Below are 115343 nucleotides of genomic sequence, written 5' to 3'. Positions count from 1 at the left end.
TCGCCGTCACCTACCTCTTCGCCATAGCGCAGATCAACGGCACGATCGACTGGCTCGTCGAATGTGCGGTCCGCCTGGTGCGTGGGCGGATCGGCTTGATTCCCTGGGTGATGTTCCTTGTCGCCGCCATCATTACTGGCTTCGGTGCACTTGGGCCTGCTGCGGTCGCCATTCTCGCACCCGTCGCGTTGAGCTTTGCCGTGCAGTACCGCATTCATCCGGTGATGATGGGTCTGATGGTGATCCACGGCGCGCAGGCAGGCGGCTTCTCGCCGATCAGCATCTATGGCGGAATCACCAACCAGATCGTTGCGAAGGCCGGCTTGCCTTTCGCTCCGACCTCGCTGTTTCTTTCCAGCTTCTTCTTTAACCTGGCAATCGCGGTGCTGGTCTTCTTCGTTTTCGGCGGCGCGAGGGTGATGAAGCACGATCCCGCATCACTTGGCCCCTTGCCCGAACTCCATCCCGAGGGCGTATCGGCGTCGATCAGAGGCCACGGCGGCACGCCTGCAAAACCGATCAGAGAGCATGCCTATGGTACGGCGGCCGATACCGCGACGACGTTGCGTCTGAACAATGAGAGAATTACCACCTTGATCGGCCTGACGGCGCTCGGCATCGGCGCCCTGGTTTTCAAGTTCAATGTTGGCCTCGTCGCCATGACCGTCGCCGTCGTCCTCGCGCTGCTGTCACCGAAGACCCAGAAGGCCGCAATCGACAAGGTCAGTTGGTCGACCGTGCTGCTGATTGCCGGCATCATCACCTATGTCGGCGTCATGGAAAAGGCCGGTACGGTCGACTACGTGGCGAATGGCATATCCAGTCTCGGCATGCCGCTGCTGGTAGCGCTCCTGCTTTGCTTTACGGGCGCCATCGTCTCGGCCTTTGCTTCCTCGACCGCGCTGCTCGGCGCGATCATCCCGCTTGCCGTTCCGTTCCTCCTGCAAGGGCACATCAGCGCCATCGGTGTGGTCGCGGCGATCGCCATCTCGACGACGATCGTCGACACCAGCCCATTCTCCACCAACGGCGCCCTTGTCGTCGCCAATGCGCCGGACGACAGCCGTGAGCAGGTGTTGCGACAGCTACTGATCTACAGCGCCTTGATCGCTATCATCGGTCCGATCGTTGCCTGGTTGGTGTTCGTCGTGCCCGGGCTGGTTTGACGACGGGCTGCTCCCAGCGAAAAGTGTGCCGAGCCCTGTTCGGCACACTTGGAGACCGTGGATGTCCCCGATCACGGAAACGGGGAAAAACGTTTTCAAGGGAGAGCGATCCCTTCTGCCGGCGTGAAGCGGGCGGCCAGCTCATGCCAACTAGAGGGACGTCTTATCATTCGGCGCCTTAGCGCAGTTTCTCAACGGCGACGGCAAGACACGCCTTGAACGCCGTGAGATCCGTATAGAGCGCATCCCGCGCCGCGTCTCCGATGATGAGGACGCCACCGCGCCGCTCAATCCCGGCGTGCAGCATCAGATTGTCGGCCAGGCCGAAATCCTCGATCGCAATTCCATTCGGGTCCCGCAGTCGACCTTCAGCATCATAGGCGACGGCCCCGCCATAAAGATCGCTCACCCGCCCGCTGTGATCGCGGGCCACATTCGTATAGGCGAACACAGGCTTACCGCTTGCGCACATAAAGCCGAGTTCGAAGGCCGTCCCTGTATCCGCGGCAATGCCACGAAAGGGCGTCAGATTGGCGATGATCGCGTCAGCCTCAATCATCATCTTCTCGTCCACCGCGTTTATCGCAGCCGCCCGCTCTCGCTTCGAGTTCGTGTGCGGGATTTCCAGATCGCCGGGCGAGAGGGGGATAAGTCCCGCCTCACGGGCAAGTGCCGCCTTGCGGTCGAGCATTTCACGGGCGTTGGGAAGGAAGACCTCCGGACCGGCGAGATAAACTTTTTTTGTCATAGAATCGCACCTAAAAGGGATGGGCTTGGCATCAAAATACCTCCCTCGCTCTACAGCGAAGTAGGATCACAATCCAGTGGGCGAAACCGCCCATGCCGCAGCGCGTATCTGCACGCGTAGAGATCACGCCGCCGTGCTGCAGATTGTAAGTGCAGCATAGGCAACGCGGTGCCATCGCCACGTCAGGCCTGCTCGTGCTCGATGTCGATGTTGGCGGCGCGGCCCCGCTCGACGTCAACACGGTGCGCAATGAACTGCCCGCGGCGACTGAGCGGGGAATCAAACACCTCATTCCTGTCTGCGTAGGCTCCCCAACATAGCCTTGAACCCCGCGACCGCCCGCTTCGAAACCGCCTCCGGATTCTCCGCATTGGCGATCCACAGCGCCATATGGCTGCTGGCGCCGTTGATGAGGCGAGCGGCGGTTTCGGTGTCGATGTCGATGATCTCGCCATCGGCCTTGAGACGGTCGAGGCTGCGAGAGAGGGCGGCGATACAGCCGGGGGTGTTCTGCCATTGCGAGATATCGCCGAGTACGGCAGGGCCATCGCGAAACATGATGCGCTGGATTTCGGGCTCAAGTGCCATTTCGATATAGGCGGAGCACTCATCGACAAAGCCCTGCCAGCGCGTGGGAGCGGCGGCCGAGACCTCATTCAGCCGTTCAGTCATTTCCGCGTCGATTTCCATGATGACGGCCTGGAGCAGGCCCCTCTTGTCACCGAAATGGTGATACAGGGCCCCGCGCGTCAGTCCCGCTTCGCCGGTGAAATCGTCCATCGAAGCTTCCGCGTAGCCGATCGTGCCAAAGGCGCGCCGCCCCGCTGCGATAAGTTTGCCGCGGGTCTCTGCGATCATCTCCTGGCGCGGTTTGCGCATGGCTACTCCTTTGACATACGCCGCGTATCTTTTTCATTGACATACGGGACGTATGCATTATCTAGACACATACGCTTCGTATATAAGTGTTCTATCCGATAGCTGGAAGGATCGTCCCATGTCAAATCCGTATAAACAGATATTCGCGGCACCTGGGGCCAAGGGCTTCTCCGCAGCCGGCTTTTTCGCACGCCTTCCCATCGCCATGGCGCCGATCGGCATCGTCGCCATGCTCTCCCAGGCACATGGCGAATATTGGCTGGCAGGCGCCGTGTCGGCGACCTATGCGCTCACCAATGCGGTGATCTCGCCGCAGATTTCGCGAGCGGTCGACCGGCTGGGCCAGACGGCAGTGGTCGTTCCCACAACCATCGTGTCAGTACTGGCGTTCATCGCGCTGATAGCCGCTGCCAACCAGAATTGGCCGGTGTGGACGCTGTTCGCCTCGGCCTTCCTCGCGGCGGCCATGCCAAGCATCCCGGCGCTGATGCGGGCGCGCTGGACGGAACTCTTTCGCAACAAGCCCGAGCTCAACACGGCCTTCGCGTTCGAAAGTGCCGCGGACGAACTAGTCTATATCGCCGGCGCCTCGCTGTCCGTCGGGCTTGCCGTCGCCCTATTCCCGGAAGCCGGCATGATGGTGAGCACAGCTTTTCTAGCGCTAGGAACGGCCGCCTTCATCGTGCAGCGCGGCACCGAGCCGAAGGTGCGGCATGTCGCCGGCGCAGCTCCGGTCGGCTCCGCGATCCGGCAGCGTCCGGTGCAGATGATCACACTCGCGCTGATCTTCGTCGGCGCGATCTTCGCAACCGCTGAGGTGAGTGTTGTCGCCATCACCAAGGAGCTTGGTCAGCCGAATGCGGCAAGCCTGGTCATCGGTGTCTATGCCCTCGGTTCCTTCCTAGTGGGTTTGACCCTCGGCGCGCTTAATCTGCGCATCCCCTTGCATCGTCAGTTGCTGATCGCTGTTGCGATCCTCGCACTGACCTCGTTGCCGCTTCTCGTCGCCGGCAGCTCGGTAATGCTGCTTGCTGTCGCTGTCTTCGTCAGCGGCATCGCGATCTCGCCGACCTTTATAACTGCCTTCGGACTGATTGAGCGTCGCGTACCGGAATCGGTGCTGACGGAGGGCGTCACCTGGGTCATGACCGGCATCGGCATCGGTATGGCGCTTGGTGCCTTCGTCTCGGGCTGGGTCGTCGACAGCTACGGTCCCCAGAGCGGATTCTGGGTGTCTGCGGCGGCCGGGATGGCGACCGTCCTTATCATTGCGCTTGGTCAGCGTACCCTCTCGGGAGAGTGCACCGACGGGGAAGATTGCGCGATGCTGGAACCGGCGCAGTAGCAGGGCGGGCGGTAGACAGGAACGAAGCAGGAGGGTTCACCGGCCAACGGTTCGAGACCGTTCAAGGCGGAAGGCAGTGGGTTAAGCCGCTTTTCGGGAGAACTCACGAGCTAAGTCGAGAAATGCTCTGACGCCAGCCGATAGATTTCGGCGTCCAGGATAGTAGAGGCATAGGCCTGGATAGGGCGGCGTCCAATCTTCTAGAACACGAACAACGCGCCCCGCCTTTATCTCCGAGAGTATGTCTTGTTCAAAGAGGTAGCCCACGCCGGCGCTTTCGAGCACGGCAGTCCGCGTAAGGCTGGCCTCATCGAGTGCGATTGGCCCCCGTACATCTATCTGCACCGGCTCGCCGTCTTTTTCGAACCGCCATCGAAATAAGGAGCCGTCAGGCAGCCGCACGCGGATGCATCTGTGATTGAGAAGATCCGGAGGCACTATGGGCCTACCGTGCTTCTTGAAATACTCAGGAGACCCGACGACAGCGTGTCGCTGAGGCAGCCCGAGCGAAACGGCAATCATGTCGGTGGGAACGAGGCCTTCAACCCTGACGCCCAGATCGAACCCGTCCTTGACGATATCGACCATTTTCCCCTCGGTAACGATATCGACATTCATGTCCGGATAGCGGCGCAGGAACTCCAGCACGAGCGGTGAGATGATGGCGCGCGCCGCAAATGGCGCTGCGTTGATCCGTATTGTTCCGGAAGGAGTCTCGCGATGGGAGCGCACCAGATCCAGAGCAGCATGGAGCTCCTGAAGCGAGGGCGCGACCTGCTGCACAAACAACCGGCCGGCGTCCGTCAGCGAGACACTGCGGGTGGTGCGGTTGAACAACCGCACGCCAAGTCCCGCCTCGAGCCTGCTTATCGTGTGGCTCAACGCGGTCGTGGACATGCCGAGATCAATGGCCGCTGCTCGAAAAGTCCCGCGCCTAGCAATTGCAATGGCCGCTTCAAGTTCCTTCAGGCTGGCTAGCTCCATTGTCCCGACCTGTTCATCATCGCATGCCGGTTTATCCCACTTATTTATGCAATGGTCGAGGGATAAGTATCGGTTAGGTTATGAGGAGAACACAATGGATATGCCCGGTATCATTAACACGTACTTTGAAGCAGACCGTCGCAATGACGCGAATGCGCTGCTGGACACCTTTGCGGTCGAAGCCTTCGTCGAAGACGAACGAGCGCGCCATCAAGGCGTCGCCGCAATCCGAGAATGGTGGGTGGCTGCGAACAAGGCGGCTCAGTACGTTGCTGAACCTTTGGAATGCACGGTCGACTGTGACAAAGCGCTCATCCGAGCCAAGGTGAGCGGCCAGTTTCCCGGTAGCCCGGTGACCCTCACCTACGACTTTGCCATCAAAGACGGCAAGATCGTCAGCCTGGAGATCCAATAATGACTGACTTTCTCAATTTGGAAGGCAAACGCGTCCTCATCACGGCTGGGACCAAAGGTGCCGGCGCTGCGACCGTCAGCCTGTTTCGGGAGCTCGGCGCAGAGGTGCTGACGACAGCGCGGGCCCGTCCGGAAAACCTACCGGAAGAACTGTTCGTCGAAGCAGATCTGACCACCGAGGAAGGCTGCGCAATCGTCGCAGGCGCCGTGCGTCAACGTCTCCGCGGCGTCGACGTCATCGTCCATATGCTAGGCGGCTCTTCAGCAGCCGGAGGTGGATTTTCTGCACTGTCGGACGACGACTGGCATAAGGAGCTGTCGCTCAATCTGTTTCCGGCTGTCCGACTGGATCGGCTGCTCGTTCCGGACATGGTCACCCGAGGAAACGGTGTGGTCGTGCACGTTACATCCATCCAGAGGGTCCTGCCGCTTCCGGAATCGACGACTGCCTATGCTGCAGCCAAGGCAGCACTTTCCACATACAGCAAGGCGATGTCGAAGGAAGTGTCGCCAAAAGGTGTCCGGGTCGTTCGGGTGTCGCCTGGCTGGATCGAAACGGAAGCCTCGGTCCGTCTTGCCGAGCGTCTGGCGAAGCAGGCGGGAACTGACCTTGAGGGCGGCAAAAAGATCATTATTGATGGGCTGGGCGGCATTCCGCTCGGTCGTCCGGCAAAACCGGACGAGGTCGCAAACCTAATTGCCTTCCTCGCCTCCGACCGCGCTGCGTCGATCACTGGTACTGAATATACGATCGATGGAGGGACAGTGCCAACAGCCTAGGCGCCGACATGCACGGCAACTCAGGTCGGCGCATCCCACCCGCCGATCTGGGAATAGATCGCGTTGCGGAGATGACGGACGTCGCGGTTCAGAGCGCCCAATTCCTGTGGCGTCTGGGTCGAGGCAGCAAGCAAGGTGTCGCTGAGACAACCAGCCTTGTGCTGCAATGCCCGGCCTTCGTCGGTCAACGCAATCAACACCTGGCGCTCGTTGCTCAGGTTTCTGGTCCTGCGCAGCAACCCGGATGTCTCAAGGCGCTTCAATAGCGGCGTCAGCGTGCTGGATTCCAGGGCAAGGGCGTTGGCAATGGCACCGACCGTCTGCCCATCTTCGCTCCACAACACATTGAGCACGAGGTACTGCGGGTACGTCAGGCCCAACTCGTCGAGAAGAGGTTTGTAGGCGCGCTGGATTGCAATTCCGGCAGTGTAAATCGCGTAGCACAGTTGGTCGTGCAGGGGGGGTGGGTCGTTATGGCGTTTGGTCATTCTGAACTCCTGTAGATCTCCATATACCCTATGCAATAGCAAAATTAAATATCGCGATAAGAATTATCTTGACGCGCAATCTGAAGTCTGCCAGCTTATATATACCGCGATAACAGTTATCGCAATTACCGAGGAGACAGCCATGCCACGCAAGACCACGACCACCATAGCCGCAATTGCTACTGCAGCCTCACTGTCCGCCGCCGCATTGCCGGCGAACGCCGCGGACACCATCTCTCAAGGCCAATCCGTCAGAAATGTTGTGCTCGTCCACGGCGCCTTTGCGGACGGTTCTGGCTGGAAGGGTGTTTATGACAACCTCACCAAGCGGGGCTATCGCGTTACCATTGTCCAGAACCCCCTGACATCTCTCGAAGACGATGTCGCAGCCACCAAACGTGCGCTGGAACGGCAGGATGGTCCGGTCATTCTCGTTGGACATTCCTGGGGCGGCACGGTCATCACGGAAGCTGGCATTGATGCAAAGGTTGCAGGCCTCGTTTACGTCTCGGCTCTCTCTCCTGATGCAGGCGAGACGACGGCTCAACAATACGAAGGATTTGCTCCCGCATCGGAATTCGTCATCGAGACGACGAAGGATGGTTTTGGATATGTCAGCCCGGAAAAGTTCAAGGCTGGCTTTGCTCATGACGTCAGCGATGCTGATGTTGCGTTCATGAGAGACGCGCAAGTCCCGATCAACATGTCGGCGTTCGGCACGAAGCTCGAACATGCTGCCTGGCACACCAAGCCCAGCTGGGCTGTGATTGCTACCGAGGATAGGGCATTCGATCAGGCCATGCTGATCCACATGGCCGAACGCATCAAGGCGAAGATCACCAAGGTTTCGGCAAGCCACGCCCTGTTCATGACGCAGCCGAAGGTGGTCGCGGATACCATTGATCAGGCCGCCAAGGCCTTCTCGGCGAAGAAGTAGTGACAGACGCAGTTTCATCGGGACAGCCGGCACTGTCCCGATGGCGAAGAGCAGCGCCCGTCGAACCGAGCGAGGTCGGGCCGAGCAGATGAAGGCCGCACGATCTCGGCCTAGGATCCATTGCCCGCATTCGCCCCGGGATCCTCAGCACTTTCGCTATTATTTTGAATCCATTCACGGAGGTAGTCACGTGAAGCTGAAAAGTCATGACCAGAATGCACCCAAAAATCCGCCCATTCCTCAGAGCGAGGTCGGTGATGTTTTCGACTTCATCGTCTGCGGCGCCGGGTCCAGCGGCTCCGTTGTTGCCGCGCGACTGGCAGAGGATGGAAACGCAAGCGTCCTACTGCTCGAGGCAGGCGGGGACGATGCGGCCGAGAGCGTTACAAACCCTACGCAGTGGCCGCTCAATCTCGGCTCGATCCGGGACTGGGGTTTTGTCGGACAACCGGCACCTGGCCTGGACGGTCGACGTCTTCCTCTCAGCATGGGCAAAGGGCTCGGTGGCGGTTCGAGCATCAATGTCATGGTGTGGGCCAGAGGACACAGGGGAGATTGGGACCACTTTGCCGCTGAAGCCGGCGATGACGCGTGGGGCTATCAGTCAATCCTCGGCTACTATCGCCGGATCGAAGATTGGCAGGGCGCTCCGGACCCAACGCGTCGCGGCGTGGGAGGACCCGCCTACGTAGCGCAGCCGCAGGCGCCCCAACCGATCGCAGAGGCCTTGTTGAGTGCGGCATCCACTATCGGCATTCCCGTCTACGATAGCCCGAACGGTGAAATGATGGAGGGGCCAGGAGGGGCATCGATCGCTGAACTGCGGATCCGGGATGGCAAGCGGGAATCTGTGTTCGGATCCTATGTCCGTCCGCTCATGTCGCGCCCAAACCTGACTGTGCTGACCTACGCACTGGTCACGCGCCTCATCTTCGATGGCAAGCGCGTGACGGGGGTCGAGGTTCTCGTCGATGATCAGCGACGTCAATTCACGGCGCGTTGCGAAACGGTACTGTCGCTAGGCGCGATCAACACTCCGAAAGTGTTGATGCAGTCGGGCATAGGTCCGGAAGACGAGCTGCAAGCCCATGGCATTCCCGTGGTTCAACACTTACCTGGCGTTGGGCGCAATCATCAGGATCACCTCGCATTCGGCTGCACCTGGGCATATCGAAAATCAGAAGCCGTCGGTGGTAGCGGCTGCGAAGCAAAACTCTACTGGAAAAGCGACTCGCGTCTTGCGCAGCCGGACATTCTTCAGTGCCAGTTGGAGTTCGCTGTGCCGTCGCCGATCGAGACGGGCCTCGAAACGCCGGAACATGGCTGGACGATGTTTAACGGTCTCGCCCAGCCAAAAAGCCGTGGTCGATTGCGGCTCTCCGGCCCCAATACGAATGACCCTATCCTGATCGAACCGAATTCACTCAGCGCGCCGGAAGACATGGCGGCCGCCTTGGCTGCGGTGGACTTGTGTCGCGAACTCGGAAACAGCGATGCTTTCACGCCACTGGTGACAGGCGAGGCGGCTCCGGGCGCGCGCGACAGATCAGGGATGATCGACTTTATCCGGCGTTCGGCGGTCACCTACTGGCATCAGTCCTGCACAGCCAAAATGGGACGTGACAGCAGGTCTGTGGTCGACAGTGAGCTCAAGGTGTACGGTATCGATGGCCTTCGCATCGCAGACTCCTCGATCATGCCGCGTATCACCACCGGCAACACCATGGCGCCTTGCGTTGTCATCGGAGAGCGGGCGGCCGATCTGATCCGGGACATGCATGGCCTTACGGACTCGAGCGGAGGGTTCAATCAGCCCATCTGACGAAGAGATTTATGTGGAGATCGGCGGCCAGCATACGTGGGCCGCCGAGCTTTTTGTTCGCCTCGCGCCATATTGGTGCAAGGCGACCAACCTCACGGCACCTGCGCCCCACTCACCGCAACGTACACCGCATAAACCGACCGCGTCGCCGCAATAAACAGCCGGTTGCGTTGGGGGCCGCCGAAGGTGAGGTTGGCGACGGTCTGCGGTACGCGGATCTTGCCGATCAGTTTGCCGGTCGGGTCGAAACAATGGACGCCATCGGCAGCACTCGACCAGAGGTTTCCGTTGACGTCTGTGCGAATGCCGTCCGGAATGCCGTTGTCGATCAGGCAGAAGACGCGGCCGTTCGCGAGCCTTTTGCCGTCGATCACATCGAAAGCGCGGATGTGACGCGGCAGGCTTTCGTCATGGCTGGCGGCCGAGTCCGCCACGTAGAGGATTGTCTCATCGGGCGAGAAGGCGAGGCCGTTTGGCTGAATGAAATCCGTGACGACAGCCGCAATTTCGCCGGTCGTCGAATCGAGCCGGTAGACGTTGCGGGTCGGCTGCTCCGGCTCGGCGCGATAGCCTTCATAGTCCGACATGATGCCGTAGGTCGGATCGGTGAACCAGATCGTGCCGTCGGATTTTACCACCACGTCGTTCGGCGAATTGAGCCTGGCGCCTTCGAAACGGTCGGCGAGCACGGTGATTGCGCCGTCGACCTCGGTGCGGGTGACGCGGCGCGTTCCATGTTCGCAGGAGATCAGCCGACCCTGCCGGTCGCGCGTATGGCCGTTGGTGAAGTTGGAGGGTTGGCGATAGATTGAGACGCCGCTCTCAGGCGTCCATCGCAGCATGCGCTGGTTGGGAATGTCGCTCCACAGCAGCTGGTTCGCGTCGTTGAACCAGACGGGACCCTCCGCCCAGCGGCAGCTTGAATATAGCTCGTCGAGACCGGCGCTGGTCACGATCATCTGCCGGAAGCGCGGGTCGTGGATTTCGTAGATGCTGGCCTCGGCCATGGCGGTCTTTCCGTTTATCGCATGCCGGCCCGGCGGCCGCCGGCGAGCATGATGACGCTGATGATGATGAGGCCGGTCATGATCAGGCGGATGCCCGCGCCGAGCCCGTAAGTGTTGAGCATGGAGACGACCAGGAACATGAAGAGCGATGCGCCCCAGATGCCCGGTACGTTGGAATCACCGCCGGCGACCGCCGTGCCGCCGATGACGACGACGGCGATCGACATCAAGAGATATTCCGAGCCCATGTTGAGCGCGGCGCCGCCGGAAAAGCAGGCGAGCAGATAGCCCGCGACCGAGGCAAGAACGGCGCAGAAGAGGTACGTGACGAAACGCGTGCCGTCGACCGGAATGCCGGCCATGCGGGCTGCCGGCATGCTCTGGCCAATCGCCGAGATCCAGCGCCCGTAGATCGTCTTTTCGAGCAAGAACCAGGCCAGCAGCGAGATCAGGAGTGCTGCGATCGCCACATTCGGCACGCCGAGCGTGTGCGACGTGGTGAATTCCGCCAGCACGCTCGGAGGCTTGATGCGCAGTCCCCGGTTCGTCCAGATCGCGGCGGACTGCGCGATGAAGCTCATGGACAGTGTGGCGATGATCGGCGGAATGCGCAGCGCCTTGATAAGTGCATAATTGCCGAGGCCGACGACAAGGCCGATGACGATGGCGACGAGAAGGCCGGGCAGGATCATGCCGTTTTCGACATTCATCAGCTTCAACGCCACCGTGCCGGCAAGCGTCATGGTGGCGGGAACCGAGAGATCGATGTTGCCGGGGCCGAGCGTGATGACGAACATCTGGCCGATGCCGACGATGACCGAGAAGGCCGCGAAGGTGAGGGCTGCCTGCGACAGGCCAGGCGTGCTGGCGCCGAGCGTCACCATGATCGTCAGAAACCAGACGACAAAGGCGGCAAGCCACGACCAGATCCAGGGTTTGCGAAAGAGGCGAAGGAGAGGGGTCATCGGCGCTTTTCCCGCTTCTCCAGGCGGTTCAGCATCAGACGAAGTGCGAGCACGATGATCAGGATCGCGCCCTGGGCCCCGATCTGCCAGTCCGGCGAGATCCGCAGGAAGGACAGGAACGAGCCGGCGAGCGTCAGCGTCAGCGCGCCGATGACGGCGCCGATCGGGGAGACGCGGCCGCCGATGAACTCGCCGCCGCCAAGGATCACGCCGGCGATCGACAGCAGCGTGTAGCGCAGTGCGATATTGGCATCGGCCGAGGTGGTCAGGCCGACAAGGGCAATGCCGGCGAGCACAGCAAAGAGGCCGGCAAGCCCATAGGCGGCAGCGCGCGCCGCGACAATCGACCAGCCGGCGCGCTCGACCGAGCGCTGGTTGCCGCCAATGCCGCGCATCAGCACGCCGAGCGAGGAGCGCATGATGAGGAGATGGGCAACCACGGCGATGACGATGCTGGCGACGATCGCCATCGGCGCCAGCGGCGGCTTGACGGTCATCAGCCAGCGGACCCAATCGGGCGCCTGCCCGCCCGGTGCCGGCAGCAGCAATACGGCAAGGCCACCCCAGACGAAGCTCATGCCGAGGGTCACGACGATGGAGGGCAGGTCGCGCAGATAGATGACGACGCCAAGCGCCGCATAGGTTGCGATCGCGCCGGCAAGGATCAGCACGCCGGTCACCGGGGCATCCCGCAGAAAGGTTGCGGTGACGCAGGCGACGAAGCTGACGAATGTGCCCATCGAGAGATCGAGATCGTTGACCGCCATCACGATCATCTGGGCGATCGTCGCAAGCGCGATCGGCACAGCCAGGTTGAACAGCAAATTGAGCCCGACATAGCTCATGGCGCGCGGCTGCAGCCAGAAGACGGCGGCGAGCAGCAGCGTCAGCGACAAGGCGGGAATGGCAAGACGCATGGCGTCGGACGACAGCCGGACCGTCATGCGGCGACCCCTTCGAAGGAGGCGGCGATGATATTCTTCTCGTTGACGGCGTCGCCGGCGAGTTCGGCCGTGATGCGGCCTTCGCGGAAGACATAGACGCGGTCGCAGAGGCGGACCTCGTCCATTTCGGTCGAGTACCAGATGAAGGTGCGGCCATGCGCCGCTTCCTCGCGGATGATCGCGTAGACCTCCTGCTTGGTGCCGACATCGACGCCGCGCATCGGATCGTCCATCAAGACGACAGGCGCGCGTGTCGCCAGCGCCCGGGCAAAGAGCACCTTCTGCTGGTTGCCGCCGGAAAGCGAGAGGATACGATTGTCCATGTCGGGCGTGCGGATCTCGATCCGCCGCTTCCAGTCAGCGCCCTTCGTCTCCTCTTCGCCCGCGAGGATGAGGCCGCGCCGGGACAGGTCACCGAGCGAGGCGATGGAGAAATTGCGCAGGATGCTCCACAGCTCGAAGACGCCGTTGAGGCGTCGGTCGCCGGCGACGAAGGTGACGAGCGGATCGCGCTCCGGCAGCCAGTTGCCGGATTTGGCGGCATGCAGGGCGAGCAGCAGCTCGGTCTGCCCGTGGCCGGCCAAACCCGCCAGTCCGATGATCTCACCCTTGCGCGCCGCAAAGGGCAGGCCTTTCGCCTGATGGGAGAGAATGAGCTGGGCAGTGGATTGTTCGCGCGCCGAGCGCTGCTTGGTCTCCTCTTTCGCAACGGTGCCCATCGCTTCCACCAGGCCGTGATGGTCGAAGCCCTGCGCCGGGCGCTCGGCGACGACACGGCCATCCTTCATGACGACGATGCGATCGGAGGTTTCGAGGATCTCGTGCAGGATATGCGAGATGAAGATGACGGACCCGCCGGTCGCGATGAAGCGGCGAACATAGTCGAGCATCTGCCGGGCAAGGCTTGCATCGAGCGACGAAGTGGGTTCGTCGAGGATCACCAGACGGGGTGCAATGCCGGCGTCGGAAAAGGCCATTGATATCTCGACCATCTGCCGCTCGGCGATCGAAAGATCGCCGACGGTCCGGCTGCTGTCGATGCCGTGGCCGGGAAAGACGGCATCGAGGCTTTTCTCGATGATCTCTGCGGCGCGCCTGCGCCAGCCGAAGCCGCCGAGATGGCGATGCATGATGCGCGTGTTCTCGACGATCGAAAGGTTGGGGCAGAGCGAAAGCTCCTGGAAGACGCAGCGCACGCCGCGGGCACGCGCCGCGTTGATACCGTAGCGCTCCAGCCGCTCGCCGTCGCTTGCCACACTTCCTTCGTGCGGCGTGAGGCCGCCGTTGATGACGCTGACGATGGTGGACTTGCCGGCTCCATTGTGCCCGACGAGCCCGACGCATTCGCCCGGCATGACGCGGAGGGTCACGCCATCGAGTGCCCTGACCGCGCCGAAGCTCACCTTGGCGCCATCGACGGCGATCACCGCCTTCAAAACCTCATCCATGCTGCCCGCCATGCCTGCTTGCAAAAAATGCCGCGCGGCCATCTGCGGCCGCGCGGCAGTCGCCGGGAGATTTACTTTGCCGACTCGATGACCTTGATTGCGTCTGCCTGCGTGTATTCCACGTTGGCGACGCCGCCGGCCTGGGTATTGGCGAGATTGGTTTCTAGATTATCCTGGTCGATGCGCAGGAAGGGCACGACGAGGTCCTTTTTGACTTCCTTGCCGTCGAGGATCTGCTGCGCCACCCAGAAGGCAAGCGTCGAGACGCCGGGCGCGATGGACACCGACATGGTCTCGTAGCCCTTCGCGTCCTTCTGCTCCTTCCACCATTTCAGCTCGTCTTCGCGGTTGCCCATGATGATGATCGGCATCTTCCGATCGGTCGCGGCAATCGCCTGAGCGGCGCCATAGCCGTCGCCACCCTGCGTCACCACGCCGGCGATGTCGGGCAGGCTCGGCAGGATGCCGGCAACAGCCTTCTGCGCCACGTCCTGCGCCCAGTCGCCGTGAACGGAGCCGACAATCTTGAACTGCGGGAACTGCTTGACGCCGTCGTGGATGCCGGCCGAGATCTCGTCGTCGACGAAGACACCGGCAAGGCCGCGGATCTCGAGCAGGTTGCCACCGTCCGGGATCTTCTTCGACAGGTACTCGACTTCGCTGCGGCCCATTTCCTTGAAGTTGACGGCGATGCGCCAGGCGCAGGGTTCGGTCACGATGCCGTCGAAGGAAACGACGGTGATGCCGGCGTCGCAGGCTTCCTTGACCGCACCATTCAGCGCCGTCGGCGAGGCGGCGTTGAGCACGATGGCGTCATAGCCCTGCAGGATCATGTTCTGGATCTGAGCGGCCTGTTCCGTCGCCTGGTTCTCAGCAGTGGTGAAAGGGTCGGCTGCGGCAACGGTGCCAGCCTTCACGGCTTCACCCGTCACCTTGCCCCAGCTCGTCAGCATGGCCTGGCGCCACGAGTTGCCGGCATAGTTGTTGGAAAGAGCGATCTTCTTGGCCGACGTATCGGCAAAGGCGGAAACGGGCATCGCGGCGCAAGCAATAGCGGCCGATGCCAGAAGCATCTTACGGATTGTCATGTCTTCCTCCCTGATGATCGCGCTGGTCGGCGGATCGCTTCACTCCTGCCGGCCCAATTGGGTCCGAGTGAAAATTGTTCTTGCACTGAGCTTCCTCCTCTCAGTAAGGGCAGGATGCGGGAGATCGATCGGCCTGTACAGGGGCAAGGCGGCAAGTCGTTTGCGGGATTTGCGCAACAAGCTGCGGGTTTACGCAAGACGGCGACGCGTCCGCGGGCGCTTACTGGGAAGGAGACGCTGCGGGTTGAGGAGCCTGCTGCGGCCTCGGGGAGGAACTGACGATGCTGCATCTCGTACCCGCAGCCATGTTCGACCACTATCTCGGCATTTCCCGGCTGCTCGCGGGCCAGCTCGACTTCCGCTCGGCTATCCGTTCCGTTGCGGCCGAGGTCGCCCATATCATCCCGCACGACCATCTCGATGTTTGCGTGCTGCTTGAGGGCGGCAACTACCACACGGCCTATGAGACGGGCATCGAGACCGCCTGGGGCGGCCTTGCCGGTGCTCCTGTTGTCAACAGCCCCATCCGCTCGCTGCTCTGGGGCGAGGTGGATTTTCTGCTGGCGGACGACGCCATGACCGACCCGCGTTTCCACTTCGAGGGCGCGTTCAAGCGGCCGATCGTCGAACAGTCGCTGAGGAGCCGCTTGCATGTGCCCATGAAGGTGCAGGGCACGATCATCGCGGCGCTCTCCTGTTCGTCGCACAGGGCGGGCGTCTATACGATGGAGGATATCGAACGCGCCCGTATTATCGCCGACCTGCTGACGCCCTATTTCTTCGCGCTGCAAGCGGCTGAGCAGGCGCAACGCTCGGCCATTGTCGAGGCAGAAGCCCGCGCCCGCGAGGAGGGCTTGCGGCAAGGTGCGCTGAAGCTTACCGAAGCCCTGGAGCAGGAACGCCAGCGCATCGGCATGGACTTGCACGACCAGACGCTCGCCGACCTGACGCGGCTCGCCCGCCGGATCGATCGGCTGTCGCGCAACGGAGAGGTGGCGCCCGAGGCGCTGGAGCCGATCTCCCGTTCCCTGCAGCATTGCATGCAGGATCTGCGGCAGATCATCGAACAGGCAAAACCCTCGGTGCTCCAGCTCTTCGGCCTCGCCCAGGCGATCGAGCATCATCTGGACCGATCGACCCGCGACAGCGGATCGGGGATCGAATGGGGCCTTGTCGACGAAACGCACGGCGCACTGGAGCGACTGGAACCGACCGTCAGCGTCGCGCTGTTCCGAATCGCGCAGGAGGCGATCAACAATGCGGTGCGCCATGCCGCCCCGCTCGCCGTCACCGTGCGGCTCGAGGCCGATGACGACCGGCTATCGATCGAAATCTCCGACGACGGAACCGGCCTCACCAAAGCGCGGGGACGGATCGGCGGTGGCATCGACAATATGAAGACCCGTGCGCGGCTGATTTCGGCGCGGTTCACGACCGGGCCGGGCCACAACAATCGCGGGACTGCGGTGCGCGTCGTGCTGCCACTCGTACCGCACGACCCGGCAATCGGGCCAAACTGAGGAGGAGGGCACCATGAAGGTTCTGATCGTCGAGGACGACCCGCTGCACCGGTCCTATCTGCACGAGGCGGTCAACGCAGCTCTGCCGGAATGCGACACGGTGATCGAGGCGGAGAACGGAACCGTCGGCGAGAAGCTCGCCCGCGACCACAAGTCGGCGCATATCGTCATGGACCTGCAGATGGCGAACCGCAACGGTATCGAGGCGGCGCGCACCATCTGGAAGGAGCGGCCGGAAACGCGCATCCTGTTCTGGTCGAATTACTCGGATGAGGCCTATGTGCGTGGCGTCTCCCGCATCGTGCCGGATGGCGCCGCTTATGGCTATGTGCTGAAATCCGCCTCCGATGAGCGGCTGAAGCTTGCGCTGCGCTCGATCTTCATCGAGAGCCAGTGCGTCATCGACCGCGAGGTGCGGGGCCTGCAGCAGAAGAGCCTCGGCCAGACGAACGGCTTCACCGATTCTGAATACGAGATCCTCGTCGATATCGCGCTCGGCCTCACCGACCGGGCCATCGCCAAACGTCGGGGCCTGTCGCTGCGCAGCGTGCAGAACCGTCTGCAGCAGCTTTACGATAAGCTCGACGTCTACCAGAGCGCCGGTGACGACCACGAGGACGGCCGCTTCAATCTGCGCGCCCGCGCCGTCACCGTCGCTTTCCTGCGCAAACTCCTGAATTACAGCGCTCTGGAGCGGGCGGAGGCAGAGCTGCAGGAATGGCTTGAGGGAAAGTAGTTTCCGGACTTGCGCGAAATGACAGGGGATCAGAGACGTGGGCTGCGGCCACTGCCTTTCACGGCGCGTGAGCCAGCGCGATTGCATCGGCAGCTTCCTCGCAGCGATCGCTGAGTGTGCTCGTCGCCACTCGAATATGACTGCTTGGCAAGACGGAGAATTTGTTGCCCGGGTTGACGGCGATGTTGCGTGCGGCGAGCGTCACCATCGCGAATGGTTCGGAGACGACGGGCACCCAGAGGCACAGGCCCTGGCCTGGCGGTATCGGTATTCCCCGTTCGCTGAGCGCTTCGGCAAGAGCGTCGCGCCTCTGCTGATAGATCTCGCGCGCCTCGCCGATAAGCTGCCAGGTTGCCGGATCGCGCAATAACCAGGCGGCGGCACTTTGCAGGATACGGCTGGTCCAGCCGGCACTGAAGGAGCGGTAAGACTGGATCTGGTCGACGATAGCCGCGGAACTCGACAGGACCGCGAGACGCAGATCCGGGCCGAGGCTTTTCGAGAGTGACAGGATATGGATCGTCCGCTCCGCAAATCGGCCACCGAGCGACTGCGGAGGTGCCGCCGACACGTCGCCGACGCCATCGTCCTCGATGACAAGCGTATCGCTGTCTTCCAGCACATCTCCGAGCTGATCGAGGCGGGATGAACTGACCGTAACGCCGGTCACGGAATGCAACCGCGGCTGGAACAGGAAGGCCGCGGGACGTTGCCGCAAAGCTTCGCGCAGCGAATCCGGCAGGGGGCCTTCGCCGTCGCAGGCGACAGGAATGATTTTCACGCCGAGATCTTCCAGAATATCGAGCAGTCGCATGGCGGTCGGATGTTCGATCGCGACCGCCGAGCCCGAGGAGACCAGCGCATGCAATATCGTATAGACGGCGTTGTAACCGCCATTGGTGGCCAGAAAGGCTTCCGCCTCATAGGGCCATCGCTCTGAAACGGCGTCCTTCAACTCAGGTACGATCCGGCTCCGCTCATAGCTGTTGAGATCGTCGACGGACGCGCCATAGGCCATTGCTTCGGCCAGGCGGGGAAGAAGTGCTGCATCCGGCCCGGCTAAGGTAAGGTCGAGCACACCTTCCCTATAGTTTCCCGAGCTGGCGAGGCGTTCCGGCTTGGCGACAAAGCGGTCGCCGCTGACCCAGGTGCCGTTGCGCCCCCGGCCGCTGATGATCTTCTGCCGCCGCAATTCGCTCCAAGCTTCGGAGATCGTCGCCGGACTGACATGCAATTCGTAGGCGATATCGCGGATCGCCGGCAGGCGCGTGCCGATGGGCAGGACACCGGCACGGATCAGCGCGCTTGTTTCGAGAGCGATCCCCCTGATGCTGCGATCGGCTATTTTTTCGGCAAACCAGGAGGCTTCGACCGCGTCGCCCATTTTTTTCTCACTTTAAATGTTCAATAACGTAATAACATTTGTGCTCGTTATTTTGAACATTTAATTTGCCCCTCGTCGAGCCATTTCAGTGAGTTTTTTGCATGCCTGTAACGCTTCGCATCGCCCTTAGAGACTGGGATTACATGACACCGCTGGTGCTCGGTGACGTCAGTTCTTCCCGTCTCCATATCAAAGTGGATCGTGTAGGCACGCTGGTCTCCAGCCTCGCCGATGACGCGGCGCATGACGCCGCGGAAATGTCCTTCAGCCGCTATTCGCAGATGCGTCATGATGGCGATGATCGGATCGTCGGCATGCCGAACTTCATCATGCGCGGCTTCCGCCATCGCTGCATTATCACCACCAAGGATAGTCCGATCCGCACGCTGTCCGATCTCGGCGGCAAGAAGATCGGCGTAACCGGCTGGCGCGATTCCGGAAATACCTGGACCCGTGCTGCGTTGCGCCGGGAGGGCGTCGGCGTTGAGGATGCCATGTGGTATGCCGGGCGCCTGACGGAAGCTCACCCGATCGTCGACCGGCTCGATGGCTTTGGACGGCCTGGCCGCATCGAGGCTGTCCCCGGCGAGCGTCCGATGGTCGATCTTTTGCTGGATCGCGGGCTCGACGCCGTGTTCACGCCTTTCATGCCGAAGGGTTTCTTCGATCAGGAATCGCCCCTGCGACAGGTGCTGGATGATTTCCGCGCCGCTGAAGTCGCTTACCTCAATGAGGTCGGCTATATCCCGGGCATGCATCTGATCGGCTTCAAGGCTGATATCGTCCGGGAGCATCCCTGGATCATGGATGAACTCAGCGAGTTGATCGACGAGTCCCAGCGTCTGTGGCTGGAAAAGCGTGAGAAATACGCCGACACAACACCGTGGATGATCGACGAACTGCGCCGCTGCGCGGCCGATCTGCCGCCGACCTGGAGGGCCAGCGGGCTTGCCGAGAACGAGGCAATGATCGCCGACTTTGCCGAGGAACTTTACGAACAGAAGATCATGCCGCGCCTTTTGACACCCGCCGAGCTGTTTCCGTGGCACGCCAAGGCCCGGTGAAACTCTTCGCGTCATGTTGAACTACCATTTTCGCAAAACCAAAAAGGGGAATGACATGCATTCGAAATTGATCGCTTCCGCCGCCCTGCTGGGCCTGATGATGACGACGTCGGTGTTCGCTGAGGAGGCGGCCGTACCAAAACAGACCGTCAACGACGCGCTTCACGCCCGCCTGCCGGAGAAGATCCGCACGGACGGCAAGATGATCTCCGTCAACAATGGTTCCTTTCCTCCCTATGAGATCGTCACCGGCACGAAATTGACGGGCGCCAGCGCCGATCTGACCGATGCAATCGGCCAGATGCTCGGCGTTACGATCGAGCACGAAACCGTCAGCGGACTGACCGCATTGCTCGCCGGCATCAATTCCGGCCGATACCAGTTCGCCTTCGGCCCGATCGGTGACTTCAAAACCCGTGAAGAGGCCAATGATTTCATCGACTGGGTTCAGGAATACGTGGTCTTCTCCGTTCAGAAGGGCAATCCGAAGGCCATCGATTCGCTAGATAGCGCCTGCGGCAATCGCATTGCAGTCATGGCCGGCGGCTCCGCCGAAAAGGTGATCCAGGCCCAGGTCGAAAAGTGCAAGGCGGGCGGCAAGCCCGCGCCCGAAGTGCAGTCCTACACCGACCAGCCGAGCTCGATCCTGGCAGTCCGCTCCAAACGCGCCGATGCCTTCTTCTCCTCGCAGGCACCGTTGACATATTTCGTGTCTCAGGCAAACGGCCAGCTGGAACTGAGCGGCGTTGGCCAGAAGAATGGCTTTGACGATCTCTACCAGGGCGCCGTCGTGCCGAAAGGTTCCCCGCTCGGCCCCGTTCTGCTCGACTCGATCAAGGCGTTGATGGATAACGGGACCTATGCCGCCATCATGAAGAAGTGGGGTCTTGAGAACAACATGATCAAGCAGCCCGGCCTCAATCTTGGCGGAAACCTGCCGAAATGAGCGATCACCATTCGATTGGCGCACCGCCTTTGGGCGGTGCGGACTTCCGCGATGTTGCCCACGCCCACAAGCCCTTTCAAACGGGCAGGCTCATCCTATGGGTGGTCGTGCTCCTGATTGCCGCGAACTTCTTGTGGATCGTCGCTCATAACGAGAATTTTGGCTGGCCTGTCGTCGCGGCCTATTTCTTCGATCCGACTGTGATCAGTGGCCTTTACGTCAGCTTGGGCCTGACGGTGGTCGCTATGGTCATCGGTATCGTTCTCGGCCTCGGACTGGCGATCGCCCGGCTGTCTAATGACCGGCTCGCCCGTTCACTGGCATCGCTGTTCATCTGGTTCTTTCGCGGCACGCCGCTCTTGGTGCAGCTGATCTTCTGGTACAATCTCTCGACCCTTTTTCCCGAACTTTCGCTCGCCATTCCGTTTGGTCCGGCGCTCGCAAGCTGGGAGACCAATTCGGTGATCACGCCGATGACGGCGGCGATCGTCGGCCTTGCCTTGAACGAAGCGGCCTACATGGCCGAAATCATTCGCGGCGGGCTGCTCTCGGTCGATCGCGGCCAGTTCGAGACGGCGGAAGCCTTCGGCATGACCAAGGCGAGGGCGCTGTGGCGGATCATCATTCCGCAGGCGATGCGCTCGATCGTGCCGCCGACGGGCAACCAGCTGATCAGCATGATCAAGGCAACGTCGCTCGTCAGCGTCATCGCCATGGCCGATTTGCTCTATTCCGTCCAGTCGATCTACAATCGCACCTTCGAGATCGTGCCGATGCTGCTGGTTGCCGTCCTCTGGTACCTCTTCATCACCTCGATCCTCAATCTCGGCCAGAGCTATATCGAAGCCTATTACGGGCGCAGCGAACGTCGCAACAACGCCGCTGCCGCCAAATCCGAGACCCTTGCCGAGGAGGCAAGCCATTGACCGGTGCCGAAATTGCAAAACCTCTCGTCAGAGCCCGCAACGTCCACAAATCTTTCGACCGGCTCGAAGTGCTAAAGGGGATCGACCTCGACGTCATGCCGGGTGAAGTCGTCGTGGTGCTTGGCCCGTCCGGCTCGGGAAAATCGACCTTCCTGCGCTGCATCAACCATCTCGAAGCGATCAATAAGGGGTTCATCGAAGTCGATGGCGAACAGATCGGCTATCGCCTTCGTAAAAACCGGCTGGAAAAGCTGTCCAGCAACGGGATCGCCAGCCAGCGGCGCAAGATCGGCATGGTGTTCCAGCAGTTCAATCTCTATCCGCATATGACGGTGCTGCAGAACATCATCGAAGCTCCGATCGGTGTGCACGGAGAAAGCCGCAAGGCCGCAACCGAGAACGCCATGCGGCTTTTGGAGCGGGTCGGCCTGTCGGAAAAGGCGGGTAGCTATCCCCGGCAACTCTCCGGCGGTCAGCAGCAGCGCGTTGCCATCGCCCGCGCCCTTGCGATCAAGCCGAAGCTGATGCTGTTCGATGAGCCCACCTCTGCGCTCGACCCGGAACTGGTCGGCGAAGTTCTCTCCACCATGCGCGATCTCGCCAAACAGGGCCTGACGATGATCGTCGTGACCCACGAGATCGGTTTCGCCCGTGAGGCGGCCGATCGGGTGGTGTTCATGGATGGCGGCAATGTCGTTGAAATGGGCAAGCCCGAGGATGTCATCGGCAATCCGCAACATCCCCGAACCCAGGCTTTCCTCGCCCGTTTTCTCTGACTGGTGTCACCTCGCTGCTTCGGCCCTCGGGTCGGAACAATCGTCCTTTTCGACCAATACTGGATGTTTTCATGCCCACGCTCGACAATGCCTATGCCCGCCTTTCCGACTTCGAAGCCATGGAGGGGGACCTGAAGGCGACCCGCCAGTATCTGCATGCCCATCCGGAACTCTCCTTTGAAGAAGCGGAAACGGCACGTTACGTCGCGGAAAAGCTGGAAGGCTGGGGCTACGACGTGACCCGCAATGTCGGTGGCCATGGGGTTGTTGCGCGGCTCAGCGCCGGCAAGGGTGGCAAGGGCATCGCCATCCGCGCCGATATGGATGCGCTGCCGATCGTCGAGGAAACCGGGCTTGCCTATGCCAGCGGCACCCCCGGCAAGATGCATGCCTGCGGCCATGACGGCCACACCACCGTGCTGCTCGGCGCCGCCGAATATCTCGCCCGAACCCGCCGCTTCAACGGCACGGTGACGCTGATCTTCCAGCCGGCGGAAGAGGCGGGCAAGAATAGCGGCGCCCAGGCGATGATCGCCGACGGCCTGTTCGAGCGATTTTCGTTCGACGCAATCTTTGGCCTCCACAACCACCCCGGCGCTCCCGAAGGCACCATCCTGCTGCGATCCGGCCCGATGATGGCGGCGTCGGATACCGTCGAGATTACCATCAAGGGCAAAGGCGGCCATGCGTCGCGGCCGCACCTGACCATCGATCCCGTGGTCGTGGCGTGCAACCTCGTCGTCTCGCTGCAGACGATCATCTCGCGCAACCTCGATCCGACCCAGACAGCGGTCATCACCGTCGGCACGATCCATGCCGGCGACGCCGTCAACGTCATTCCGGAATATGCCAAGCTCGCATTGAGCGTGCGCTCCTTCGAGCCTGGCATTCGCGATCTCCTGCAGGAACGCATCACGAAGCTAGCCCGCGCGGTGGCCGAGGGTCACAATGCTTCGATCGAGATCGACTACGATCGCGGCAATCCTGTCGTCGTCAACTCCCCTGCCGAGACGGATTTTGCCCGCATCGTTGCGGCAGAACTGATCGGCGAAGACAAGGTCGCGACGTGCCCGCTCATTCCCGGCAGCGAAGATTTTTCGCACTTTCTCGAGCACAAGCCGGGCAGCTTCCTGCGCCTCGGCAATGGCATGAATTCCGCCATCCTGCATAGCCCCAAATATGACTTCGCCGATGCCAGCCTGACGGTAGGTGCGGCCATGTGGGCTAGGCTCGCGGAGCGCTACCTGCAGGACGACGCCTGAAGTCCCGATCGCCGGGCTTGACCGGGTCGCATTTGAGCTTGCACTTTCTGTAGCGCAAAAGGATTTTGTAGCCCCTTTTCAAGCGAGAAGATCACTTCAAGATCTCTCGCCGCAATTCAGGATGGGCAGCATGACTGCCAACTATACCGACGCCGGCCTCAACTTGTCTTACGATCTCGAATTTTACGCACTGATGGCGGAAAGCTTCGAACGAAGCGTAGGACGCAGCCTGACGCCCAAGGGCCAGGGTGCCGAATGGCTTTACGAGCAGTCGCCGGCGGTTGTCCTTGCCCACAACACTGACGCCGATCCGCGCTTCATCTACGCAAACCGCGCTGCTCAGGCCTGCTTTGAATATTCGTGGGACGAGTTCATCACTTTGCCATCGCGTCTTTCGGCGGAGGCACCCGATCGCGCGGAACGTGACAGGTTGTTGAATGCCGTAGCGGCCAACGGCTTTATCGCCGACTACCGCGGACTTCGCATCGCCAAGTCAGGACGGCGTTTCTATATCGAGAAAGCCATCGTCTGGGATCTCGTCGACCGCAGCGGACACCGTCGTGGTCAGGCTGCGACATTCGACTCCTGGCAAGACGTGCAGGCGGATTGAGCGCCGGCTGCGGAGACGCCGACCACGCGCCGGATATGTTTCCGCGGCTTTGCAAACCATCGTTTGCCACTTGGTTGCCAAAAAACCATGATTGCGTCACATAGATCGCACATCGACATCAGGCATAAAGAATTGGATCAACGCTGCATGCGCATAGCCTACGTTTTCCTTGGTGCATTTCTTGCAATTGCACAGTCCGCATATGCTGAAGTCGCATCACCGCCTGTTTTGGCGCCGCTAAAGCGACAGGCGCAAGCCGCTGAGTTGAGCGCACAATTTCTTTCGCGGTATAGCTACAAGCCCGTTCCACTCGACGACGCCTTGTCGGCCAGGATCATGGATGGGTTCATCAAGTCACTTGATCCGGACCGCATGCTCTTCCTGCAAGCGGATATCGACAGGTTTATGTCAGATCGCAACGAGATCGACGATGCGATAGAACGGAAGGACTTGAAGATCCCGTTTGCGATTTTCAACGCCTATGAACAGCGCGTTGTCGACCGCATGAACTACGCGCGCAGCCTGCTGAAGCAGGGCTTCGATTTCAGTACGCAGGAAAATTATGCGGTGCTGCGCGATAAAGCGCCGTGGTCGCAGTCGGAAGCCGAAAGCAATGAGCTTTGGCGCAAACGCGTCAAAAGCGACTGGTTGCGGCTGAAGCTCGGCGGCAAAACCGACACGGCTATTCGCGAAACGCTCGACAAACGTTACGAAAACACACTCGAGCGCGCCTACAAGTTCAAAAGCGACGACGTGTTCCAGTCGTTCATGGACGCCTATTCGACGTCGATCGATCCGCACACGGACTATTTCGGCGCGGCCGCTTCAGCCGACTTCAATGTCTCGATGAAGCTTTCGCTGTTTGGTATCGGAGCTGTGCTGCAGGAACGCGACGACTACACGACGATCCGTGAGCTCGTGCCTGGCGGGCCGGCGCAACTGTCCGGCAAGCTCGCGGTCGGAGACCGCATTACCGGTGTTGGTCAAGGCAAGGATGGGGCGATCAAGGAAGTGGTGGGCACGCGCCTTGATGAAGTCGTGCAGATGATACGCGGAAAAAAAGGCTCCGTCGTGCGGCTGGACATCCTGCCGGCAGATGCCGGAGCAGATGGCACGCACCGCGTCATCAGCCTGGTGCGCGATAAAATCAGTCTCGACAAGCAGGCCGCCAGGAAGACTGTGCTGTCCGTGAAGGCGGGCGACGCCACGCGTAAAATCGGGATCATCACGCTGCCGGTATTCTATGAGGATTTTGAAGCCAAGGGCAAAGGCGACAAGGATTACAAAAGCGCAAGCCGCGATGTCGCCAAGCTTCTCGACGAACTGAAGCAGGAAAAGGTCGACAGCGTTCTCATTGACCTGCGCAACAATGGCGGCGGTTCATTGGACGAGGCAATTGATTTGACCGGTCTCTTCATCGGCAATGGACCGGTCGTTCAGCAACGTCGCAGCGACGGCAAGATCGAGGTTAAAAGTGCTGAGTTTGCAGCGCCTGTCTGGACAGGTCCGATGGGTGTCCTGATCAATCGCGGCTCGGCGTCGGCTTCGGAGATTTTTGCCGCGGCAATCCAGGACTACGGTCGAGGCGTAATCGTCGGTGAACCCAGTTTCGGCAAGGGCACCGTTCAAACCGTCATCGATCTTGACCAGATCGTCCGCAACAGCAAACCCGAGTTCGGGGAGCTGAAAGTGACAATTGCCCAGTTTTTCCGGGTCAACGGCGGTACGACGCAGCTGCGCGGCGTGACGCCTGATATCGGCTTGCCGGGACTGTCCGATCCGACTGTTTTCGGGGAGACCAGTTATGACAATGCGCTGCCGTGGGCTGAGATCAAGCCCGCGAACTACACGCCCGCTGACACTGTCACGACGCTGCTGCCGACATTGCAAAGCCGCCATGATGCGCGGGTTGGCAGCGATCCGGACTTCCAACGCCTGTTGAAAGACATTGCCGACCTCAAGGCCCAGCGCGAAAAAGGGGTCATCTCCCTCAATGAAGCCGAGCGTCGCAAAGAAGCGACGGCTCGCGAGAAACGCTTCAAGGATCGAGCGGAAGCAGGGGATGGCGAGGATCTTGGAGATGATGGCCTTGAGGCCGGCGAGCGCAGCCTGAGCGCTGATATTGCCATCGAGAATGCCCGCAAGAACGCCAAAGACGTCCTGCTGGATGAGGCGGCCGCCATTCTTGCCGACGAGGTGGACTTGCAGGAAGGCATGCTAAAGGCAGCCACGAAACAAACGGGAAAAACGGACGGAAAATAGTCATTCGACACCTAGAGGGCGAACGCCGTCCACTGGGGTTGCTGCTTGACGCTCGACACACGCGACTTCACACTTGCAGTGTTGAAGGTGAGTCGGACAGACTGTACCGTTTTTCATATCCGTTGCTCGCCTGAGAAGGAGTCGCCAGCAGGGCTGATTGGTCCACGCGCCGACCCGTACCGGTTGGTCGCAAATAGGATCGAGGTTGATTGAGTTCGAGCTCGCAGCCGCTCCTGTTTTTCTCGTGAGGTCGCGCCGTGGACAAAGTGCTATCAGCAGTCGATCCTCCTCGCGACAGCCCGCTTTGGCACCGGAATTTCCCGTTGCTGAGCAACCGCCGGTCTCTGCTTTTGGGGCTTTTGATACCCGTTTTGCTTCTTGCAGGCATCGTTGTCTTTTATCGCGAAATCCACCACCTCAAAGAGCCGGTCAGGCCCTATGAACATCGAGCTCTCAATAAGGCTGTCCGATCATCTCGCATAGCCGCCCGCCCTGATCCGGCGGCTCCTTCTACCCTCCCGCCGATGTCGATATCGCTGCAGCTGATCGAGGTCCCGAAGCTGGAATTGGCAAGTCAGTTTCTGCGGATATGGCGCGTCTCGGGGCCGAATATTTGCGGTGCTCTTCGAGAGGCCGGCATCGAGATGAGCGAATGGAAAGCCGCATCGATGCGCAATCGCAGCTATGAATGCTATTTTCAGCGCATCTACGAACGGGACGAGGTGCGTCCGCTCAGCTCGACCTTCCTGAAGGTTCGCGGAGATGAAATGGGCGACATTCTTGAGATCCGCGCCAAGATCATTGGGCCAACGACCGACGCCCAGGGACGCCTCGCCCCGGCCGTCCTACGCATTTTCGAGATCATTGTGAAGCAGGCGTGCTGGCGTGATTTCGAGGATACTCTTGCCTCGATCCAAAACCTTCAAAATGTCGAATACGAACGATTCGGCTCCTATCTCAGCTTCACACGTGAAGCCGGCAGCGCAAATATCTTTAATTTTGTTCTTGGCCTTAAGGCGACTTCAGGTTCGCAGGTGAGGACCAAGATGTATTTTTCGACTGAGCGCTGGCTACAAATGCCCGCAGTGCTCCTGCCAGCTTCATCTTCAGGGAGCGCTTGGGGGCATCCATATCAGCCAATTGCGCTCAATGACGTCGCAAGCCCCCGTCAAAGTCCAAGATCAATTTGGAACTGTGGCTAAACATCGACGGCTTCATCGTTTTGAGCGATGAAAGCGTCGATCCGAGCAGCCAAACAGACCGCCGTGGTGATTTCGGCCATGAATGCTGCGATCATCCTTAAACCTTCTTGTACACATACTATGTGTACGTTATATTGAGATCAAGGAGATAGTTATGCCGAGAACCGCGGACAATAAATCCGAACGCTACCAGCTGCGCATCCCGCCAAAGCAGAAGGCAATGATCGCGCGCGCAGCTGCCCTTTCGAACAAGGATATGGCCGATTTCATTCTCGATAAGATAGTACCTGAAGCCGAAGCCGTCATCCAGGCTGCTGAAGTTGAGACCGTTTCGAGCCGCGATTTCATCCGCATCCTCGACCTGCTTGAACGCCCGCCCAAACCAAACGCGAGACTACGCGCCGCGATCTCTGCTCTACCGGATGCCTTGTGACCCTCCCCGTCTGGCATGAAGAGCCGATCGCTAAGTCGCATGATCGGGCCTCATTCGGTTGCGGTGATGCGGCAATGAACGAATTCATTCGGCGCTTCGCCCGGCAGAGCCATGAGCAGAATGCGGCGAAAACCTTCTGCGCTATCGACAAGGCCCACCCTGATCGCATCCTCGGATTCTACACAGTCGCGCCCTCTGCCGTTACGCATGAGGCCGTGCCTCCGAAGATGACGAGAGGCCTCGCACGCCATGAAGTCGCAGGCTTCAAGCTCGCGCGCTTGGCAACCGACGTAAAGGTGGCGGGAAAAGGTTTAGGCGGTCAGCTCATCGCTGCTGCAGCGCTCCGTTGCCTGCGGCTCGCCAGCGAGGGCGGCGGGATCCTGCTAATCATCGATGCCAAGAGCGAGCGCGCCGCCCATTGGTATGCCAGCTACGGCGCCGAACCGCTGCAAGGGAAACCGCTCACCCTCGTTATGCCGCTTGCCACCTTCGCCGCCGACTTCAAGGCCAAGGGGCTCCTGTAGCCGTTTAGCCGCCAAGCCATTGTGCTGCCGGCCCGAACCGCGACACCTCACATCATCAGTCAAAGCTGTTTGCCAGCAGAACTGCGGAGAGCTTTTTTATTCCCGCGCCAAATCCTATCTACAAACTCTCACCGGGATTGAGGACAACCGCCGATGCCGCCGAACGCATGGACAGGCCCGGAAAAGAACATATCTTCGAAGGGTCCTTCCTTTTGAAGCCTCGAATCAAACAGCACGGGCACACATCCATGACCAAAGGCTCCGATCTTCTAGTGGCAGCGCTTGAGAACGAAGGTGTCGAGCGCATCTTCGGCATTCCCGGCGAAGAGAATCTCGACGTCGTCGAATCCATCCGCAAGTCGTCGATTGAGCTCGTGCTCACCCGACACGAGCAGGCGGCGGCGTTCATGGCCGCGACCTATGGCCGCCTGACTGGCAAGCCCGGCGTCTGCCTGACGACGCTTGGGCCGGGTGCTCTCAACCTCTCGACGGGTGCGGCATACGCCTTGCTCGGTGCGATGCCGATGGTGATGATCACCGGTCAGAAAGGGATCCTCTCATCCCGCCAGGCGCGTTTCCAGGTGGTCGACGTCGTCGCGTCGATGAAGCCGCTGACCAAGCTCGCAAGGCAGATCGTATCGCCGCAGATGATCCCGACGACGGTCAGGGAGGCGTTCCGCATCGCCCAGGAGGAAAGGCCGGGGCCGGTGCATCTGGAGCTTCCGGAAGATATCGCGGCCGAAGAATGCCAGGAGGTGGCGCTGATTGCGCCGCACCAGCTCGAACTGCCGACGGCAAGTGAGGCGGCGCTTAACCGCGCAGCCGCGCTCATCACCGCGGCCAAGCGTCCGCTTCTGATGTTCGGGGCCGCCGCCTCGCGTCCGCGCTCGACCTCCGACATCGCGCAATTCGTGATCCGCACGCGCATCCCGTTCTTCACGACCCAAATGGGGAAGGGAACGGTTCCGGGTGGAACCGAACTTTACATGGGCACCGCGGCGCTGTCGGAGCGCGACTATGTCCACGAAGCCATCGAACAGGCCGACCTCATCGTCACGATCGGCCATGACACCATCGAGAAGCCGCCGTTCATCATGGGCAAGGGCGGTCCGAAGGTCGTCCATATCGGATATCAGCCGGCGACCGTCGAGCAGGTCTATTTCCCGCAATCCGAGGTCATCGGCGACATCGGCCCCTCTCTGAAGGCGCTGGCCGATCGCCTCGAGGGCAAGCTGCCAAACGCGCAGGCGCTTCTTCATCTCCGCGAGCGCATTCTCGAGCGCATCGCCGCGCGGGCGACGGAGGATCGCTTCACGCCACAGCGGCTGGTCCACGATATAAGAGAGGTGATGCCGCATGACGGCATACTGGCGCTCGACAACGGCATGTACAAGATCTGGTTCGCCCGAAACTACCGGACGCGGATGGCGAACACGCTGCTGCTCGATAATGCTCTTGCAACGATGGGAGCCGGGCTGCCGTCGGCGATGGTTGCCTCGATGCTCTACCCGGAGCGGCGTGTCATGGCGATCTGCGGCGACGGCGGCTTCATGATGAACTCCCAGGAGCTCGAGACGGCCGTCCGGCTGAAACTCAACCTCGTCGTTCTTGTCATCGAGGACAATGCTTACGGCATGATCCGCTGGAAGCAGGCGGTGGATGAGTTCCCGGATTTCGGGATGACCTTCGGCAATCCCGACTTCGTGAAATATGCCGAATCCTACGGCGCCAGGGGAACCAGGGTCGACGATATCGGCCAGTTCAAAAAGGTCCTCGAAGAGGCATTCTCTGGAGGTGGCGTCCATCTGGTGAATGTGCCGGTCGACTACTCGGAAAATGAACGCGTGCTGGTGAAGGAGCTTCGCGAGCGGCTCCCCGCGATACTGGAGGCCTGAGATGCAGTCTACCATGAAGGTCTATCAGGCGTTCGACCGCGTGCCGATTGCAGAGCTGCCGGCAGACGACGCATCCGCGCTCGAGCGCAAGCTTCAGGTCGCCGCAAAGACCTTTGCCGATCGCGACGGCTGGCTGCCCGCGCATCAGCGGATGGCAATCCTCAGGAAGGCGTCGGCGCTTCTGCAGGAGAACCGCGACCGCTTTGCGATGATGATCGCCAGCGAAGGCGGCAAACCGCTGACCGACGCAATCATCGAGGTAACGCGCGGGATCGACGGCCTGGTGAACGCGGCAGACGAACTGCGCAATTTCGGCGGCAAGGAAATCCCCATGGGGCTGACTGCGGCCAGCGCGAACCGATGGGCTTTCACCACCAAGGAGCCGATCGGGGTCGTGGCGGCGATATCGGCGTTCAACCATCCGCTCAATCTCATCATCCATCAGATCGCGCCGGCGATTGCGGTCGGTTGCCCTGTGATCGTGAAGCCGGCGGCAACGACGCCGATTTCCTGCATCGAGATCGTCAAGCTGTTCTGGGAGGCCGGTCTCCACGAACGCTGGTGCCAGACCCTCATCACCGAGGACAATGCGCTTGCCGAAGCCTTCGCAACCGATCGTCGCGTGGCGTTTCTGAGTTTCATCGGCTCTGCAAAGGTCGGCTGGTACCTCAAGAGCAAGTTGCCGCCGGGCACCCGATGCGCGCTGGAACATGGCGGAGCGGCACCCGTGATCGTCGACCGCAGCGCCAATGTCGATGCGATTGTCGGCACCGTCGTCAAGGGCGGCTATTACCACGCTGGGCAGGTCTGCGTGTCGGCGCAGCGTCTTTTCGTGCACGAAGATATTCTGGCTTCCTTCACCGAGGCTCTCGCCGCCAAGGTTGCGGCCCTGCATGTCGGCGATCCCAAGCTTGCACAAACCGAGGTAGGGCCGCTCATCCTGCCGCGCGAGGCGGACCGCGTCACGAGCTGGATCAAGGAGGCGACGGATGCCGGGACCAAGCAGATCGGCGGCGGGCGGATGTCCGATACGACGCTTCTGCCTTCGGTTCTGCTGAACCCGCCTGTCGAAGCGAAGGTGTCGGTGCTCGAGGTCTTTGGACCGCTGACTTGCGTCTTCGGCTACCGCGACCTCGACGAGGCGATCCGCATTGCCAACTCGCTGCCCTATGCCTTCCAGGCAAGCGTCTTTTCCGCCGACATAGCGGTTGCTCTCAAGGCGGCAAAACATCTGGATGCATCGGCCGTTCTCGTCAACGACCATACGGCGTTTCGCACCGACTGGATGCCTTTCGCCGGACGCAGACAGTCCGGATACGGGGTCGGCGGCATTCCCTCAACGATGGAAGAGATGGCCGACGACAAGATGGTCGTGTTCAACCAGGTTACTTAAGATCAGTCGGTACTCCGTCGCCGTTGGCAGCCGACAAAGACAATGGACGACCCTTTCGCCAGCGTGCTGGACCAGCGGCATTTGCATCGAGGCTGCTGGGCGATGCGATGTCGAGTACCGCTGAGAGTTAGACAAGCATTGGATAACAGCTCGCTCAGCCAGGATCGACTTGCCTCGCCTGTTATCGGGAGGCATGGTCTGTCATGGAACAACGGAATCACGAAACTACGGACGAGAGGTCCTTGGCCATGCTCGAAAGCTCGCAGCGCATCGCAAACATAGCTGATTAATGTTTTCCTTCCTGCACAGTTCGGACCTTCATATTGGCAAACGATTTGGCAATCTTCCGGAGGATTTGAGAGGGCGCCTGCGCGAGGCGCGGCATGGCGTGATCGCTAGGCTCGCCGCGGCGGCACGAGAGCATGGCGCTGGTGTCATCCTGCTCGCGGGCGACACCTTCGATACCGAGACGCCGACGCCTGCCGTGCTTCGGCAAGCGCTTGGCGAGATGGCCCGGAATACGCCGCTGCGCTGGGTCCTGCTTCCGGGCAACCACGATTCACTGCTGGCGGACCAGCTCTGGAGTGCGGCGCGCGGCGTTGTGCCCGACAATGTCATCCTGGCGACGGAAGCGGTGCCCCTTCCGCTTGGACCTGATGTCATCCTGCTGCCGGCGCCTTGCACGACCAGGAGGCCTGGCCGCGACCTGACCGAATGGATGACGGGTGCCGCCACACCGGACGGCGCTATCCGCATCGGCCTCGCCCATGGCCCTATCCAGGAATTTTCGGAGGATGCCACGGCGACCAACGTGATTGCGCCGAACCGCGCGGCGCTGGCCGGCCTCGACTATATGGCTCTCGGCGATTGGCACGGATCGGTGGCGGTGGACGCCAGGACGTATTATAGCGGTGCGCCCGAGCCGGACCGTTTCAAGCATGACAGGCCGGGGCAGGCGATGGTCGTTTCCATTGCCGGGCAGGGGGCGATGCCGACGACGGCGGCGGTGACGACCGCCAGTTTTTCTTGGCAGACATTGCACTTTCCTCTGCTGGCATCGGAAGACGGTGTTGAAGTGCTGAAGGCCGCGTTGCCGGAACCGTTCGCGCGCCGACAAACCCTGTTGCGCATCGCGCTGTCCGGCCGTGCCCGGTTGAACGGGCGCACAGCAATGATCAGCCTGCTGGAGCAGGTCGCGCCGGAATTTGCGCATCTGGAGATCGATACCGCCCTTCTGGGGACCGACTGCGAGAGCGATGATCTCGAGACCATCGATCGAGCCGGTGCGCTGCGCGATGCTGCGGACTTGCTGCTTGCCGAAAGCCTCGACGAGGCCCGTTCCGGCGACGACAGGAACGTGGCGCGCCTAGCGTTGATCCGCCTGTTTTCCTATTGCGAGGCGATCGATCGATGAAACTCACCGCCCTTCGCCTCCACAATGTCAAACGTTTCGCCGGCCGCGGCATATCAGTCGAAGGAATCACCGACGGCGTCAATGTGCTGAGCGCCGCCAATGAACACGGCAAATCAACCTGTTTCGAGGCGCTGCATGCCCTGTTCTTCCAACCGCACAGCGGCAATCCAAAGAGCGTGCAGATGCTGCGCCCCTATAGCGGCGGCAATCCGATCGTCGAGGCCGATATCACGATCGAAGCCGGCCGCTACCGCCTGACCAAGCAGTTCCATAGCGGACGGCGTGCCAGCGTCACCGATCTCGGCAGCGGCCGGATCGTCGCCCAGGCCGACGAGGCCGAGGCGTTCATCGGCGATCTCATTTCCGGCGGAACCTCCGGCCCGGCAGGCCTGCTCTGGGTGCGTCAAGGCGTCACCGGCATCGAAAATCGCAGCAAGAGCGAGGAGGAGAACGACAAGCGGGTGCGCGAAAGCCTGCTGTCTTCGGTACAGGGCGAGGTGGAGGCGCTGACGGGCGGACGCCGCATGTCGGCGGTGCTCGAAGCCTGCGAGGACGAACTCAATCGCCTGGTCACCGCGACGCTCCGGCCGAAGGCAGGAGGCCGCTTTGCCGCCGCTCTCGAGGAGCGTGACCGGCTGCAGGAGGAGGAGGCCCGGCTGGCCAAGGAGGTCGAGATGCTGCACGGCGCACTCGACCGCCGCCGCTCAGTGCAGGCGAGACTGAGCGAACTGGAAAACCCTGATGAGGAAGCCGGCCGAAAGACGGCGATTGCCAATGCCGAGGTGGTGCTCGAAGCCGCTAAACTGCATGACAGGGAACTCAAAGCGCTCGATGCCGAGGCCACCTTGGCCGCCAGCCGCCGCGATGAGGCGCAACAGGTATTCGACCGCTTCCACACGGCATTGAACCGCAGCGGCGAACTCGCGCGGCGTTTCGCCTTGGCGGAGAAAGAACTCTCGAGTGCAGCCAAGCGACGCACGGCATCGCTGGCCGAAAGCGAGGCGGCAACGGCGGAGGTGCAGGCGGCCGAAGAGGAGGAGCGGATAGACCGTCAACTGCTTGCGCGGCTGGAGGCAGCGCTCCGTTCACGCCACGCCGCAGAGCGACTGGCCGAGGTCCGTCTGCGTCTCGAACAGGCGGAAGCGGCGCGCCAGCAGATCGAGGACGGGGAGGCGGCGCATGCATTGCTCGCCATTCCAGCCGATGCGGTCGAGCGGCTTGAAGCGCTGGATCTCAAGATCGTCGGCTTGCGTGCAGCCGCCGAGATCGGTCTTCCCACGCTCAGGGTCGATTACCTGAAGGATGCCTCCGGATCGGTGAGCATGGACCGCCAGCCCTTGATTGGGGGTGAGGACAGAAGCTTTGCCGGGATCGCGAAGCTCGACATAACAGGTGTCGGCACCCTGACCATCCACTCCAGCCGGCAGGCAGATCAGGACGGAGCGCTGGAGACTGCGGAAGCCACGCGCCAAACATTGCTTGCCAAGCTCGGTGTCGACAGTCTGCGAGCGGCGCGACAGCGCGATATTGCCGCGCGGAACAAGCAGGAGGAACTCGTGCGGGCGCGCCAGCGGCTCGCGGATCTCGCCCCGAATGGCATTGACAAGCTTCACCTCGACGCCGCACGCTTTGCCGAACTCAGCCAGGATCCGGTCGAACTCGAGGCCGACCCGGAAGAGGTGCGCGCCCGTCTCGCGGATGCGACGCGGCGCATCGAACTATCGCGGAACCGGGCGCGGGAGGCGTCAGTGATGCGCACGGAAGCCGGCGAGGCCATATTGCGCGCGCAGACGGAGCACACCAGGCTTGGCCAGGAACTCGAGGCCATCGAGGCGGTCATCGGCCCCGAAGCCGGCCGAACTGAATTGCAACAGGACCTTGCTCTCAAGCTTTCCAGGGCCAAAGAGCAGGTCGATGCTGTCGAACTGCGGGCCGAGCCTTTGCGCAGGACAGGGCGGGACCTCGCAGGCGCAGAGGCCGCCCTTGCCAGGGCGCGCTCGGTCGCCGACGCCGCAGGCCGCGAAATTGCCAGGCTTCGCGAAGAGCTTGCCGATCTCGGCGGTCAGATCCGCACCCGCTCGGACGGTGCGGTGGAAGAAAACTGGTTGGAAAGCCGGGATTTGCTGGCAGCGGCGCGCGAGCAGGTGAAGCGTTTCGAGACGGAGGTCGGCGTGCTCGATCGCCTGCGCAAGGCACTGACGGCGACGCGGGCGGCCGCGCGCGACCTCTATCTCAAGCCTGTTATGAACGAACTCGCCCCGCTGCTCGGCCTGCTGTTCGACGACATCTCGATCACGTTTGACGGCGACACCTTGCTGCCGCAGATCGTGCGCCGCAACGGCCTGGACGAGGATGTCGACCGGCTGAGCGGCGGCATGCGGGAGCAGCTCTCGGTGCTGACCCGCCTCGCATTCGCAAGGCTGCTTGCCCGCGACGGCCGGCCGGCGCCTGTCATCCTTGACGATGCGCTTGTTTATTCCGACGACGACCGGATCGAGCGGATGTTCGATGCGCTGCACCGCCAGTCCCGCGACCAGCAGATCCTCGTCTTCTCCTGCCGCCAGCGCGCCTTCGCCAAGCTGGGCGGCAATGTGCTCACCATGCAGCCATGGCAGCCGGATTGATGAGGATCGATGCTCAGGCGACGCCGACGCCTCGCTCAAGCCACAGATAGGCGGCAGCCGTCCAGGAAAAGCCGAGGCCGCCGCATCCTTGGCCGGTGACCGGGTCGAAATATTCGGCAAAACCTTCCGTTTCGATCGCCGCGATGGTGGATCGCCGCAGCTCTTCGGCGACATCCGCGTGGCCATTGCGATTCAGTCCGTCGATCAGAAGCCAATTGATGATCGCCCAGGCAGGGCCGCGCCAGTAACGCTTCGGCTCCCAGCTGGCGATGCCCGGCCTCGTCGTCGGAAAGGCGACCTTGAGATCCTTGGACCAAGCTTTCATTTCCGAAACCAGGGCGTCGGCAACCTGCTTGTCGAGGTCCAGCGAGAGGAGGGGGATGAAACCGGCTTGCGTTGCGGCTTCGATATCTTCACCGGAGATCAGGTCTCTCGAGACGAAGCGCGAAAGGTCCGGCCGCCATTGGGCCATTATCGCCTTGCGAGTGCGGTTGTTGAAGGCAGCGATCTCGATCGCGTCCTCGGTCCGGTTGAACAGGCGGGCAAGGTACTCGAGGTCTTCGCCGGCCTTGAGCAGGATGGCGGTCGTCTGGATCTCGGCGACCTTGAAGGACGCCTTTTCCCATTGTTTCGCTGGATCCCAGCCACAGGCGGCATAGGTGTCGACCAGATGAATGAAGCGGCGGTAATCCTCGTCGCGCGGGCGCATGTCGGCATCGACATGGCCGGTGTCCTTGCGCACGACGGGGGTATCGGTGGTGGTGGGTACACGAGCGAGCGCGATGTCCCAGGCGGGAGAATTATCGCTGCCGCTTTCCCAGGGATGCAGGAGCGCAACGAGCCCGGTGCCATCGGGATCGCGGGCGGAATACCACCAGCGGTGCCATCTCAGCGCCGCCTCGTAGAGGGGCAGGGTGCGCGTCTCGGCATCGTTGCCCGCGGCTTCATGCAGCTTGCGCAGCGCGATCGCGAAGACCGGCGGCTGGGTTATGCCGGAGGTCGGGATCGTGTGCGTCGTTCGCCAGACGTTCGGTCCCGGGAAATAGGTTTCGCTTGGCGCGTGGAAGAGGATATGCGGGATCATCCCGTCCGCCCACTGGCCCTCGACCAGCCGTTCCAGCTCGCGATAGGCGCGATCGATGTCGTAGAGCGCGAAGCCCATGGCGACGAAGGCTGAATCCCAGTTCCACTGGAAGGGATAGAGCCGGTCTGTCGGCACAGTATAACCGCCGCGATCGTTGGCGGCGAGGATGCGCTTCGCCTGGTCGATATGCATATTCATGTCGGATACTCCGGTATTCTTAGGCCAAGACGGCCGGAAGGGACTTGCCGCTTTCGGGCGAAAGCCAGGTGATGCGCTTCTGGTCGAGCTTGAGACCGATCGTGTCGCCGCTCTTGACGGTTTCCGAGGCCGGCAGGATGACGCGCACCGGCTGGTCGTGGATCGAGCCGGTCAGAAGCAGGTGCGAGCCCATCGGTTCAGCAACGCGTACCCTCATTTCGAGACCCTGCGGCAGCGGTGCAAGTTCGACGGCTTCGCCGCGCAGGCCAAGGATCACTTCATTGCCGGACCCCTGCGGCGCGGCAAGCTGCTCGGCGCCTGCCGCCACGTGGCTGTTCGTCACCGGCACCTTGATGAAATTCATCGGCGGGTTGCCGATGAAGCCGCCGACGAAACGTGTTGCCGGGTGATTGTAGATCTCGACAGGATGGCCGACCTGCTCGACCACGCCGCCATGCATGACGGCGATGCGGTCGGAAAGGCCCATGGCTTCGGTCTGGTCGTGGGTGACGTAGATCGTCGTGGTCCCCGCCGATTGCAGCACGGTCTTGAGTTCGGTGCGCATTTCGAGGCGGAGCAACGCGTCGAGGTTCGAAAGCGGCTCATCCATCAGGAGAACCTTCGGTTCGACGGCAAGGGCACGAGCGACCGCGACGCGCTGGCGCTGGCCGCCAGAAAGCTTGTTCGGGTAGCGGTCGAGATATTGCTCGATATGCAGGAGGCCGGCGGCCTTCTCGACCTGCGCCTTCACCCTGGCGTCGTCGGCCTTCTGCATCCGCAGCCCGAAAGCGACGTTCTCATAGACCGTCATGTGCGGAAAGACGGCGTAGTTCTGGAAGACCATCGCAAGGCCGCGATCCTTGGGAGGCAAGCCGATCACCGACTTGTCGCCGATGCGGACATCTCCCGACGTTGCGGTCTCGAGGCCGGCGATGATGCGCAGCAGCGTGGTCTTGCCGCAGCCGGACGGACCGAGCAGCGAGACGAATTCGCCGTCGTCGATCGTCAGCGAGACCTCTTTCAGCGCCTGGAAGGCTCCGAAGCTCTTGCGGATGCGGTCGATGACAATATTGGCCATATCTCTGGTCCCGTTATTTGGAGGAAATGCCCCAGATCGCGAAGAGGTAACGTCTGACCGCGAAGATGAAGACAACCGAGGGAAGGATGAGCATCAGGCCCCCGGCAAAACGGTAATGCATCGGGCTTTCCGACAGCACGGTCAGCAGGTAGGCGGTCAGCGTGCGGTTGCGCACCGTCAGCACCGAGGCGGCAAAGACCTCGTTCCACGAGATGACGAAGGCAAAGACCGCGGTTGCGACGATGCCGGGCAGCGCCAAGGGTGCCACCACCTTGAAGAAGGCCTGGATGCGGGTGCAGCCGAACACCCAGGCGGCTTCCTCCAACTCCTTGGGCACGCCGAGGAAAATGCCCTGCGTAACGAGTGCCGCGAAAGGCAGCGCCAGGACGGTATGGATGAGACCGACGCCGACGATCGTGTCATAGAGGCCGAGCCGGATGAAGGAGACCGTCAGCGGCAATGCCAGGATTGCCAGCGGGAAGGCGCGGGTCAGCAGCACCAGGAGGCGGTAGCTGTCCTTGCCGCGGAAATCATAGCGGGCGAGCGCATAACCGGCCGGCGCGCCGAGCAGGATCGAAAGCGCCACCGTAATGCCGGCTGCCCCCAGCGAATTGAGGAAGGACTGGGCGACGCCTTCGGTCTTTAGGAAGAGAATGAAGGGCTCCAGCGATATGCCAGTGGGAAGACCGGTCTTCGGCCAGATATAGACGCCTTGGCGACCGCCAAGTGCGCCGAGTGCCACCAGATAGATCGGCACCAGCACCCAGGCGCAAAGCGCTGCGATGCCGCTCCAGAGAAGCCAACGGCGTGAAGAGACGAAGCCGGCCGCTTTGGGTGTGTCTGCGGCCGTGCTGATGGTGTCCGTGGTCATGGCAGGCGCTCCGGATCGACTTTCAAGGCCTTCAGATAGATGAGCGTGGCGGCAAGCGAGATGATCATGATCAGCACCGCATAGGCGGCAGCGACGCTGTAGTTCTGGTTCTGGTTCTGCCAGTTGTAGGCCTCGCCGACGAGGACCGGGAAATTGCGTCCGCCGAGCGCATAGACCACCGCGAAGACTTCGAAGGCGAGCACGGTGCGCAGGATCAGCGCCGATTGTAGAGCCGGGCGGATCAGCGGCAGGGTGATGCGCCAGAAGCGCGTCCACGGGCCAGCACCGAAGATCTCGGCGGCTTCTTTGAATTCCTTCGGCACCTGGTTGAGACCGGCGACGATGATGACCATCACGATGGCCGTGCCGCGCCAGATTTCGGCAACCGCAATCGCAATGAAGAGCGCGACCGGCGTCTGGTAGGAAAGCCAGCTCGCTTGCCTGCCGATGATGCCGAGGCCGAAGAGCAGCGAATTCAGATAGCCGGTATTTTGCAGGATCGACAGCCAGACGAGACCGGCGGCGAGATCGGAAATGCCGAGCGGGATCGTCCAGATCCACAGGATCGTCTCGCGCCCGCGGCCGACCTTGGCGACCATGGTGCCCATAGCAAGCGCAATGGCGATCTGCACCGGCACGACAGCGATCGTCAGCAGGAAGGTGTTCTTCACCGAGCGCGTGAAATTGATGTCGGTGACCATCCGCTCGGCATTATCAAGCGACAGCACACCATTATCCGAAACCGCCAGCCAGATCGTCTGCACCAGCGGCACGACGAAGAGCAGCGCCAGAAAGGCGACGGATGGCAGGATCAGCAGATAGGGGATCCAGGGTCGGCTATTGGTCATCGACTCCCGCCTTGACGAGCAGAGTGGTGAAGGAGCGCCCGGGCATTTCGCCCGGACGCGTCTCGGGCGGATTTATTCGACCGGGCAGGGGCCGTCGCTCTTGGCATCGGGCGCCCAGCAGGCAGCTTTCGTGTCGGTCATCAGCTTGGCCATCGTGGCGCCCTGGGTCTTCAGCACGTCTGCAACGGGCTCGTTCTGCAGCACGATGCGCTGGAAACTGTCCATGTAGACCTTGTTAAACTCGCCGCCCTTGTCGCCGAGGCCGACCGGGAGCAGCGAGATGACCGCGTCCTTGGAAGCCTGGGTGGCGGTAACCGCACCGGCGAGAAGGGCAACGCCCGCGTCGAGATCCGGCGGCAGCTTGACGTTCAGGGTCGGGAAGAAACCGACCTTGGAGGCGGTCAGGAGCTGCGTATCCGGCATCGACAGGTGCTCGATGATTTTTTCTGCGCCGGCCTTGTCAGGCGCGCCCTTCGGAATGGCGAGACCAGCAACGACTGGCATGTAGCCGCGGCCCTTGGGACCAGCGGGAGCGGGGAAGACCACATAATCATCCGGTGCGGCAGAAATGGCATTCTTCAGCCGGGCGATATGATCCCAGGCGACCATGACTTCGCCGGCAGCGAGCGGCTCCTGCATGAAGTCGTAGCTGGTCGAATTCGGTGTCACATAGGCCCACAACGCCTTCAGTTTCTCCCAGCCAGCAGCAGCATCGGCACTCTGGAAGGTGCGCACGACACCCCCCGTGAAGGACGGATAGAAATAGCCCTGGAAATAACGCGCCATCAGCCCTTTCGGGCCGGCCGGGAAACCGATCTGCGGCTGGCCCGTCGCCTCCTGCATATTCTTGCCCCACTCGATCAACTGATCGTAGTTCAGCGCGTTCACGTCGGCGCCATCAGGCAGGTATTGCAGCGCTTCCTTTTTGGCAGCCATCACATAGGTCGCCTGCATCCAGGGAATGTACTGCTGGGTCGGCTTGCCGAGCTTGCCGAGGTCGAGCAACGACTGCGGCATGCCGCTCGCTGCCAGCTTCTTGGCGAGATCGTCGAGTGGCTCGAGCGTGTCCTTGTCGGCAAGCGGCGAGAGCTCGCCATGTAGCGCACCGACGAGGCTGACGGTGCGCTTGCCGGCCTGACGTTCGGCCTCCATGCGGACAGCAAATTGCGGCGGCTCCTCGACCACGTAATCAACCGAGCCGACATCCTTCAACAGCTCCTCGCGGACGACGGTCGCCTCTTCGATCGGGCGAAGCTGGGTGGACACGAAAACCGTCTGGGCAAGCACCGGCGAGGCGAAGGCCAGCACGGTGGAAGCCAGAATTCCAAATGACATGATATGTTTCATCTTCTCCTCCTTCATTGTTCTTTGTTTGAGATGCACTTCTGTCTATGCCGCCTTGGCGGGACGGCGATGGCTGTCGCGATCGACGAATTCGATCGCGTGAAGTTCCTGGAGTTCTTCGGCGGGCTCTCCGGCAATGGCGCGCAACAGCAGCGAGGCGAAGCTCGCGCCGAGGTTTTCGCCGGTCATGCGCATGGTCGAGAGCGGAGGGCTGGTGAAGGCGCCCATCGGCAGATCGTCATGGCCGACAATGCTGATCTGGTTGCCGCCATCGACCTCGCGCAGCGCCCTCAGTGCCCCGATCGCCATTTCGTCGGTGGCACAGACGAGTGCAGTCGGACGTGATGGTTGGCGCAGAAGTTCCAGCGCCGCGAGGTAGCCGCCCTGTTCCAATGGCGCACCTTCGGCGCACAGGTCGGTCGCAAGGCCGCATTCCTCCATCGCCGCCCGCCAGCCACGGCAGCGGTCATGCGCGAAATAATATTCCTGCGGGCCGGCGATATGGCCGATACGGCGGTGGCCGGCGGCATGGAAGCGCAGCGTCGCGGCTCGGAAGCCAGCAAAGCCGTCGCCGTCGATATAGGGATGGGGCAGCAGGCTTTCGGTGCGGCCATTGGTGACGAAGGGAATGCCGCGCGACTGCAGAAAGTCGACGCGCTCGTCCTTCCGCTTGGTGCGGACGAGAAGCATGGCGTCGACGCGGCGGCCATCGACGAAGCGGCGGCAGATGTCGAGTTCACTCTCGCCGCGCGGCACCGGTGCAACCACCAGATTGAAGCCGGCAGCGGCAAGATGTTCGGCACAGCCGGACAACATATCGAGGAAATGCGGAGGGCCGATATGGCCAGGATCGCTTGGCAGCGTGACGGCAACCAGCTCGGCGCGCTGCCTGCGGAGGCGACGGGCCGAAGCATTCGGCCGGTAGCCAACCTTGTCGGCAGCCTCGCGCACCCGTTCTCGCGTGGCGGCCGACACATCGGCGTAACCGTCGAGCGCACGCGACACCGTGGTGATCGACAGTCCCAGCGATTGCGCAAGCTGTTTGAGATTGGCCAAGATCTTCCTCCAGAAGTGAGAAAAAGATTCTCCAAAACGTTTTGGGAGTCAAGCCAAAACGTTTTGGATTCGTGCAGATGTCGCACGCATGATCTTTCAAGACGAGCAGAGACGTCATAGAGATATGCGAAGGGGCGGGTCTTTTCAGCGCAGCCTAGGCGGGACCACTATCTTGTGTATCTGGATACGCTCGGGAAGTTCGCAAAGTAGCTCCGCGTCCCGCTCCCGATGCGGCGGGGATAACCGAAGTCTTGCTTTGGGCAGGGAGGTGGCTTCGAATTAGCTCTCGCTCAATCGGTAAGCTTGAGGGTTGCCGTAAACTGCGTTCCTTCCAGGCGATTGTATCTCGCCTCGCCATGCAGTTGATTTACGAAGGCTTTAATCAGCCGCGTCCCCATCCCGGCGCTGTCCGATCGGCCATCAAAACCAATCCCGTCGTCGGCGACGGTCAGTTGGGATTCCTCTCCTTCAGTCGCGTGCAGCATGACGCGAATATTTCCGGATGCCCGGCCGTCGAAGGCGTATTTCATGCTGTTGGCAATCAACTCGTTGAGCAGGAGGGCAAACGGCGTTGCCTTGTCGGCCGCAATCACGATGTCGTCGATTTCAAAGTCAACGGAAACGGCGCGACCATGGACGTCTACGAGTGTCCTAACGAATGATGGAATGAATTCCCGAGCAGATATTCCGCTAAACTGGTCGAAGCCGTACATCTGCTCGTGAACTGCGGACATCGCAGAGATGCGCTCGTTTAATTTTTGAACGGCTTCCGGTTCAAAACCCTGCAAGCGCAGCAGGGCCATCACCGTCTGCAGGTTGTTCTTCACTCGATGGTGTATCTCGCGCATGAGCGTTTCATTCGATCGCAACGCATCCGCAAGCTGCCTGGTGTGCAATGTGTCCACCTTGATGAGGTTCTGAATCCACAATGCAGCTGCCAAAGCCCCGACGAGGGCGAAAGCGACCAATAAAGCCGCGATTTTGGCATCCTCCCAAAAGGGCTGCATGATTACGTTGATATCTGCCGAAGCAATGGCCACAAAAGGGGTGCGTTCGAGGATTCGGTATGCGACCAGGCGATCTTCATTGTCGACTGGCGACACGGAGCGATATGTGCCTGATGTCGCCTTCCTCATATAGTCGGTAAACAGCTTGTGGTTTCGCATATCGACTGGTCCGGCGGGTTCCGGGTATCGGGCGATAAGTTGCCCGTCGCGCCTGATGAGGCCGACAATCGAGTTCTCGCCTATCGCGACCGCGTCCCATATTGGCCTTAGGATGCTCGCGTCGAAGGCAATCACGGCGGCGCCAGCGAACACGCCATTGCGTTCGAGCCTGCGGCTGAAGACGAATATCTGCCGCTGGGAAAGGCGGCTGATGATCAGCGGGGATGTATATTCGTCAGCGCCGTTTCTCAACCGAACGAAGTAGTCGCGGTCCGTAACGTTGATCGGCTTGATATCGCGATCGTTCGAAAAGAGCGTTTTTCCATCTGCCCCGATGACATAGGCTGTCGCCTGAGGAGGAAGGTCATAGACGGCAGCGTCGAGATCGCGCACCCGATCGGGGCCGGGCAAAGATGTACTCGGCCCCAGAGCATCATCAATTCGGTGCAGGGTCTCCCGAGCAAGGGAATTCAACCAATTCGCGTTCGCTGCAACGATTTTGGAAGCGGCGCTGACACCCTCATCGCCCCGGCGAACAGCTGTCTCGTAACTGGATATGAGCCAGATCGACAAGAGGGTGGTGAATGACAGGAACATCAGCGCGATGATCGCGAGCGATGCTTTGCCTACCGAGCCAACGTATTTATCGCCACCGATCATCTTTTTGGGCCAATTTCCATAGTGCGGCGACGGCCAGACGGGGACATTGCAACGCATTCCGAACCATATCCGATAAGCTGATTTCTGACTCTCGAAAATTATGCAGTGCTCACTACTCGGCGTCCTCAAAAGTACGACTGAGGATTGTATGTTCACAGTCACCTTTAGAGAATGACCGCGACATTCGGTCAATCCCACTCCGTTCGAGAAGGAGATCCGAATGATGGATAAAACCTTTCGCACGCGAGGCTCGGCACGACGGGGTTCTTAACTGATCATCGGCGTCTATTCGATCAAAATCTAATCAACCGCGTAACCTGATCTGAAAGTCGGTTTGCTAGGGAGGGTCTCCTTCCGGGAAGTGACGTCATGATCCTTGAGTTGCAGAATGCCATTCTGGAAATGATTGCCAAAGGGGAACCGCTGGCAGCAACGATGGAGCAACTTTGCCTCGAGGTTGAGGCCGCCGTTCCTGGGATCATCGCTTCGGTGCTGACGTTCGACGGGAGCCGTCTTCACACACTCGCTGGACCTTCCCTACCGCCTCACTATTCAGCGGCTGTCGACAATCTTGAGGCCAGTCCTCTTGCGGGCTCCTGTGGGGCTGCTGCCTATTTCGGTGAAGCGGTCATTGTCACCGATATCTCGACTGATGCTCGTTGGCAGGACTTCAAGTCCCTGGTCCTTCCACTGGGATTGAAGGCTTGCTGGTCCAGCCCGATCAAGCGTGGCGAGCAGGTGATTGGTAGCTTCGCCTTCTACTATCGAGACCACCGCGGTCCGAAGGCCATCGAACGGGACCTCGTCGACGCCTGTGTCCATCTCTGCATAATCGCCATCGATCGCGAAGAACGTGTAATGGAACGTCAGCGGCTGACATACAGTGACGCTTTAACAGGACTGTCGAATCGCGCTCGTTTCAACCAGCTTCTAGCCGAGGAGCTGCCTCGATCCCGGCGCGCCTGGGGCATCTTGCTGGTGGACATCGACAACTTGAAACTCGTGAACGACACGTTCGGGCACGCAGCCGGCGACGCATTGATTCAAGTGGTTGCAGACCGGATCGCCGCGACAGCAGGCCCCAAAAACACGTTTAGGCTCGGTGGAGATGAGTTTGCTGTCATTGTGTCGGACGACAAGGACCTTGATCTGAATGTCAGGGCAACCGACATCTTGAAAGCACTGTCCTCTCCGTCAACCTGCGACGGTCATGTCGTCTTTCCCGCCGCGACGATTGGCGGTGCGCTGGCTGAGATGGAACCAAACCCTAACCAGATCCGCCAGAACGCCGATGTGGCGCTCTATCATGCGAAAGAACACAATCGCGGCCGGTACGTGCAACACTATCCCGGCCTGGGCACCGCCCTGACCCGACGCTTCAGGGCGGTTCGCGATGTGGGCGTCGCCCTGGAAGAGGATCGGATCGACGCGCATTACCAGCCGATATTGCGCCTGGATACTCGCGAAATTGTCGGTTTCGAAGCCTTGTGTCGAATGACCACGCCTTCCGGCGAAATCATAGCCGCAGCGCATTTCCATGAGGCCACGAAAGACGCCCATATTGCTGCTGAGCTGACACAACGGATGTTACTGAGGGTTGCAAGGGACATCCGGAGCTGGCTCGCCCGAGGCCTTCCTCTTCAACATGTCGGCATCAACCTGTCTGCCGCAGATTTTCGTGGCGGTAATCTGCAAGACAGGCTGTGCCGCATTTTCGGGGAAGCGGAGGTTCCTCTTAAGCACATCATCCTCGAAGTAACGGAATCGGTTTACCTCGGACAACGGGACTATGTTGTGGCGGAGGAGATAAAGGCTCTTCGGTCCAAGGGCTTACGGGTTGCCCTCGACGACTTTGGCACGGGCTACGCGTCTTTGACCCATCTGCTGACGGTGCCGGTCGACATCATCAAGATCGACAAGTCCTTCATCGATCGCATGGTGCCCGGCGATGCAGGAACTTTCATCGTTGAAGGCCTGATCGGAATAGCTGACAAGCTGGGAATCCGGGTTGTCGCAGAGGGGATTGAGACAGAATCCCAAGCTGCTCAGTTGAGCCAGCTCGGCTGCAAGCTCGGACAGGGCTACCTCTTTTCGAAAGCAGTCGATCGAACGGCTGCCGCAGCCATTTTAGAGCAGCATGGACAATGGCCCAACAAAGACAAGACCCGTGCCGGAGCCCGATAGCCTCCCTGGGCGAGGTTTTCGCGCTCGGGCCAGACCCGATACCTGAGACAACACATGAGTACCAAGATCATTTTGAACGGATCAGAGATGCGAAAACGGATACATGTCAGCCAATTGCGGGTCGGAATGTATGTCGAGGACGTCGAGATTGAGGGGGAAGACAGGACACGCCGGTTCAAGCCGTTCCTGATCTCGGCGGCCGGTCAGGTCGAGAGTTTGATGGCAAGCCGCCTGATGACGGTCGTGATCGACGTCGGAAAAGGCGCGGATGTCGACCCGGGTGCGACACAGGACATCGACCGGGCTGCGTTTGACGCCCAGCTTCGTGCCGTGTTTTCGGCGAAGGATATCAAGCAGGCGAGGGAATGCGTAGAGGATACGAGACCGCAGATCCGCCAAATGCTTGCCCACGCTAGGATCAAAGCCTCCTTTGCCAGCGATGCGGCAAGCTCGGCTGTGGAGCGGATCATGTCGGCAGCCTTCGACAATGCCGGTGCGCTGATCGCGGTCGCGAAGCTGAAAGAAAAAGATGAGCTGACGTTCCTCCACTCGCTGGCGGTTAGCGCGCTGATGATCACCCTGGGGCGCAGCCTCGGTCATGGAGAAGAGGAGGTACGGGTCCTGGGACTCGGTGGACTGGTTCACGATCTTGGAAAAATGGCGCTGCCGGACGAAATTTTGACGAAACCCGGTAAACTGACGGCCGAGGAAATGGATCTTGTGCGCGGGCATCCTCAGCGAGGATATGAGCTGGTCTCTCATGTCGCGCATGTTCCCAAGCAGGTGCTGGACATTTGTCGCTACCACCACGAAAAGTTCGATGGCTCTGGCTATCCTGGTCGGCTCGCCGGAAAGAAGATCCCTTACGTAGCCCGGCTTGCGGCGATTTGTGACGTTTACGAAGCGTTGACCACAATCAGGCCGTATAAGCGCGCCTTCTCGCAAGCGGAGGCAATCAACATGATGATGAATTCGCCGGGCCATTTCGACAGCCAGCTTCTTTCCGCATTCGTATCAAAAATGGTGATCAGCGGCACGCTCCACTAGAGCCGACATTTGTCGGACGGCGCGTCGCAGCGGCCAAACGTCAATTGCAACTCCGCTCCGAATCGGCAGTCACTCCGGCAGCAGCGGCCAAGGGCACAAGAGCGATCTCCACCTCGTCGGTTTGAATCCCATCAAGGTGCTGGAGTGTTCCTGGAGTTCACCGCTTCTCGGAAATGACGGGGGGTCGTGCCCGTTCGCTCCTTGAAAATCTCGTAGAAGCGACTGCTGGAACCAAACCCGCAGTCAAAACCGATCTGGAGGACAGGATCCTCCGTGTCTGTCAGAAGCTGCATCGCCCGGGCAATCCGATGTCGGGTCAGGTATTCGTTGACTGATATTCCCAGAACCTTTCGGAAAGCGCTGTTGGCGGTGCTTGGATGCATGCCCGCAAGCCTGGCGAGATCGGGTACGCTTATCGGATCTGCGTAGCGGGAATTGATGAGGTCGATCAGCAGCTCGACGTGGCGCACCGCGTGGCCAGCCAACGATGTCGGAGAGACATGGCTTGGCGAATTGTCGATTTCAGCATTGTCCAGGATCAGACGTCGTATTCCCAGTCGTACTTCCTCGACGATCAATTTCCGTCTTGCCGCACTGCCGCCCTGCCATTCCTTTTCCCATCGTGGGAGTGTCAACGCATCCATCGTTTCCTGATTTGCTTGCGCCAGAAACCTCCCCTGCATGATCGACTGCCTCGCCTTTCTGTCCACCGGCAGACCAAGGAAATCGATAAGGGGAAGATAGAGACATACGAGCGGCGCGTTTTCGGCAACAGCGATCGTCTGATGGGGAATTGCGGCCCAGAATAAAACCAGGCGGCCGGCCTCAACCTGTTCCAGCCTTCCATTGAAAAGGTAGGTCATCTGGCCTGCCATGAGCAGGTTTAATTCAACGTGGTCGTGCCAATGCGGTGCGGCCATCGCATCAGCGATGTGACGCTCGATCAGGAACTGCCCTCTGGATCCAATCCATTCGCCGCGGCTTTGGCTATGTTTCATTTGTAGGAGACTCGAATCCCGGAATTAATAGGCCGATGTCAGGAAGAAATTCTGATCTAGAAGGAGCAATAAGCAATCACAACCCATGGGGAGATTGCAATGCCGAAGATTTGTCTGGTTGGCGCTGGCAGCACCGTTTTTGCCCAGAACATTCTGGGAGATGTCCTGTCCACGCAGAGAGGGAGCGACTACGTCATCAGCCTCTTCGATATCGATCCAGAGCGACTGAAGACGTCAGAAATCGTCGCTCGCCGGATCTGCGAGTCGCTTAAGCTTTCAAGCGTCAGGATCGACGCCACGCTCGACCGGCGGGAAGCACTACGCGGGTCTGATTTCGTGATCCTCATGATGCAGGTCGGTGGCTATAAGCCGGCTACCGTCACGGACTTCGACATTCCGAAAAAATATGGCTTGCGTCAGACGATCGCCGACACCCTTGGCATCGGGGGTATTTTCCGCGGTTTGCGGACGATACCAGTCCTTGAGGCGATCTGCCGAGACATGCAGGAGGTTTGCCCTCGGGCTCTTCTGATGCAGTACGTCAACCCGATGGCCATCAACTGCTGGGCGATCAAGGATCTGGCCCCGGAAATCCGGACCGTCGGCTTGTGTCATAGTGTGCAACACACAGCCGGGCATCTCGCGCAATGCCTTGGCGAGGACATTGCCGACGTAAACTACGTTTCGGCTGGGATCAATCACGTCGCCTTCTTCCTGAAATATGAGAAAGTTCACAGCGACGGACGGCTGGAAGATCTCTATCCGAGACTGAACGCTCTCGCCGCCGATGGCCGCGTTCCGCCGGACGATCGGGTGCGGTTCGATGTGCTCAAACGGCTCGGCCACTTCGTCACCGAATCCAGCGAGCATTTCTCCGAGTATACCTCCTGGTACATCAAGGAGGGACGAGGGGATCTGATCGATCAGCTCAATATTCCGTTGGACGAATACATCCGGCGCTGCGAAGTGCAGATCAAAGAGTGGCATGCCCTGCGCAAGGAACTGGAAGGCGACAAGCCGATCGAGGTGTGCCGCAGCAATGAATACGCGGCCGGCATCATTCATGCCGCGGTAACCGGCAACCCGGCGCTGATATACGGCAATGTGCCAAACAACGGCCTGATCGAGAATCTGCCCGATGAATGCATCGTGGAAGTGCCTTGCCATGTCGACAGAAACGGAATTCAGCCGATCCGGGTCGGTCGGATCCCCTCGCAGCTTTCCGCCGTCATGAACTTGAGCGTTTCTGTTCAGCAGTTGACGGTCGAGGCGGCTCTCACAAGAAACCGCGAGCGCATCTACCAAGCCGCTCTGCTCGATCCGCATACATCTGCGGAATTGTCGCCAGACCAAATCTGGAACCTTGTCGACGACCTGATCGATGCGCACGGCGATCTGCTGCCGAGATATCAGTGAGATCCCGCGGATAAGCCAGCCACAAGCGCTGCTGCGCATGGCAGTTCATTCGTTATTGGCGCGCCGTGAATTCACGGCGCGCCTCTTCTCATTCCGGCTCCCATCCAATAAATCAAAAAACGTCAGAAAATTGATTGACACTGATCATATGAAATGAAAATGTGATCGAAATTGGGGTGGATCGTGAGGGAGAATTTCGTTGAGCCAAGCAGTCGGAGTAAAGGTCGATCGGCTGGATGCCATTCGCAGCCACCTCTACGCGAACGGCTTTTCGACCATCCAGGCGCTTGCCGATGCGATCGGCGCATCGCTTGCCACGGTTCGTAGAGATCTGCAGATCCTTGAGCAGGAGGGGGCCATTGATCGCGTGCATGGTGGAGCGCGCATTGCCGAAGGATCATCGGTTGAGGTTGCATTTCAGGAGCGGGAAAAGCGCCATCTATCGGCCAAGCGGGCGATTGCAACCGCGGCCTACGATCTGCTTCATCCGCGTACGGCAATCTTTCTCGACGCGGGAACGACCGTCCTGCAGCTTGCGCGCCTCGTTCGCATCAACCCCCTGCCGCTCAGGATATTCACCAACGGCCTGACGGTAGCGCAGGAATTCCTGAATATTCCGAATTTGGAGGTGGTGCTTCTCGGCGGTCAGCTCCGTAGCGAGAATGCGTCGCTTGTCGGACCTCAGGCGGAGGCAATGCTGGAAACTTTATGGTTCGACCAGCTCTTTCTTGGCGCCAGCGCCATTAGTTCCGACGGTGCGATCTACAGCGTGGACAGTGCGGAAGCGAGCCTCAACCGGCGTATGCTGGCTCGGTCAGCCAATCGTTTCGTCCTGGCCGATTCCTCGAAATTTGGAACCACGGCGACCTACAAGGTCGCGCCGCTGGACACCGCGAAAGTCATTACCGATTCCGGGCTTTCGCGGCATTGGCGCGACGAGCTTGTCAACTTCGGCGTCGACGCAACGATCGCCGACCTGAGGGCGAAAGAGTGAGCGACGCGCTGATCCTCGGCATCGACGGTGGCGGAAGCAAGGTGCTGGTTGCCCTCGCGGACAAGCGTGGCCGGATATTGCGGCGTTCCCGCGGCCACGGGGTCAATCCCATGGACAATCCGAATTGGCTCCAGGAGCTGGAGCAGCATCTCCTTCCCTTTCGCGATGAAGGAAATCTGGCGGCCGTCGCCGCAGCGCTGCCCGCCTACGGGGAGGTTGAGCGCCTGTCGGTTCTACAACGGGATGCGATCGAGCGCCTGTTCCCAAACGTCCACCGGCGCGTCCTCAACGACGTCGACGCGGCGCATCTCGGTGCTTTTGCGGGTGAGCCGGGTATCCTCATTCTTTCCGGCACAGGTTCAATGGCATGGGCGCGTAATTCCAAAGGCCAGTCGGCGCGCACTGGCGGCTGGGGAGATCTCGTCGGCGACGAGGGCAGCAGTCATTGGATCGGGCAGAGGGCGCTCAACCTCGTCAGCCAAAGCTTGGATGGGCGTGCTCCGGCAACGGATCTCGCAAAGGCCTTGTTTGACCACCTTCACATCGACCCGAGCAATCCCATGAATGGCCTCGGCGATTGGGCCAGCTCCTTGGCGAACCCACGGGCAGACATTGCAGCAATTTCGGCCCTCGTCGATCAGGTCGCACTTGGCGGCGACAAAGGGGCGATCGGGTTGATCGAGCAGGCCGCCGATGAATTGGCGAAACATCATGCGGCAATTGCCGGCCATTGTGATCCGGATGCCGACTGGACTTATGCTGGTGGTACTTTTTCGAGCCGGCTACTTCTGGAGGCGCTTGAACGCCGTATTGGCAGGCCTCCGGCTTTGCCGAAACTTCGCCCCATTGGCGGCGCGCTTCTGGCTGCCGCCCAGCTTCTCGACTGGCCGTTAGACGACGGCTGGTTCGGGGCAAATCGTGGCCACGGCCGAAGGCGGTGACTGCGCATCCCAGTGAATTGAGCTCAAGAATAATGAAGGATGGGAACATGCATAAATTGATCTTGCCTCTACTTGCATCAGCAGCCCTGGCAATCGCCGTACCCGCTCTTGGCCAGGACGCCAAGCCGCTTGCCGGCCAGTCGATCACGGTGCTCATGCCATCGCCGCAGGGACCGAATATCGCCTCTGACTTCGAGGCCGAAACCGGCATTCACGTCGACCTGCAGACCTTGTCTTGGGACGACATCCGCCCGAAGCTGGTGACGGCTTTGGTTGCCGGGACAGCGCCGGCTGATGTGACCGAATTCGATTGGTCCTGGACCGGTCAGTTCAGCGCCGCCGGTTGGTATATGCCGCTTGACGATGTGATCGACGCCGACACCGTGAAAGATATCGGTGTTGCGAAGATCTTCACCGTCGACGGCAAGTTATTGGGTATCCCCTACACCAACGACTTCCGGGTGATGCTCGTCAACAAGAAGCATTTCGCGGATGCAGGCATCACCGAGATGCCGAAAACATTGGATGCGCTGGTCGCTGCAGCCAAGAAGATCAAGGAAAAGGGCATTGTCGAGTATCCGATCGGCCTGCCGGTTTCAGCAACCGAAGGCGCGTCAACGAGCTGGTACTTGCTGACCAAGGCCTTCGGTGGCGAACTCTTCGACAAGGACTTCAATCCGCTCTTCACCTCGCCGGATTCGGCTGGTTACAAGGCGCTTGCTTTCGAGCTGATGCTCCTCAAAGAAGGGCTGGTCGATCCGGCGTCTACCGGCTTGAAAGACAGCCAGATCAATGAGAGCATGTTCGGGCAGGGCATCACCAGCATCATGATCTCCGGTGAGCCCGGTCGTCTCGGCCAGATGAACGACCCGAAGCAGTCGAAAGTCGCCGGCCAGGTTGAAGCGATCCTCGTGCCGACGGCGAGTGGTGAAACGCGCAGTTTCGGCCTTCCAGAAGCGCTGGCTATTCCAAACGTCTCTCCCAACAAGGAGGCTGCGATCGCCTTCGTCAAATGGTTCACCAGCAGGGACTTCCAAAAGAAGAATGCCGTGAACGGCTTCCTGCCGACCCGCACGTCGGCGCTTTCCGAACTCAACGAGTCTGGAAAGCTAAACAGCGGCGATGCTCTCGTGGCACAGTCCAAAACCGTTGAGCCGCTCTTCCCGCAAGGCACGCCGCCTTGGTATCCGCAATTTTCCAGCGGCGTAAACACAGCGATCAATAGCGCTGCCAAGGGACAGATGAGCGTCGACCAGGCGATGGAGGCTATCGCTTCCGCCGCCAAGCAGGCAATGGCGCAATGACCGCTTTGGCGTCCGAAGAGGCCACGAGCAAGCGTGGGGTCGGCTTCAACGCCGACGCCACACTCGGCTTGCTGTTGGTGTCGCCCATCGTCATCACGATGGCAGCTTTGGTCTTCTACCCGATGGGAAGAACCGTCTGGGACAGCCTGCACAGGGTCAACCCCATGCAGGCCGGCACTCCATTCATCGGCCTGGAAAACTACAGCCGAATGCTATCGGATGGCCAGCTCGCGACCACCTGGAGCAACACGCTCACATACGTTGTTCTGGCCGTCGTCGCCGAAACCGTGTTCGGCGTTCTTGCCGCCGCTCTCATCAATCAGATCAAGGTCGGGCGGCAGTGGGTTCTCGCAGCAGTGATCTTGCCCTGGGCGCTGCCCGGCGTTGTAAATTCGGTCATTTGGCTTTGGATTTATCAACCTGGTGCGGGTCTGTTGAACGGCATTCTTTCGGCGCTCGGGCTCCCCTTCGAAAATCACGTCTGGTTCAACGATCGCACCAGCGCCATCGTCGCCGTAACAATCGTCCACGTCTGGCGCATGATGCCTTTGACGATCGTCATCGTCCTTGCGGCGATGCAGAGTATCCCTGCTCATCTCTATGAGGCTGCGCGAATCGATGGAGCGACGCGCGTTCAGATGTTCGGATGGGTAACCCTTCCGCTGGTTCGCAGTGCGATCGCTGTCGCCATGACGAACGCAACCGTGAATGCTTTCAATCTCTTCGACGAGGCCTGGGTTCTGGCGGGTGCCAGCCTCGAGACCCGACCGGTGCTCGTCCAGATCTACCTCGAAACCTTCCAGAATCTCCGCTTCTCGTATGGCATGGCGCTATCGGTCGTGATCACTCTCGTGTCTCTGCTGATTTCGCTCGTCTACGTCCTTCGTGTCTATCGCAACACACGGTTCGACTGATGAGATCTACTATTGCCTATCGAATGATGATTTGGACCGGTGTCGTCGTCCTGTTGATCTGGTCTCTAGGGCCGATCTACTGGACCATCGCGAGTTCGGTTACGCCCAGCGAAGACTTTTCGACCCGACCGATCAACTTCTTTCCGCAGCACTTTACGCTCGATCACTACTCCCGGCTGCTCGGCATCAATATTGCGCGGATCGGGGGTGTGGAGGTATTCAAACAGTTCCGTGCCGCGTTGCTCAATAGCGTGGTGACATCAATCGCCGCCACCCTGCTTTGCGTCGCGATATCCTCTCTTGGCGCGTACGCTTTCACTAGGCTTCAGTTTCCTGGCCGCAAAGTGCTTTTTGTCGCCGTCGTCGCGACTCTGGCCATTCCTGCCTACGCGGTCTTGATCCCACTCTATCAGATCATGATCAAGCTGCATCTCGTCGATACCTATGTGGGCGTCTCGCTGATCTATGTCTCGGCCTTCCTGCCCCTGTCGTTATGGCTGCTGCGCAGCGTGTTCGAAGCTCTTCCGATCGCACTGGAAGAGGCAGCGCAACTCGACGGAGCCGGCCGGCTCTACATCTTCTTCAATATCGTCCTGCCGCTGGCCGGACCGGGTCTGACGGCAGCGGCGATCCTTACCTTTCTTGGTGCATGGGGACAGTATCTCGTACCGCTCATTTTTTCGCCCCAGGCAACGAAGCCCTTGACCGTTCTGATCCCGGAATTCGTAACCAAGAACTTCATCGACTACGGCCTCATCACGGCGAGCGGCTCGATCGCGATCGTCATTCCCGCCCTCGTCGTCATTTTCCTCAACCGTTACCTCGTCAGCGGCCTGTTGGCTGGTTCTGTCAAATAATCGGAGACTTCATGAGCACGACCGAAAAGGTTATTTTCGAGCAATTTCCTTACTGGGAGAAGGCCATTGAATTGAATTCAGCCGACGACCGCGCGGAGCTGCTCGTCTTCGTCGGCTGCGGCACGTCTTTCAATCTTGCACTTTCGCTGGCAGCCTATGCCAATATGGCCGGGCGAAAGGCAATCGCGGTCCCCGGCGCCGAATGGCAAAACCGCCCCTCGGCCTTCTGGCCGGAGTGGCGCAACACGCACGTCGTCGCGCTGTCCCGGAGCGGCGAGACGACAGAGACAGTCGCCGCAGCAAAGGCAAGCCGGGCCGCCGGCGCCTTCGTGACGGCGATAACGGTCGAACCGGAAAGCTCTCTTGCGAAAAATTGCGATCGGATGGTCGCGACCGAAACCCATCCGGACGAAGGTATCGTCATGACGGTATCGGCGAGCCTCATGGTCCTGCTCGGTTTGCAGATGATCGGGCAGAAGGTTCCTGCCTCTGTCGTGAATTCGGCCCGCCAGCTCGCGAGCGCTCTCGATGCCGCGCTGCCTGGAATTATCGCCGACCGGTCGCACTTCGTCTTTCTCGGTGGGGGACCGCTCTTCGGCGTCGCCCTGGAAGGAGCGCTCAAGCTCATGGAAATGAGCCAGATCATGACCCAGGCCTTCCATCCGCTGGAATACCGGCATGGGCCGATCAGCCTCGTTGACGGGAAAACGGTTGCGGTCATGCTGTACAGCTCCGACCAGAGGGAGGCGGAGACGAAACTGGTAGGAGAACTGAGGGAAAAAGGCGCGGTTGTCATTGGTGTAGGTGGTCCGGGCGATCTGGAACTCGCCGTTGATGTCGATCTTTCGCTTGCGGGTCTCGTTGTCCTTCCGGCGCTGCAGATCCTCGGCGAACGGGCCGCGCAGGCTCGGCAAATCGATACGGTCTCTCCCCGCCACCTGACGAAGGTCGTGACGCTCGCATGACGAGGATCGAAGAGAAGCGGCAGATCGCGCTGCGAAAGCTTTTCGGTGCCAGGAACCTGCCTTTTCCACATGGCGTCACTTCGGTCTGCTCGGCTCATCCGCTGGTCATTGAGGCAGCCCTTCGGCGGGCCGGCATGGAGCACCGGGCGGTCCTCATCGAAGCCACCTGCAATCAGGTCAATCAGGAGGGCGGCTATACCGCGATGACGCCGGTGGACTTTCGCCGGTACATCGAGAACGTCGCCGCAGCGACTGATTTTCCAGCCGAACGCATCATCCTGGGAGGCGATCATCTCGGCCCCAACCCATGGAGGACGTTGGCGGCCGAGGAGGCAATGTTGCGCGCCATGGCTATGGTGACGGCCTATGTCGAGGCAGGGTTCGAAAAGATTCACCTGGACACGTCGATGGGCTGTGCCGGTGAACCAACGGCGCTCGATGACGAATTGACCGCGGCGCGGGCCGCTCGATTGGCAAAAGCCGCCGAAGAGGCCGCTCTTCGTTCAGGCCGCCGTCCGCCGGTCTATATCATCGGAACCGAGGTGCCGCCTCCGGGTGGTGCAACGCACGCACTCGAAGAGATCGAAATTACGCGAGCCGATGCGGCGATGAAAACCCTCGCGGTTCACCGGGCGTCGTTTGCCGAGGCAGGTTTGGCGTCGGCGATGGAGCGGGTCATTGGGATAGTGGTTCAGCCGGGTGTGGAATTCGGCAACACGGACGTGGCGCTCTACAAGCCTGAACGGGCCAAGAGCCTCATTCGTTCGCTCGACGACATGCCGGGCTTGGTTTTCGAAGCACATTCCACCGACTACCAGCCGGCCGAAGCCTTGTCTGCTCTCGTTGACGGCGGCTTTGCAATCCTCAAGGTCGGACCAGGGCTGACGTTCGCGCTGCGCGAAGCCCTCTACGGTCTCGATGCAATCGCTGATGTGCTTGCAGGGAAGACGCCACGAACCGGACTGATGACGACCATGGAAAAAATCATGGTTGAGCAACCGGCAAGCTGGGCGGGCCACTATGGCGGCAGTCCCGATGAGCAGCGACTGCAACGGCATTTCAGCTATAGTGATCGAATTCGCTATTACTGGCCGGATCCTCGAGCATCCGCCGCGGTCGGTGAATTGTTCAGCCGGCTTCCTGATGAAATTCCCGAAACTCTGATCAGCCAATATCTCGGCCGACTATATTCTGACGTGGTGTCAATGCGGGTCGCTCCGAAGGCCCGCGAGCTCTGCCTTGCTGCGGTCGACGCGGTATTGGCGCCTTATTCAGCCGCCACGGCAAGCCCATGAGCAATCGACAGCCGTGTCACACGAGCGGCTGCGTCCCGAAGATATCAATATTCAGCCGGAGAAAGTTATGGCGTCAGTAAGTGTGGCGAATGCCCGCAAGAGCTACGGTCACTTCGAAGTTCTGCATGGGGTGGATATTGATATCCAAGACGGCGAGTTCGTTATCCTGGTCGGCCCGTCCGGGTGCGGGAAGTCGACATTGTTGCGGATGATCGCCGGCCTCGAAGAGATTTCAGCTGGTCGGATTTCGATCGGCAGCAAGGTCGTGAACAATGTCGCGCCAAAAGAACGCGATATCGCGATGGTTTTCCAGTCCTATGCGCTCTACCCCCATCTGACAGTCGAGGCGAATATGGGTTTTTCGCTGAAGCTGGCGAAAGCACCCAAGGAACAGACCAGGCAGCGTGTTCGAGAGGCCGCTGAAATTCTGGGGCTCGAGCATCTGCTCGACAGATATCCGAGAAATCTGTCGGGTGGCCAACGCCAACGCGTGGCGATGGGCCGTGCCATCGTTAGAAATCCGCAGGTCTTCCTGTTTGACGAACCATTGTCGAACCTGGACGCGAAGCTGCGTGTGCAGATGCGTTCAGAAATCAAGCAACTGCATCAGCGACTGAAGACAACGACCATTTATGTCACCCACGATCAGATCGAGGCGATGACGATGGCCGATCGGATTGTTGTGATGCGGGACGGCTTCGTCGAGCAGATAGGCTCGCCGTTGGATCTCTACGACCGACCGGCAAACCTTTTCGTGGCCGGCTTTATCGGTTCGCCGGCGATGAACCTTATTCGAGGGCAGGTCAGCACTTCGGGGCCGCTGGAGTTGATCGCGGACGGCGGAGGTAGGTTACCACTGCCCGAAGCAGCGTCATTGGAACGCGGCGCGCAGATTATCTACGGCATTCGCCCTGAGCATCTCACAATCGGACAAGGTCCTGCTACAGCTGAGGTCGTCCTCGTTGAACCTACTGGTGCTGAGATCCAGATAACCACGAAGTTTGGCGCCGATCACCTCGTTGCGACGGTAAGAGAGCGCCTTGATCTGCGCGCCGGCGACCAGATCGTCATTGCCCCAGATCTCAGCAAACTGCATCTGTTCGACGCGAGAACCGAAAGGCGGTTGAGGTCCGTCTAACCTGATGATTTCCGGCAGAACGTGACATGGAGTTCAAGCTGATGACAAGTCGGAGAGTCGCCCTCATTCGACATCATCCAGCAACGCTGGCGGACGATTCGGTGCGGGTCAGTGTCCAGGGCTGCCAGCGGCGGCGATGATCTCGGCCGCGGTCGGGAAGATGGAGAGGCTGTTCGGTCCGTCGAGCGCCTCGATTTGTACCCAGCCGATGGTGCCGTTCGCATTGACCAGGAAGTGCCCGACGAGCTGGGTAGCATGGTTCGCGAAAATCGCATTATCGGCTTCGTCAAGCTCAAAGCCGTCCTTGGCGTTGAGTATCGTGTTGGCTTCCATCGGGTGCAGCGGTTCCGGCAGCTCGCCCGTGGGGTTGATGCGTGCCGCCAGGAACTGCGCCATCGTTGCGCCATAGGGCCATTCGGGCTGCTCGCAACTCCCTTCGGGCAGGAACTCACCATGCGGCACACCGTAGGCTCGATGCGTGCGGCAGTCGGGGTCACACAGAAGCGTTATTGGCGTCGGCCGGTGGCGGAAATACAGGCGGGCACGTTCCACCGGCGTGTTGATAACGGCCACGGTCTCCACACCGGCGGCGCGCAAGATCGGCTGTACGCTGGCAAGCTGTTCTAACTGGCGCCGGCAGAACGGGCAGTGCAGCCCGCGAAAGAACCCGATGACGAACGGGCGACCGCTCAAGTCGGCGAAAGAGACGGTTCCGTCGAAGTTGGCCGTGGCAAGTGCGAAGGCGGGGGCGGTTTCTCCTGGTTGCAGCGGGCGTTTCTGGTCTCCCATGGAATAATTCCTTTGTCGTATCGTCCAGGTGGACGACCGAAATTTGACTATACCACTTGTGTCGCAAGAAGGCCCAGTGTTCGATGTTGAGATCGCCGAATGTGGTTCGGCATGGCATTTGCCGCTCTGACCGGCGTCGAAGCTGACCCTTTCATTGAACCGCCTGACGTCGTCGAGAGCTTGCCGGTATCGATCGCCGCTCCTATCTTATTTAGAACAGACTAATGGAGCAATGAGATGGCGGAACTTGTGGCTGACACTCTATTCGACACGACGATCGAGATCATTCCTCCGGAAGACATAAAAGAACAACCAGACGGTGCTGCTTGCCTTTGCTGCAAGCGCCGGCGTCGGTGGATGGATGATGACGGCTGCGGCATCTGTGAGGAATGCCTGGCCTCGTGATCGACACAAGAGGGGCACAAGGCGATGGTCATCCGTAGCGCCGGACTTTTGATATACCGGCGTGTTTCCGGGGACATCGAAGTCCTTCTCGTCCATCCGGGCGGCCCTTTCTGGGCTAGGAAAGACGAGGCTGCGTGGTCGATCCCGAAAGGGCTGGTCGAGGCTGGAGAAGACGAGCTCGCGGCGGCAATAAGGGAGACTGCCGAAGAGCTTGATATAGCGGTCAATGGCAGGTTCACACCGTTGGGCGAATACCGACAACCTGGCGGAAAGATAGTTATCGCTTGGTCGATAGAAGCCGATCCGGTACTGGACGTGAATGCGATACAGAGTTCCGAATTTCAAATGGAATGGCCGCCACGGTCAGGGCGGGTAAAGAGCTTTCCAGAGGTTGATCGTGCGGGATGGTTTTCCCTGCCCGACGCAACCATAAAGCTCTTGAAAGGGCAGCGACCAATGCTTCCCGACCTCCTGACGCATCTGGAACGAGCGGCCCGAAGTTATTGATCGAGCCGTCATCTCACTGCACTCATGCGTGAGGTGCGCGGCAGCCATGAGTTGCTTCTGAAGACAGCAATCCTATCTGACAGTCACGCCATGTGACTGAAATCGAGAAATTGGAGCTGCGATCCGCCTTGGGCACGCGCGAGGAGACAATCATGAACGGCATTTCCAAAACCCTGAACGACATGACGCTTGTCGAACGCTCGAGCCTGCTCGACACCGTCGCCGACGCCTTGGAAGCAACGGCCGAGGAGGCAGAAGGCGAGGGCGACGCCCGCTTTGTCGCCAACTCCATCTGCGTCGCGAATACGATTCGCGGACTATCCGGCGATCTCACGCCGCGCGATCTGCAGGCGGCCGAGTTGCTGCTTGAGCAGGGCATCATGCTCGTCCACCAATTCTCGAACCGCGCGAAACCGAACCGAGTGGTCCACTAGCCGAGGGCGAGGGCGGCCCTGTCAGCAATGCGCTCTGTCAGTGTGGACGGCGGTTGATGGATTGAGATAAAGCCGTTAATCCGCGCTGGGGATAACGGATGCTGCCGGACCCTAGGAGAACGAGCGGTCTCCGCCGCGGCACCGTTGGGAGCCCGGAGATTAGCAGACACGCCAGGAAGGCTTTATTTCTCATGGATTGCCGGTTCAACGCGCAGCCGTATCGAATGGTCGATATGGCGGGGTTCGCCTTTCTTCGATCAGGGGAAGCGTGATGCAGCCTGGTCGCACGGGCCTTGCCGTATGCATGATGGTGGCCGCCGCTTTCTTAAATAGTCTCGACGCAGTCATCGTACGCTTGCTGGCCGGCGACGTGCATCCATTGATGATCGGCTTTTTCCGGTCGTTTTTCGGACTTCTTGTCGTCACGCCCTGGATCGTGTCACGGGTCGACCTGAAAGCCTCACCCTATCGTGTTCTGCATGTCGTGCGCGCGGGTCTGAAGCTTGCCTCACTGGTCGCATTGTTCGTCGCCTTTGCGCACGCACCACTCGCCGATGCCACGGCGATCAATTTCACCATGCCCATGTTTCTCGTTCTCGGTGCGTGGCTGGTGCTCAAGGAACATGTCGGCATCTCCAGCGTGGCCGGCATTGTCGCAGGTTTTGTCGGTGTCATGATCATCATTCGCCCTGGAGCGTCTGGTTTCGACCAATGGCTGCTTTTTGCACTGGCAGGAGCGGTCTTGACGGCGGCCAGCCAATTGATGCTGCGGCGGATGGCATTGAGGGATAGTGCGGACCGGCTGGTTGCATGGAATCTGATAGCGACGGTGCCGCTTGGCGTAATCCTCATGCTGCCGGTCTGGTCAATGCCGACCTGGAGCCAACTCGGGCTGCTTGCTATGCAAGGAGCCCTCGGAGCACTGAACATGACGCTGATCACGCGTGCCTTCGGCATGGCGCCAGCAAGCGTTCTGGCACCGCTCGACTTTCTCCGACTGCCCGTCGTCGCCCTGATGGCCTTCTCATTTTTCTCGGAAGTTCCGGCCGCACAGACGTGGATCGGCGCGGCGGTGATCATTGGCGCGGCCTTTATTGGAACCCGCGGTATCACATGGCGACGCAAGCCGCCGGTTGATTAGCCCTGATCATTTTTGGGGTTCACAAAAATTTTAGATGAACTAATATTTCAGTTGTAGCGACTGATTTTGAAGTCGTGCCTGTTGCCGGAGGGTATGACAGGTGGCTTCGGCACAGACGAAGACGAGACATCACGGCCCCTATGGGTTCACTCGGGAGGAGTGGTATGAAGAGTTTCATCGGCAAACGCGCGATCGCCAGTGGCGTATCGCTCGTGGTGCTTATCGTCATCGTGTTCTTCCTTTCCCGGCTGACGGGCGATCCCACCGACCTCTATCTGCCGATCGACGCGACCACGGAAATGCGCCAGCAATTCCGTGAGATGAACGGTTTCAACGATCCGTTGATCATGCAGTTCGGTCGTTATGTCTCGGATCTTGCACAAGGTAATTTCGGTCAGTCGCTGCGACAGGCTCGTCCTGCCATGGATGTCGTGCTGGAGGCCTTCGTCTGGACCTTCTGGCTGGCTGTCATCACCATGGTGCTGGTCACGATCGCCGCGATCGTCATTGGGTCGCTTGCGGCGTTTCGCGTCGGCGGCATCTTCGACCGTCTTGCCACCTTCTTCTCGTTGATCGGCGCTGCGGCGCCGGATTTCTGGCTGGCCATCGTGGCGATCGTCATTTTCGCCGTCAAACTGCATGTCCTGCCGACATCAGGAACGGGAACTATCTGGCACTGGATCCTGCCGATCAGCGTCCTGTTCATCCGGCCCTTCGGCCTGATCCTGCAGGTGGTCCGCGGCTCGATGATCAGTGTTCTGTCTTCCGCCTATGTGAAGACGGCCCGCGCCAAGGGGGTCCGCTCGAACTCAATCATCTTCATTCACGGACTGCGCAACGCCATGCTGCCGGTGATCACAGTCATCGGCGACCAGGCGGCCGCCATCTTGAACGGTGCGGTTGTCGTCGAGACGGTGTTTGGCTTTCCCGGCATCGGCAAGCTGATGATCGATTCCATCCTGCTTCGCGATTTCGCCGTCGTGCTGGCCGTCATCATGGTCTCGGCGCTGGCGATCTTCATCATGAACCTGTTGATCGATATCGCCTATGCGCTGCTCGATCCGCGTATCCGGTATTGAGCGATGACGATGACCGACACACAAATCCTCGCCGAGAAAAAAACAAGCGGCCCGATCGGGCGTTGGCTGACGATGCTGTGGGCGGACAAGCTCGCTTTCTTCGCGGCCCTGTTCCTTTTGATCGTTCTGCTCTGTGCGCTGTTTGGCCCGTTGCTGCTGGAGGCCATCGCCACCAAGCAGAACCTGCGGGGCCGAAATGCGCCGCCGTTCGATATCACCCGCGGATTGCTTTATGTCCTCGGCGCCGATGCGCTGGGCAGGCCGCTTCTTGCCCGTGTCATCGTGGCGGCGCAAAACACCATCCTGGTTGCCGCCGCAGCCGTGCTTGCCTCATCTGTCGTCGGTACGGCGCTTGGTCTGGTCGCAGGTTACAGCCGCTCTTCCGCGGCTCAATGGATCATGCGCCTCGGCGACGTCATCATGTCCTTTCCGTCACTGCTTCTGGCGGTGATCGTGCTCTACATGCTCGAGCCCTCGGTCACCAATATCGTCCTCGTCCTGGCGATCACCCGCATTCCCATCTATCTGCGCACCACGCGTGCCGAGGTGCTGGAAGTGCGCGAGCGGATGTTCGTGCAGGCGGCGAAGGTCATGGGAGCATCGTATTGGCGCATTGTCTTCCATCACATCCTGCCAGTGATCTTCCCCACGCTGGTGACTATCGCGACGCTGGATTTCGCCTTCGTCATGCTGGCGGAATCCTCCCTGTCATTCCTGGGGATCGGCATTCAGGCGCCGGAGATCACCTGGGGTCTGATGGTTGCCCAAGGACGACCCTATCTCACCAATGCCTGGTGGCTTTCCTTCTGGCCGGGTCTTGCAATCATCCTGACGACGCTGTCGCTGAACCTTCTGTCGAATTGGCTGCGCATCGCACTCGATCCGACGCAACGCTGGCGCCTTGAAATGAGGGGCAGGAAAAATGGCTGAACATCTTTTGGAAGTGCGTAACCTCTCGGTCGAGTTCCACACCGTCAGCGGGACCGTCAAGGCGGTGCAGGATGTCAGCTGGCATCTCGATCGCGGTGAGACGCTGGCGATCCTCGGGGAAAGCGGTTCGGGCAAGTCCGTGTCGGCCTCGGCGATCATGAACCTGATCGACATGCCACCCGGCAAGATCACCAGCGGCACCATTCTCCTCAACGGGCGCAACATGCTGGAAATGACGCCCGAGGAGCGGCGCTCGATCAACGGCGCCAAGATCGCCATGATCTTTCAGGACCCGCTCGCCCATCTCAACCCGGTCTATCCGGTCGGCTGGCAAATCACCGAAATGATGACGACGCATGGTCAGTCGGCGGAGCGTGCCGGTGCGAGGGCGCTCGAATTGATCGGGCGCGTCGGCATAACCGATCCGCAGGCGGCGATGCGAAAATATCCGTTCCAGTTCTCCGGCGGACAGCGGCAGCGCCTGATGATCGCCATGGCAATCGCCTGCAAGCCCGATATCCTGATCGCGGATGAACCCACCACCGCGCTTGATGTTACGGTGCAGGCGCAGGTGCTCGAACTTCTGCAGGAATTGCAGCAGGAAACCGGCATGGGCCTGTTGCTGATCACCCACGATTTGGGCGTCGTTGCCGAGATCGCCGACCGGGTCGTGGTGATGAATTCCGGCTGCGTCGTCGAAACCGGCAATGCGGCCGAAGTCTATCGCAATCCTCAGAACGCTTATACGAAGAAGCTGATAGCCGCCGCACCCGGGAAGGGTGCGATGGCGCAAGAGCGTGACCGGCAGGGCGAACCGCTGCTGCGCGCCATTGGCTTGAAGAAGAGTTTTGGCGCATTCCAGGCGCTGAAGGGCGTGGACTTCGTCATCATGCCCGGCGAGACGGTTGCCGTTGTCGGTGAGAGCGGTTCCGGTAAGTCAACCCTTGCCCGGGCAATCGTTCGCCTCGATGATCCACAGGAGGGCCAGGTCCTCTACCGCGGCAACGATCTGCTTGCGATGACCCCTCGAGAAATATTCGGGCTGCGTCGCGATTTGCAGATGGTCTTCCAGGACCCGACCCAGTCACTGAACCCGCGGATGAGCGTGTTCCGGTTGATTTCCGAGGCCTGGGTCATTCACCCGGATATCCTGCCGAAGGCACGATGGAAGGAGAAAGTGGCCGAGTTGCTGGTCAAGGTTGGCCTGAAACCGGATATGGCCGACAGGTATCCACACCAGTTTTCCGGCGGCCAGCGCCAGCGCATCGCGATTGCCCGGGCGCTGGCGATGGAGCCGAAACTGATCATCTGCGACGAGGCGGTTTCGGCGCTCGACGTGTCGATCCAGGCGCAGGTGATTGCCTTGCTTGAGGGCCTGCGTCGCGAATTCGGCCTGTCCTACCTCTTCATCGCACACGACCTGCCGGTGGTTCGTGATTTCGCCGATCGTGTCATCGTCATGAAGGCCGGCGAGATTGTCGAGGAGGGTCCGGTGGAACAGATCTTCAACGCGCCCTCCCACCCCTACACGCAGGCGCTTCTTGCCGCGAGCCTCGATCCCGATCCGGAGGTTCAGGCCAGCCGACGCGCCGCCCGCCACATACAAGAAGGACTCGTTTCCGCATGAAGCCCGATCTCATCGTCGCCTATCCGCTCCGGCCCCATCAGATGGCGATGCTGGAAGAGACCTACACGCTGCACCGGCTGGATCTTGTCAAAGGCGAAGAGCGGGATGCTCTCCTGCGGAAAGCAGGCCCGATCTCTTCCGCGCTGGTCTGCAACGGCCATGTGACGATCGACGAAGCCCTGCTTTCGAAATTGCCGGCATTAAGGCTCGCCGCCTGTTCCTCGGCTGGCTACGACCAGATGGATGTCGAGGCGATGACGCGGCGCGGCATCAAGCTCACCAACACATCCGAGGTGCTGTGCAACGACGTTGCCGACATGGCATTGCTTCTGATGCTGGCGGCACGCCGGCGCCTGCCGGAAGGCGATCGCTATGTGCGCTCCGGCGACTGGGGGCAAAAGGGCATGATGCCGCTGACGACATCGACCTCTGGCAAGAAGGCCGGGATCGTCGGTCTCGGTCGCATAGGAATGGCGATTGCCAAGCGATGCGAAGCTGTCGGGCTGATGGTCGGCTATTATGGGAGGACGAAGAAAGCCGGCAACGATTTTGCCTATTTCGACGCGCCGGTAAAACTGGCCGACTGGGCCGATATCCTGATCGTCGCAACCCCTGGCGGCCCCTCGACCGAAGGACTGATATCGGCGGACGTGCTGAATGCGCTCGGGCCGACTGGCAGCTTCATCAACATTGCCCGGGGCACCGTGGTCGATGAGCCGGCCTTGATCAAGGCCTTGCAGGAAAGGCGGATCGCGTCGGCCGGCATCGATGTCTACCTCAACGAACCTAATCCCGATCCGCGCTTTGCAGCGCTCGACAACGTTGTGCTCTATCCCCACCATGCCAGCGGTACCGAGGAAACGCGCGACAGGATGGCGCAATTGACGGTCGACAACCTTGCCGCCTTTTTCGCAGGCAGGCCGCTGCTGACGCCGGTCAATTGACGCCGGCAAAACCCGCGGCGCGGCAGATCACACGAAATAGTCCGGGAACTCCTTCCGCATGTCTTCCACTTTTGCGACGGTGCGGCTGAGATGCTCGCGGATCGCATCGACCGCGCCCTGTTCGTCGCTAGCGGCGATCGCATCGATGATGGCGTGGTGCCCATCGAGAATGCTCGCGATCTTGCCCTTTTCGGGCAGATGCAGACGACGAATGCGCTCGAGATGGCCGGACCGCTCACGTATCAATTGGTGGAGGCTGCTGCGCTTGGCGCCTGCGAACAACGTCTGGTGAAAGAGTTCGTCGAGCTCCTGGAAGATCGCGATCTGATCGGCGTCGTCAGCGACTGCCGACTGCATCTTGATGATCGACCGGGCGCGCGTGATGACGCTCGGATCTGGATCCGGATCGGTTGCGAGGCGGCGGCAAACCTCCGTTTCCAGCGCCACGCGAAGGAAATGTGCCTCGTAAATTTGCAGGACGTCGATCCTGGTCACCACAGTGCGGGATTGCGGGTAAATACGAACCAGACCCTCCTGTTTAAGAAGCTGCAATGCGTCCCTGATGGGAGTCTGGCTGACTTCATAAGTCTCCGTAAGCTCGGTGCGCGACAACGTGGTGTCCGGCGGTAGCTGAATGGTGATGATGCGCTTTCGCAGATCATCATAGACCCGCTGGACCGTGCTGCCGGCCACGACCGGAAAACCGGGTGCAGTCAGGCCGAATGTGGAGGCGAACTGGGAATTCATGGTGATGCATCCTTTTCAGTCCATTCATAGCTTTGCACGACCTAATGCACAAGAACGCAAACTTTCCATTGATATATATGTCAAACTAAAATATCAGTTGGTGCAAACGCTGAGATAAACAAGCGAAAAGGTGGGAGAGAGCCGTGACCGCAAGGAAAACCTACGAGCAATTGCGGTCGGCCCGATGGATGCTGCCGGATGATCAGCGCTCGTTCGGCCACCGGTCGCGGACCATGCAGATGGGTTACGCACCGGAGGACTGGCAGGGAAAGCCGATCATTGCCGTGATCAACACCTGGTCCGATGCCCAGCCGTGCCACATGCATTTCCGTGAACGCGCCGAATGGGTGAAGCGCGGAATTCTTCAGTCGGGTGGGTTCCCTATGGAACTTCCTGCTCTTTCCCTTTCCGAAAACTTCGTCAAGCCGACCACGATGCTCTACCGCAATATGCTGGCGATGGAGACCGAGGAGCTGCTGCGCAGCCATCCTGTCGATGGCGCCGTTCTGATGGGTGGCTGCGACAAGACGACACCCGGCCTTGTCATGGGCGCAACCAGCATGGGCATTCCCTTCATTTATCTCCCCGCCGGCCCAATGCTTCGCGGCAACTATGCCGGCAAGACGCTAGGCTCCGGTACCGACGGCTTCAAATACTGGGATGAGCGCCGTGCCGGCACGATCACCCAGGAGGAGTGGCAGGGCATCGAAGGCGGAATCGCCCGCAGCTATGGCCATTGCATGACCATGGGCACGGCGTCGACGATGACGGCGATCGCAGAGGCTATGGGATTGACGCTGCCGGGCGCATCCTCGATCCCGGCAGCCGACGCCAACCACCAGCGCATGTCGGCGGCCTGTGGGCGCCGTATCGTCGATATGGTGTGGGAGGATCTGACGCCGGATCAGATCATCACTCCGGCGGCCATCGACAATGCCGTCACGGTTGCTATGGCGACCGGCTGCTCCACCAATGCCATCATTCACCTGATCGCCATGGCGCGGCGCGCCGGCGTCCCGCTGGAGCTCGACGATCTCGATCGCATCGGTCGCACGACGCCGGTTCTCGCCAACATCCGGCCTTCCGGTTCGACCTACCTGATGGAGGATTTCTTTTATGCGGGTGGCCTGCGCGCCCTGATGAAACAGCTCGGCGACAGGCTGGATCCAACCGCGATTACCGTGACGGGAAAACCCTTGGTGGATGGTCTCGACCAGGTGAAGATCTACAATGACGACGTTATCCGGCCATTGTCGAACCCGGTCTATCACGAAGGTTCGCTGGCCGTGCTCAAGGGGAACCTCTGTCCCGACGGCGCGGTTATCAAACCAGCGGCCTGCGACCCGAAATTCCATCGCCATTGCGGCCCGGCGCTGGTCGCCGACAGTTATGCGGAGATGAAGAAGATCATCGATGATCCCGACTATCCGCTGACGCCGGACACGGTTCTCGTTCTACGCAATGCCGGCCCGCAGGGTGGACCGGGCATGCCGGAATGGGGCATGATCCCGATGCCGAAGGCGCTGTTGAAGCTCGGCCTGCGCGACATGGTACGCATCTCGGACGCCCGCATGTCCGGAACCAGTTTTGGCGCCTGCGTGCTGCATGTCGCACCGGAATCTTATGTTGGCGGGCCTCTGGCACTGCTGAAAACGGGGGACATGGTCGAGCTCGATATTCCGGCACGCAGTCTGAATATGCTGGTTTCCGAAGAAGAAATGACAGCGCGGCGGGTCGCCTGGGTGGCGCCGACGCGGCATTACGAGCGCGGTTACGGCTTTATGTTCTCCAGCCATATCGAGCAGGCAGACAAAGGCTGCGACTTTGATTTCCTGACGACGGAATTCGGCGGCAAGACGCCGGAACCGGCTATCAACTGAGGCACCACGATGTTTGATCCCAATCGACGCACGATCCCCGCACAGCCGCCCAAGGCTGGCTTCGCTGCCGGTCCGTCCAAGCTGGACGCTATCCGATCGGTCACCCTGTCGCTCGTTTACCTGCCGTTGGCGCGGCCGATCAGCGATGCCAAGGTTTTGACGGGCCGGCAGAAGCCGCTGACCCAGGTGGCTTTTCTGTTTTGCGAGATCGTCTCCGAGGTTGGCCATAGTGGGCTTGGTTTCAGTTATTCGAAGCGGGCAGGCGGACCTGCCCTTTATGCACATGCCTGCGAGCTTGCCGACAACTTGATTGGCGAAGACCCCAACGATACCGCGCGCATCTGGGACAAGCTCTGCTGGGCCGGGGCCTCGGTCGGCCGCTCCGGCATTGCAACCCAGGCAATCGCCGCCATCGACATCTGCCTCTGGGACCTGAAGGCGAAACGCGCCGGCCTGCCGCTTGCAAAACTGCTTGGCGCCCATCGCGACAGTGTTGCCTGCTACAACACCTCCGGTGGCTTCCTGTCATCAAGCGTCGAGGAAATCCGCGATGCCATCGACCGTTCGATCGCCGCCGGTATCGGCGGCATCAAGATCAAGGTCGGACAGCCGGACCCGATGATCGACCTTCGCCGGCTTGATGCCGTGACCAGCCATATCGATGGCCGTGTTCCGCTGATGGTCGATGCAAATCAGCAATGGGACCGCACGACGGCCTTGCGCTTCGGCCGGATGGTCGAGCCGCTCAATCTTGAATGGATCGAAGAGCCGCTCGATGCCTATGATGCCGAGGGCCATGCGGCACTGGCACGCGAACTCGCCACGCCGATCGCCACCGGCGAAATGCTGGCAAGCGCCGACGAGCACATGACGCTGATCCGGGCCGATGCCGTCGACTTCATTCAGCCGGATGCGCCGCGGGTGGGCGGCATCACGCCCTTTTTGCGCATCTGCACGCACGCCGAGGCGAAACGTATGCGCCTGGCGCCGCATTTCGCCATGGAAATCCATCTGCACCTGGCCGCCGCCTATGCGCATGAGCCGTGGGTAGAGCATTTCGATTGGCTGGCGCCACTGTTTAACGAACAACTCGATATCAAGGACGGTCGGATGATCGTGCCGGCCCGTCCGGGGCTTGGTTGCAGCCTGACGGGCAAAACCCGTGACTGGACCGTGGAAACCCGCGGCTTCGGCGTCTGAACGAGAACGAGGAGAAGGAAATATGAACCCCGCAACCCGTGAAAAACTGATGGGTGTCTCCGTCGCGACGCTTTGTTCGGCGCTGTTCAAGCGCGGCCTGAGAAACCAGACGGTCCAGGATGTTCGGCCGGTGCAGCCGAAGGGCCGCAATATGGTGGGACCGGCCTTCACGCTGCGTTACATGCCGGCGCGCGAAGACCGCAACGCGATGAACGTCTTTCGGAACCCGAAACATCCGCAACGGCTTGCCATCGAGACTTGCCCGGAAGGCTCTGTTCTGGTGATGGACAGCCGCAAGGATCCGCGCGCAGCCTCTGCCGGCGACATCCTGATTACCCGCCTGATGATGCGCGGCGGCGCCGGCGTCGTCACCGATGGCGGCTTCCGGGACGCCATGACGATCGGCGGCCTTGATATTCCCGCCTATCACAATCGTCCCTCCAGCCCGACGAACCTCACGCTCCACGAGGCAATCGACATTAATGTGCCGATAGGCTGTGGGGATGTTGCGGTCTTCCCGGGCGACATCATGGTTGGCGACGACGACAGTGTGATCGTCATCCCTGCCGAGATCGCCGACGAGATCGCCGATGAAGCGGTCGAGATGACCGCTTACGAGGATTTCGTCACCGAGCGCGTCAAGCAAGGCCACACGATCATTGGCCTCTACCCGGCCACCGACGAAAGCAATCTGACGCTCTTTGCCGAATGGCGGAAGGTGAATGGCCGCTAGAGCATGATGCCGAAAGGTGTGAGCGGTTTTCGGACGACATCATGCTCTAACTCTTTAATTTAGAACAGGATTCACGTTTTAGGCCGACTTGGCCTAAAATCATCCAGTTCTAAGGCGGCGCATCTTGAACAACACTTCACGCATCAGGACGGAGCGAGGCTCCGCCGAGGAGAATAACAATGAGCTGGACCCCTTCAGGCAGGCATTTCATCGCCGGCGAGTGGATCGCCGGAACGACGACATTTCGCTCCGAGCCGGCGCATGGGCAGGCACATGACTTTGCTGTTGGCACAACGGAACTGGTCGACCGCGCCTGCCGCGCTGCCGAAGCTGCTTTTGCAGCATTTTCGGCAACGACACGCGAGGAACGCGCCATCTTCCTTGAGGCAATCGCCGAGGAGATCGACAAGCGCGGCGAGGCCGTCACCCTCATCGGAACGCAGGAAACCGGGCTTCCAGAGGGCCGGCTCAACGGCGAACGCGCTCGCACCACCGGCCAACTCAGACTGTTTGCCGACCATATCCGCAAGGGCGCGCATCTTGACGCCCGCGTCGATGCGGCCCAACCCGATCGGCAACCGGCGCCGCGGCCCGAGATCCGTCTGGTACAACGGCCGATCGGGCCGGTCGCCGTATTCGGCGCCTCGAATTTTCCGCTTGCATTCTCGACGGCCGGCGGTGATACGGCGGCCGCGCTTGCGGCGGGCTGCCCGGTCGTGGTGAAGGGACATTCAGCCCATCCCGGCACAGGTGAGATCATTGCCGAAGCGATTGCAGCCGCGATCGAGCGCACTGGAATGGCGGCCGGCGTCTTCAGCCTGATCCAGGGGGGCCGCCGTGATGTCGGAACGGCTCTGGTGACGCATCCGGCCATCAAAGCCGTTGGCTTTACCGGCTCGCTTGCCGGCGGTCGTGCGCTCTTCGACCTTTGCGCCCAGCGCCCTGAGCCGATCCCCTTTTTCGGGGAACTCGGCAGCGTTAATCCGATGTTCCTGCTGCCGGCCGCTACCGCTGCCCGGGCGGAGGCAATCGGTTCTGGCTGGGCCGGTTCACTGACGCTTGGTGCCGGCCAGTTCTGCACCAACCCTGGTATCGCCGTCGTCGTCGACGGGCCGGAGGCGGACAAGTTCACCCGTGCTGCCAAGTCGGCTCTTGAAAAGGTGGCACCGCAGACGATGCTGACCAAAGGCATCGCCACCGCCTATCACGAAGGTGTCGACCGGATGCGGGCAAGCAATGCGGTCGCGCCGGTTCTCACCGCAGAGAATGCCGGCCGCGACGCAGCGCCGAACCTGTTCGAGACCAACGGCTCGGCCTGGCTTGCCGATCACTCGCTCAGCGAAGAGGTGTTCGGCCCTCTCGGCCTTGTCGTGCGCGTCGGCTCGCCTGAAGAGATGGTCGCCCTTGCCGAAAGCTTTCAGGGACAGCTGACCGCGACGATCCACATGGACGACGCCGATCTTGACCTTGCCCGCGACCTGCTGCCGATCCTTGAAAGGAAGGCGGGCAGATTGCTGGTCAATGGCTTCCCAACCGGCGTCGAGGTTGTCGATTCCATGGTGCATGGCGGACCCTATCCGGCCTCGACCAATTTCGGCGCGACCAGCGTCGGGACCATGTCGATCCGCAGGTTTCTGCGCCCCGTCGCCTATCAGAATTTCCCCGCCGACCTATTGCCGCAAGACCTGCGCAACTGAAACCGAGGAGTATAAAATTGATCGCCCCGACGGAACTTCGCGAGATCATTCGCAACGGCCTGCTGTCCTTTCCCGTCACCCCTTTCGATGCCGAGGACCGGTTTGCCCCCAGGCCGTTTTCAGCGCATCTGGAATGGTTGTCATCCTACCCCGTTGCCGGCCTGATCGTTGCCGGCGGCACCGGTGAGCTGTTCTCGCTGACGCCAGGCGAAGTGGTTGAGGTGGTAAAGGCCGCCCGCGCCGTGTCCGGCGATGCGCCTGTTATTGCCGGATGCGGCTACGGCACGCGCATTGCCTGCGACATGGCTCGCGAGATCGAGGCAGCAGGTGGCGACGGCATTCTTCTGCTGCCGCATTACCTGACCGAGGCGCCGGCAGATGGCATTGCCGCGCGTGTACGAGCCGTTTGCAAGGCCACCAATATGGGCGTTATCGTCTATAATCGTGGCCAGGCGCGGGTTTCAGCCGAGCAGCTTGCTCAGCTTGCCGACGAATGCCCAAATCTGATCGGCTTCAAGGACGGTACCGGCGACATCGATACGGTGCGCCGTGTCACGATCGCGCTCGGGGACCGGCTTTCCTATATTGGCGGCATGCCGACACATGAACTGTTTGCCCAGGCCTATCGCGGAGCCGGCATGCCGACCTATTCCTCGGCGGTCTTCAATTTCGTGCCTGAAACGGCACTGAAATTTCACAAGGCATTCCTTGCCGGTGACGACGCGGCCTGTGAGCAGATGCTGCGCGATTTCTATTATCCCTTTGCCCGTATCCGCGATCGCAAGGCCGGTTATGCGGTTTCCGCGGTCAAGGCAGGCGTGCGTTTGCGCGGCTTCGAGGCGGGACCGGTGCGGGCGCCGCTGACGGATCTTACCGATGAGGAAGTCGAGATGATGCGCGAACTGATTGCTTCGGCAAGGTAAAATTTCGCATCCCAGCCACGGTTGAAGGCTCCGCGCTTCGGAGCGTCAGGGTTGAAGGCCGTCATTAACTAGTATATTAGTGCACTTGTGCTTTTGCGAAACTACTGAGGAGATAGATGCCGGGGCACCGGAAACGGGACGCAGTTCACTGTGAGGAGCGCCAAAGGCGCATGGGAGGAGAACGATATGAAGTTGCATTTGTTAGCTGCCTGCTTTTCAACAACGGTGCTCGCGCTGAGCGCCGGCTCGGCTCACGCTGAGGATGCCAAGAGCAACGTCACTGTTGTGCTTGCCGAAACCGTCGATGTCGTCGAGCCCTGCATGGCAGCGCGCCAGGACGTCGGCCGGGTCATTTCTGAAAACGTCAACGAGATGCTGGTGGAATTCGACTACGTCAATGGCGGCCTCAAACCCCGCCTGGCGACGGAATGGTCGAAGATCGACGACGACACCTGGGAGTTCAAGCTGCGCCCGAATGTCAAATGGCACGATGGCAAGCCGTTCACCGCCAAAGATGTCCAGTTCACCATCGAGCGCAACAAGAACAAGAAGCTCAGCTGTGAGACCGGCGGCAAATATTTCGGCGGCACGGAGTTCAGCTTCGAGACGCCGGATGCCAACACGATCCGCATTACGACAAAGCCGGCGCAACCCATTCTTCCGCTTCTGATGACGGTGATGGGTGTGGAATCGGCCGAGGCGACACCAGCCGACGAATTCACCCGCAAGCCGATTGGCACCGGACCCTATACCTTCGACAAATGGGATATCGGCCAGTCGATCGTGCTGAAGCGCAATCCGGAATATTGGGGCGAGAAGCCGCAGGTTGAACAGGCGACCTATCTGTTCCGCTCCGACAGCGCCGTTGCTGCGGCCATGGTCGATGCCGGCGAAGCCGATATCGTTCCGGCCGTATCCGTACAGGATGCCACCAACAAGGAAACCGATTTCGCCTATCCGAATTCCGAAACGACATCGCTGCGCATCGATACGCGCGCAGCACCCCTTAACGATCGGCGCATCCGCGAAGCGATGAACCTCGCTATCGATCGTCAGGCGATGCTCGGAACGCTGTTTCCCGAACAGGCGAAGATAGCGACGCAGCTCGTCGTACCCACAACGATCGGCTACAATCCCGATATCCCCGCCTGGCCCTATGATTCCGAAAAAGCGAAAGCACTGGTCGAAGCGGCGAAAGCTGACGGCGTTCCGGTCGATCGCGAGATCCGCATCATCGGTCGCAACGGGCAATATCCAAACGCCACCGAAGCGATGGAAGCGATGATGGCAATGCTTCAGGAAGTCGGCTTGAATGTGAAGCTCGACATGTATGATGTTTCCGTGTGGAACGGCTACTTCGTTGCACCCTTTGTCGCCGATTCCGGACCGACGCTGACCCAGTCGCAGCACGATAATGCGACCGGCGATCCGGTCTTCACTGCATTCGTGAAATACGCGACCGACGGCTCCCACTCCATGGTCCGGGATCCCGCTGTCGACGCGCTGATCGCCAAGGCGACGTCTGCCACCGGCGACGAACGCACAAAGCTCTGGAAGGAGCTGTTCGCCAAAGTGAACACCGAGATCATCGCGGACATCCCGATGTTTCACATGGTGGGGTTCACCCGCGTCTCGCCGCGTCTCGACTTCAAGCCGACGATCGCGACGAATTCCGAACTGCAGCTCTCGCAGATCCGCTTCAAGTAAGCCGGCAAGCCGAACTTAGGCACGGGTCGCCCGAAAATAGCGGCCCGTGCTTTCCATGACCTGACGGAGGGATAGCTATGCCCCTGATTGACCGCATTGCCCTGACCCAATTCGCCGAGCAGATATTGACCCGTGCGGGCATGGAGCCCGACAAGGCCGAAACGACTGCCGCCGTCCTGGTGGAGGGCGACATGATCGGCCACGAAACGCATGGTGTCAGCCTTCTGAACTGGTATGTCGAGGCGTTGGAAGACGGTTCGCTGGCGAAGTCGGGCAGCTATGAGGTGGACAATGACCGCGGCGCGGCCTTTGTTTGGGACGGCAAATCCTTGCCTGGCGCATGGCTGCTGACCAAGGCGATCGACCAGGCCTGCGAACGCGTCGGCGATTATGGCGTCGTTACCGCCGCGATCCGCAACTGCCACCATACCTGCGCTCTTTCAGCCTTCATGCGGCAGGTGACCGAGCGGGGCCTCATCGTGCAGCTGTCGGTGTCGCATCCCGCTGCAAGCCGCGTTGCGCCCTATGGCGGCACGAAGCCGCTCCTGACGCCCAACCCGATGGCTGCCGGTTTCCCGACATCCGCGGATCCGATCCTGATCGACGTCTCGGCCTCGATCACCACCACGACCATGACGCAAAACCTGGCCAAGGCCGGCAAGAAATTTCCGGAGGCTTGGGCCTTCACCGCCGCAGGCGAGCCGACCGATGATCCGCGCGAGGTGACCGAACGGGGTGGGACGATGATGCCTCTCGGCGGTCAGTTGAAGGGCCACAAGGGCTTTGGGCTCGGGCTGATCGTCGAATTGCTGGGGCAGGGGCTTTCCGGCAAGGGACGGGCCAACACGCCGGCCGGTGTGTTTTCGCAAAGCGCCTTCCTTCAGGTCATTGACCCCGCCTTTTTCGCCGGGCTGGATGCCTTCACGGCGCAGTCTGACTTTCTCGCCTCTGCCTGTCGCAGCAATCCTCCGGCGCCCTGGAACAATGGCCCCGTTCGCATGCCGGGCGACAGTGCAGCAGGAAAGCGCCGCTCGGCGTTGGAACAGGGCGTGCCGGTCGGCGATGCACCTTGGCAGAAGCTTTGTAAACATGCCGAAATTCTCGGCTTGCCTATTCCCGACGTTACCGCATGCCCATGAAGCGTTGACAACCCTGGTCAGCTCAGGTCTACTGGTCCACTAACCGGACCAGTAGACCTGAGCGCGGGGGAGGGCAAAGGCAATGGATGTTCGAGCAATGCTCGAAGACGACGTTGCAGCGCTCGGTGGAGCGCCGAAGAAGTCGATGAAAGACTTCGTCGTCCAGAAGATTGCGACCTTCATTGCCACCGGCATCCTTAAAGTGGGCGATCCGCTGCCCAGCGAACGCGAACTCGCCTCCGCACTCTCGGTCAGCCGCGAGACTGTCCGTGGCGCGATCCTCATCCTTTCCACCCACGGCATTCTCTCGGTTGTGCACGGAACGCGCACGGTGGTGGCATCAGAAGACGTCGGCGAACTGGCTGTCCAGGCTGCGCGGTATCGCGACATCGCGGCCTACAGTCTCGACAATGTTCATGAGGCGCGGCTTCTTATCGAAGCACAGGTCGTCAGGGCTGCCACGCTCAAGATGGAGCCTTCAACCCTTGATTATCTCCACAAGTCGATCGCAGCACAGGAAGCCGCCTGTGACGATCCTGTTCGTTTTTTGATATGTGACCGGGAATTTCACACGGCTATCTACCGTTCCAGCGGCAACGCGGTGCTGGCTGATATGGCCGCCGACCTCTATTCCTATCTTCTGAGCCACCGAAGGCGCGTTGTATCGCAGCCCGGGAGTATTGCCACCAGCATTGCCGATCACCGGATGATCCTCGCCGGCTTGGAGACGCGGGATCCGGATGCCGCAGCCGCTGCCTTCGCGGTCCACGAAACCCGTATTTATACGACGACCAAGCTGCTCTTTTCGTAGCTCGCAGGGAGGCGAAACACGATGCATATTCTTATTATCGGGGCGGGAGGAATGATCGGCCGGAAGCTTGCTGCCACACTGGGGCGCAGCGGCTCCCTCGGCGGCCATGCGATCACGCGCATGACGCTCGTCGATGTCACGGCGCCGCCGGTACCCGCCGGCGTCTCCGGGTCGGTGGAAGCACTGGCTGCCGACATTTCCGAAAGCGGTGCGGCGGAAGCCCTCGCGGCTCGCCGGGCCGATGTGATCTTCCATCTCGCCGCCATCGTTTCCGGCGAAGCCGAGCGCAATTTCGACCTCGGCTATCGGGTCAATCTCGATGGCACGCGAGCGCTGTTGGAAGCGATCCGTCGGGAAGGAACCCGCCAAGCCTATGTTCCCCGGTTCGTTTTCTCCTCATCGATCGCGGTCTATGGCTCGCCGTTTCCCGATCCCATTCCCGACGATTACGTGCTCGCACCTCTCACCAGCTACGGAGTCCAGAAGGCGATATCCGAGCTTCTGCTTGCCGACTATTCGCGGCGCGGCTTCATTGACGGCGTCGGAATTCGGTTGCCGACCATCGTCATCCGGCCTGGCGCACCGAATGCTGCCGCATCGGGCTTCTTTTCTGGAATCCTTCGTGAACCGCTCGCGGGCCAGCGGGCTGTTCTTCCGGTCGAAGAGACCGTCAAACACTGGCTGGCGAGCCCGCGTTCTGCCGTCAAATTCCTGATCCATGCTGCGACCCTCGACACATCGGCGCTGGGTGTTCGGCGCACGCTCACCATGCCGGGCGTTGCCGCCACCGTTGCCGACCAGATTGCCGCCTTGAGCCGCGCTGCTGGTCCCCAGGCGGCGGACTTGATTGATCGTCGCCGCGACGAGGTCATTGAAAAGATCGTCGACGGATGGCCGAAGTCCTTTGCGCCGGAACGCGCGACGCAACTGGGTTTCGTCGCCGAAACCACCGTCGACGAGTTGATTGAGGTCTACCTCGACGAAGACGCTCCGGGTGTGTCCGGATGAGATCAAACTGGGCTAACGCCGTTGCATGGGAGGAAAATCCCGACCGGGCAGGCCCACAGATGCGGGATTGAAGCGGCCGAGGGCCTAGAGGAGATGACGGCCGCGGCCAAGATATACGAAAATACAAATAGATAGCATGTAGCGCTCGATTTCTGGGAGGAGTGAGTATGGCAGGCGTTCAATTCGCGGATGTGCGGAAATCATTTGGGGCATTTCCGGTCATCAAAGGCGTGGATATCGACATTGCCGACGGGGAGTTCGTGATCCTGGTCGGCCCGTCGGGTTGTGGCAAATCCACTCTTTTGCGGATGCTGGCGGGACTTGAAAACATTTCCGGCGGTGAGATCAAGATCGGCGGGCGTGTCGTCAACACGCTGCCGCCCAAGGACCGCGACATCGCCATGGTGTTCCAGAACTATGCGCTCTATCCGCATATGACGGTGCAGCAGAACATGGGCTTCTCGCTAATGCTGAACAAGGCGCCGAAGGCGGAAGCCGAAAAGCGGGTGAAATATGCGGCCGGCATCCTCGGTCTCGACAAATTGCTCGACCGTTATCCGCGCCAGCTTTCCGGCGGCCAGCGCCAGCGTGTCGCCATGGGGCGGGCGATCGTGCGTGATCCGGAAGTCTTCCTGTTCGACGAACCGCTATCCAACCTCGATGCGAAGCTGCGCGTCGCCATGCGCGCCGAGATCAAGGAACTGCACCAGCGGCTGAAAACGACGACGGTCTACGTCACCCACGACCAGATCGAGGCCATGACCATGGCCGACAAGATCGTCGTCATGCATGACGGCGTCGTCGAGCAGATCGGCACGCCGCTCGAACTCTACGACAAACCCGCCAATCTCTTTGTTGGCGGTTTCATCGGCTCACCGGCGATGAACATGATCAAGGGCAGGCTCGACCCCGAAAACCCGACAAGTTTCAAGGCGCCTGACGGCACGGCGCTCCCAGTTTCCAATCCGCCGGCCGACGCCATGGGCCGCGACCTCGTCTACGGGCTTCGCCCGGAATACATCCTGCTCGATGCCAATGGCCTGGCCGGTGAAATCGTGGTGATCGAGCCGACCGGCTATGAGACGCATCTCATCCTCAGGCTCGGCGGCAGCGATCTCAGCTGTGTCTTCCGCGAACGCGTCAGCGCGCGGCCAGGAGAGACCCTGCGCGTTGCGATCGTCGCCGCACATGTTCATCTTTTCGATGCCGAGAGCGGCCGGAGATTGACCGACTGACGCCGTCCGGCGGCTGCGCGGGGGCGGAGGAGCCCCCGTCACCCGCAGGTCGGCTGCACCCTGGTTCAGGGATGCAAGGACCGTCGTTCACCAAGCGGGAGGTGAATGGCGGAGAGTTCGCCCCCGCTGTTTGAAGAGGAGGAATATCATGAGGATTAAGAGACGTGACTTTCTTGCCGCCTCGGCTGCCGTCGCCGGCGCCGCCGGCCTGGGCATTCGGCCATCCCTAGCGCAGGCCGAACCGACCTATACGCCAGAAAGCGGCGCCAGCCTTCGCCTGCTACGCTGGACACCCTTCGTCAAGGGCGACGAGGAGGCCTGGCTTGCCAACACCAAGAAATTCACCGAAGCGACCGGCGTCGAGGTACGCATCGACAAGGAAAGCTGGGAAGATATCCGCCCGAAGGCGGCCGTTGCGGCCAATGTCGGCTCCGGCCCGGACCTTATCATGTGCTGGTTCGATGACGCCCACCAATATCCCGACAAGCTGGTCGACTTGACCGAGCTCGCCAACTATCTCGGCAACAAGTATGGCGGCTGGTATGACGGTGTGAAGGGCTATGCCGCGCGCGGCGACACCTTCATCGCCATGCCGCTGACCGCAATCGGCAATGCTGTGGTCTATCGCGACACTCACGTCAAGGCGGCCGGTTTCAGCGAGTTCCCGAAAGACACCGCAGGCTTCCTCGAGCTTTGCAAGGCGATGAAAGCCAAGGGCACGCCGGCCGGCTTCCCGCATGGCAAGGCCGTCGGCGACGGCAACAACTACGCCCATTGGCTGCTGTGGAGCCACAACGGCATGATGGTCGACGAAGGCGGCAAGGTGACGATCAACAGCCCGGAAACGCTGGCATCAATCAACTATGCCAAGGAGCTCTACGCGACCTTCATTCCGGGCACGGAAAGCTGGCAGGACGTCAACAACAACCGCGCCTTCCTCGCTGGCCAGGTCTCGCTGATCGCCAACGGCGTCTCGGTCTATTACACCGCCAAGAACGACCCGAAGCTCGCCGAGATCGCCAAGGACATCCGCACGACGAACTTCCCGATCGGTCCTGTCGGCAAGAGCGTCGAGCTTTGCCAGACGAGTTCGCTGCTTCTCTTCAAGCACACCAAATATCCGGAAGCGGCGAAGGCCTACATCAAGTTCATGATGGAAGCCGACCAAATGAATGCCTGGATCCAGGGCTCCAGCGCCTATTGCTGCCAGCCGCTCAAGGCTTTCGCCAAGAACCCGATCTGGACATCCGACCCGATCCACGCGCCTTATGCGCGTGCCTCGGAAAAGTTGCGTCCGAACGGCTATGCCGGCCCACTCGGTTATGCCTCGGCAGCGACCATGGCCGACTACGTTCTGGTCGACATGTATGCGGCGGCCGTCACCGGCCAGATGTCGCCCGAAGATGCGATGAAGGAAGCTGAACGCCGGGCAAACCGCTACTATCGCGTCTGAGCCACGCCTCAAAGCAAGCGGTGTGCCGGCCCTCGGCATGCCGCAAGTCCTCTGCGAGTTCAAACGCAATCTGGGAGATAGGCAATGTCGATGGTGAATTCGGAGGACAGGCGTGGGCCGATCTCTTCGCTCCTGCAGAACAACAATGTGCTCGGCTTCCTGTTCATGCTGCCGGCGGCCGTGTTCCTCGTCTGCTTTCTCACCTATCCGCTGGGGCTCGGCGTCTGGCTCGGCTTCACCGATACAAGGATCGGCCGCGACGGCATCTTCATCGGGCTGGAGAACTACCAGTTCCTGATGGACGACAGCGTCTTCTGGCTATCGGTCTTCAACACCATTCTCTATACCTCCGTCGCCTCGGTGCTGAAATTCGCGCTCGGCCTCTGGCTCGCGATGCTGCTCAACCAGCACCTGCCGTTCAAATCCTTCTTTCGGGCAATCGTGCTGCTTCCCTGGGTGGTGCCGACGGTGCTTTCGGCGCTGGCCTTCTGGTGGATCTATGATTCCCAATTTTCGATCATCTCCTGGTCGCTGATGAAGCTGGGGCTGATCAGCGGACCGATCAACTTCCTCGGCGACCCCATAAATGCGCGCATATCGGTCATCGTCGCCAATGTCTGGCGCGGCATTCCGTTCGTGGCGATCTCGCTGCTTGCCGGCCTGCAGACGATACCGGCGTCGCTGCAGGAGGCTGCTTCGCTCGACGGCGCCACGAGCTGGCAGCGTTTTCGCTATGTAACGTTGCCGATGCTGACGCCGATCATCGCCGTCGTGATGACCTTCTCGGTACTCTTCACCTTTACGGATTTCCAGCTGATCTACGTGCTGACCAAGGGGGGACCCGTCAACGCGACGCATCTGATGGCGACGCTCTCCTTCCAGCGCGGCATTCCGGGCGGTCAACTCGGCGAGGGTGCGGCGATCGCCGTCGCCATGGTGCCCTTCCTGCTCGGCGCAATCATGTTCAGCTTCTTCGGCCTGCAACGGCGCAAATGGCAGCAGGGCGGCCAGGATTAGGGCCACGGCTAGGGCCAAATTGGGGTTAGGGAGAGTGATGATGTCGATAAATTCAAACGCCGCCGATCAGGTCGTGACCGACAATGCCGAAGGCATGAGCTATCTGAACCGGCTGCCGCGGCGGATCGTGATGCTCTACCTGCCGATGGCCGTCTTCGTCTTCGTGCTGCTCTTCCCGTTCTACTGGATGGCGATCACCGCAGTGAAGCCGAACGAGCAGCTGACCGACTATAGCAATTACAGCCCCTTCTGGGTGGTCGGGCCAACGCTCGATCATATCAAATATCTTTTCTTCGAGACGTCCTATCCGGGCTGGCTGTGGAACACGATGCTGGTGGCGGTCTGCTCCACCTTTCTCTCGCTGGTAGCCTCGGTCTTCGGCGCCTATGCCATCGAGCGTGTCCGCTTCACCGGCTCGCGTTCAGTCGGCCTGGTGATCTTCCTTGCCTATCTCGTACCGCCGTCGATCCTCTTCATCCCGCTTGCCTTCATTGTTTTCAAGCTCGGGATCTACGACTCGCGGTTGGCGCTGATCTTCACCTACCCGACCTTCCTCATTCCCTTCTGCACCTGGCTGCTGATGGGCTATTTTCGCTCGATCCCATTCGAGCTGGAGGAAAGCGCACTGGTGGATGGTGCCAATAGATGGCAGATTCTCACCAAGATCATCCTGCCGCTCGCGGTGCCAGGGCTGATCTCAGCCGGCATCTTCGCCTTCACGCTGTCCTGGAACGAATTCATCTATGCGCTGACTTTCATCCAGTCGTCGGAAAACAAAACCATTCCGGTCGGGGTGCTGACCGAATTGGTGCGCGGCGATGTCTTCGAATGGGGAGCACTGATGGCAGGTGCGCTGTTCGGCTCGCTCCCGGTGGTCATCCTCTACTCGTTCTTCGTGGACTACTACGTCTCATCGATGACCGGGGCGGTGAAGGAGTGAACGCCTAGCGCGGGCACGCCCGGTAGGAACGATATGCGTGTCCGCAGCTTAAATGGGATCGGTGGCGTTCCCATCATGTATCGAAACCTCGTCTTGCCCAGATCGAATAATTGTAAATTGCCGCGTAGCTCGTCGATACGAGCAGCGGAAATGCGATGGTCTTGAGTATTTCCGGTGTACCGGTCGCCGCATGGATCGCCACCAGAATGCTGGCTGAGCCGAGACAAGCAATGAGAGGCGGCGCCCAAAATCGTACCGATCCGACGAAGCGCTTTGAAAGCCAGTCGATCACAGATTTCAGGAAACGTGTCAGGCAGGCGGATATCGCACCCTGCACAAGGCCGGCATAGAGCGGCAATGGCATGGCGTGCGCGCGATTGGCGAAAACCGCCCAGCTGCCCATTGCCAAAAAGGCGAAGAGAACATGGACAACGCCGCTGCGGAGAAGCCGGTGCAGTCCATTCGGCATCACAGCGACCACCCGTAGCGATGGATGGGCGCCGAGAAGACGAGGAAATCCAGCCTGTCGATCAACACGATCACCTTGCGAGCGCTCCAATGCCTGGCATGCGGAGTGCATATCCGCGGCTCGAACAGTTGCCTAGGATTGGCGGCGAATTGCCTTAAAGCAATACATTAGGATAGATGAAGCTGGCCATGCATCGGCCGGCGGCGCGGCTCGGGTGCAACAGGGTCAGACCCTGTTCTTCATCGCGGCCCGCAATACATCATTGATCCGATCCTGCCAGCCAGGGCCATTTTCCTGGAAAAAGGCCAGCACATCGCTGTCGATCTTCAGCGAAACCAGCTCCTTGGTATTCGGCAACGCCGGCCGCTCGACAGCTTGTTCCAGCTTCTTCTTCGCGGGTTTGAACAGCGCTTCGGCGGCATCCATTGGATTGACAGGTCGGCGGGGCGGATTTGTCATCGTTGTCACTTTCTATTGCCTGTCGGAGCGACATATGAGCGGCATACGTGATGTCGGCTGCTTCGTCGACTATTTATCTTGTCTTACGAAACGGCGATTTAGCCGACCGGCTCGATCGCCAGCGTGCCGGCGGCAGAGACCGGTCGGCGACTTCGCAGAGACGACCGGATCCGTCGGCGATGATAGGCAGCGGTTAGGGTCGAATTCCCGCTCAAACGGGAAAGCTGATAATCGTTTGTCCTCAACGGCCCAAGATGCCTTTCATGTCGAAAACAGCGGCATTGTCCTGAACCTCGCGCAGCCCCTTGTAGGAGGCATGGCGGAGATTGCCATCATCCGTCCAGCCGCGAAACTCGATTTCAGCGATCAGCGTTGGCTGCACGAAGACGAGGCGTTTGCCCTTCAGGGGAATGACCGGCCGGCTCGTCTTCAATCGGTCGAGCGTCTTTTTCAGCTCTTCAGCATCCCTGGCACTGAAACCTGTCCCGACCGACCCCAGGTAAACCCAGTCGAAGCCTTGTCTGCCGGCCAGCAGCAGACTGCCGATGCCACCACGGGCGGATGCCGACTGCTCATAGCCGACGATCATGAAGCTCTCGCTCTGGACGCATTTTATTTTCAGCCAGTCGCCCGTGCGGCCACTGCGGTAGGGGCGGTCGCGATGCTTGGCAACGATGCCTTCCAGATGACGATGGCAGGCGTGCTCGAGAAGGTCTTCGGCTGGCAGTTCTAGCTCTTCGGAAATGCGGATCGCCTGATCGCCGCCTTCCGGTATAAGGTCTTCAAGCAGGTGCCGGCGTACGTCAAGCTCGGTGCTAGTGAGATCGTGCCCGTCGAGATAGAGAAGGTCGAAGGCGACGAGGATCGACTCGGTTGACACCCGCTTGCCGCCCCGCCCGCCGAGCGAACGCTGCAGGGCGCCAAAATCCGACCGGCCCTGATCATCGAGCACAACCGCTTCGCCATCGAGGATGGCAGTGGTTACCCCAAGCTCTTTTGCTGCCGCGACAATAATGGGGAAACGGTGGGTCCAGTCATGCCCGCCGCGGGTGATCACCCGGACGCCCTTCGGCTCGATGTGGATTGCCAAGCGGTAGCCGTCCCACTTCACCTCGTAGAGCCAGTCCGGCCCCACAGGCACGGTCGGCTTCAGCAGCGCGAGGCAAGGCTCGACGCGCAGCGGCATTGGATCGAACGGCAGACTGGGTTGGTCAGGATCGCGCTTGCGGATCGGACGAGAGTGCAGCTTCGACTGTGACTCGCCAAGCAAGGGCAGTATTGGGCGGCGCGGGTGCTTCATGATCAGGTCTAACACCTCCCCGGGTGCCCTGCTCGGCTTTTTCATCTGCTTCTTCTTCGCGTCGATGGCAACAACGCGACTCAACCAAATCACGCGGCTGATTGTTCCGAGTCGAAACGAATCTCGATTCAAGGACTTAACGCGTCGATGCCTCCCGTATTCCAAGTCCCGAAATCGCTGCCGGATCTGGATTGGCCGAGCAATCGTCGCGTTGGTCGTCCCGGTAAGGCCTCAGTGACATCGAACGCGCTCCGGCCCGGCAATCACCCTCAGCATTCTTCAACGGGCGCTGTACTTCGCGTCGAGATCATCCATGGCCTTGACGTTACCGGCAGAGCGGCCGTTCTCGTCGAAGGTCTGGGCAAGAAACGCATCGGCGATCGACTTTGCCAGCTCGGTTCCGATGACGCGGGCTCCCATGGTGATGATCTGCGCATTGTTGGAAAGTGCTGCACGCTCGGCAGAATAGGTGTCGTGCGTCAGGGCGGCGCGGATACCCGGAACCTTGTTGGCCGAGATGCAGACGCCGATGCCGGTGCCGCAAACGAGGATCGCCTTGTCGTAGGTGCCGTCGATGACGCCTGAGGCGACGCGGTCCGAGAGGTTGGCGTAGAAAGGATCGGCACCGGCGCTCGTGCGCGAGACTTCGTACACGTCGAAACGGTCCTTCAGATGGTCGGCCAGAACCTTGGCGAGGCCTTCGCCGGCGCTGTCTCCTGCAATGGCAAGCTTCATTGTCTTTCTCCTCAGAGTTTGGCGGCGCATCTGGCCAGAATGTCGAGGTAGCCTTCGACATTCCAGGCCGAACGGCCGATGAAGAGCCCGTCGATATGCGGGCTCGAGATCAGTTCTTCGCAGTTCTGCGGGTTGACCGACCCGCCATAAAGGCAGGGGATCTTCCGGCCGAGCACAGCTTCGGCAACGGCGATGATTTCAGACTGGCGGGCATCCGCATAATCTGCGCTCGCCGGGATGCCCTTCTCGCCGATCGCCCAGACCGGCTCGTAGGCCAGCAGGATTTCGGCAGCCTTTTGGGCGCCCGAAAGTTTCGAAAGCGCGCCGCGCACCTGGACCGCGAGGATGTCGGCAGCCTTTCCGCTTTCGCGGTCGGAAAGCGTCTCGCCAATGCAGATCAGCGGGATGAGACCGTGGCGAACGGCCGCTTCGGTCTTCAGACCCACAGTCTCGTCGGTCTCTCCAAAATGTTCGCGCCGCTCGGAATGGCCGAGCTCGACGAGATCGAGATTGCAGTCCTTCAGCATCACCGGCGAGACTTCGCCGGTCCAGGCGCCCTGGTCGGCCCAATGCATGTTCTGAGCGCCGACCTTCACCGAGGTCTTGGCAAGCATCGCCTTGACCTCGCGCACCGCCGTGAAAGACGGAATGACGAAGCGCTGGATACGCGGGTCGCGCGCGGCATCGGCAGCTTCTAGACCGCGGGCGAAATGCTCGGCTTCAGCAAGCGTCTTGTTCATCTTCCAGCTGGTGCCAATCCAGAAGTGCGGCTTTTCGGTCATGTCGGATCCTGCGTTGATGCAATGGTGAGCGTAATGCCCGCCTGCTCAAATTCCTCCAGGACAGCAGCATCCGGTGCGCTGTCGGTGATAATCGCGTCGAAATCGGCCAGATCTGCCATGACATGCAGGGCGGTGTGGCCGATGCGCTGATGATTGACCAGAAGACAGGTCCTGGTCGATGACGCGATCATCGCCCGCTTGGCGCGCACGACGTTGTCGTCCATGTGATAGGCCAGCCTGCCACTGACGGCAGGCGTTGAAATGAAGGCAATGTCGGCCCTCAGCCGCGACAGTGCCTCCTCGGTGACGACGCCGAGATAGGCGTTGAATTTCGCCGAATAGATGCCGCCAAGTGCGATCAGGGTGATGCCGGTTTCGCCTTTCAGCCGCTCCATGATCGCAGCATTGTTGGTGATCAACGTCAGCGGCCGCTTCTGCAGCAGCATTTCGCCGAGAACGGCCGCCATCGAGCCGTCGTTTACCATCACCGTCATCCCCGGCTCGACCAGCTCCAGCGCGGTCTCAGCCATGGCCAGCTTGGCCTCGTTGCCCTGGCGCTCGCGAATGCGGAAGTCGCTTTCAAACTGCGTTCCGGCATCAATGGTCGCGCCGCCGCGAACCTTGCGCAGGACGCCCGCCTGCTCGAGATCGTCGAGATCGCGATGGATCGTCATTTTTGACACGGTGAAGCGATCGGCAAGGTCGTCGAGATCGACGGTCTTGTTTTCGACGAGCAGGTTGACGATCAACTGCTGCCGCTCTTCCCGCCTCATCCTGCTCTCCACCCTCGTTTGATGTTAAGATAACAGAATATACGTGATTATCAACATAAATCATGTGATTTTGCGATAAAATGTTGTTGCCTTCGATCGCTACTTCAATAAAGCCTGCGCGGTTCGCTCGTCGGTGATCAGCCCGAAAAGACGGCGGCTATTCAGAATTGCCCGGATCGCCGCCACTTTCGCCTGTCCGCCCGCCAGCGCCACAAGCCGCTCTTTCTTGGTCTTGGGGAAAGACGCAGAGAGCGTGCGCGCCGTCAGCGCGGTATCGAGGATGTGGCCATCGGCGTCGAAAAAATGTCCGAGGATTTCGCCGACGCCGCCTGCCGCGGCAATGTCGTCAATTTCACCGGGTTCAACCATGCCGGACAAAACAAGCTGCGCCTCGGCATCGACAGTTCCCAGGCCGACGAGCTTCAGGTCGGCGTTATTAGCAAGGTCGAAGACCTCCTTGACGGCACGCTGCGCCTTCAGCACTTCACGGTCCTCGCCGGTATTGGCGAAAAAGGGAACCGGCATGACATAGGCATGGGCGCCGGTCTTTTCGGCGATGCGATGCATCACGTCATAGGGATTGGCGCCGTAGTTTCGTGTCAGGCCGCCAAGCAACGAGACGAAACGCAGGTTCTTCGCGCTCACCCTCGGCATATATTGGACGGCGGCGGAAAGCGTGCGGCCATGACCAAGGCCGATCACCGTATTGTCGCCGCGCTCAATCTCGCGCTTGAGATAGCCGGCGCCGGCATGGCCGAGTGCGCGGAGCGGCAAGCCTTCCTCGCCGAGATCGGGTGCGACCTCGCAATATTGAAGCCCGAAGCGTTCCGAAAGCCGCATTTCCAGCTCGACGCATTCGACAATATCCCCGTCGATGGTAACTTTGACGACGCCATCGGCGACCGCTCTGGCGATCAGGCGATGGGCCTTTACCGACGGCACGCCGAGGCGGCGTGCGACGTCGGACTGCGTCAGGCCACCGGCATAGTGAAGCCAGGCAGCACGCACGGCAAGGGTATCATCGGCGTCCGTCATCACGGCTCCTTTTCGAAGGTCATGCGGCGATTCCGCCGTATCGCAGTGCTGCCTTTTAAAGATCTCCGCCTCAGATGTTCAAGTCAGCGACGCCGGTGTCGATGTGCGGCGCCCAGAAGGCGACACTTTCGGCGATCTGCGGGATGACCTGGCGATCGTTCGGCTCGCGTTCCTTGAAGGAGAGTTCCAGGCAGATTTCATTGTCCTTCGCCCCACCTTCGGCCAGCGCCTGCAGCAGAGGTGCCGGCTGTATGCGGCCCTTGGCGTTGAATTCGGCGGTGAAGGGCCGGTGCCCGCCCTTGTCCATCAAGCTCTGTTTGATGTGGATGATCGGCGATACCAGCGGGACGGCCCGCGCCCAGGCGTAGGGGTCATAGTCGTCGGGATTGGCGGAGGTGATGTCGCCATGATCGATATCCGCCATCATCCACATCGGGATGGCCATTCCGGCGGATGTCAGCCGCTCCTGCAGTGACAGGCAGGCGCCGATCGTCTCGCCGAACTCGCGGCCGATGCTCATCGGCTCCCAGAACATGTAGGCGAGGCCTGCGACGCGCGCATGCTCGGCGACATCGGCCCAACAGTCGATCGCGATCTTGATCAGTTCCTCGCGTCTGGCCGGATCGTCGAAGTCCTTATAGGTGAAGATCGCAAATTGCGTGCCGACCGAGTGGCCGCCGAGATCGGCGGTGATGTCGGCAAAGGTCTTGAACCATTCGATGTAGTAGCGGCGCACATCGGCATCCGGATGTCCGAAATGGTTGAGGCGCCCATAGGGGCCTGTCATGCCCGAGGTGACCCGTACGCCGGTGCGCGTCAGCGCAGCGCTCATCGTGCGCGTCAGGCGGCGGATCACCGGCGCCTGCCAGCTCGGATTGATGAACTCGTGGGTCAGTTGGAGGTCGCGGATCCGCAAATCATGCGCAACCGTGTCGATGAGATCATCTGGGTCGGCGAAGCGGTTCACCAGCGGATTGGTATTGAGCGAAAGGGTCAGCGGCATGGCGGCATCCTTCAGGCGGCAGCAAGGCGGGTTGACGCAAACCACTCGCCAAAGGCCACGCGCTCCGCTTCGTTCAGATGGAGATAGTGTTTGGTGCGGCGATAGAGGATGTCCTCGGCCGTTTCGGCCCATTCCGTGGCGACGAGATAGCGGGCCTCGGCCTCATAGAGCTGTCCACCGAAATGCCGCCCGAGCCCTTCCATGCCTGTCGCGCCGGCAACCACATTCCTGGCGCGGGCGCCATAGAGACGGCCGTAGTGATGCACGAGCTTGCGCGGCATCCAGGGATAGATATCGCGCAGGCTGTTGGCAAAGCTCTCGTAGTCGGCATTCGGAATTTCGCCGCCCGGCAGCGGCGCTTTCTCCGTCCAGTCGCCTCCCATGTTCGGGAAGATGTGCTTCAGCCGCTGCATGCCGCGCTCGGCGAGTTCGCGGAATGTGGTGATCTTGCCGCCGAAGACGTTGAGCAGCGGAGCGCCGCCGGTCTCGTCGAGATCGAAGACATAGTCGCGGGTAACGGCCGACGGGTTGCCCTTGCCGTCGTCAAACAGCGGGCGCACGCCGGAGAAGCTGTGCAGCACATCGTGGCGACGCAGCTTTTCCTTGAAGTAGCGATTGACCGCCTTGAGCAGATACTCGATCTCCGTCTCGTCGGCGGAAACATCCTCGGCCCGGCCTTCGTAAGCGATATCGGTCGTCCCGATCAGCGCCTTGTCGCCCTCGTAGGGATTGATGAAAATGACGCGTTTGTCGTGGTTCTGCACCAGATAGGCATTGGCACCTGCCCAGAACTTCGGCACGATGATGTGGCTGCCCTTGACGAGGCGGACGTTGCGGCCGGAGTTCGAGCCGGCGACGCGATTGATGATGTCCATCACCCAGGGGCCGGCGCAGTTCACCAGACATTTGGCACGGAAGGTTCGCGTCTCTCCCGTGGAGTTGCTTTTCGTGACCACGGTCCAACCGCCATTCTCGCGACGGGCCGACACGGCCGGCGAGCGGGTCAGCACCAGAGCGCCGTTTTCTGCTGCGCTCAACGCATTCAAGGTCACGAGGCGGGCGTCGTCGACCCAGCAATCGGAATATTCAAAGCCGCGCGTGTATTGATCGAGGATCGGCGTGCCTTCCGGGTCGCGGAGCAGGTTGAGCGTGCGGGTCCCGGGCAGCTTCTTGCGGCCGCCGAGATGATCATAGAGGAAGAGGCCGAGCCGCACGAGCCATGCGGGGCGATCCTCTGGGCTGTGCGGCAGGACGAAGCGCATCGGCCAGATGATATGCGGCGCGGCATTGAGCAGCACTTCACGCTCGATCAGCGCCTCACGCACCAGACGGAATTCGTAATATTCGAGGTAACGCAGACCGCCATGCACCAGCTTGCCCGAACGCGACGAAGTTCCCTGTGCCAGGTCGTCCTTTTCGCACAGCACGACCTTCAGGCCGCGGCCCGCAGCATCGCGTGCTATCCCCGCGCCGTTGATGCCGCCGCCGATGACGAAGAGATCCAGGAGTTCGGGTTCGGTCATGTCATGCTCCTTCGATGCCTGCTGCATCAGAATTACGCGCCCACCGGCGACGTCGTTGCGGCTTCGGCAAGCTTGTCCCAGGCGGGCGCCATTGCCTGGCGCACATCGGTATAGGCGGAAAAGAGCCGGTCGAACCGGTGGGCCTCGTTGGCATCCGGTGTCTCCGGATCGCCGAGCAGCGGCGTCACCCAGTCGGCTATGCAATCGTCCATGCTGGAATAGACGCCGACAGCCACCGCGGCCATCATCGCCACGCCGGCCGCCCCCGTCTCCTCGCGGCGCGACTGGCGGATCGGTGCGTTAACGGCGGCCGAGAGTGAACGGCGAAGGGCGAGGGAGCGTGTGGCCCCGCCCGTGAGCCGCAGCTCTTCGGGCATCGTGCCCATCGCGGCGTAGCAGTCGCGGGTGGCAAGCCCCAACCCTTCGACCACGCTGCGCAGCAGATCGGGGAAGCCGTGACGCATCGAAAGCCCGGTGAAGCCCGCGCGCGCATTGGCGTTGACGAAAGGCCCACGTTCGCCCGCTTCGGAAATATAGGGATGGTAAAGCACCGCCCCCGGTCGGCTTTCTGCAAACCAGCCGTCGATGCGCGCAATAAGGTCTGCATGCGAAGCAGGCTTACCTGCCTCGGCCATGAGATAGGCGGCGACCTCAAGGATCCAGTCGATGTTGATCGTGGCGCCCATATTCGTCTGGACCTGAGTGACGATGCCGGGGATGGGAAGGGCGATCACATAGCCGGTACCCTCACGATTGAGCTGAACGTCGGCAACGGACTTGGCGCGCAAGTGCACACCGGTCGAGCCGATCGTCGAGCAGGCGGCGTTGCGAGCGTCGCTGCGCACGCCTGCACCGAGCGCCGTCATCACCATGTCGACATAGCCGAGGCAGACCGGCGTTCCAGCAAGAAGCCCGCAGGCCTTCGCCGCCCCCGATGTCAGCGGGTGGCTGATCTCGCTGCCGTCGATGATTTCGGGCAGGAGCCCGCGCCTGTGGTCAAGGCCGAGCGCATCGATCACCACGGCATCATACTGGCGCGTTCTGAAATTGCCGAAGGTGAAACTCGCCTCCGATGGATCGGTCGCCCGCACGCCCGTGAGGTTGAGATAGAGCCAGTCCTTGCAGTGCAGCGCCGCCTCCGCCCGATCGAGAAGATCCGGCGTGAAGCGGTCCATATGGGCAAGTTGCGCGCCCTGTTGGCAAGTGTTGAGACCGGTGCCTGTCGCTTCGAAGCGGGCACGGTTCTGCGTTCCGCCGGCAAGCGACGTGACCGTCGGCGCGGCGCGCGCGTCGAGCCACAGCCAGGCATCGGCGACCGGCATATTGCCGTGGCCGACGAGCCAGGTGCCGTCGCCCTGTCCGGTAACGGCGATGGCTGCGGTGCATGATGCAAGATCAGCGACTTTTTCGCCTAGGCCCCGCAACGCGCTGGCGCAATCGAGCCAGGTCTGATCCAGCGACTGCGTTGCCGAGCCATTGTCTCCGGTGGTGTATCTGTTGCGAACGGAGGCTGTGGCAATCTGGCGCCCGGACAGATCGAAGGCGACAGCCTTGATGACCGAGGTGCCGGCATCTATGCCAATGATGATCGTCTGGGTCGATGTCATCGCAGGCCTATCTCGCCACCATCGCAAGCACCGCCGCAGGAAATACGCGCATCAAATTCATCTGAAGTCCTCCCGACCCTAAACTCATCTGGGATGATGCATCCGGCTGCCAACGTCGGCCCTTCCACGGGCAACGGCAAGCGCGCCGCCTTTGGCAGATCCCAGATCTGGCGCGCAGCCGAAACCTCCCTAGCTTCACTCGAAAAGATAACATAAAGATACCATAATGCCAGTAAGATTTTTCTAGCGATGTAATTTTTTTCAACTAAAATAGAAGAGCAAGGAGCTTGCTTCCGCGCCGCCGAGCTGTTGGCGTGCAGCATCGAAAACGGTAATGCGCGCAATGCCTGATCTGTACAATTATGCATGAAAAACAGAGAGATGCCGCCATAATTCGGTAGAATGACAAGTGTGAAGGCGTGTCATTTTTTGCTGCACCGCAGCGCGATGAACAAGATGTGAGGTCGTGCATTTCAGTCGAGTTGGCGTGAAAGTGCCGTTGACAGTTTATAAAATATATAACATCATTTACGGCATAAGTAACATACTTCTATCACGGAAGTGCGCTTCCTGATGGAGAATTTGCAGGCCCAGGCGGTTGGAGGAGACATCTGCCGGTCTTGTTGAGGAGGCTTCCAATGCGAATTTTCGTCCAGAGTTGCGCTCTTGCGGGTGGCCCGCCGGTTTCTGTTCCGGTGCGACGCAGTGCTTCAGCGCGCCTGCGATCATCATCGCGCTAGCCCTCCCCATCTTGCCATTCCAAGCCAAAGGCCGTCCGGACATGAGTACCTCGCCCGATCATGCAGCATCAAAGCCGAGCAGCGGCAATCGCGGGCTCCTTGTCAGCGCGGCGTTGGCGGTCATCGTCGTTGCAGCGATCGCGTTCGATACGACGGTCGTCAAGATCGGTTCCGAAAACGATGTCCGCCAGCAGGCGTTCTCTCCGGAAACCTTCGGCGCTGAGCAGTTCCCGAAAATCAAGGCAAATGTCGAGGAGCGGGCCGCTGCGGCCGCCGATCTCGCGGCCGCCATTGCCGCCGACAAGAAGGCGGCGGCCGAGAAATACGGCACTGCGACGAGCACCGGACCGGTCATTCCCGTCACGCTGACCGGCGTTTTCGGCGCCCGCAAGTCGAACACCAACGAAATGAAGATCGATGGGTTGCCTCCCGAGACGGTGGTCCGTGTCCAGACCGGCCCTGCGGTCAACGGCACGGACCTCCGCGACGCAACCGGCACCATCGAATTCGGCCAGTTTACCAACCAGATCCAGTATCAGGATGCCGGATCGGCCATCAATAACGAGATGAAGAAGGCGGTTTTTGCGGGCATGGATCCTGACGCCCTGGACGGAAAGCAGGCGACCGTCGTCGGCGTCTTCAAGCTCATCAACCCGAAGAACTGGCTCGTCACGCCGGTGAAGGTCGAGCTCAAATGAGCCAGCCGCAACGTAGCAACGGGGCGAAAGGCGAGGTCGTCCTCGCAGCGCGCAACATCGCAAAATCCTACGGCAGCGTTCACGCCCTCAAGGGAGTGAACTTCGACATTCATCGCGGCCAGGTCACAACGCTGTTCGGAGAGAACGGCGCGGGCAAGTCGACGTTGATGAAGATCCTTTCGGGTGTCGCGCAGCCAAGCTCCGGCGAGATCATTCTCGACGGCTCGCCGATCAGCTTTAGCTCGTCGACCCATGCGCGCGAGTGCGGGATCTCCATCATCCATCAGGAGCTCAGCCTCGCCCCCAATCTCAGTGTCCGTGACAATATTTTCATGGGCCGGGAGATCATCAAGGGTGGTGTCGTCGACTTCGCTGAAGAGGAGCGTCAGACCCGGGCGCTCATGGAAGAGCTCGAGGAAGACATCGATCCGCAGACGCGCGTCGAGGATCTTCGCCTCGGCCAGCAGCAGATCGTCGAAATTGCGCGGGCACTCTCCATCAATTCGCGCATCCTGATCATGGACGAGCCGACCTCGGCGCTGAGCGCGACGGAGGTGGAAGTGCTCTTCAAAGTCATCCACGACCTGACGAGCCGCGGCGTGTCGATCGTCTACATCTCGCATCATCTGGAAGAGGCGCTACAGATCACCAATCACGCCGTCGTTCTGCGCGACGGAAACATGACCGCCTATGCCGAGCGCAAGGATATCGATCTCGAATGGATCGTCCGCAACATGGTCGGCGAGAATTTCGACCTTGGCAGCCCGCCGCAAGGTCATCCGTTCGGAAACGTCTCGCTTTCCATCGAAAACCTCAGTGTCCCCGGCCCCTCCGGCGCTGCCTATAATGCGGTCGATCGTCTGTCTCTCAAGGTGCGTGCCGGTGAGATCGTCTGCATCTACGGGCTGATGGGCGCCGGGCGCACGGAACTGCTCGAATGCATTGCCGGACGTCTGCGCGCAAGTGGCGGACAGGTTCTGCTCGAAGGACAGGACGTCAGTGGGCTCAGCATCGCCGGGCGCATTGCCAGCGGTCTCGTGCTTGTGCCGGAAGATCGCCAGCGCGACGGCCTCGTCCGGACGATGACGGTCGGCTCCAATCTGTCGCTTGCGAGTATCCGCGCCTTCACCAAAGGGCTTTTCACCTCCGGCCATCGGGAGCGCGATCTCGTCAATGACGCGATCCGGCGGGTGCATGTGAAAACCGATGGCGGTTCAGCTTCGATCGGCTCGCTCTCCGGCGGCAACCAACAGAAGGTCGTCATCGGCAAGATGCTGGCAACCCAGCCAAAGGTCATCCTGCTCGATGAGCCAAGCCGCGGCATCGACATCGGCGCCAAGGCGGAAGTTTTCAAGTTGCTCGCGGAGCGCGCCAAGCAGGGATTGGCGGTCATCTATTCGACGTCCGAAGTCAATGAATGCCTGAGCATCGCGCACCGCATCATCGTCATGCATCGCGGCAGGATATCGGCCGAGTTCGGCTCGGATGTCACCAAGGAAAAGATCATGGCCGCCTCCGGCGAAGCCGTGGTCGCGCACTAGCCTGGATTATGGAGCACTGATTATGTCAGTCACGAACGTCACCGAAAAGAAATCAGTTTCCAGCGGGCAGAAGCGCAATACCAATATCGTGCGTCTCATCCTGGAAGGCCGGGCCTTCTTCGCGCTGATCGTCATCATCGCGGTCTTTTCGTTCCTGTCGCCCTATTACTTCACGCTGAACAACTTCCTGATCATGGCGTCGCATGTCGCGATCTTCGGCATTCTGGCGATCGGCATGCTGCTCGTCATCCTGAATGGCGGCATCGATCTGTCGGTCGGCTCGACACTCGGGCTTGCAGGCTGCATCGCCGGTTTCCTGATGCAGGGGGTCACGCTCACCTATCTCGGCGTCATCCTCTATCCGCCGGTCTGGGCCGTCGTCGTCATCACATGTGCGCTCGGTGCGCTGGTAGGGGCGGTCAACGGCGTGCTGATCGCCTATCTCAAGGTGCCGGCCTTCGTCGCCTCACTCGGCGTGCTCTACGTGGCCCGCGGTATCGCGCTCCTGATGACCAACGGCCTGACCTACAACAATCTCGGCGGCCGTCCGGAACTCGGCAATACCGGCTTCGACTGGCTGGGCTTCAACCGGCTCGCAGGCATCCCGATCGGGGTCATCGTGCTTGCGGTTCTCGCCATCGTTTGCGGCATCGTGCTGAGCCGCACTGCCTTCGGCCGCTGGCTCTACGCCTCAGGTGGTAATGAGCGTGCCGCCGACCTCTCCGGCGTCCCGGTCAAGCGCGTGAAGATCATCGTCTATGTGCTTTCGGGCGTCTGTGCAGCGATCGCCGGCCTGGTCCTCTCTTCGCAGTTGACCTCTGCTGGTCCGACGGCAGGCACAACCTACGAACTGACGGCGATCGCAGCCGTGGTCATCGGCGGCGCGGCGCTGACCGGCGGCCGCGGTACGGTTCGCGGCACCATGCTCGGCGCCTTCGTTATCGGCTTCCTTTCGGACGGCCTCGTGATCATCGGCGTCTCGGCCTACTGGCAGACGGTATTCACCGGCGCGGTGATCGTTCTCGCCGTCCTCATGAACAGCATCCAATACGGCCGCCGGGTCAAATCGTCCTGACGGCTGAGACCGAAACTTATCCACGACGGCAGGCTGGAGTCCACGAAGCCGATTGGGGAAAGCACTGCCGGATCCCCGGCAATAACTGAACTCACAAATGGGAGAGAGACTATGTTTAAGAAAGGCATGCGCATACTTCTGGCCGCCGCGGCAGTAGCACCGCTTCTTGCAAGCTCCGCTTGGGCAGCGGGCATGATGACGATCATCGTCAACGATCCGTCGAATCCCTATTGGCTGACGGAAGGCAATGTCGCCAAGGCAACCGCCGAAAAGCTGGGCTACACGGCCTCGGTCAACGCCCACAAGGGTGACACCAATACCGAAAGCAACCTGATCGATACGGCGATCACCAACAAGTCGGTGGCGATCATCCTCGACCCGGCAAACGCCGACGGTTCCGTCGGTGCGGTCAAGAAGGCCGTTGCTGCCGGCATCCCGGTCATCCTCGTCAACGCCGAGATCAACCAGGAAGGCCTAGCCAAGGCGCAGCTTGTTTCCAACAACGCACAGGGTGCCGCCCTCGGCGCGCAGCAATGGGTCGAAGCGATCGGCGACAAGGGCAACTATGCCGAACTCTTCGGCGCGCCGTCCGACAACAACGCGGCAACGCGTTCGAATGGCTACGAGACTGTCCTTTCGCAGTATCCGGATCTGAAGAAGGTCGCCAAGGAAGTTGCCAACTGGGACCGCACCCAGGGCCACAACAAGATGCAGTCCATGCTGCAGGCCAACCCGGATATCGTCGGCGTCATCTCGGGCAATGACGAAATGGCGCTCGGCGCGATCGCCGCACTCAAGGAAGCCGGCAAGCTCGCCAATGTGAAGGTCGGCGGCTTCGACGGTTCTCCGGATGCAGTTGCTGCCATCAAGGCGGGCGAACTCCAATACACCGTCCTCCAGCCGGTTGCCGTCTTCTCCGAAGAAGCCGTCAAGCAGGCAGACAACCTGATCAAGACGGGTAACACGGGTGCCAAGAGCGAAAAGCAGCTCTTCGATTGCCTGTTGATCACCAAGGACAACATCGACAAGTACACCGGCCCGTTCGTTCTGGCGCAGTAAACGGTAAAGGGCGCTCGCAAGAGCGCCCTCATTTTCATGCTGGAAGCGATGGCCGCGGTCCAACCGCCGGTTGCGTTTCGCCTTTTTGCCTTGGCGCGGCAATCACTGTACGAAGCTGGGATCCATAATTCAGCGACAGGGGTGACCCGTGACACAGAAGACCAGCCGGGACGACGATCTGTTGGACCAGCTCACCAGCGACAGCCGGCAGACGCGCCAGATCGCGCGCCGCCGCATGATTGCAGAGGCCGTGATGGGTGAAGGCTCGATGCGGATTGAAGACCTGACCGACCGCTTTGGGATCAGCCTGATGACGGCTCACCGCGATGTCGATGAACTCGTCAGCCGCGGCCTCTTCAGGAAGACGCGCGGCATTGTCACGGCGGCGGCGACCAATCTCATCGAGTCCAGCGACGTCTATCGCTCGAACCGCCAGTCTGTGGAAAAGAAGCTGATCGCCGAGGCGGCAATGCAATTCGTCGAACCGGGACAGGCCATCTTTTTCGATGACTCGACCACGGTACTTCAGATGGCGGCGCATCTGCCTTCGAAGGTGCCGGTCACCGCAATTACCAATTCCCTGACGTTGATGAATGCGCTGACGGGCCTGCACGACGTGACGCTGCTCGCCCTCGGCGGCCAATATTACAATTGGTGCAATGCCTTCATGGGTCGCATCACCATCAACGAGATCAAGGCACTCAGGGCAGATGTCGCGTTCATCTCGATGTCGGCGATCAGCGATGGCACGGTGCTGCACCAGTCCCCTGAAACAGTCGATACCAAGCGCGCCATGTTCGACTGTTCCGTAAAACGCATCCTGCTTGCCGATCATACCAAGTTCGAACGGCGTGCACTCCACAGTTTCGCAGCACTGGATGAGTTCGACGTCGTTATCGTCGACGACAAGACCCAGCCGGTGCACATCGACCGCATGCGGTCCAGAGATATCAACGTGGTCATCGCCAAGGGCGCCGGAGGGCGCTCCTGACGGCACGGGCCGGTTGTCCCTCGTGAGGTAAACCTGAATGCCGACACTGCTCGGGATCGATAGTGGTTTGACAGTCACCAAGGCGGTCATCTTCGATGTCGACGGCACGCCGCTTGCAGCCGCCCGGCGCCGGGTGACGCAGTTCATTCCGAAGGCCCGCCATATCGAGCGCGACATGGATGAATTGTGGAACGCGACGGCCGATGCCATCCGCGAAGCGATTTCACTCAGCGGGCGGCCGGCAAGCGACATAGCGGGCATGGCCGCTACCGCGCACGGAGACGGCATCTACCTGCTCGATCACGCCCGGAAGCCGCTCGGCCGGGCCATTCTCTCGCTGGACAGCCGGGCAGGGGCGATCGTCGACCGGTGGACGAAAAGCGACGTCGCCGACCTGGCGATCGAACTGACGGGGCAGATCCCGCACGTCTCCGCGCCATCGGCATTGCTTGCCTGGATCCGCGAAATCGAGACTGAGCGCTATAAGCGCATCGGCCATTTCTTCAGCTGCAAGGACTGGCTGCGGTTCTGCCTGACCGGGACCATCGGTACGGACCGCACCGAAGCCAGCACCTCCTTCACCAATGTCAAGACGCAGAACTACAGTGAGGACGCCCTGCGGCTGTTTGGATTGCAGGATCTCGTCCACGCCTTGCCACCAGCCTCGCGCTCTGACCAGATCGTCGGACGCGTGACCCGTGAAGCCGCGCAACTGACGGGCCTCGCCGAAGGAACGCCTGTCGTTGCCGGTCTGCACGACGTCACGGCCTCGGCGCTCGGGGCAGGGGGTTATGCCAAGGGCGTTGTCGCGGTCATTGCTGGGACCTATTCGATCAACGAGACGCTTTCGTCGGAACCGCGTGTCGACCGGCGCTGGTTCTGCCGCAACGGGATTGCACCCGGCATCTGGAACAGCATGTCGATCTCCCCGGCATCGACAGCGAACTACGACTGGTTTCTCGACACGCTCTGCGCTGCCGAACGGAAGAATGGCGAGGTGCAAGGCAACTCGATCCACGCCCTGCTGGCGCCCGAGATCGAGGCCGCCTTCGAGCGCCCCTCGACCGCGCTCTTCCATCCCTATCTGTTCGGCTCGCCCTATGGCGCGGCGGCCAGCGCCGGCTTCTTCGGGCTCGGTGGATGGCACGACCGCGGCGACATGCTGCGCGCCGTGCTTGAGGGCATCGCGTTCAATCATCGCATTCATGTCGACGCGCTTCGCGACGGCTTTGCCTTCGATCAGGCGCGGCTCGCCGGGGGCATCTCGCGCAACCCTGCCGTCGTGCAGATGTTTGCCGATGTGCTTGGCATGCCGGTCACGGTAACCGAGACGGATGAGGCGGCCGCCTGGGGTGCTGCGCTTTGTGCCGGGTCGGGTGCTGGGGTCTTCGCCGATCCGCAGAGCGATCCGCGCGACACGGCCGCCATCGCAAAGACTTGCCGGCCGGATGCGGCGCGCAGCGCGGATTATGAAAAGCGTTACCAGGTGTTCCGCGACATTGCCGACGCGATGATCCCCCTTTGGCCTAGGATTGCCGCGCTTGCGCCGGAACAATCGGCAAACTGAAAAGACAAATGCCTGCTGCGGCGGGCAATTTAGGACGACGAGCATGACCCCCGATTTGCAGCAGCGCTTCTCGAATCCCGGCGAGAACGATATCGACGTTTTGATCATCGGGGCGGGCATCAACGGCGCCGGCCTGTTCCGCGACCTCTCGCTACAGGGTGTCAATTGCCTGATCGTCGACAAGGCCGACTTTGGTTCCGGCACGAGCGCCGCACCATCGCGGCTCATTCACGGCGGCCTGAAATATCTTGAAACGGGTGAGTTCGGACTGGTTGCGCAATCGACGCTTGAGCGCAACCTCCTGCTCAAGAACGCGCCGCATTGCGTCGAGCCACTGCCGACCTTCATTCCGGTCTTTTCCTGGACCCGCGGTATCTGGGCAGCGATCAGAACGCTCTTCGGGTCGAAGACGGCGCCACGCAGCCGTGGAGCCGTGCTCATCAAGATCGGGCTTCGGCTCTATGACTTTTTCGGTTCACGCGACCAGGTCATGCCGCGCCACCGGCTGATCTTGAAGAAACAGGCGCGCAAGGAAATGCCGCATGTAACCCCCGCCATCGTCGCCGGCGGCATCTATTACGATGCCAAGATCAGCAGGCCGGAGCGACTCGTCTATGAGCTCGTGAGCGATGGTCTCGATGCGAACGCGCGGAGCCTCGCGGCAAATTTCGCGACACTGGCTGCCGTTTCAGAGGGGCATTTGACCTTCCGGCAGCCCGATGGTCGCGATGTCACCGTTGCTCCCAAACTGGTCGTCAATGCGGCAGGTCCCTGGATCGATCACGTCAACACTTTACTCGGTGCCCCATCGCACCTGATCGGCGGCACCAAGGGTTCCCATATCCTGCTTGACCATCCCGAGCTGGTGCGAAGCCTCAACGGCCACATGATCTATTTCGAGGCCGACGACGGCCGAATCTGCCTGGTCTACGACTATCTCGGGCTGGCACTTGTTGGTTCGACCGACATTCCGGCGGATGATCCGGACAATGTCCGCTGCGAGGAGCCGGAAACCGAGTATTTTCTCGAAAGTGTCCGCTCGCTGCTGCCGACGCTCCGCATCGATCGCGACCAGGTCGTTTACAGCTATAGCGGTATCCGCCCGCTGCCGGCGTCAGATGCGGCAGCACCGGGGCTAATCAGCCGTGATCACTCCGCGCCGGTGAAGGAGCCAGAGAGCGGCAGACCGTTTCCGATCATTTCGCTGGTCGGAGGCAAGTGGACGACGTTCCGTGGCTTTGCGGAAGAGGTCGCCGACACCGTTCTCTCCCGGCTGCAGCGCAGCCGCAGCCAGTCGACACGCTATCTGGCGGTCGGCGGCGGCAAGGCCTTTCCGGCTGATGCCCAGCAACGTAGCGCCTGGATCAGGGATACCGCATCACGCAGCGGCGTTGCCGCCGAGCGTGCCGACGAACTGCTCGCCCGCTACGGCACGACGGCCGCAGCCCTGCTTTCTTCTCCTTCAGGCTATACCGACGAGCAGCGCCTGGCGGGTGCGCCGCGTTACAGTCTCCGCGAGATCGACTGGATCGCCCGGAACGAAATCGTCGTCCACCTGTCGGACATCGTGATGCGTCGTACGACGCTTGCGATCGAGGGCCGGTTGACGCTGGAAGGCCTGCGGGAAATCGCCGGCGTTGCCGGGGCAGCGCTCGATTGGAATGCCGAACGAACGGCAAGCGAAATCCAGGACGTTGTCAGCCAGCTGGGCCGCTTCCACGGCCAAGCACTGACAGGCAAGGTTGCCGCCGAGCCGGAAAAGACACCGCGCCCGGCCTCGGGCTAACCCAGTTTCAGGAGAAAGCCGGATCGAGGGAACCGGACTTGTAACGCTTCGCCATTTCCGAAACGGGGAGGGGCGTGATGCGGCCGGCCATGCCGGCGGTGCCGAACTGTTCGAAGCGTTCCTTGCAGAGCTTGGTCAGCGCCGTCATCGCCGGCTTCAGATATTTGCGCGGATCGAACTCGCTTGGATCTTCCTGCAGCACGCGGCGGATCTGGCCGGTCATCGCCATTCTGCCGTCGGTGTCGATGTTGACCTTGCGCACGCCGTTCTTGATGCCGCGCTGGATTTCCTCGACCGGCACTCCCCATGTCGGTTTCATCTGGCCGCCATACTTGTTGATGATCTCCTGCAGTTCGATCGGGACCGAGGACGAGCCATGCATGACGAGATGTGTGTTCGGAAGCTTGCGGTGAATTTCTTCGATGACGTTCATCGCCAGTACCGAACCGTCCGGCTTGCGGGTGAACTTGTAGGCGCCATGCGATGTGCCCATCGCGATGGCGAGCGCATCGACCTTGGTTTCGCGCACGAACTTCACCGCTTCGTCCGGGTCGGTCAGCAGCTGGTCATGCGAAAGCTTGCCCTCGGCGCCGTGGCCGTCCTCGGCCTCGCCCATGCCGGTCTCGAGAGAACCGAGAACACCGAGTTCGCCTTCCACTGAGATGCCGCCGAAATGCGCCATGTCAGTCACCATCTTGGTGACGCCGACATTATAGGCCCAGTCGGCGGGCGTCTTGGCGTCCGCCTTCAGTGAACCATCCATCATTACCGAGGTGAAGCCCGCCTGGATCGCCGTCATGCAGTTGGAGGGATCGTTGCCGTGATCGAGATGCACGCAGACTGGAATATGCGGATAGATTTCAACGACGGCATCCATCATGTGCTTCAGCATGATGTCATTGGCATAGGCGCGGGCTCCGCGCGACGCCTGCATGATAACCGGCGCCTGGCACGCATCCGCGGCCTCCATGATGGCGAGCGCCTGCTCCATGTTGTTGATGTTGAAAGCGGGAACGCCGTAGCCTTCCTCCGCAGCATGGTCGAGCAGTTGCCTCAGCGTAATGCGTGCCATCCAAGATTCCCCCATATCGATGGTCGATCGAACCGCCGCCATCTCTTTGAAACTAGAGCCCGGGCGCGGGCCGTTCAAGCGCCTTATTTTAACAGGCAAAATGGCATAGGGGGAGGAAAGTAACAAGCATCAATAACAATATCACAAACAGTATGATATTTCTCAAGAGTCATTTCGCATGCACGAGCCGAATGAAATTCGGTGCCTGTGCTGAAGAGACGGGCGTCACGCCCCCTTGCCGGCGATGGCAAGAACTCTTCAGCCAGACACCCGTGCGGCCGCTGCGGTTATGGCTTGTCGTTGATGGCAGTCGGCCAACAGGGGAATTCGGAATATCCGGCAAACCGGGTCAGATGAGACCGTATTGTTCCGCCTTATTGCGCAGGAACGGCAGGCCCTTGTCCATGACCTCTTCCATATCGCGTGCAACGGGGCGCCAGACGGCCAGGCCATAGGCGACCTCAGGCGGCATGTTGATGAAGCTTTCCATCGCAAGCCCGCCCTTGAAGCCGATTGCGGCGAGCGCGGCATAGATCGCATCCCACGGGATGTTGCCGTAGCCCGGTGTGCCGCGGTCGCTTTCCGAAAGATGGATGTACTTCAGGTGATCGCGGGCGATCAGGATGCCATTTGCCGCACCCTTTTCCTCGATATTCATGTGGTAGGTGTCGAGGTGAACGAAGATGTTATCCGCGCCGACGCGCTCCACCATCTCGACGGCCTGCTGCGCCGAGTTGATCAGGTGGTTCTCATAGCGGTTCACGGCCTCGACGCCGAGCTGGATGCCGTGCTTCCTAGCATGCTTTGCCGCTACGTCGAGCACCTTGGCGATGTTGTCGTATTCGCCCTGCGTCGGTGGCACGCCGGTGCGCTCGCCGATGCCGCCGAAGATGACGCCGGACAGGGCCTCGGCGTTCATTTCTGCAGTCTTTTCGATCGCAACCTTCAGGTGCTCGATTGCGGCATCCGGGCGGACCGAGGCCCAGGCATGTTCCGGCAGGCCGAGCGAGCAGACGGCGCGCAGCTTATTCTTTTCAAGCAGGGCGCGGGTATGTTTGGCATCGACGGCAGGCGCGTTCAGCAGCGCGATCTCGATGAAATCCATCTTGTAGTGCACGGCTCCGGCAATCGCCTTTTCGGCACCTGCGCGATCCCAGTTCATGGTCCACATGCTGGTGTGAACGCCGAAACCTTCCATGATCGTATCTCCAATGAAAGAACGCAAGGGGCAGAACACCAGCATTTGGCGGCTTTTCCTTGGGTTCGGTTAAGTTTTGACCGGCATTCGTACCGATCGGCAAAGTCTCTCTTTCCGCCGGACAGATCGCTTTGCTGTCCTTCGGTTCTTGAACCAGTCTCCAATGCGTGACCTGATGCCTGGGGCTTCGGTCACAGAGTGGCGTTCGGCTCCCGGTTTCCCATTCTCCTAGAGGAGCGCAGCCCAGTCCTGCCGAGCTCGCTAAACGACCATCAGGACAACCGGGATATCGTCGACGCGCCTTCCATGGTGGCGGTGCCGCGCGGCTCGTAGGCGCGCTGGTCACGCAGGATCTGGAAGGCGATCGTCAGAAGCTTGCGCGCGATGGCAACCCGCGCCTTGTTTATTCCTTTGATCTTCAGATGCTCGTATTGGGCGCGCAGCTGTGGATCGCTGGCGATGGCAGGTGTTACCGCCTCGACGAAGGCCCAGCGCAGCCACTTGTTGCCCTGCTTGATGATCTTGCCGTGGAAGGTCTTGCCGCCGGAGGAATAGGTCGAGGGCACAAGCCCGGCATAGGCGGCAAGCTTCTTCGGTTGGCGGAACCGCGATATGTCGTCGATCTCCGCATCGATCAGCCGGGCGAAGAACTCGCCGATGCCGGGGATCGTCTTCAACAGCTTGACGTTGGCATTGGCCTTGGTCATCGCCCGGATCGTTGCTTCCGACTGTTTGATCCGCATGTCGATGTCGCCGATGAAGGCGAGACCACGATCAATCTGGATGCGGTCGATCTCAGAGACGTTCACTTGAGCCAGCTGGACGCGGCCGGCCTTGCCAAACAGGTCGCCAAGCTTCTTCAATTGCGCCGTCTGCTCCGGATAGCGGTCGAACACCGTGACGATGCGGTTCTTGGTCATCGTGCGCAGCCGCACGTAAAACATCCGTTCGCGTAGCGCGACGCGAAGGTCCCGCGATCTCTCGCTTGGCGCCCAGGCTTCGGGTACCAGATCGGCTCTGAGCAGATGTGCCAGCACCGTCGCGTCGATCTTGTCGGTCTTGATCTTGGCGTCGGCGATCGCCTTAACCTTCAGCGGATGGGCGAGAACGACATCATCACAAATGTCGTCGAGCCAGTCGTAGATCACCATCCAGTTGCGCGTCGCCTCGACAACCGCATGCGAGTTCTCCCGATAGCGTTCGAGAAACCCGCCGAGCGACTGTCGGTCGTTCTTCACCCGGCCGGATCTCAGCGTCTTGCCGCTGCTGTCCTGAACCACCAGGTGGCTGTAGGATTTGTGGTAGTCGACCCCGATATGGTATTCATAAGAGGCAGTCATGCTTCCAACTCCCTTATTGAGATCTTCGAAACCCCAATAAGATAAGCCGAAAGGCTGGAAGTGTGACTGTCCCTCGATCATCATCTGCATCTCAGTGATCCGTTCTCTCAACGGCCGCGGCCTCTTTCATGCCACCTCCTATTTCACGATTCTGATGAACTTGGCCGAGAACCACCGCAGCACCATCACGACGATGAGCAGGATACCCCAGACGGCAGTGGTGAGGTGCTGGTTGGCGCCGAGCAGGTTGAGCCCCGAAGAGAGAAGCTGCAGCACGATGAGCGCCACGAAGACGGGCAGGACGCGGCCGAAGCCGCCGAAAGGATTGATGCCGCCGAGAAAGCAGGCGAGCACGGTGATCAGCAGATAGGACTCGCCGTGGCCGACGCGCACCGAATTGAAGCGCGCAAGCATGATGATGCCGGCAACCGCAGCCATCACGCCGGAAAGCATATAGACCAGCACCAGAACCTTGCGGGTGTTGATGCCGGAATAGCGGGCAGACTCGATATTGGAGCCGATCATGTAGGTGGAAAAGCCGAGCTTGGAGCGCGAGAGTAGAATGTGGCTGGCGATTACGCAGGCGATCAGGATCAACAAAGGTACCGGGATGCCGAGGATGCTGCCGTGGCCGATCGGAGCGATGAAGGTAGGGAAGCCCGAGATATCGCCGCCGCGCGTCAGGAACTCGCCGAGGCCGCGCAGAAAGATCATCATCGACAGCGAAACGAGGATCGGATGGGCGCGGGTAAAGGCGATGACGAGGCCCATGACCAGGCCGCTGGCGGCACCGACGGCAAGCGCCAGAGCCGAGCCGAGCAGGAAGGCGCCCGGGCCGGCATCGATGCCGCCATTGGCCTGCAGCGTCCAGGCGAGCGTCAGGCCGGCGATGTTGGCGGTGAAGGTGATCGCAAGGTTGAGGCCGCCGGTGAGGATCGGCATCAGCATGGCAAGCGTCAGAACACCCAGCTCGGGAAGCTGAAAGGCGACCGATCCGAAGGTCGCGCCCGTCAGGAAATGCGGCGAGGCGAAACTGAAGACGACAAGCACGGCCGCCAGCGCGGCGAGGGGACCGGCCATGTCGGCCCCGAAGATGGCGTTGAAGCGGGCGGCAAGCGCGTTCATCAGCTCTCTCCCCTGCCTGCAGGCCTGTCACCGGTCGATTTCCGGGTCGCAAACACTGGCACCAGATTGCCGATGCGGGCGCTCGACAAGGTGATCGCAACGAGGATGATCGCGCCGACGATCATCTTGAAGGCGAAGGGCGAGACGCCCATCAGGTTGAGGCCGTTCTGGGTGATCGAGACGAGCAGCACGCCCAGCACGCAACCGAGCACCGAGCCCTTGCCGCCGCCCAGCCGCGCCCCACCGAGCACCACGGCAGCGAGCACATCGAGTTCGCGGCCGTAGAGTGCGTTCGGCACGACCTCCTGCGCATAATGCGCCTGCATGAGCCCGGCGATGCCTGCCATCAACCCAAGCCAGCCGAAGGCGATGAACTGCATGGCGCCGATATTGATGCCGAAGCGGCGCGCGCCTTCCGGATTGTCGCCGAAGGCGTAGAGCTGCCGGCCGGTCGTCGTGCGGGTAATGAAGAACCATGTGGCGAGCGTGCAGACGGCCATGACCACAACCGGCAAGGTGATCTCAGCCCAGCTCCCATCGGCCATTTCGCGCTCGTAGATGATGACGCGGCTCGTCAGCCAGTCGGGCAGATTGTAGATCGACACCCCCTTGGTGAAAAACATCAGCAAGCCGAAATAGACGTTGAAGGTCGCGATCGTCGCGACGATCGAGATGATGCGGAAGCGGTGGATCAGGAAGGCGTTGATCACGCCGAGCACGATGCCGATGCCGGCCGCAATCAGGAAGCCGGATACCCATCCACCCCCGCCGATCCTCTCGAGCGCAAGTGCAGTGACATATTGCACGATCGAGGCTGCGACCGCGAAGGAGATGTCGATCCCGCCTGATATCAGCACCACGAGCAGGCCAACGGCAAAGATAATATTGACCGCGCTGATATTGAGCAGGTCGAAGACATTGCCGAGCGTGAAGAAACGGTCGGTCATGAAAGCCAGGACAATGCTCATCGCGAGGATGACGGCAAACAGCACGAATTCAGTTGTATGGGACAAGAACAGCTTACGCATAGACCGCCGCCTCCAGGTCTTTCAGCGTAGTCGCGCGCGGATCATGCCAGCCGGCGATGCGGCCCTTTTCCATATGGATGATCCGATCGGCGTTAAAATAGACCTCCGGCACCTCGTCCGAAATCAGGATGATCGCCAGCCCCGCCTCGGCGAGGCGTGCAACGATTTCGAAGATGCCGGCGCGGGCGCCGACATCGACGCCGACCGTGGGCGCATCGAGGATCAGCACCCTGGGATCGGTGGCGAGCCATTTGGCGATCGCGACGCGCTGCTGGTTGCCGCCCGAAAGCGTCGAGATCGCATCGTCCTGCTTGCCGATCCTGACGCCGAGATCGGCGATCCAGCGCGCGACCAGCGAGCGCTTCTTTTCCGGCGAGATGAGCCGGCGGCCCAGGATACGGTTGAGGGAGGCCATGACCAGATTGTCGGCGATGGATTGCGGCTGGTTGAGACCGAGCGAAAGGCGGTCTTCGGAGAGATAGGCGACGCCTGAGGTGATCGCCTCGCGGTTGGAGGCAAAGCGCACCGGCTTTCCCTCCAACACGATCGTTCCGGCGGCGGGCCCGCGCATGCCGAACAGCGTGAGCGCGAGTTCGGTGCGCCCGGAGCCGAGCAGGCCGGTGATCCCGAGGGTCTCGCCACGGCGCAGATCGAAGGAGATGTCCTCGAACTCGCCAGGCCGGGAAAGCTTGCTGACAGAAAGCAGGACCGGGTTGTGCGACAGGTCGCGGGCGCGAACATTCTGGTCGAAGGTGCGCCCGGTCATCAGCTCGGTGATCTTAGACTGGGTCATGCCTTCCACCGGATAGACACCGACCAGCGCACCATCGCGCAGCACCGTGATGCGCGAGGAAATTTCCAGCACTTCCGCAAGGCGATGGCTGACGAAGACCACGGCAACGCCCGAAGCCGACAGCGTGCGCACGATCGCCAGCAGATGATCGGTCTCAGACTGGGTGAGCGACGCGGTCGGCTCGTCCATGAAGACGATCCGGGCCTCTCCAACCAGCGCGCGGGCGATGGCGACGATCTGACGCTGCGCGATGGCGAAGTCCTTGAGAGGCCTGTCGACGTCGAGGGTGATGCCGAGCCGGGCGAGTGCCTCCTCGGCTGTTCCGCGGATCGCGGCATAATTGACGAAGCGCGGGCGCGAACCGGAAAGGGTCTGGAAGGCGATGTTTTCGGCCACGCTCATTTCCGGAAAGAGCGCGAGGTCCTGCCAGATGATCTGGATGCCGCGGGACTGGGCCATGCCAGGCGTCATGTGGGATATCGTCTCACCGTCGAAGACGATCTCGGCGCCGTCTGCAGGCCGATAGACGCCTGATATCACCTTGATAAGGGTGCTCTTGCCGGAACCATTCTCGCCGGCCAAGCAATGCACCTCGCCGGGCAGGACTTCGAAGGAGACGTTTTTCAGCGCCTTCACACCGCCGAATGTCATGTTGATGCCGCGAAGTGAAAGAAGCGGCTGGGCCTTCACACCATCATCCGTTGCCATGCTCATGCCGGTTGCCTGTCCAGTCGAATGCCATGAAAGGTCAATGGTCCAGCCATGGCCGGATATCGCTCTTTTCCCGAACGCCGGGCCGGTACGTATCGACCGGCCCGACACCCGGGGAGGGGGCCTCTTCAGAGGCCCATTGCGGCCAGGTCGTCGACCGTATCCTTGTTGATCGGCAGCAGCTGATCGACGATGATGTCGTTACCAACAGGCTTGATCACGCCGAGACCCGGAATGTCATCACCTTCCTTGATGCTCTCGCCCTTGATCAGGCGATCGGCGAGCGTGACGAAGACTTCGCCGGCCTGCTTCGGATTCCACATGAAGCCGCCCGATATCGCGTCGGACTTGATCAGCTTCTGGCCCTGGCCGGGCGAGAACGGGCCGAGCACGAAGATTTTGCCCGTCTTGCGGCGTTCTTCGACAGCGCGCCCGGCACCGATCGGGCCCTGGCTGCCGAAGGCGAGGAAGCCTTTCAGATCCGGATGGGCAGCGATGAGATCAAGCGCTGTCGAGCGGCTTTTGTCGACATCTTCTGCGACGCCATAACGGTCGCCGACGAGTTTCATGTCCGGATAATTCGCCTTGATATAGGCGATTGCGGCGTCCGCCCAGGCATTGTGCAGCGGAACGGTCAGCGAGCCGACGAAGACGGCATATTCGCCCTTGCCACCCATCTTTTCGGCGAGCAGCTTGCCATGCGCCTCACCAAAACCGGTCGACGACGCGAGTTCGAAATTCCAGTCGGCGCCCTTCTGCGAGGGCGATTCATGCGTAATGACCTTGATGCCGGCGGCTTGCGCCTTGGTGAGCACGGGCTCGAGCACCTTGGCATCGTTCGGCACCACACCGATGACCTTGACACCCTGGGCGATCAGGTCTTCGATGGCGCGCACCTGCAGCGCCGGGTCGGCGCTGGTCGGGCCGATCATGAAGGCATCGACGCCTAATTTCTTGCCCTGTTCCTTGATGCCGGCTTCCATCGCATTGAACCATGGAATGCCGCCGATCTTGACGACAACGCCGACCTTCGGTGCGTCCTGCGCAAACGCGACCACCGCCCCGGCAAGCGACAGCGATGCGGCAAATGCCGCTACGATAAGTCTCCTCATCTTCACTCCTCCTCAAGGTCGCTCATGGCGAACGACGACCACCGGCCGCTTTGCGGCAGGTTGTTCCTGGTTGCTTCTTGGCGAGGGAATACCCTTGCCTCCCGTCCCGCCTCCTCCGGCGAACCATTTTTGCGCAATCGATCTTTCTTTTTTGCACAATCGATGGTGCAATGACTATCGATCAAGGTAGGGCTTTCGTCAAGAGGGATTTGTTTCTAAGGGAACGACAGCGGAAAAGGCGAGATATGGCAGACATCAGCAAGAAGAAGGCGACAATCTACGATCTCTCGATCCTATCAGGTGCGTCGGCTTCCACCGTAAGCGCCGTGCTCAACGGAAGCTGGCGGAAGAGGCGTATCAAGGAGGCGACCGCCCAGCTCATTCAGAACCTGGCGAACGAGCACGGATACACGGCAAATCTGCAGGCCCGCGGCCTGCGTTCGTCCCGCTCCGGCCTCGTCGGTCTTCTGCTGCCGGTGCACGACAACCGCTATTTCTCCTCCATGGCGCAGTCTTTCGAGGCACAGGTCAGAAGCCGCGGCCAGTGCCCCCTCGTCGTCAGCGCCTGTCGCGATCCGGACGAGGAGCGCCAGGTCGTCGAGACACTGATCTCCTATTCGATCGACGAACTTTTCATCGCCGGCGCAACCGATCCGGATGGCGTACACAAGGTCTGCGAAAAGGCAGGGCTGAAGCACGTCAACATCGATCTGCCGGGCACGCTGGCGCCGTCGGTCATCAGCGACAATTATGAAGGTGCGCGCATGCTGACGCAGGCGATCATCGAACGCGCGCAGGAGGATGGCCCGCTTTCACCTGACGATCTGTACCTGTTCGGCGGCCGTAACGACCATGCCAGCCACGAGCGAATTCGCGGTTTCCGCGACGTAAAGCGCGCACTTCTGGGCGCGGATCCGGATGTCTGCATCCAGCCGACCGGTTATTCCCCGGCCATGACGGCGCGTGCCTTTGAAGCCTTCTACGAAGGCCACGGAAAGCTGCCGCGCACATTTTTCGTCAATTCCTCGATCAATCTCGAAGGGCTGATGCGCTTCCTCGCGCTGCATCCGCATGAGACCTTCGCCGACATCATCGTTGGCTGCTACGACTACGATCCCTTTGGCTCCTTCCTGCCTTTCCCCGTCTTCATGATCCGGCAGGACAGCGAGGCGATGATCACCAAGGGGTTTGCGATCCTTGATGCAGACCGCGGCCCGCCAATCACGCATCTGGTGCGGCCGACCCTCGTCCCACCGCGCACGGCGCTGACCGGCCCACTCGATGCGCTGAAGGATATCGAGTGATGCGTCCCGCCTCATTTGAGAGGCTGGGCTGACGGAGCAGCACTGTGTGATGCCTTATCGGCTCTAGCTTTCTGTGATGCGGCGATCCTCATCCGAGCCGACGGAGAGCTGCTTCCAGTCCAGGTCCTCCTGCAGCTCGAGATATTGCGTCGCGCCGATCTGATCTGTGTCGCGCAATTCCTCGAGGCGCTGGCGCTGGGCGAGAACGGCGGCGATCGTCAGGTCGCGGCGGCGATCGAGCGCCGAAGCCTTGTTTGCCTCGGTTGACGCGGTCCAATGGTCCCTGCAGATCGTCCGGATCGCTTCGGCCTCAGTGCCGTTTTCCTTCTCAAGCCGCTGAAAAGCCGCTTCGGCGAGCGATCTTCGGGCCACCTTGAGTTCATCACGGACTTCTGCCTGCCGACCGAGTTTCAGGAGATGGATCATTGGAGCCAAGGTCGCCCCTTGAATAACCAGGGTTGCGAGCACCACCGCGAAGGCTGTGAGCACGACCAGGTCTCGCTCGGGAAAGTCGGCGGGGAGCGCGAAGGCCGTCGCCAGCGTAACGAGGCCACGCATACCGGCCCAACCGACCAGGAAGGTCTCCCCGGATGTGAACGGCGCCAATTCATGGCCGCTTCGGTGACGAGACGCAACGACGGCGTGAAGCAGGAAAGCCATCGCCATGCGCGCCAGGATCACGCCGACCACCACGATGACGGCAAATCCCATCGCCCGCTGAAGCTCTTCGGCCGACATCGCCTCAAGGATGCGGCGCGCCTGCAGGCCCATCAGCAGGAAAGCCACAACGTTCAGCAGGAAGACGACGGTCGTCCAGACGGCGAAGGAATGTACCCGCATCCGCGGTGAATCCCTGACCGAAGAGAGCGTGGCGAGCGTCATTGCGCTCGCCACTGTGGCAAGGACAGCCGACAGATGCAGATGTTCGGCGATCAGCCAGGTTGAAAAAGCGTAGACGAATTGAAGCAGGGTCCCGCCGACCGTGTTCTCGGTTATCGGTCGAAGCCGCGAGACAAAAAAGCCGAAGACGATGCCGAACAGGATCCCTCCAGGTGCGGCGATCCCCACCTGAAGTGCCGTTCCGGCATCCAGCCCACCACGCGCCTGGACAGTCAGCGCGGCGCCGAAAAGCAGCAATGCGGTCGCGTCGTTGAACAGGCTTTCTCCCTTGAGCAGGGCATCTACACGCCGGGCGACGGGCAAATTGGAAAGGACTGCCGTGGCGGCTGCGGCATCGGGCGGCGAAACAATTGCGCCAAGTGTGACCGCAACCGCAATCGGAAGCCCGACGGTCAGCATGCTGATCGACACGACCACGCCTGTCGTGACGAGAACGGCGACGACCGCATAGAAGAACAGCGGCAGCAGCATGCGCCGCGCCGCCCCCACCGGGAAGTCATAGGCCGAATCGACAAGGACGGGCGCAATGAACAGGGCGAGCGCCGTCGGAGGATCGATCGGAATCGTCGGCGCCCCTGGCAACATCGCCACGGCGACGCCGGCGGCAGCCAGAATGCCGGGGTAGGGCAGGCGCATGCGACGCGTGACCTGCAGCAGCAGGATGGCAACCGCCAGCAATGCGACAAGTGTTTCGAAGAACGTCATGTCAGCATACTAGCAGGCTTTCGGGCACATTGAAGCGGGTGCAACCCCGATGTAAAGCTTGTGTCGTATCAAGCTGATGACGCAGCGGCGGAGGGCGACGATGGACTACGAGGTTGCGATTGTCGGGGCTGGAGCAGCCGGCATTGCAGCAGCAAAAAGCCTGGCCGATGCCGGGCGCTCGGTCATCATTCTGGAGGCCAGCAACCGCGTAGGCGGACGAGCCTGGACAATCGAACTGGCCGGAATGCCGCTGGATATGGGTTGCGGCTGGCTGCACTCTGCCGAGCGCAATCCTCTCGTCGCCATCGGCCGTGACGCTGGGTTCAATATCGAGCGCGGACCGACGGCGTGGCAAAGCCAGTGGCGCGATCTCGGCTTCACGCAGGATGAGCGCGCGGCGGCGGCGGCCGAATGGAACGCGCTTGAGGAGCGGATGCGGGCAAATCCCCCCGCCAGCGACAGGGCGTCGGACGCACTGGAGCCCGGCGGCAAATGGAACGCCTACTGCCAGTCCCTCAGCGGATATATGAACGGCGCACCGCTCGATCGGCTGTCAGTCGCTGACTTTCTTGCCTATGACAATGCGGCAACCGATGCCAATTGGCGGGTGCACGAAGGCTATGGAAGTCTGATCAGCGCTGCCCTTCCGAACGTCGCCTTGCGCCTTTCGACCCCCGTTCGGCGTGTGGCATTGACCGGGAGCGGCATTCAGCTGGAGACCGACCGCGGCCCGGTCACATCAGGTACCGCGATCATCACGTCATCGACCGCCGTTCTGGCCCGCGGAGCCATTATCTTCGACCCGGAGGCCGACGATCACCTCCATGCCGCAAGTCAGCTGCCGCTTGGCCTCGCAGACAAGCTGTTTTTGGAACTCCATGGCAATCATGGTCTGGAGCCGGAAACCCATCTGCTCGGCGACCCGCAAAATGCCGAGACCGGCAGCTATTATATCCGGCCGCTCGGCCGGCCGATCATCGAAGGCTTCTTTGGCGGAAACGGCGCTGTCGTCATCGAACGCGCGGGTTTGGTGGAGGCATTTGCCTTCGCACTCGACCAGCTGTCATCGCTGCTCGGCAGCAACATTCGCCGCCATCTGCGGCCCCTCACGGCCTCTTCCTGGTGTCGTACCGATTGGATAGGCGGCTCCTACAGCCATGCACGGCCCGGCCATGCGGGCGCGCGCGCAGTCCTGGCGCGCCCGGTCGGCGACCGGCTGTTTTTCGCCGGCGAGGCGACGCACCAGTCCGACTTTTCGACCGCGCATGGCGCATGGGAAAGCGGGTTGCGGGCCGCCGACCAGGCTGCGGCTGTTCTAACACGCTCATGATATCCCCGCGACTGACCCCTAGTTTAGAAAACACATTCTTAAGGTGGAATTTCACCGCCCAACGTCAGGACGAGGAGCCTGATGAAGATGGATACGCTCGCTCCAAGAGAAGCGGTTAGCCGGCAGCTTTATCATTGGCAGGCTGTGTGGTAGGAGCGGCTCATGACATCACTGATCGATTTTGATTGCCGAAGCTGCGGAGCCTGCTGCTCCTATTCGTCGACCTGGCCCAGATTTTCCACCGAAACAGAAGCTGCTCTCGATTTGCTGCCGGCGCAGTTCGTAGCCGCGAACGAGCAGGGAATGCGTTGCGACGGTGCGCGTTGCTCCGCACTGGTCGGTCGCGTCGGTTCGGAGACATCCTGTCAAGTGTACGATCTTCGGCCTGACGTCTGCCGCGCCTGCGTCCCAGGGGATGGCGCTTGCCTGACCGCGCGCGAGTTCTTCGGGATCGGTCAGCCAAGTTTGCCGCCCGGTCACATCGATGCGCGTTTGCCAATCAACTGAGATGAGTGGCGCGGTCCCCCGCGCCAATGTTGGCTATGACCGCGATTGCGCGCTAGGCGCGGCACTTTAAAACCGACTGTGGCGATTCAACACCCGCGACCGACATGATCGATCCGGTGGTATCAAAGCAAATCTTCGAGGACTTGCCCAAAGTCTCGGCGTGGCGGGTAGCGCTGGCAGCGCTCAGATGACTACGCCGAGCGTTTCCAACCGTCAGCATTCGGCTCTGCTTGCTGTCTGAGGGTCCTGTCACGGCAAGGACCAAGGACGGCAGCGCCCACAACACCTAGCAGCACAGTGATGCGTTCAAAATAGCTGCTACTATTCTAACCGCTGGTCAATAAATCCTCTTGACTCTCCAAATGGGATACTTATTTAGATGAGT

The 115343-nt window shown here is 60.8% G+C and carries 103 protein-coding genes and 1 pseudogene (1 of these 104 cut by a window edge); 64 read left to right on the top strand and 40 right to left on the bottom strand.

The window, feature by feature from the left end:
* On the top strand, positions 1–1166 hold the 3' portion of the coding sequence (locus AB8B31_RS24500; RefSeq protein WP_018245582.1) for an SLC13 family permease. 181 nt of this gene lie to the left of the window's left edge; the window shows 1166 of its 1347 coding nt (coding positions 182–1347); the start codon falls outside the window, past its left edge; it ends in the stop codon at positions 1164–1166.
* Between the two features lie 178 nt (positions 1167–1344).
* Here the strand turns inward: AB8B31_RS24500 and AB8B31_RS24495 are convergent, their stop codons facing one another.
* Positions 1345–1914: a nucleoside 2-deoxyribosyltransferase gene (locus tag AB8B31_RS24495; protein ID WP_018516808.1), complete on the bottom strand. Its 570-nt coding sequence runs from the start codon at positions 1912–1914 to the stop codon at positions 1345–1347.
* A 288-nt stretch (positions 1915–2202) separates the two neighbouring features.
* Positions 2203–2793, bottom strand: coding sequence for a TetR/AcrR family transcriptional regulator (locus AB8B31_RS24490; RefSeq protein WP_026188688.1), 591 nt, complete (start codon positions 2791–2793; stop codon positions 2203–2205).
* A 118-nt stretch (positions 2794–2911) separates the two neighbouring features.
* Here AB8B31_RS24490 and AB8B31_RS24485 point away from each other — a divergent pair, with 118 nt between their 5' ends.
* The gene (locus AB8B31_RS24485; RefSeq protein ID WP_018516807.1) at positions 2912–4138 is read left to right on the top strand and encodes an MFS transporter; all 1227 of its coding nucleotides are present in this window, start codon (positions 2912–2914) and stop codon (positions 4136–4138) included.
* Positions 4139–4219: 81 nt separating this feature from the next.
* On the opposite strand, the gene AB8B31_RS24480 is transcribed toward AB8B31_RS24485, so the two are convergent.
* The gene (locus AB8B31_RS24480) at positions 4220–5122 is read right to left on the bottom strand and encodes a LysR family transcriptional regulator (RefSeq protein WP_018516806.1); all 903 of its coding nucleotides are present in this window, start codon (positions 5120–5122) and stop codon (positions 4220–4222) included.
* Positions 5123–5216: 94 nt separating this feature from the next.
* Here AB8B31_RS24480 and AB8B31_RS24475 point away from each other — a divergent pair, with 94 nt between their 5' ends.
* Positions 5217–5537, top strand: coding sequence for a nuclear transport factor 2 family protein (locus AB8B31_RS24475; protein WP_018516805.1), 321 nt, complete (start codon positions 5217–5219; stop codon positions 5535–5537).
* Complete coding sequence (locus AB8B31_RS24470; RefSeq protein WP_018516804.1) at positions 5537–6316, top strand: SDR family oxidoreductase; 780 nt, start codon at positions 5537–5539, stop codon at positions 6314–6316. Before AB8B31_RS24475 ends, AB8B31_RS24470 begins: the two co-directional genes overlap by 1 nt.
* A 20-nt stretch (positions 6317–6336) precedes the next feature.
* Here the strand turns inward: AB8B31_RS24470 and AB8B31_RS24465 are convergent, their stop codons facing one another.
* A complete protein-coding gene (locus tag AB8B31_RS24465; protein ID WP_018444716.1) occupies positions 6337–6804 on the bottom strand; it encodes a MarR family winged helix-turn-helix transcriptional regulator in 468 nt (155 codons plus the stop codon).
* A 142-nt stretch (positions 6805–6946) separates the two neighbouring features.
* On the opposite strand from AB8B31_RS24465, the gene AB8B31_RS24460 reads away from it, so the two are divergent.
* Both AB8B31_RS24460 and AB8B31_RS24455 read left to right on the top strand, forming a co-directional pair.
* Positions 6947–7741 carry an alpha/beta fold hydrolase gene (locus AB8B31_RS24460; protein WP_018245590.1) on the top strand — a complete coding sequence of 265 codons (795 nt, stop codon included), beginning with the start codon at positions 6947–6949 and terminating at the stop codon, positions 7739–7741.
* A 190-nt stretch (positions 7742–7931) separates the two neighbouring features.
* The gene (locus AB8B31_RS24455) at positions 7932–9563 is read left to right on the top strand and encodes a GMC family oxidoreductase (RefSeq protein WP_018516803.1); all 1632 of its coding nucleotides are present in this window, start codon (positions 7932–7934) and stop codon (positions 9561–9563) included.
* A gap of 92 nt (positions 9564–9655) precedes the next feature.
* On the opposite strand, the gene AB8B31_RS24450 is transcribed toward AB8B31_RS24455, so the two are convergent.
* The 5 genes from AB8B31_RS24450 to AB8B31_RS24430 form a co-directional block, all read right to left on the bottom strand.
* Positions 9656–10570 carry an SMP-30/gluconolactonase/LRE family protein gene (locus tag AB8B31_RS24450; protein ID WP_018516802.1) on the bottom strand — a complete coding sequence of 305 codons (915 nt, stop codon included), beginning with the start codon at positions 10568–10570 and terminating at the stop codon, positions 9656–9658.
* A gap of 14 nt (positions 10571–10584) precedes the next feature.
* A complete protein-coding gene (locus AB8B31_RS24445; RefSeq protein WP_439007535.1) occupies positions 10585–11535 on the bottom strand; it encodes an ABC transporter permease in 951 nt (316 codons plus the stop codon).
* Complete coding sequence (locus AB8B31_RS24440) at positions 11532–12479, bottom strand: ABC transporter permease (RefSeq protein ID WP_018516800.1); 948 nt, start codon at positions 12477–12479, stop codon at positions 11532–11534. The genes AB8B31_RS24445 and AB8B31_RS24440 overlap by 4 nt, the downstream gene beginning before the upstream one ends.
* Positions 12476–13927: a sugar ABC transporter ATP-binding protein gene (locus AB8B31_RS24435; protein ID WP_032990289.1), complete on the bottom strand. Its 1452-nt coding sequence runs from the start codon at positions 13925–13927 to the stop codon at positions 12476–12478. The genes AB8B31_RS24440 and AB8B31_RS24435 overlap by 4 nt, the downstream gene beginning before the upstream one ends.
* A 71-nt stretch (positions 13928–13998) precedes the next feature.
* A complete protein-coding gene (locus AB8B31_RS24430; protein WP_018245596.1) occupies positions 13999–15015 on the bottom strand; it encodes an ABC transporter substrate-binding protein in 1017 nt (338 codons plus the stop codon).
* Positions 15016–15296: 281 nt separating this feature from the next.
* On the opposite strand from AB8B31_RS24430, the gene AB8B31_RS24425 reads away from it, so the two are divergent.
* Together AB8B31_RS24425 and AB8B31_RS24420 are read left to right on the top strand one after the other, a co-directional pair.
* Entirely contained in the window at positions 15297–16535 is a 1239-nt protein-coding gene (locus AB8B31_RS24425; RefSeq protein ID WP_018245597.1) for a GAF domain-containing sensor histidine kinase, read from the top strand.
* 13 nt (positions 16536–16548) lie between these two features.
* Positions 16549–17271, top strand: coding sequence for a response regulator transcription factor (locus tag AB8B31_RS24420; RefSeq protein WP_003562390.1), 723 nt, complete (start codon positions 16549–16551; stop codon positions 17269–17271).
* Between the two features lie 58 nt (positions 17272–17329).
* Here AB8B31_RS24420 and AB8B31_RS24415 read toward each other — a convergent pair whose 3' ends face one another.
* Positions 17330–18655, bottom strand: coding sequence for a PLP-dependent aminotransferase family protein (locus tag AB8B31_RS24415; protein WP_026242327.1), 1326 nt, complete (start codon positions 18653–18655; stop codon positions 17330–17332).
* A 101-nt stretch (positions 18656–18756) separates the two neighbouring features.
* On the opposite strand from AB8B31_RS24415, the gene AB8B31_RS24410 reads away from it, so the two are divergent.
* The 14 genes from AB8B31_RS24410 (at position 18757) to AB8B31_RS24345 (ending at position 35986) form a co-directional block, all read left to right on the top strand.
* Positions 18757–19719: a nitrate ABC transporter substrate-binding protein gene (locus AB8B31_RS24410; protein ID WP_018516798.1), complete on the top strand. Its 963-nt coding sequence runs from the start codon at positions 18757–18759 to the stop codon at positions 19717–19719.
* 55 nt (positions 19720–19774) lie between these two features.
* Positions 19775–20665, top strand: coding sequence for an ABC transporter substrate-binding protein (locus AB8B31_RS24405; RefSeq protein ID WP_026188692.1), 891 nt, complete (start codon positions 19775–19777; stop codon positions 20663–20665).
* The gene (locus AB8B31_RS24400; protein ID WP_018516797.1) at positions 20662–21591 is read left to right on the top strand and encodes an amino acid ABC transporter permease; all 930 of its coding nucleotides are present in this window, start codon (positions 20662–20664) and stop codon (positions 21589–21591) included. The genes AB8B31_RS24405 and AB8B31_RS24400 overlap by 4 nt, the downstream gene beginning before the upstream one ends.
* Positions 21588–22367 carry an amino acid ABC transporter ATP-binding protein gene (locus tag AB8B31_RS24395; RefSeq protein WP_018245602.1) on the top strand — a complete coding sequence of 260 codons (780 nt, stop codon included), beginning with the start codon at positions 21588–21590 and terminating at the stop codon, positions 22365–22367. Before AB8B31_RS24400 ends, AB8B31_RS24395 begins: the two co-directional genes overlap by 4 nt.
* Positions 22368–22438: 71 nt before the next feature.
* Entirely contained in the window at positions 22439–23629 is a 1191-nt protein-coding gene (locus tag AB8B31_RS24390; RefSeq protein WP_113543036.1) for a M20 aminoacylase family protein, read from the top strand.
* 130 nt (positions 23630–23759) lie between these two features.
* Complete coding sequence (locus tag AB8B31_RS24385; protein WP_165403373.1) at positions 23760–24239, top strand: MEKHLA domain-containing protein; 480 nt, start codon at positions 23760–23762, stop codon at positions 24237–24239.
* 147 nt (positions 24240–24386) lie between these two features.
* Entirely contained in the window at positions 24387–26501 is a 2115-nt protein-coding gene (locus AB8B31_RS24380) for a carboxy terminal-processing peptidase (RefSeq protein ID WP_113543034.1), read from the top strand.
* A 323-nt stretch (positions 26502–26824) separates the two neighbouring features.
* A complete protein-coding gene (locus AB8B31_RS24375; protein WP_113543033.1) occupies positions 26825–27703 on the top strand; it encodes a DUF6030 family protein in 879 nt (292 codons plus the stop codon).
* A 154-nt stretch (positions 27704–27857) separates the two neighbouring features.
* Positions 27858–28136: a DUF1778 domain-containing protein gene (locus AB8B31_RS24370; RefSeq protein ID WP_018245607.1), complete on the top strand. Its 279-nt coding sequence runs from the start codon at positions 27858–27860 to the stop codon at positions 28134–28136.
* Positions 28133–28660: a GNAT family N-acetyltransferase gene (locus tag AB8B31_RS24365; RefSeq protein WP_113543032.1), complete on the top strand. Its 528-nt coding sequence runs from the start codon at positions 28133–28135 to the stop codon at positions 28658–28660. Before AB8B31_RS24370 ends, AB8B31_RS24365 begins: the two co-directional genes overlap by 4 nt.
* A 248-nt stretch (positions 28661–28908) precedes the next feature.
* Positions 28909–30555 (top strand): acetolactate synthase large subunit, encoded by a 1647-nt coding sequence (locus tag AB8B31_RS24360; protein WP_018245609.1) that lies wholly within the window; start codon positions 28909–28911, stop codon positions 30553–30555.
* Position 30556: 1 nt separating this feature from the next.
* On the top strand, positions 30557–31948 hold the full coding sequence (locus AB8B31_RS24355) for an aldehyde dehydrogenase family protein (RefSeq protein WP_439007534.1): 1392 nt from the start codon (positions 30557–30559) through the stop codon (positions 31946–31948).
* 289 nt (positions 31949–32237) lie between these two features.
* Complete coding sequence (locus AB8B31_RS24350; RefSeq protein ID WP_113543030.1) at positions 32238–33362, top strand: metallophosphoesterase family protein; 1125 nt, start codon at positions 32238–32240, stop codon at positions 33360–33362.
* Positions 33359–35986 carry an AAA family ATPase gene (locus AB8B31_RS24345; RefSeq protein WP_018516790.1) on the top strand — a complete coding sequence of 876 codons (2628 nt, stop codon included), beginning with the start codon at positions 33359–33361 and terminating at the stop codon, positions 35984–35986. The genes AB8B31_RS24350 and AB8B31_RS24345 overlap by 4 nt, the downstream gene beginning before the upstream one ends.
* A gap of 13 nt (positions 35987–35999) precedes the next feature.
* On the opposite strand, the gene AB8B31_RS24340 is transcribed toward AB8B31_RS24345, so the two are convergent.
* From AB8B31_RS24340 to AB8B31_RS24310, 7 genes are all read right to left on the bottom strand, one after another.
* Entirely contained in the window at positions 36000–37268 is a 1269-nt protein-coding gene (locus AB8B31_RS24340) for an MGH1-like glycoside hydrolase domain-containing protein (protein WP_018516789.1), read from the bottom strand.
* 19 nt (positions 37269–37287) lie between these two features.
* The gene (locus AB8B31_RS24335) at positions 37288–38346 is read right to left on the bottom strand and encodes an ABC transporter ATP-binding protein (RefSeq protein ID WP_018516788.1); all 1059 of its coding nucleotides are present in this window, start codon (positions 38344–38346) and stop codon (positions 37288–37290) included.
* 13 nt (positions 38347–38359) lie between these two features.
* The gene (locus tag AB8B31_RS24330) at positions 38360–39217 is read right to left on the bottom strand and encodes a carbohydrate ABC transporter permease (RefSeq protein ID WP_018516787.1); all 858 of its coding nucleotides are present in this window, start codon (positions 39215–39217) and stop codon (positions 38360–38362) included.
* Positions 39214–40065, bottom strand: a complete 852-nt coding sequence (locus AB8B31_RS24325; RefSeq protein ID WP_018245616.1) for a carbohydrate ABC transporter permease — start codon at positions 40063–40065, stop codon at positions 39214–39216. The genes AB8B31_RS24330 and AB8B31_RS24325 overlap by 4 nt, the downstream gene beginning before the upstream one ends.
* A 72-nt stretch (positions 40066–40137) precedes the next feature.
* Positions 40138–41412 carry an ABC transporter substrate-binding protein gene (locus tag AB8B31_RS24320; RefSeq protein ID WP_032983656.1) on the bottom strand — a complete coding sequence of 425 codons (1275 nt, stop codon included), beginning with the start codon at positions 41410–41412 and terminating at the stop codon, positions 40138–40140.
* 42 nt (positions 41413–41454) lie between these two features.
* Positions 41455–42465: a LacI family DNA-binding transcriptional regulator gene (locus AB8B31_RS24315; RefSeq protein ID WP_439007533.1), complete on the bottom strand. Its 1011-nt coding sequence runs from the start codon at positions 42463–42465 to the stop codon at positions 41455–41457.
* A 290-nt stretch (positions 42466–42755) separates the two neighbouring features.
* Positions 42756–44291 carry a sensor histidine kinase gene (locus tag AB8B31_RS24310; RefSeq protein WP_439007586.1) on the bottom strand — a complete coding sequence of 512 codons (1536 nt, stop codon included), beginning with the start codon at positions 44289–44291 and terminating at the stop codon, positions 42756–42758.
* A gap of 369 nt (positions 44292–44660) precedes the next feature.
* Between AB8B31_RS24310 and AB8B31_RS24305 the strand changes: the two genes are divergently transcribed.
* Both AB8B31_RS24305 and AB8B31_RS24300 read left to right on the top strand, forming a co-directional pair.
* Complete coding sequence (locus tag AB8B31_RS24305; protein ID WP_018516784.1) at positions 44661–46475, top strand: putative bifunctional diguanylate cyclase/phosphodiesterase; 1815 nt, start codon at positions 44661–44663, stop codon at positions 46473–46475.
* Between the two features lie 87 nt (positions 46476–46562).
* Positions 46563–47522: an HD-GYP domain-containing protein gene (locus tag AB8B31_RS24300; protein ID WP_312864638.1), complete on the top strand. Its 960-nt coding sequence runs from the start codon at positions 46563–46565 to the stop codon at positions 47520–47522.
* Between the two features lie 131 nt (positions 47523–47653).
* Here the strand turns inward: AB8B31_RS24300 and AB8B31_RS24295 are convergent, their stop codons facing one another.
* On the bottom strand, positions 47654–48520 hold the full coding sequence (locus AB8B31_RS24295; protein ID WP_018516782.1) for a helix-turn-helix domain-containing protein: 867 nt from the start codon (positions 48518–48520) through the stop codon (positions 47654–47656).
* 99 nt (positions 48521–48619) lie between these two features.
* On the opposite strand from AB8B31_RS24295, the gene AB8B31_RS24290 reads away from it, so the two are divergent.
* The 9 genes and pseudogenes from AB8B31_RS24290 (at position 48620) to AB8B31_RS24250 (ending at position 58344) form a co-directional block, all read left to right on the top strand.
* Entirely contained in the window at positions 48620–49936 is a 1317-nt protein-coding gene (locus AB8B31_RS24290) for an alpha-glucosidase/alpha-galactosidase (protein WP_018245633.1), read from the top strand.
* A 199-nt stretch (positions 49937–50135) separates the two neighbouring features.
* Positions 50136–50930 carry a DeoR/GlpR family DNA-binding transcription regulator gene (locus tag AB8B31_RS24285; RefSeq protein ID WP_018516781.1) on the top strand — a complete coding sequence of 265 codons (795 nt, stop codon included), beginning with the start codon at positions 50136–50138 and terminating at the stop codon, positions 50928–50930.
* A pseudogene (locus AB8B31_RS24280) lies at positions 50927–51887 on the top strand (N-acetylglucosamine kinase). The gene AB8B31_RS24285 and the pseudogene AB8B31_RS24280 overlap by 4 nt, the downstream one beginning before the upstream one ends.
* A gap of 31 nt (positions 51888–51918) precedes the next feature.
* Positions 51919–53175 carry an ABC transporter substrate-binding protein gene (locus tag AB8B31_RS24275; protein WP_032981512.1) on the top strand — a complete coding sequence of 419 codons (1257 nt, stop codon included), beginning with the start codon at positions 51919–51921 and terminating at the stop codon, positions 53173–53175.
* Positions 53172–54089 carry a carbohydrate ABC transporter permease gene (locus tag AB8B31_RS24270; protein WP_018516778.1) on the top strand — a complete coding sequence of 306 codons (918 nt, stop codon included), beginning with the start codon at positions 53172–53174 and terminating at the stop codon, positions 54087–54089. The genes AB8B31_RS24275 and AB8B31_RS24270 overlap by 4 nt, the downstream gene beginning before the upstream one ends.
* A gap of 23 nt (positions 54090–54112) precedes the next feature.
* On the top strand, positions 54113–54946 hold the full coding sequence (locus AB8B31_RS24265; RefSeq protein ID WP_020572896.1) for a carbohydrate ABC transporter permease: 834 nt from the start codon (positions 54113–54115) through the stop codon (positions 54944–54946).
* A gap of 11 nt (positions 54947–54957) precedes the next feature.
* Positions 54958–55911: an SIS domain-containing protein gene (locus AB8B31_RS24260; RefSeq protein WP_018516776.1), complete on the top strand. Its 954-nt coding sequence runs from the start codon at positions 54958–54960 to the stop codon at positions 55909–55911.
* The gene (locus AB8B31_RS24255) at positions 55908–57206 is read left to right on the top strand and encodes a D-tagatose-bisphosphate aldolase, class II, non-catalytic subunit (protein ID WP_018516775.1); all 1299 of its coding nucleotides are present in this window, start codon (positions 55908–55910) and stop codon (positions 57204–57206) included. The genes AB8B31_RS24260 and AB8B31_RS24255 overlap by 4 nt, the downstream gene beginning before the upstream one ends.
* A 67-nt stretch (positions 57207–57273) precedes the next feature.
* On the top strand, positions 57274–58344 hold the full coding sequence (locus AB8B31_RS24250; RefSeq protein WP_018516774.1) for an ABC transporter ATP-binding protein: 1071 nt from the start codon (positions 57274–57276) through the stop codon (positions 58342–58344).
* A 108-nt stretch (positions 58345–58452) separates the two neighbouring features.
* Here the strand turns inward: AB8B31_RS24250 and AB8B31_RS24245 are convergent, their stop codons facing one another.
* Positions 58453–59133 (bottom strand): redoxin domain-containing protein, encoded by a 681-nt coding sequence (locus AB8B31_RS24245; protein WP_018516773.1) that lies wholly within the window; start codon positions 59131–59133, stop codon positions 58453–58455.
* A 237-nt stretch (positions 59134–59370) separates the two neighbouring features.
* Between AB8B31_RS24245 and AB8B31_RS24240 the strand changes: the two genes are divergently transcribed.
* From AB8B31_RS24240 to AB8B31_RS24205, 8 genes are all read left to right on the top strand, one after another.
* Positions 59371–59538 carry a hypothetical protein gene (locus AB8B31_RS24240; RefSeq protein WP_018245644.1) on the top strand — a complete coding sequence of 56 codons (168 nt, stop codon included), beginning with the start codon at positions 59371–59373 and terminating at the stop codon, positions 59536–59538.
* A gap of 24 nt (positions 59539–59562) precedes the next feature.
* Complete coding sequence (locus tag AB8B31_RS24235) at positions 59563–60045, top strand: NUDIX domain-containing protein (protein ID WP_018516772.1); 483 nt, start codon at positions 59563–59565, stop codon at positions 60043–60045.
* Between the two features lie 152 nt (positions 60046–60197).
* Positions 60198–60479 carry a hypothetical protein gene (locus AB8B31_RS24230; RefSeq protein WP_018245646.1) on the top strand — a complete coding sequence of 94 codons (282 nt, stop codon included), beginning with the start codon at positions 60198–60200 and terminating at the stop codon, positions 60477–60479.
* Between the two features lie 271 nt (positions 60480–60750).
* Positions 60751–61620: a DMT family transporter gene (locus tag AB8B31_RS24225; RefSeq protein WP_018245648.1), complete on the top strand. Its 870-nt coding sequence runs from the start codon at positions 60751–60753 to the stop codon at positions 61618–61620.
* Positions 61621–61784: 164 nt separating this feature from the next.
* Entirely contained in the window at positions 61785–62699 is a 915-nt protein-coding gene (locus AB8B31_RS24220) for an ABC transporter permease (RefSeq protein ID WP_018516770.1), read from the top strand.
* 3 nt (positions 62700–62702) lie between these two features.
* On the top strand, positions 62703–63629 hold the full coding sequence (locus AB8B31_RS24215) for an ABC transporter permease (RefSeq protein ID WP_018245650.1): 927 nt from the start codon (positions 62703–62705) through the stop codon (positions 63627–63629).
* Complete coding sequence (locus AB8B31_RS24210) at positions 63622–65256, top strand: ABC transporter ATP-binding protein (RefSeq protein ID WP_018516769.1); 1635 nt, start codon at positions 63622–63624, stop codon at positions 65254–65256. Before AB8B31_RS24215 ends, AB8B31_RS24210 begins: the two co-directional genes overlap by 8 nt.
* Entirely contained in the window at positions 65253–66200 is a 948-nt protein-coding gene (locus AB8B31_RS24205; RefSeq protein WP_018516768.1) for a 2-hydroxyacid dehydrogenase, read from the top strand. The genes AB8B31_RS24210 and AB8B31_RS24205 overlap by 4 nt, the downstream gene beginning before the upstream one ends.
* 27 nt (positions 66201–66227) lie before the next feature.
* Here the strand turns inward: AB8B31_RS24205 and AB8B31_RS24200 are convergent, their stop codons facing one another.
* Positions 66228–66947 (bottom strand): GntR family transcriptional regulator, encoded by a 720-nt coding sequence (locus tag AB8B31_RS24200; RefSeq protein ID WP_018516767.1) that lies wholly within the window; start codon positions 66945–66947, stop codon positions 66228–66230.
* Positions 66948–67090: 143 nt separating this feature from the next.
* Between AB8B31_RS24200 and araD the strand changes: the two genes are divergently transcribed.
* The 13 genes from araD to AB8B31_RS24135 all read left to right on the top strand — a co-directional run bounded on the left by araD (position 67091) and on the right by AB8B31_RS24135 (position 82690).
* Positions 67091–68827, top strand: coding sequence for an L-arabinonate dehydratase (gene araD, locus AB8B31_RS24195; RefSeq protein ID WP_018516766.1), 1737 nt, complete (start codon positions 67091–67093; stop codon positions 68825–68827).
* Positions 68828–68836: 9 nt separating this feature from the next.
* Complete coding sequence (locus AB8B31_RS24190) at positions 68837–70027, top strand: L-talarate/galactarate dehydratase (protein ID WP_018245655.1); 1191 nt, start codon at positions 68837–68839, stop codon at positions 70025–70027.
* A gap of 22 nt (positions 70028–70049) precedes the next feature.
* Complete coding sequence (locus AB8B31_RS24185; RefSeq protein ID WP_018245656.1) at positions 70050–70760, top strand: ribonuclease activity regulator RraA; 711 nt, start codon at positions 70050–70052, stop codon at positions 70758–70760.
* Positions 70761–70939: 179 nt separating this feature from the next.
* Entirely contained in the window at positions 70940–72457 is a 1518-nt protein-coding gene (locus AB8B31_RS24180; protein ID WP_018245657.1) for an aldehyde dehydrogenase (NADP(+)), read from the top strand.
* Between the two features lie 17 nt (positions 72458–72474).
* On the top strand, positions 72475–73380 hold the full coding sequence (locus AB8B31_RS24175; protein ID WP_018245658.1) for a 5-dehydro-4-deoxyglucarate dehydratase: 906 nt from the start codon (positions 72475–72477) through the stop codon (positions 73378–73380).
* Positions 73381–73566: 186 nt separating this feature from the next.
* Positions 73567–75087, top strand: a complete 1521-nt coding sequence (locus tag AB8B31_RS24170; RefSeq protein ID WP_018516765.1) for an ABC transporter substrate-binding protein — start codon at positions 73567–73569, stop codon at positions 75085–75087.
* Between the two features lie 77 nt (positions 75088–75164).
* Positions 75165–76226, top strand: coding sequence for an Ldh family oxidoreductase (locus AB8B31_RS24165; RefSeq protein ID WP_018516764.1), 1062 nt, complete (start codon positions 75165–75167; stop codon positions 76224–76226).
* An 82-nt stretch (positions 76227–76308) separates the two neighbouring features.
* Positions 76309–77037, top strand: a complete 729-nt coding sequence (locus AB8B31_RS24160) for a FadR/GntR family transcriptional regulator (protein WP_018516763.1) — start codon at positions 76309–76311, stop codon at positions 77035–77037.
* A 21-nt stretch (positions 77038–77058) separates the two neighbouring features.
* Positions 77059–78045, top strand: coding sequence for a D-erythronate dehydrogenase (gene denD / locus AB8B31_RS24155; protein WP_018516762.1), 987 nt, complete (start codon positions 77059–77061; stop codon positions 78043–78045).
* A gap of 167 nt (positions 78046–78212) precedes the next feature.
* A complete protein-coding gene (locus tag AB8B31_RS24150) occupies positions 78213–79280 on the top strand; it encodes an ABC transporter ATP-binding protein (protein WP_018516761.1) in 1068 nt (355 codons plus the stop codon).
* A gap of 148 nt (positions 79281–79428) precedes the next feature.
* Positions 79429–80733, top strand: a complete 1305-nt coding sequence (locus tag AB8B31_RS24145) for an ABC transporter substrate-binding protein (protein WP_018444783.1) — start codon at positions 79429–79431, stop codon at positions 80731–80733.
* 84 nt (positions 80734–80817) lie between these two features.
* Positions 80818–81750, top strand: a complete 933-nt coding sequence (locus AB8B31_RS24140) for a carbohydrate ABC transporter permease (RefSeq protein ID WP_018516760.1) — start codon at positions 80818–80820, stop codon at positions 81748–81750.
* Positions 81751–81790: 40 nt separating this feature from the next.
* Positions 81791–82690 carry a carbohydrate ABC transporter permease gene (locus AB8B31_RS24135; protein ID WP_018444785.1) on the top strand — a complete coding sequence of 300 codons (900 nt, stop codon included), beginning with the start codon at positions 81791–81793 and terminating at the stop codon, positions 82688–82690.
* A gap of 73 nt (positions 82691–82763) precedes the next feature.
* On the opposite strand, the gene AB8B31_RS24130 is transcribed toward AB8B31_RS24135, so the two are convergent.
* The 12 genes from AB8B31_RS24130 to AB8B31_RS24075 form a co-directional block, all read right to left on the bottom strand.
* Positions 82764–83159: a hypothetical protein gene (locus tag AB8B31_RS24130; protein ID WP_439007532.1), complete on the bottom strand. Its 396-nt coding sequence runs from the start codon at positions 83157–83159 to the stop codon at positions 82764–82766.
* A gap of 225 nt (positions 83160–83384) precedes the next feature.
* Positions 83385–83618: a BrnA antitoxin family protein gene (locus AB8B31_RS24125; protein ID WP_018245667.1), complete on the bottom strand. Its 234-nt coding sequence runs from the start codon at positions 83616–83618 to the stop codon at positions 83385–83387.
* A 241-nt stretch (positions 83619–83859) separates the two neighbouring features.
* Positions 83860–84918 (bottom strand): non-homologous end-joining DNA ligase, encoded by a 1059-nt coding sequence (gene ligD / locus AB8B31_RS24120; RefSeq protein WP_026188697.1) that lies wholly within the window; start codon positions 84916–84918, stop codon positions 83860–83862.
* 279 nt (positions 84919–85197) lie between these two features.
* Positions 85198–85653: a D-erythrulose-4-phosphate isomerase gene (derI, locus tag AB8B31_RS24115; RefSeq protein WP_003562478.1), complete on the bottom strand. Its 456-nt coding sequence runs from the start codon at positions 85651–85653 to the stop codon at positions 85198–85200.
* Between the two features lie 11 nt (positions 85654–85664).
* Complete coding sequence (locus AB8B31_RS24110) at positions 85665–86435, bottom strand: triose-phosphate isomerase (protein ID WP_018245669.1); 771 nt, start codon at positions 86433–86435, stop codon at positions 85665–85667.
* Positions 86432–87208: a DeoR/GlpR family DNA-binding transcription regulator gene (locus tag AB8B31_RS24105; RefSeq protein WP_018245670.1), complete on the bottom strand. Its 777-nt coding sequence runs from the start codon at positions 87206–87208 to the stop codon at positions 86432–86434. The genes AB8B31_RS24110 and AB8B31_RS24105 overlap by 4 nt, the downstream gene beginning before the upstream one ends.
* A gap of 99 nt (positions 87209–87307) precedes the next feature.
* Positions 87308–88243: a sugar-binding transcriptional regulator gene (locus AB8B31_RS24100; RefSeq protein ID WP_018245671.1), complete on the bottom strand. Its 936-nt coding sequence runs from the start codon at positions 88241–88243 to the stop codon at positions 87308–87310.
* A gap of 70 nt (positions 88244–88313) precedes the next feature.
* Positions 88314–89246: a TIM barrel protein gene (locus tag AB8B31_RS24095; protein WP_018245672.1), complete on the bottom strand. Its 933-nt coding sequence runs from the start codon at positions 89244–89246 to the stop codon at positions 88314–88316.
* 11 nt (positions 89247–89257) lie between these two features.
* Positions 89258–90769, bottom strand: coding sequence for a glycerol-3-phosphate dehydrogenase (locus AB8B31_RS24090; protein ID WP_026188698.1), 1512 nt, complete (start codon positions 90767–90769; stop codon positions 89258–89260).
* 32 nt (positions 90770–90801) lie between these two features.
* Entirely contained in the window at positions 90802–92376 is a 1575-nt protein-coding gene (locus AB8B31_RS24085) for an FGGY-family carbohydrate kinase (RefSeq protein ID WP_018444791.1), read from the bottom strand.
* Entirely contained in the window at positions 92373–92720 is a 348-nt protein-coding gene (locus AB8B31_RS24080; RefSeq protein ID WP_162769107.1) for a hypothetical protein, read from the bottom strand. The genes AB8B31_RS24085 and AB8B31_RS24080 overlap by 4 nt, the downstream gene beginning before the upstream one ends.
* A gap of 184 nt (positions 92721–92904) precedes the next feature.
* A complete protein-coding gene (locus tag AB8B31_RS24075) occupies positions 92905–93108 on the bottom strand; it encodes a hypothetical protein (RefSeq protein WP_245268274.1) in 204 nt (67 codons plus the stop codon).
* Between the two features lie 49 nt (positions 93109–93157).
* On the opposite strand from AB8B31_RS24075, the gene AB8B31_RS24070 reads away from it, so the two are divergent.
* The 7 genes from AB8B31_RS24070 to AB8B31_RS24040 all read left to right on the top strand — a co-directional run bounded on the left by AB8B31_RS24070 (position 93158) and on the right by AB8B31_RS24040 (position 101833).
* Positions 93158–93814 carry a DUF2291 domain-containing protein gene (locus AB8B31_RS24070; protein WP_026188699.1) on the top strand — a complete coding sequence of 219 codons (657 nt, stop codon included), beginning with the start codon at positions 93158–93160 and terminating at the stop codon, positions 93812–93814.
* Positions 93811–95355 (top strand): sugar ABC transporter ATP-binding protein, encoded by a 1545-nt coding sequence (locus AB8B31_RS24065; protein WP_018516757.1) that lies wholly within the window; start codon positions 93811–93813, stop codon positions 95353–95355. The genes AB8B31_RS24070 and AB8B31_RS24065 overlap by 4 nt, the downstream gene beginning before the upstream one ends.
* A 22-nt stretch (positions 95356–95377) precedes the next feature.
* A complete protein-coding gene (locus AB8B31_RS24060) occupies positions 95378–96430 on the top strand; it encodes an ABC transporter permease (RefSeq protein WP_018245678.1) in 1053 nt (350 codons plus the stop codon).
* 111 nt (positions 96431–96541) lie between these two features.
* Complete coding sequence (locus tag AB8B31_RS24055) at positions 96542–97489, top strand: D-ribose ABC transporter substrate-binding protein (RefSeq protein ID WP_003550839.1); 948 nt, start codon at positions 96542–96544, stop codon at positions 97487–97489.
* Between the two features lie 148 nt (positions 97490–97637).
* Entirely contained in the window at positions 97638–98480 is an 843-nt protein-coding gene (locus AB8B31_RS24050) for a DeoR/GlpR family DNA-binding transcription regulator (RefSeq protein WP_018444795.1), read from the top strand.
* Between the two features lie 37 nt (positions 98481–98517).
* Complete coding sequence (locus tag AB8B31_RS24045; protein ID WP_018516756.1) at positions 98518–100047, top strand: FGGY-family carbohydrate kinase; 1530 nt, start codon at positions 98518–98520, stop codon at positions 100045–100047.
* Positions 100048–100090: 43 nt separating this feature from the next.
* The gene (locus AB8B31_RS24040; RefSeq protein WP_026188700.1) at positions 100091–101833 is read left to right on the top strand and encodes a glycerol-3-phosphate dehydrogenase/oxidase; all 1743 of its coding nucleotides are present in this window, start codon (positions 100091–100093) and stop codon (positions 101831–101833) included.
* 7 nt (positions 101834–101840) lie between these two features.
* Here the strand turns inward: AB8B31_RS24040 and fba are convergent, their stop codons facing one another.
* The 7 genes from fba to AB8B31_RS24005 form a co-directional block, all read right to left on the bottom strand.
* Positions 101841–102905 carry a class II fructose-bisphosphate aldolase gene (gene fba / locus AB8B31_RS24035; RefSeq protein ID WP_018245682.1) on the bottom strand — a complete coding sequence of 355 codons (1065 nt, stop codon included), beginning with the start codon at positions 102903–102905 and terminating at the stop codon, positions 101841–101843.
* Positions 102906–103254: 349 nt separating this feature from the next.
* Positions 103255–104103: a sugar phosphate isomerase/epimerase family protein gene (locus AB8B31_RS24030; RefSeq protein WP_026188701.1), complete on the bottom strand. Its 849-nt coding sequence runs from the start codon at positions 104101–104103 to the stop codon at positions 103255–103257.
* Between the two features lie 272 nt (positions 104104–104375).
* Positions 104376–105443 (bottom strand): IS110 family transposase, encoded by a 1068-nt coding sequence (locus tag AB8B31_RS24025; protein WP_026188612.1) that lies wholly within the window; start codon positions 105441–105443, stop codon positions 104376–104378.
* Between the two features lie 138 nt (positions 105444–105581).
* Positions 105582–106568, bottom strand: a complete 987-nt coding sequence (locus AB8B31_RS24020) for an ABC transporter permease (RefSeq protein ID WP_018245684.1) — start codon at positions 106566–106568, stop codon at positions 105582–105584.
* Positions 106568–107596, bottom strand: a complete 1029-nt coding sequence (locus tag AB8B31_RS24015) for an ABC transporter permease (protein WP_018516622.1) — start codon at positions 107594–107596, stop codon at positions 106568–106570. Before AB8B31_RS24015 ends, AB8B31_RS24020 begins: the two co-directional genes overlap by 1 nt.
* Entirely contained in the window at positions 107589–109103 is a 1515-nt protein-coding gene (locus tag AB8B31_RS24010; RefSeq protein ID WP_439007531.1) for a sugar ABC transporter ATP-binding protein, read from the bottom strand. The genes AB8B31_RS24015 and AB8B31_RS24010 overlap by 8 nt, the downstream gene beginning before the upstream one ends.
* A 125-nt stretch (positions 109104–109228) precedes the next feature.
* Positions 109229–110212: an autoinducer 2 ABC transporter substrate-binding protein gene (locus tag AB8B31_RS24005; protein ID WP_018516620.1), complete on the bottom strand. Its 984-nt coding sequence runs from the start codon at positions 110210–110212 to the stop codon at positions 109229–109231.
* A 245-nt stretch (positions 110213–110457) separates the two neighbouring features.
* Here AB8B31_RS24005 and AB8B31_RS24000 point away from each other — a divergent pair, with 245 nt between their 5' ends.
* Positions 110458–111516 carry a LacI family DNA-binding transcriptional regulator gene (locus AB8B31_RS24000; RefSeq protein WP_018245688.1) on the top strand — a complete coding sequence of 353 codons (1059 nt, stop codon included), beginning with the start codon at positions 110458–110460 and terminating at the stop codon, positions 111514–111516.
* A gap of 63 nt (positions 111517–111579) precedes the next feature.
* Here the strand turns inward: AB8B31_RS24000 and AB8B31_RS23995 are convergent, their stop codons facing one another.
* The gene (locus tag AB8B31_RS23995) at positions 111580–113121 is read right to left on the bottom strand and encodes a cation:proton antiporter (protein WP_018516619.1); all 1542 of its coding nucleotides are present in this window, start codon (positions 113119–113121) and stop codon (positions 111580–111582) included.
* A gap of 100 nt (positions 113122–113221) precedes the next feature.
* Between AB8B31_RS23995 and AB8B31_RS23990 the strand changes: the two genes are divergently transcribed.
* Together AB8B31_RS23990 and AB8B31_RS23985 are read left to right on the top strand one after the other, a co-directional pair.
* Positions 113222–114451 (top strand): flavin monoamine oxidase family protein, encoded by a 1230-nt coding sequence (locus tag AB8B31_RS23990; RefSeq protein WP_018516618.1) that lies wholly within the window; start codon positions 113222–113224, stop codon positions 114449–114451.
* 162 nt (positions 114452–114613) lie between these two features.
* Entirely contained in the window at positions 114614–114958 is a 345-nt protein-coding gene (locus AB8B31_RS23985; protein ID WP_018516617.1) for a YkgJ family cysteine cluster protein, read from the top strand.
* The last annotated feature ends 385 nt before the right edge of the window (positions 114959–115343 follow it).

Origin of the sequence: Rhizobium sp. 62_C5_N11_2 (genome assembly GCF_051811185.1) — a bacterium.
GTDB lineage: Bacteria > Pseudomonadota > Alphaproteobacteria > Rhizobiales > Rhizobiaceae > Rhizobium > Rhizobium leguminosarum.
This window is presented reverse-complemented; position numbering and strand designations above follow the sequence as displayed.

Coding starts and splice junctions, on each gene's coding strand:
- AB8B31_RS24495 (WP_018516808.1), bottom strand. CDS start 1,914: ATGACAAAAAAAGTTTATCTCGCCGGTCCGGAGGTCTTCCTTCCCAAC.
- AB8B31_RS24490 (WP_026188688.1), bottom strand. CDS start 2,793: ATGCGCAAACCGCGCCAGGAGATGATCGCAGAGACCCGCGGCAAACTT.
- AB8B31_RS24485 (WP_018516807.1), top strand. CDS start 2,912: ATGTCAAATCCGTATAAACAGATATTCGCGGCACCTGGGGCCAAGGGC.
- AB8B31_RS24480 (WP_018516806.1), bottom strand. CDS start 5,122: ATGGAGCTAGCCAGCCTGAAGGAACTTGAAGCGGCCATTGCAATTGCT.
- AB8B31_RS24475 (WP_018516805.1), top strand. CDS start 5,217: ATGGATATGCCCGGTATCATTAACACGTACTTTGAAGCAGACCGTCGC.
- AB8B31_RS24470 (WP_018516804.1), top strand. CDS start 5,537: ATGACTGACTTTCTCAATTTGGAAGGCAAACGCGTCCTCATCACGGCT.
- AB8B31_RS24465 (WP_018444716.1), bottom strand. CDS start 6,804: ATGACCAAACGCCATAACGACCCACCCCCCCTGCACGACCAACTGTGC.
- AB8B31_RS24460 (WP_018245590.1), top strand. CDS start 6,947: ATGCCACGCAAGACCACGACCACCATAGCCGCAATTGCTACTGCAGCC.
- AB8B31_RS24450 (WP_018516802.1), bottom strand. CDS start 10,570: ATGGCCGAGGCCAGCATCTACGAAATCCACGACCCGCGCTTCCGGCAG.
- AB8B31_RS24445 (WP_439007535.1), bottom strand. CDS start 11,535: ATGACCCCTCTCCTTCGCCTCTTTCGCAAACCCTGGATCTGGTCGTGG.
- AB8B31_RS24440 (WP_018516800.1), bottom strand. CDS start 12,479: ATGACGGTCCGGCTGTCGTCCGACGCCATGCGTCTTGCCATTCCCGCC.
- AB8B31_RS24435 (WP_032990289.1), bottom strand. CDS start 13,927: ATGGATGAGGTTTTGAAGGCGGTGATCGCCGTCGATGGCGCCAAGGTG.
- AB8B31_RS24430 (WP_018245596.1), bottom strand. CDS start 15,015: ATGACAATCCGTAAGATGCTTCTGGCATCGGCCGCTATTGCTTGCGCC.
- AB8B31_RS24425 (WP_018245597.1), top strand. CDS start 15,297: ATGCTGCATCTCGTACCCGCAGCCATGTTCGACCACTATCTCGGCATT.
- AB8B31_RS24420 (WP_003562390.1), top strand. CDS start 16,549: ATGAAGGTTCTGATCGTCGAGGACGACCCGCTGCACCGGTCCTATCTG.
- AB8B31_RS24415 (WP_026242327.1), bottom strand. CDS start 18,655: ATGGGCGACGCGGTCGAAGCCTCCTGGTTTGCCGAAAAAATAGCCGAT.
- AB8B31_RS24410 (WP_018516798.1), top strand. CDS start 18,757: ATGCCTGTAACGCTTCGCATCGCCCTTAGAGACTGGGATTACATGACA.
- AB8B31_RS24405 (WP_026188692.1), top strand. CDS start 19,775: ATGCATTCGAAATTGATCGCTTCCGCCGCCCTGCTGGGCCTGATGATG.
- AB8B31_RS24400 (WP_018516797.1), top strand. CDS start 20,662: ATGAGCGATCACCATTCGATTGGCGCACCGCCTTTGGGCGGTGCGGAC.
- AB8B31_RS24390 (WP_113543036.1), top strand. CDS start 22,439: ATGCCCACGCTCGACAATGCCTATGCCCGCCTTTCCGACTTCGAAGCC.
- AB8B31_RS24385 (WP_165403373.1), top strand. CDS start 23,760: ATGACTGCCAACTATACCGACGCCGGCCTCAACTTGTCTTACGATCTC.
- AB8B31_RS24380 (WP_113543034.1), top strand. CDS start 24,387: ATGCGCATAGCCTACGTTTTCCTTGGTGCATTTCTTGCAATTGCACAG.
- AB8B31_RS24370 (WP_018245607.1), top strand. CDS start 27,858: ATGCCGAGAACCGCGGACAATAAATCCGAACGCTACCAGCTGCGCATC.
- AB8B31_RS24360 (WP_018245609.1), top strand. CDS start 28,909: ATGACCAAAGGCTCCGATCTTCTAGTGGCAGCGCTTGAGAACGAAGGT.
- AB8B31_RS24355 (WP_439007534.1), top strand. CDS start 30,557: ATGCAGTCTACCATGAAGGTCTATCAGGCGTTCGACCGCGTGCCGATT.
- AB8B31_RS24350 (WP_113543030.1), top strand. CDS start 32,238: ATGTTTTCCTTCCTGCACAGTTCGGACCTTCATATTGGCAAACGATTT.
- AB8B31_RS24345 (WP_018516790.1), top strand. CDS start 33,359: ATGAAACTCACCGCCCTTCGCCTCCACAATGTCAAACGTTTCGCCGGC.
- AB8B31_RS24340 (WP_018516789.1), bottom strand. CDS start 37,268: ATGAATATGCATATCGACCAGGCGAAGCGCATCCTCGCCGCCAACGAT.
- AB8B31_RS24335 (WP_018516788.1), bottom strand. CDS start 38,346: ATGGCCAATATTGTCATCGACCGCATCCGCAAGAGCTTCGGAGCCTTC.
- AB8B31_RS24330 (WP_018516787.1), bottom strand. CDS start 39,217: ATGACCACGGACACCATCAGCACGGCCGCAGACACACCCAAAGCGGCC.
- AB8B31_RS24325 (WP_018245616.1), bottom strand. CDS start 40,065: ATGACCAATAGCCGACCCTGGATCCCCTATCTGCTGATCCTGCCATCC.
- AB8B31_RS24320 (WP_032983656.1), bottom strand. CDS start 41,412: ATGAAACATATCATGTCATTTGGAATTCTGGCTTCCACCGTGCTGGCC.
- AB8B31_RS24310 (WP_439007586.1), bottom strand. CDS start 44,291: ATGATCGGTGGCGATAAATACGTTGGCTCGGTAGGCAAAGCATCGCTC.
- AB8B31_RS24305 (WP_018516784.1), top strand. CDS start 44,661: ATGATCCTTGAGTTGCAGAATGCCATTCTGGAAATGATTGCCAAAGGG.
- AB8B31_RS24300 (WP_312864638.1), top strand. CDS start 46,563: ATGCGAAAACGGATACATGTCAGCCAATTGCGGGTCGGAATGTATGTC.
- AB8B31_RS24295 (WP_018516782.1), bottom strand. CDS start 48,520: ATGAAACATAGCCAAAGCCGCGGCGAATGGATTGGATCCAGAGGGCAG.
- AB8B31_RS24290 (WP_018245633.1), top strand. CDS start 48,620: ATGCCGAAGATTTGTCTGGTTGGCGCTGGCAGCACCGTTTTTGCCCAG.
- AB8B31_RS24275 (WP_032981512.1), top strand. CDS start 51,919: ATGCATAAATTGATCTTGCCTCTACTTGCATCAGCAGCCCTGGCAATC.
- AB8B31_RS24270 (WP_018516778.1), top strand. CDS start 53,172: ATGACCGCTTTGGCGTCCGAAGAGGCCACGAGCAAGCGTGGGGTCGGC.
- AB8B31_RS24265 (WP_020572896.1), top strand. CDS start 54,113: ATGATGATTTGGACCGGTGTCGTCGTCCTGTTGATCTGGTCTCTAGGG.
- AB8B31_RS24260 (WP_018516776.1), top strand. CDS start 54,958: ATGAGCACGACCGAAAAGGTTATTTTCGAGCAATTTCCTTACTGGGAG.
- AB8B31_RS24255 (WP_018516775.1), top strand. CDS start 55,908: ATGACGAGGATCGAAGAGAAGCGGCAGATCGCGCTGCGAAAGCTTTTC.
- AB8B31_RS24250 (WP_018516774.1), top strand. CDS start 57,274: ATGGCGTCAGTAAGTGTGGCGAATGCCCGCAAGAGCTACGGTCACTTC.
- AB8B31_RS24245 (WP_018516773.1), bottom strand. CDS start 59,133: ATGGGAGACCAGAAACGCCCGCTGCAACCAGGAGAAACCGCCCCCGCC.
- AB8B31_RS24240 (WP_018245644.1), top strand. CDS start 59,371: ATGGCGGAACTTGTGGCTGACACTCTATTCGACACGACGATCGAGATC.
- AB8B31_RS24235 (WP_018516772.1), top strand. CDS start 59,563: ATGGTCATCCGTAGCGCCGGACTTTTGATATACCGGCGTGTTTCCGGG.
- AB8B31_RS24230 (WP_018245646.1), top strand. CDS start 60,198: ATGAACGGCATTTCCAAAACCCTGAACGACATGACGCTTGTCGAACGC.
- AB8B31_RS24225 (WP_018245648.1), top strand. CDS start 60,751: ATGCAGCCTGGTCGCACGGGCCTTGCCGTATGCATGATGGTGGCCGCC.
- AB8B31_RS24220 (WP_018516770.1), top strand. CDS start 61,785: ATGAAGAGTTTCATCGGCAAACGCGCGATCGCCAGTGGCGTATCGCTC.
- AB8B31_RS24215 (WP_018245650.1), top strand. CDS start 62,703: ATGACGATGACCGACACACAAATCCTCGCCGAGAAAAAAACAAGCGGC.
- AB8B31_RS24210 (WP_018516769.1), top strand. CDS start 63,622: ATGGCTGAACATCTTTTGGAAGTGCGTAACCTCTCGGTCGAGTTCCAC.
- AB8B31_RS24205 (WP_018516768.1), top strand. CDS start 65,253: ATGAAGCCCGATCTCATCGTCGCCTATCCGCTCCGGCCCCATCAGATG.
- AB8B31_RS24200 (WP_018516767.1), bottom strand. CDS start 66,947: ATGAATTCCCAGTTCGCCTCCACATTCGGCCTGACTGCACCCGGTTTT.
- AB8B31_RS24190 (WP_018245655.1), top strand. CDS start 68,837: ATGTTTGATCCCAATCGACGCACGATCCCCGCACAGCCGCCCAAGGCT.
- AB8B31_RS24185 (WP_018245656.1), top strand. CDS start 70,050: ATGAACCCCGCAACCCGTGAAAAACTGATGGGTGTCTCCGTCGCGACG.
- AB8B31_RS24180 (WP_018245657.1), top strand. CDS start 70,940: ATGAGCTGGACCCCTTCAGGCAGGCATTTCATCGCCGGCGAGTGGATC.
- AB8B31_RS24170 (WP_018516765.1), top strand. CDS start 73,567: ATGAAGTTGCATTTGTTAGCTGCCTGCTTTTCAACAACGGTGCTCGCG.
- AB8B31_RS24165 (WP_018516764.1), top strand. CDS start 75,165: ATGCCCCTGATTGACCGCATTGCCCTGACCCAATTCGCCGAGCAGATA.
- AB8B31_RS24160 (WP_018516763.1), top strand. CDS start 76,309: ATGGATGTTCGAGCAATGCTCGAAGACGACGTTGCAGCGCTCGGTGGA.
- denD (WP_018516762.1), top strand. CDS start 77,059: ATGCATATTCTTATTATCGGGGCGGGAGGAATGATCGGCCGGAAGCTT.
- AB8B31_RS24150 (WP_018516761.1), top strand. CDS start 78,213: ATGGCAGGCGTTCAATTCGCGGATGTGCGGAAATCATTTGGGGCATTT.
- AB8B31_RS24145 (WP_018444783.1), top strand. CDS start 79,429: ATGAGGATTAAGAGACGTGACTTTCTTGCCGCCTCGGCTGCCGTCGCC.
- AB8B31_RS24140 (WP_018516760.1), top strand. CDS start 80,818: ATGTCGATGGTGAATTCGGAGGACAGGCGTGGGCCGATCTCTTCGCTC.
- AB8B31_RS24135 (WP_018444785.1), top strand. CDS start 81,791: ATGTCGATAAATTCAAACGCCGCCGATCAGGTCGTGACCGACAATGCC.
- AB8B31_RS24130 (WP_439007532.1), bottom strand. CDS start 83,159: ATGCCGAATGGACTGCACCGGCTTCTCCGCAGCGGCGTTGTCCATGTT.
- AB8B31_RS24125 (WP_018245667.1), bottom strand. CDS start 83,618: ATGACAAATCCGCCCCGCCGACCTGTCAATCCAATGGATGCCGCCGAA.
- ligD (WP_026188697.1), bottom strand. CDS start 84,918: ATGAAGCACCCGCGCCGCCCAATACTGCCCTTGCTTGGCGAGTCACAG.
- derI (WP_003562478.1), bottom strand. CDS start 85,653: ATGAAGCTTGCCATTGCAGGAGACAGCGCCGGCGAAGGCCTCGCCAAG.
- AB8B31_RS24110 (WP_018245669.1), bottom strand. CDS start 86,435: ATGACCGAAAAGCCGCACTTCTGGATTGGCACCAGCTGGAAGATGAAC.
- AB8B31_RS24105 (WP_018245670.1), bottom strand. CDS start 87,208: ATGAGGCGGGAAGAGCGGCAGCAGTTGATCGTCAACCTGCTCGTCGAA.
- AB8B31_RS24100 (WP_018245671.1), bottom strand. CDS start 88,243: ATGACGGACGCCGATGATACCCTTGCCGTGCGTGCTGCCTGGCTTCAC.
- AB8B31_RS24095 (WP_018245672.1), bottom strand. CDS start 89,246: ATGCCGCTGACCCTTTCGCTCAATACCAATCCGCTGGTGAACCGCTTC.
- AB8B31_RS24090 (WP_026188698.1), bottom strand. CDS start 90,769: ATGACCGAACCCGAACTCCTGGATCTCTTCGTCATCGGCGGCGGCATC.
- AB8B31_RS24085 (WP_018444791.1), bottom strand. CDS start 92,376: ATGACATCGACCCAGACGATCATCATTGGCATAGATGCCGGCACCTCG.
- AB8B31_RS24075 (WP_245268274.1), bottom strand. CDS start 93,108: ATGATGATCGCAGGCGCGCTGAAGCACTGCGTCGCACCGGAACAGAAA.
- AB8B31_RS24070 (WP_026188699.1), top strand. CDS start 93,158: ATGAGTACCTCGCCCGATCATGCAGCATCAAAGCCGAGCAGCGGCAAT.
- AB8B31_RS24065 (WP_018516757.1), top strand. CDS start 93,811: ATGAGCCAGCCGCAACGTAGCAACGGGGCGAAAGGCGAGGTCGTCCTC.
- AB8B31_RS24060 (WP_018245678.1), top strand. CDS start 95,378: ATGTCAGTCACGAACGTCACCGAAAAGAAATCAGTTTCCAGCGGGCAG.
- AB8B31_RS24055 (WP_003550839.1), top strand. CDS start 96,542: ATGTTTAAGAAAGGCATGCGCATACTTCTGGCCGCCGCGGCAGTAGCA.
- AB8B31_RS24045 (WP_018516756.1), top strand. CDS start 98,518: ATGCCGACACTGCTCGGGATCGATAGTGGTTTGACAGTCACCAAGGCG.
- AB8B31_RS24040 (WP_026188700.1), top strand. CDS start 100,091: ATGACCCCCGATTTGCAGCAGCGCTTCTCGAATCCCGGCGAGAACGAT.
- fba (WP_018245682.1), bottom strand. CDS start 102,905: ATGGCACGCATTACGCTGAGGCAACTGCTCGACCATGCTGCGGAGGAA.
- AB8B31_RS24030 (WP_026188701.1), bottom strand. CDS start 104,103: ATGGAAGGTTTCGGCGTTCACACCAGCATGTGGACCATGAACTGGGAT.
- AB8B31_RS24025 (WP_026188612.1), bottom strand. CDS start 105,443: ATGACTGCCTCTTATGAATACCATATCGGGGTCGACTACCACAAATCC.
- AB8B31_RS24020 (WP_018245684.1), bottom strand. CDS start 106,568: ATGAACGCGCTTGCCGCCCGCTTCAACGCCATCTTCGGGGCCGACATG.
- AB8B31_RS24015 (WP_018516622.1), bottom strand. CDS start 107,596: ATGCGTAAGCTGTTCTTGTCCCATACAACTGAATTCGTGCTGTTTGCC.
- AB8B31_RS24010 (WP_439007531.1), bottom strand. CDS start 109,103: ATGAGCATGGCAACGGATGATGGTGTGAAGGCCCAGCCGCTTCTTTCA.
- AB8B31_RS24005 (WP_018516620.1), bottom strand. CDS start 110,212: ATGAGGAGACTTATCGTAGCGGCATTTGCCGCATCGCTGTCGCTTGCC.
- AB8B31_RS24000 (WP_018245688.1), top strand. CDS start 110,458: ATGGCAGACATCAGCAAGAAGAAGGCGACAATCTACGATCTCTCGATC.
- AB8B31_RS23995 (WP_018516619.1), bottom strand. CDS start 113,121: ATGACGTTCTTCGAAACACTTGTCGCATTGCTGGCGGTTGCCATCCTG.
- AB8B31_RS23990 (WP_018516618.1), top strand. CDS start 113,222: ATGGACTACGAGGTTGCGATTGTCGGGGCTGGAGCAGCCGGCATTGCA.
- AB8B31_RS23985 (WP_018516617.1), top strand. CDS start 114,614: ATGACATCACTGATCGATTTTGATTGCCGAAGCTGCGGAGCCTGCTGC.